The sequence below is a fragment of the Streptomyces sp. NPDC006610 genome (genome assembly GCF_040611575.1).
In the GTDB taxonomy this organism is placed as follows: Bacteria; Actinomycetota; Actinomycetes; order Streptomycetales; family Streptomycetaceae; genus Streptomyces.
Window position 1 is genome coordinate 57,140 of record NZ_JBEXOP010000004.1, and the last position, 111,665, is coordinate 168,804.

The following is a 111,665-nucleotide window of genomic DNA, read 5'->3' on the forward strand; positions in this document are numbered from 1 at the left end:
GGTCCGTGGTGCCGCACGCCGAGCAGCAGCGGCCCGGCGTGCGCCCGCCCGTTCCCCGTCACCTCAGTGCCTGCCACACCGTCCCCCTTGCGGCTTGGGCTTGGGCTCGGGCCAGCCCAGGTCGTCGTCCTCTCCCGTGCGGGCCGCGGCCGGCGCCCCGTGCACGAGGTCCCGCGCGAGGCCCCCCGCCGGGTTCCTCTCGTAGCCGCTCACGCGCTCACCTCCCGGCAGGCCCGGTAGAAGTCCTTCCAGCCGTCGCGCTCGCGGACGACCGCCTCCAGGTACTCCTGCCACACGACCCGGTCGGCCGCCGGATCGCGGACGACGGCGCCGAGGATGCCCGCGGCGACGTCGCTCGGCCGCAGCACGCCGTCGCCGAAGTGGGCGGCCAGGGCAAGCCCGTTGGTCACGACGGAGATGGCCTCCGCCGTCGAGAGCGTGCCGCTGGGCGACTTCACCTTCGTCCGGCCGTCGGCCGTGACGCCGTCGCGCAGCTCGCGGAAGACGGTGACCACCCGGCGGATCTCCTCCACGCCCTCCGGCACGGCCGGCAGGTCGAGGGAACGGCCGATCTGGTCGACGCGCCGCGAGACGATGTCGACCTCCGCCTCGACGCTGTCCGGCAGCGGCAGGACGACGGTGTTGAAGCGGCGGCGCAGGGCGCTGGACAGGTCGTTGACCCCGCGGTCGCGGTCGTTGGCCGTCGCGATCAGGTTGAACCCGCGGACCGCCTGCACCTCCTGGCCCAGTTCCGGTATGGGCAGGGTCTTCTCCGACAGGATCGTGATCAGCGTGTCCTGCACATCGGCCGGGATGCGGGTCAGCTCCTCGACGCGGGCGGTCATCCCCTCCGCCATCGCCCGCATCACCGGGCTGGGCACCAGGGCGTCGCGGCTGGGGCCGTGCGCGAGCAGCTGGGCGTAGTTCCAGCCGTAGCGGATGGCCTCCTCCGGTGTGCCGGCGGTGCCCTGGACGAGCAGTGTCGAGTCGCCGCTGACGGCCGCCGCCAGGTGCTCGGACACCCAGGTCTTGGCGGTGCCGGGCACGCCGAGCAGGAGCAGGGCGCGGTCGGTGGCGAGGGTGGTGACGGCGACCTCCACGATGCGGCGCGGCCCCACGTACTTCGGCGTGATGACCGTGCCGTCGGGCAGGGTGCCGCCGAGGAGATAGGTCGCCACCGCCCACGGTGACAGCTTCCAGCGGGCCGGCCGCGGACGGTCGTCCTGCGCGGCCAGCGCGGCGAGTTCGTCCGCGAAGGCGTCCTCGGCGTGCGGGCGCAGCGCTTCCTGGTTCGCGGGCGCGGAGCCGTTCTGGCTCGGGTCGACGGACGTCGGTTCTACGGACACAGACATGGCTGAGTCCCCCTCCAGCTCTGCCGGTTCGGATCTGGTGTCCACCGTGCACCACGCCACTGACAATCCGTTCCGACCTGGGCAAACGCGCTCGCGGCCCGGTTGGCGGGACCGATTGTCAGTGGCAGGTCCTACCTTCGGGGACATGACTCAGCAGGGGGTGCGCTGGACCGCGGACCAGGTGCTGGCACTGGCGCCTGACACCGCGTCGCGCAAAGCGGGAAGCAAACTCGGCACGGCCGGACCGTGGTCCGAGACGGGCAGTTCCGACGAGGGGACGGTGTGGGGGCTGTGCAAGGGCAGCGGCAGCAAGCCGTATCAGACGGTCGTCGACATCGCGGACGCCGCGGGGCCGGCGTACAAGTGCAGTTGCCCGAGCCGGAAGTTCCCGTGCAAGCACGCGCTGGGGCTGCTGCTGCTCTGGGCGGGCGGCGACGGCGCGGTGCCGGCGGGCTCGGCTCCGGACTGGGCCGAGCAGTGGCTGGCGGGCCGGCGCAAGCGGGCCGCTGAGAAGCGGACGGGGGGAGCGGAGGGGGCCGCGGCCGGTTCCGCCGATCCGGAGGCGTCGCGGCGCCGGGCGGAGCGGCGGGCCGAGCGCATCACCGCGGGCGCGACCGAGCTGGAGCAGCGCCTGGCGGACCTGCTGCGCGGCGGCCTGGCCGCGGCGGAGCAGGCCGGGTACGGCCTGTGGGAGGAGACCGCCGCCCGGATGGTCGACGCCCAGGCGCCCGGGCTGGCCGCCCGCGTGCGGGAGTTCGGGGCCATAGCGGCGTCCGGTCCGGGCTGGCCGGTCCGGCTGCTGGAGGAGTGCGCGCTGCTCCACCTGCTCGACCAGGGCTGGCTGCGTCGTGATCTGCTGCCGGAGGACCTGGCCACCACGGTCCGTTCCCGCGTCGGCCTGCCCACCTCGGCGGACGGCCCGCCGGTGCGGGACCGATGGCTGGTCCTCGCCCAGTACGACACGTCCGACGGCAAGCTGACGACGCGTCGCATCTGGCTCTACGGCGCCGAGTCGGGCCGCACCGCGCTGCTTCTGTCCTACGGAGCGGCGGGCCGCGCCCCCGAGCTGGCGCTGCCGGTGGGCCTGGCCCTGGACGCGGAAGTGTCCGCCCATGCGGGCGCCGGCCGGTCGCGCGCGGCGCTCGGTGAGCAGTTCGCACCGGCCGCTCCGGCGGTGATACGGCCGCCGGGCGTGACGACGACGGTCGCGGCGGCCCGCTACGGCGAGGCGCTGCGTGCCGACCCGTGGCTCGAGGCGGTCCCGGTGACGCTGGAGCGGGTCGTCCCCACCCCGGACGGGGAGTCCTGGCAGCTGGCGGACGCCGACGAGGACGCGGCGCTGCCCCTCACCCCCGCCGCCCGCGCCCGCCCCGGCCTGTGGCGTCTGGTCGCCCTCTCGGGCGGTGCGCCGGTCAAGGTCTTCGGCGAGTGCGGCCACCAGGGCTTCACCCCGCTGACGGCCTGGTCGCCGGCCACGGGAGAGGTGGTGGCGCTGTGCTGACCGCCCGGCCCGCCGCCCTCCGAGACTCCCGCCCGTCCCCGAACGGCCCGAAGGGAACGCCGTGAACACGACCGCGCCGACCTCGTCACCCGTCTCCACCGCCACGACCGCCGGCGCCACCACCGCCGGCACCGGCATCTCCGACACCACCGCCGCCGCTTCCGGCTCCGCCGACACGTCCGGGCCGTCCGCGTGGGAGGACCTCGTCACCACCGCGCTGCTGGGCACCGACCGGCGCCCGCCCCGGGCCGGCGCCCCCGGCCGGGACGCGCCGGTGGCGCTGCTGGACGCCGCGGCCGAGGAGACCGTGCGCCGCCGCGCCGGGCTGCGTCCCGCGCGCCCGGCCCGGCGTCCCGAGCCGGCCCCGCACGATGCGCGGCCGCCCCTGCCCGCCGCCGCGGCCCGCAGGCTCACGATGCTCCTGGCGGACCGTCCGGGCCAGGGCGGCGGTGGCCGCAGAGGCACGGCGCCCGACCTCATGGAGCTGCTGCCCCAGTGGCTCGCGGCGGCCAACTCCCGCGGTTTCGCACCGCCACCGGAGGCGCTGCCCGCCCTCCTGGACGCGGCACGGGGCCGCACGGACCTGCGGCCGGCGGCACTGGCGTTCGCCGGTCCGCGCGCCCTGTGGCTCGCACGGCTCAACCCCGACTGGCGGTTCGCGCTGCGTGCGACGCCGGGCGGGGGCGCGTCGCTGCCGCGCCTGGACGACGCGGATCAGGTGCGCCGACTGTGGGAGGAGGGCCTGTTCGCCGAGCGGGTCGCCCTGCTCGCGGCGATACGCGCCCACGATCCGGCAGCGGCGCGCGAGTTGCTGCAGTCCACCTGGGCGACGGAGCGCGCCGAGGACCGGCTGATGTTCCTGGACTCGCTGCGCACGCGCCTGTCCGCCGAGGACGAACCGTTCCTGGAGCAGTCCCTGGCCGACCGCAGCCGCAACGTACGGGCGACGGCGGCGGAGCTGCTGTCGGCGCTTCCCGGCTCGGCGCTGGCCGCGCGGATGGCCGTCCGGGCCGCGGCCTGCGTCGCCCTCGACCACACGCGGGACAGGCCGACGATCGCCGTGGAGGCGCCGCACGAGTGCGACGCGGGCATGGAGCGCGATGGGGTCGTGGCCAAGGCCCCCGCCGGCCGGGGTGAGCGGTCCTGGTGGTTCGGACAGCTGGTGGAGGCGGCGCCGCTGGGGACGTGGCCGGACCGGCTGGGCGGGCGCACGCCCGAGCAGATACTCGAACTGCCGGTCGCGGACGACTGGCAGGGCGAGCTGCACGCCGCCTGGTGCCGGGCGGCGGTCCGGCAGGGGGACTCCCGCTGGGCGCGGGCGCTGCTGGGCGCGCCCTCCGTACCCGAGGCGGCCGGTCCGGGCGCGGTGTCACTGGCCGAGCGGGCCAAGCTGCTCGGCACGCTGGGGGCCGGCGAACGGGCCGAGTGGGTGGCCGGGTTCATCGCGACGCACGGTCTGTCCGAGGCGTTCCAGCTGCTCGGCGGGTGCGCGACGCCCTGGGCGCCGACCCTGGGCCGGGCCGTGGTCGACGCGCTCAACATCGCGCGGGACGCGGGTAGTTACCCGTGGAGCTTCAGCGGGGTCATGGGCCTGGCCGAACGCTGCCTCGACCCGGCCGAGGCCGACCGACTCGCCGGGCTGATGGCCGTGCCGGAGGAGCCGGAGGACGGCTCACCGGGGGCGGGCGGATACTGGGCCGAGGCCTTCCAGCGCCTGGTGACCACCCTGCGCCTGCGCGCGGCGATGGCCGAGGAACTGGGGGCGGAGCCGGCAGGGGCGCCCGCGACGACCGGCTGACAAGGGGCGCATCCGTCCGGCCGGCCGGGCGGCGACGAGGAGCGGGCGTGGTGCGCGCGTCCGGCGACCGGGCGGCAGCGCGCCCTCTCCGGAGGCGTACGGCCGGAGCCACGACCGGTGGTGCACGACCCGCGCCGGACGCCACCCATCTGCCCCACCGCAGTCAGGGCTCCGCCACAGTCCGGGCTCCACCACGGTCCGAGCCCGGCGCCCGGCCCCGAGTGTCGTTGCCCAGGCTCCGGGCCGTCGCACAGCCCCGGGCGTCGTCGCACCGGCGCACCCCCGGCCCCGCACGGGCAATGCCCGGCCACCGGGCGCAGGCCGCGCGCAGGCTCCGCACCGCAGCGGCGCGGCCCGCCACGCAGGCGGTCCTACGCGCCGGCGGGCTGCCGTACGTTCGTCCGGACCCAGTCCACGATGGACGCGGTCGTGGCGCCGGGGGTGAAGATCTCGGCGACGCCCTTCTCCTTCAGCCCGGGGATGTCCCCGTCGGGGATGATGCCGCCGCCGAAGACCAGGATGTCCTCGGCGTCGCGCTGCTTGAGCAGGTCGATGACCGCCGCGAAAAGCGTGTTGTGGGCGCCGGAGAGGATGGACAGGCCGATCGCGTCGGCGTCCTCCTGGATCGCGGTGTCGACGATCTGCTCGGGCGTCTGGTGGAGGCCCGTGTAGATGACCTCCATGCCGGCGTCCCGCAGTGCACGCGCGATCACCTTGGCCCCACGATCGTGACCGTCGAGCCCCGGCTTGGCGACGACCACGCGGATCGGACCCGCTGCCACACCCATCACTGCCTCCATGAAGCGATTAGTGAACGAACGTTATCGCCAGCATCCCGCAACCGGCGGTTTTACGGTGCGCTCAGAGGGGGAAATCACATGGTGGGACATATTCACTGCGCCGGTTCCCCTCGGACACCGGGAGCCGCGCGCCGGGAGCAGCCACGACACCGGCCGGGACGCCGGTACAGGGACGAAGGGCACGCAGACCTCACCGGAACGGAACCAAGCCTCAGTCGCGCCCGTCGCTCCGTCGACACCCTCCGTGGCCCTCCCCACGGGCGCACACGGAGACAGAGCCGTCTTCCGCGTGCCGACGGGAGGTCGGCCCATGAAGGCCACGCAGCTCACGCAGCTCGCCCAGGTCAGCCAGGTCGTACGGTTCACCGGAGGACTGCTCCCCGAGCCGCTGCGCCGGTGTCTGCTCCCCGCCCTCGGCATCCCCGGCAGCCTGACCGGCCTCTCCATGGCCCTCCTCAAGGCGACCGCCCTCGACGTCGCGATCCTCGCCGGTCACCTCGTCCTCTACCCCTACGGCATCGCCCAGGAGCGCCGGACCCCGCCCCTCCGCCCGAGGGTGCCCGCCCAGGGGTCCGCCGAGGCCGATGCCGAAAACGCCCCGGACCGGGGCGCGGCGCACGCCGCCGCCTTGCCCACGCGCACCCGGCCGCCCGTCGTGCTCCTGCACGGCTTCATCGACAACCGCTCCGTCTTCCTCCTGCTGCGCCGCTCCCTCGCCCAGGACGGCCACCAGCACGTCGAGTCGCTGAACTACTCGCCGCTGACCTGCGACATCCGCACGGCCGCCAGGCTGCTCGGCCGACACGTCGAGGAGATCTGCGAGCGCACGGGCAGCGACCGTGTCGACATCGTCGGCCACAGCCTCGGCGGCCTGATCGCCCGCTACTACGTGCAGCGCCTGGCCGGCGACACGCGCGTGCGCACCGTCGTCACCCTCGGCACCCCGCACTCCGGAACCCGGGTCGTGCCGCTCGCCGACGCGCACCCCATCGTGCGCCAGATGCGCCCCGGCTCCTCCCTCCTCGAGGAACTGACGCTGCCCGCGCCGGGCTGCCGTACACGCTTCGTGAGCTTCTGGAGCGACCTCGACCATCTGATGGACCCGCTGGACAGCGCCCGCATCGACCACCCCGACCTGCCGGCGAGGAACGTGCGCGTCACCGGGGTCGGCCATTTCGCCCTCCCGGTCCACCCGGCCGTGGCAGCCGAGATCCGCCGGACCCTGGACTCCGCGCACGACACGCCCGCCACCCCGGGGCAGGCGGGCGCCTCCGGCAGCCTCACCGTCGCCTGACGAAGCGGCAACGGCAGGAGGATCGCCGTGAGCCCCTGTGCGTGAGTGGTGAGGTGGTTGGCGGTGTGCGTAGTGGGCGCCGACGCACGTCGCCGCCGCCCAGCAACTTCGAACATTCGTCGAACACAAACCAAAGGGCGTGCCTGCACTCCCCCGAAACACGGCCGAATGCCCGTTTCCTTCGCGAGGGAAACCTGCCGAAGATTGTCGCGCCCGCGTACCGCCGGGTACAGTCGCCGCACTGCTCTGCCAGCCCCTGTTGTCGAGGCGAAAGAGAAGTTGGTGAACGACCGTCACCCGTCGGGGACCATGACCACCCCGGCCCCGGCTTCCGAAGCCGCCGCGGCGCATCACGCGTCGTACGGCACGCAGGAGGCCCCGTACGGCGCTTTCACCACCGGTGACTTCACCACATACGGCGGTTACGACGCCAACGGTTTTGCCACCGGCGGCCACGCCGCCACGCACCCGGCCGCCACGAGCTTCGAGGCGGACCCGCTCTTCGGCTCCCTCGAGGGCAGCGCCCACGACACCGGCGCCCACGACGCCACCCAGTGGACCACCGGCACGCACCAGTCCCCCGGCTACGACCCGTACGCGGCGCAGCACACCGCCTACGACACCGGCGCGTACGACTCCACCGCCTGGACCGGCGAGTACCAGCAGCTCTCCGTCATCCCGCAGCAGGCCGGCGCACCGGACGTCAGCGGCCAGTGGGACGCGAGCGCCTGGGCCCAGCCCGAGCAGACCGCCGCCGACCCGACCCAGCAGTGGGAGTGGGGCACGCAGGCCTTCGACACCGGCGCCTACGACGCCACCCAGTGGAACTCCGACGGCAGCGCCGCGAACCCCGCGACCGCCGTGCCCGGCGAGGACTTCAGCCACCACGCGGAAACGCACCACGCGGAGACCCACCACACCGAGGGCGAGCTGCACGCCACCGGCGAGCTGCCCGCCGCGGACGAGGCCGACCGGGCGGATCCCGCTCAGGACCTGCTGCTCCTGGACGACCAGGAGGAGGTCACGCCCGCCCCGGCCACGCGCGCCGGCTCCCGTGCCGCAAGCCGTTCCCGCCGCCGTACGCCGCCCAAGCGCTCCGCGCTGCTGACCGTGGCCGTGCCGTCGGCGTGCGTGATGAGCGTGGCCGGCATCGCCGCCGCGTCCGTCGGCTCGTTCGGCGACGATTCCAAGGACACGTCGACGACCGCCGCCGACGCGCCGCCGGTGAAACCGTCCACCGCCAACAGCCGGCTCGACACCCAGCTGGAGAGCCTCAGCGCCGAGGCGGACGACTTCGCCGACCGGGCCAGCCGGACGCAGGAGCGCATCGACCTCAAGGCGCAGCAGGAGGCCGAGCAGCGGAAGGCGGCGGCGGAGGCCGCCCGCAAGGAGCGGCTGCGCCCCAAGTACGCCCTGCCGGTCGCGCAGCACGGACTCAGCGCCTATTTCGGCCAGGCCGGCATCAACTGGATGTCCGTGCACACCGGCATCGACTTCCCGGTCGCCTACGGCTCGACGGTGATGGCCGCGACCGACGGCACCGTGCGCACCGAGTACAACAGCGCGTACGGCAACATGATGATCGTGACGGCGATGGACGGCACGGAGACGTGGTACTGCCACCTCTCCAGCTACCGGGTCGCCCCCGGCACCACCGTCAAGGCCGGCGACCCGATCGCGTACTCCGGCAACTCCGGCAACTCCACCGGCCCGCACCTGCACTTCGAGGTGCGCCCCGGCGGCGGCTCGGCGGTCGACCCGCTGGCCTGGCTGCGCAGCCACGGCCTGGAGCCGTCGTAACAACGCCCCCCGGCCCGCCCTTCTCGTAGTTCCCGCTGCCGGCGTCCGCCCGGCCGCCGGTTCGGACCGGCGGCCGGGCGGTCACAGCTTCTCGACCGGCGCGTATCTCAGCAGCAGCCGCTTCGGCTTGGCGTCGCCGAAGTCGATGGTCGCCTCGGCGTTCGCGCCCGTGCCCTTGACGCCGACCACCGTGCCGAGGCCGAACTGGTCGTGCGTGACCCGGTCGCCCACCGCCAGTCCGACGGCCGGCTGCTCGGCGGCCCGGCGCGTGGCGAAGCCGGACGCCCCGGCGGCGGACGAGCGCGAGCGGGACGACGACAGCGAGGCCGCCACCCCGGAGACAGGACCGGCCGGGGCCGCGACGGCGCCCGTACGCTTCCAGTCCACGTAGGCGGCGGGGATCTCCTCCAGGAAGCGGGAGGGCGGGTTGTACTGCGGCTGCCCCCAGGCGCTGCGCATCGTCGACCGGGTCAGATAGAGCCGTTCCCGTGCGCGCGTGATGCCGACGTACGCCAGCCGCCGCTCCTCCTCCAGTTCCTTGGTCTGGCCGAGGGCGCGCATGTGCGGGAAGACGCCGTCCTCCATGCCGGTGAGGAAGACGACCGGGAACTCCAGGCCCTTGGCGGTGTGCAGGGTCATCAGTGTGATGACGCCGTCGCCGTCCTCCTCGTCGGGGATCTGGTCGGAGTCGGCGACCAGGGCGACCTGCTCCAGGAAGTCGGACAGCGCGACCGACTCGCCCTCGCCGCGCTCCTGCTCGAACTCCAGGGCGACGGCGGCCAGTTCCTGGAGGTTCTCGATGCGGGTCTCGTCCTGCGGGTCGGTGGAGGCCTGCAACTCGGCGAGGTAGCCGGTGCGTTCGAGTACGGCTTCCAGAACGGTGGCCGGTCCCGCGCCGGACTCCACGATCGTGCGGAGGTCCTCCATCAGCGTGTTGAACCGCTTGACGGCGTTGGTGGAGCGCGCCGCCATGCCGTACGCCTCGTCGACGCGCTTCAGCGCCTGCGGGAAGCTGATCTTCTCGCGCTGGGAGAGGGCGTCGATCATCGCCTCGGCGCGCTCGCCGATGCCGCGCTTGGGGACGTTGAGGATACGGCGCAGCGGCACCGAGTCCTCGGGGTTGGCGAGGACGCGCAGGTAGGCCAGGACGTCCCGGACCTCCTTGCGCTCGTAGAAGCGGACGCCGCCGACGACCTTGTAGGGCAGGCCGACGCGGATGAACACCTCTTCGAAGACACGGGACTGGGCGTTGGTCCGGTAGAAGACGGCGACGTCGCCCGCCCTGGCCTCGCCGGCGTCGGTGAGGCGGTCTATCTCGTCGGCGACGAACTGGGCCTCGTCGTGCTCGGTGTCGGCGACGTAGCCGGTGATGCGCGCGCCCGCGCCCGCATTGGTCCACAGGTTCTTGGGGCGGCGGGACTCGTTGCGCTCGATGACCGCGTTGGCGGCGGAGAGGATCGTCTGGGTGGAGCGGTAGTTCTGCTCCAGCAGGATCGTCGTCGCGTTCGGGTAGTCCTCCTCGAACTGGAGGATGTTGCGGATCGTCGCGCCGCGGAAGGCGTAGATCGACTGGTCGGCGTCGCCGACGACGCACAGTTCGGCGGGGGGCACGTCGTCCGCGCCGGGCGGGACGTCCACCGGGTGCTCGGAGGTGCCGACCAGCTCCCGGACGAGGGCGTACTGGGCGTGGTTGGTGTCCTGGTACTCGTCGACGAGGACGTGCCGGAAGCGGCGGCGGTAGTGCTCGGCGACGTCCGGGAAGGCGCGCAGCAGGTTGACCGTCGTCATGATCAGGTCGTCGAAGTCGAGGGCGTTCGCCTCGCGCAGCCGCGACTGGTAGAGGGCGTAGGCCTGGGCGAGGGTCTTCTCGAACCCGTCGGTGGCCTGGGCGGCGAAGTCCTCCTCGTCGATCAGCTCGTTCTTGAGGTTGCTGATCTTGGCGCTGAAGGACTTGGGCGGGAACTTCTTGGGGTCGAGATCGAGATCACGGCAGACCAGGGCCATCAGGCGCTTGGAGTCGGCGGCGTCGTAGATCGAGAACGACGAGGTGAAGCCGAGCCGCTTGGACTCGCGGCGCAGGATGCGCACGCAGGCGCTGTGGAACGTCATCACCCACATGGCGTTCGCACGCGGGCCGACGAGCTGCTCTACGCGCTCCTTCATCTCGCCGGCGGCCTTGTTGGTGAAGGTGATGGCGAGGATCTGGCCGGGGTGGACGCCCCGCTCGGCGAGCAGGTGGGCGATGCGGTGGGTGAGCACGCGGGTTTTGCCGGAGCCCGCGCCGGCCACGATGAGCAGGGGCGTGCCGGAGTGGACGACGGCGGCGCGCTGGTTGTCGTTCAGCCCTTCCAGGAGCGCGGCGGCGTCCAGGGCGGGGCGCGGGGCGCCGTCGCGGTAGTACGCCTCCCGGTCCGGCGGCACGTCGAACTTCCCGCCGAACAGATCGTCCGGAATCGGCTCCGGAACGTGATCGTCCTCGGGCGGCGGCGGGTGTTCCCCGTGGGCCCGAGGGGCCTGGAGGTCCGCCAGGAAGCTGTCGTCAAAGAGGCTGCTCATCGCTCTCCGAGTCTAGGGGGCGGCACTGACAACCCGTGGCCGTCCCGGGAACATCCCCGGCCCCGGCGGGCCCCCGCCCCGCCGCGGGTGTCCGGAATCACAACCGCGCACCCTCTCGCGGCGCCCGCCGCCTCACCCCGTGCGCTCGCCTCGAGCTGCGCACACGCCCGGCGCACCACCCACCCGGACACTGCCCCGAGCCCTTCCCCGAGCACGCATCGAACACCCCCCGACACGAACCGCGACCCCCCGCCGCAAGGTCACGAAAATGTATCGGGCATATCACCCACGAACCTTCACAGGCGGCACACGAGTTGGCTACGGTGCCGGGCAGGCCGCACGACCCCCTCCGGCGAACGTCGCCGGGCCGCGTGGCCTCCGCCGAGTCCGGTGTGCCCGCGTGGCCGACCGGAGCCGGGGACCCAACCGAACTCTGGGGTGAATCGGCACGACTCCCGCACGGGAGGCGGGCCGTAGGGCAAACCTTCCGAGCGACACCGCCCGAACCCGACAGCTAACCCGGTAGGCGGCCCATGGAAGGAGTCGCCTCCCTTGGCGTCGCACCGCAAGTCGCGCCCGGTCGGCCCGCTGGCCGGCATACGTACCCCCGCCCTGGCCACGGCCGCCCTCACCTCCGTGGCGCTGCTCTCCCAGACCGCCCAGGCAACCCCGGCCGACGACCGGCCGAGCCTCGAAGAGGTCGAGAAGAAGGTCGACGCGCTGTACCGCCAGGCCGAGTCGGCGACCGAGAAGTACAACGCGGCCAAGGAGCGGACGGCCAAGCAGCGCAAGCAGGTCGACACGCTGCTGGACGACGTCGCCCGGCGCACGCAGCAGCTCAACGAGGCGCGCGAGGAGCTGGGCGCGTACGCCGCCGCCCAGTACCGCACCGGTGCCGCCGCGCCGTCCACCGCGACCTTCCTGCTCGCGGACTCGCCGCAGGACTACTTCGACCGGACCCAGCTGATGAACCGGCTGACCAGCCGGCAGAAGGACGCCGTCGACGACTACTTCACCGAGCAGTCCCGGACGATGCGCAAGCGCCAGGAGGCCACCGAGAGCCTCCGGACGCTCACCGAGTCGCAGACCGAGCTGAGGACGGCCAAGGCGACCGTCCAGAAGAAGCTGTCCGACGCGCGGGAGCTGCTCTCCGAGCTGACCGCCGAGGAGAAGGCGCGGCTGGCGGCGATCGAGAAGCGCAAGCAGGAGGAGGCCGAGCGCAAGGCGGCGGAGCTGGCCCGGCAGCAGGCCGCCGCGGAGGCTCGGGCCGAGGAGCAGCGCCGCCAGGAGGCGGAGGCGGCGGCCGCGTCCGAGCAGGAGTCGGCCGACGGCTCCACGGACACCGGGTCGGGCGAGGCGCCCGCGCCGCCGCCGGCCGACTCGACGTACGCCGCCAAGGCGGACAAGGCGCTCGCCTTCGCCCGCGCCCAGATCGGCAAGCCGTACGTCTGGGGCGCCACCGGCCCCGGCTCCTACGACTGCTCGGGCCTGACCCAGGCCGCGTGGAAGGCCGCCGGGGTCACCCTGCCGCGCACCACGTACGACCAGGTCAACGCGGGGACGACGGTGCCGCTGTCCAGCGCGCGGCCGGGCGACCTGGTCTTCTTCTACGACGACGTCACGCACGTCGGCCTCTACATCGGCGACGGCATGATGATCCACGCCCCGAAGCCCGGCGCCTACGTCCGGGAGGAGTCGGTGTACTACGACGGCGAGTCGTCGATCCACAGCGTGGTGCGGCCCGCCTGACGCCGGTGCTCTCCTGCCTCTCCGGGGCCGGCTTTCAGGTCCAGAGGACGGCGATGAAGATGTTCGCCACGGTGAGCAGGCCCACCAGTCCGAACAGGCCCTTGTCGACCTTCTCCTCGTCGCGCTTCACGTAGACGAGGCCGAGGATGACGATCAGCACGGCGAGCTTCACGCCGATCTTGACGTTGTTGACGGTGTTGTCGTCGGCCTGGTTGAGGCCGACCAGGATGACGCCGGTGACCAGCATGGTCAGGGCGCCGTGCAGCATCGCGGGGACGAATCGCGCGGTGCCCTCGCCCACCGCCTTCATCTGGGTGAGGAAGCCGCCGAGGAGGGAGGCGATGCCGATGATGTGCAGGCCGACGAAAACGTTGATGAGTACGTCCATGGGGCCGGAGCCTAGTGAGCCGCGGGCGCGTGGCCCGCACCGGCCCGGCGACCGCACGGGCCTCTCCCGGTCGCGCTGCGTGCCGAAACAGACGGTTCCGTAACCGGATCCCGATCGCATACCGACAGCGACGGCCCCCCTCCTGCCACTTCCGTACAACGTGACCCCGCCGTGACCTGCTCCGCCCTAGCGTCCTCCCGCAGGTGATCATCCGTAGGAAGGGACGTGCAGTTCACGTGGCAGCGCACCGCAAGCCCCGGCAACGACCGGCCGCCGGGACCAGGACCCGTACCGCGGCCACCATCGCCCTCGCGGGCGCGGCGGGCGCGACGGGGTTGAGCGGGACCGGGCACGCGCAGCCGGAGCCGTCGCCGGGACAGGTCAGGGCGGAGGTGCACCGGCTGTACCGGGAGGCGGAGGCCGCCACGGAGAAGTACAACGGCGCGCGCGAGGAGGTCCGGGCGGCGCAGGCGCGGCTGCGGTCGATGCGGGACGAGGCGGCCCGCAGGGAGGCGCGGCTGGCCACGGAGCGGGAGGCGCTCGGTTCGTACGCCGCCGCCCAGTACCGCGTCGGCGGGCTCGATCCGGTGGTCCGGCTGGCCCTGTCCGAGGATCCCGCCGGTTACCTCACCGGCGCCGCCCTCGCCGAACGCGCGGGCGACCGCCGGGCGGGTGCGGTGAGCCGCGTCCGTCGGCAGATCCGCGAACTCGAGCAGCTGCGCGGGGCCGCCCGCGTCGAGCTGGACTCCTTGACGTCCCGTCAGTCGGAGCTGCGCCGCCACAAGGAGACGATCACCGGGAAGCTGGCGGCGGCGAAGCGTCTGCTGTCCAGGCTGACCGAGGAGGAACGGGCCCGCTTGGCGGCGCCGCAAGGCTCCCGGGCGTCGAGCACCGCGCCGGGCACCGCGCCGGCGCCTCCGCCCGCCGTGTCCGTCGCCCCCGGCTCCCGCGCCGGGGCCGCCATCGCCTACGCCCTGCAGAAGCTGGGCAGCCCTTATGTCTGGGGCGCGACGGGCCCCAACGCCTTCGACTGCTCGGGCCTGGTCCAGGCGGCGTACGCCGCCGCCGGCGTCTCCCTGCCCCGCACGACCTACGCCCAGATCGGCACGGGCCGCCGTGTCTCCCGTGCGGAACTGGCCCCCGGCGACCTCGTGTTCTTCTACTCCGGCATCACCCATGTGGGCCTCTACATCGGCAACGGCCGGATGATCCACGCCCCGAACCCGTCTTCCACGGTCCGGGTGGCCCCGCTCGACTCGATGCCGTTCGCGGGAGCCACCCGGGTGGTGTGAGGGCCGGTGCAGGGCTCCGGTCGGCACGGGGCGGGCCGGCCGGTCCGTCGCGGAGCCGGTCGCTCACACCAGGCGCCGCGCCGTGGCCCACCGGGTCAGCTCGTGGCGGTTGGACAGCTGGAGCTTGCGCAGGACCGCCGAGACATGGGACTCGACCGTCTTCACGGAGATGAACAGCTGCTTGGCGATCTCCTTGTAGGCGTAGCCGCGGGCGATCAGGCGCAGCACCTCGCGCTCGCGCTGGGTGAGGCGGTCGAGGTCCTCGTCCACCGGGGGCGCGTCCGTCGAGGCGAAGGCGTCGAGGACGAAGCCGGCGAGGCGGGGGGAGAAGACGGCGTCGCCCTCCTGGACGCGGAAGATCGAGTCGACCAGGTCGGTCCCGGTGATCGTCTTGGTCACGTATCCGCGGGCCCCTCCGCGGATCACGCCGATCACGTCCTCCGCGGCGTCCGAGACGGACAGGGCGAGGAAACGGACGGGCTGCCGGGCGTCGGCCATGAGCGGCGCGCAGCGGCGCAGCACCTCGACTCCGCCGCCGCCGGGGAGGTGGACGTCGAGGAGGACCACCTCGGGGCGGGTGGCGGTGATGACCGTGACCGCCTGGTCGACGTCCGCGGCCTCGCCGACGACCTCGACGCCGGTCTGCGCGGTCTGGCCGATCTCGGCCTGCACCCCCGTGCGGAACATGCGGTGGTCGTCGACGAGGACCACGCGCACATGCCGTCCGGCCGTCTCCCCCGGTGCCGCCGTGCCGTTGCCGCTCGCCTCGGTCGCGTCGCTCATGACGTCTTCTCCGCCCTCTCCATCTCCAGCTCGACCTCCGTGCCGCCGTCCGGCACCGCCCGCAGCCGGGCCGTGCCGCCGTTGCGCTCCATGCGGCCGATGATCGATTCCCTGACGCCCATGCGGTCCGCGGGTATGGAGTCCAGGTCGAAGCCGGGACCGCGGTCCCGGACGGACACGAACACTCGCTTCCCCTCCACCTCGGCGTAGACCTGCACGGCGCCGCCCTCGCCACCGTACTTGGCGGCGTTCACCATCGCCTCGCGCGCGGCCTGCATCTGTGCGCCGATCTTCTCGTCGAGCGGGCAGTCCCCGACCACGACGACCTCGATCGGGACGCCGTGCTTGTCCTCCACCTCGGCGGCGTTGCGCCGCACCGCGTCGGCGAGGGTCGTGGGCTCGTCGGCCTCGTCCTTGCCGGTGCCCTCGGGTTTGTAGAGCCAGGTCCGCAGGTCGCGCTCCTGGGCGCGGGCGAGGCGGCGGACCTCGCCCGCGTTCTCGGCGTTGCGCTGGATGAGGGTGAGGGTGTGCAGCACGGAGTCGTGGACGTGGGCGGCGACCTCGGCGCGCTCCTGGGCGCGGATGCGCATCAGGCGTTCCTCGGAGAGGTCCTGGGTCATGCGGACGAGGTAGGGGCCGGCGAGGAGCGTTATGCCGACGAGGACCGCGAGGGCGGCCTGGAGGACGGAACCGAGGTGGGCGGCGGAACCCTGGAGCACGAAGACGCCGGAGACGCCGGCCGTGACCAGCAGGACGCCCGCCACGGCCCGCACCAGGGTGAGCGTGCGCCGACGGCGGCCTGCCTCGACCCAGCGGGCGCGGCGGGCGTTGTCCGCCTGACGCCACACGAGGGCGACGCCGGCGCCGACGAGCACCGCGGGCACCAGGTAGGCCTTGGCGCCGTTGCTCAGGTCGACGCTGCCGACGAAGACGATCGCCACGACGACCATGAGGAGAAGGGCGACGATCTGGCCCCGGTCCGGTTTCCGGGTGACGAGTCTGCGCCGGCCGTCCCCTGCGGGCTCGGTGGTGATCAGGGACGGTGGTCTCTGCGTCTCGACGCCGCCGACGCCGAGCGGCACGAAGAACCAGAACGCGGCATACAGCAGCGCGCCCAGACCGTCCGCCATGAACAGGCCGACGAAGACCAGGCGCACCCAGATGACGGGCAGCCCCAGGTGCCCGGCCAGGCCCCGCGCCACACCACCGAGCCAGCGTCCGTCGCTGCTGCGGTAGAGCTTGCGCGGCGGCCGCGGTTCGGTGAGTGGCGCTGCTGCGGTTGCGGCTTCCGGCATGCCAAAGATGGTCACACGCCCCGCGGTCCGGAGCATCAGGGTCCGCCCCCGAGACTCCCCTGATGTTCCCGGGGCCATCGCCTCGAACGCTCCCCCCGCGTCCACTCAGGGCAGATATCAGGGTCCGGCCAGGGTCGTCCCGACTCCCGTCGCGGCGGCCCGGCCGTCACCATGGACGCATGACTGATCACCAGCACGCCGCCGCCGTATCCGACGCGGACCCCGCGTCCGGCGCGGCGTCCGCGTCCGGCGCGGGTGATGCGCCCGAGTTCCGGCGGGACCGGCGGCACAAGATGTTCGCCGGTGTGTGCGCCGGGCTCGGGCGGCAGTGCGACATGGATCCGGTGATCTTCCGGATCACGCTCGCGGTGCTCGCCGCGACCGGCGGCATCGGTCTCATCTTCTATGGCTTCGCGTGGCTGTTCGTCCCCGCCGACGACGAGGAGGAGAACGAGCTGCGCAAGCTGCTGACCGGTCGTGTCGACGGTCAGGCGCTCACGGCGGTGCTGTTCGCGCTCGTCGGCTGCGGGGTCTTCCTCACGATGCTGAAGAACGGCGGAGTGCTGGTCTTCGCCGCGATACTGTCCCTGCTCCTCGCCGGCGCCGGGTACTGGTCGCAGCGGCGCGGCGTGCCCGCCGCCGATCCGCTGGCGCAGCAGGCCGCCGCCGACGCGCCGCCCGAGGCGAAGGCCCCGCCCGCGCCGACCGCCTTTCCGTCGTGGTGGCGGGACCCGATAGTCAAGGACGGTACGCACGTCGGCGGCACCGGATATCTCTGGGGACCACGGGACGCCCGAGACCGGGACGTCGCGGCGGCCATCGCCATCGGCCGCCGCCCCCGCCCCGACAGCACCCCGGGCCCGCTCGATCAGCGCCCCCGCCCGCCCAAGCCGCGCGGCCCTCGTCACATAGGCGGCTTGATCAGCACGCTCGCCATGGTGGCCGCCTTCCTCGGCACGCGCCTGACGTGGGACGAGCACCCGCTGGGCACCAGCCTGCAGACCGGCCTGGCCTGCGCGCTCGCCGTCCTCGGCCTGGGCATCGCGGTCAGCGCGTTCCTCGGGCGGACGGGCCCGGGCTCGGTCTTCCTGGCGGTGATGACGGCCGGCCTGCTCGCCGCGTCCGCGGCCCTGCCCAAGGACATCGGCACCCAGTGGATACGGACGACCTGGCGGCCCGCGACCGTGGCCGAGCTGCGCGAGTCCTACGACGTCGGCACCGGCGTCGGCACCCTGGACCTGAGCCGGCTGGAACCGGCACAGGGGCAGACGGTGACGACGTACGCGGAGGTGGGGATGGGCCGCCTGCATGTGATCGTGCCGCCGGACGTGACCGTGAAGGCGACCATCGGAGTGGGAGTGGGGGACATTCAGTTGCCGGGTGACAAGAAGGAGGACGTCGACGTGGCGCCGGGCAAGCACCGGGAGGTGACGCTGATTCCGGGGCCGGGTACCAAGCCCGTGGGCACGGTCGAGCTGGACCTGGAAGCGGGCGTCGGACAGGTGGAGGTCAGCCGTGCTGCGTCATGAGTTCCAGCCGGGCCGACTGGTCGCGGGCCTCTTCCTCGGGCTGGCGGGCGCGGTCTACGCGGGTGACGCGGGAGGCGCCTGGGAGACGCCGTGGTTCGTGGTGTTCCCACTGGTGACGGCCGGTCTCTTCCTTGCGGGGGCCGCGGCGATGGTGTCCCGGAGCATACGCAGGCGCCGCGGGACGAGGCCGGACCCCGGCGGCGCAGGACCGTTGACGGAGACCTGGCAGGACACTCCGCGCTGAGGCAAGGGGCGCCGACCCACGAGCCGACGGTCCCTGCGAACGCCGGACCGGGCAGGCGCGGCCCAGCGGACAGACGTCCGCTTCTCGCCGACAGCCGTCTCTGGCCGACGCCCATCGGGGCGCCGGCCGGCAGTCCCCGGCCGTCAGCGGCGACTCCCCTCGCCTCACCGGCGGACGCTCCCCCCCACCCCGCAAACCCTGTCCCGCATCGGCAGACGCTCGCCCCCACCGGCAGACCCTGTCCCGCACCGCCGGTCGCTCATCCGCACCGACAACGCCCGATCGCCGTGGGCAGGTGCCCGTCGCTGCGGAGACATCCGGACGGACCGAGGCGTCGGGACGGACCGCGACGTCCGGACGGGCCCGTGGCGTCGGGACGGCCCGTGGCGTCGGGCGGCCCGTGGCATCCGGGCGGGCCGAGGAGTCCGGTCCGCACGGGTGGCGGTCCGTGCGGGTGGCGGTGCGCGCAGGTGGCGGGCGGTCCGCGCGACAGGTGGCGGTCCGCGCGGGTGGGCGGCGTCAGCTCCTACCGGTAGTCGTCCGCCGTGTGCCCGTAGCCGTCCCGGTCGTGCCCTTGGCCGTCCGGCCCCGGCCGAACGCCCTCCGTCCCTCGCCGGTGGCCGCCCGGCCTCCCGTTCCGCCGGGTGCGGAGGGCCGCGTCCAGGGACAGGAGCGGGGCGCCGGCCAGGACCAGGGGGAGCCAGGCCATCAGGTAGGCGAGGTCGTTGCCGTAGTAGTACGGGTCGGAGGCCCAGCTGACGGTCAGCCAGAGGCTGAGGGAGATGAGGGCGCCGCCGAGGGCGGCCAGGCGGGCGAGGAGGCCGAGCAGGGTGCCGATGCCGACGGCGATCTCGCCGAGGGCTATGGCGTATCCGAAGGCGACGGGGTTTTCCAGGGCCATGTCGACCAGGGCGGGGACGGCGGAAGAGTCGCGGACGCTGCGCATCGTGTCGCCGATGGAGCCGGAGCCGCCGTCCTGGAGGAAGGAGCTGTCGGTGAGTTTGTCCAGACCGGCGTAGACGAAGGTGAAGCCGAGGAAGATCCGGAGAGGAAGCAGGGCGTAGCGGGTGGCGGTGTCCCGCCAGTGGCCGCCGGGACGGGAGGTGCGAGTGTCCGTACGCATACCGTGAGTCATCACTGTCAGCCGCCTCTCACACCGCCATGCCGTGGCCTCATACGACGATACGGAGGAAAGGGGGGAGCCGCTCAACCCGTGTGCGGACGGTTTTCCGCTCCGTCACACCGCCGCTCCATCAGGTCTCTGCTCCAACACCTGCTCTCCTCCGCCACCAGCCTCTCCGTCACGGGCATACTCCGTCACCCGCCACTCCGTCGGGGCTGACTCCGTCGGGGCTGACTCCGTCACCGTCCTACTCCGTCACGTCGATCGTGTACGCGTTCGTCTCCACACCCGCCGCCGTCACGACGCGGACCTCCACCCGGCCGGGTTCGACGTCCACGGGTACGGGGACGGTGAGCAGGCTGTCGGTGGGGTTGCTGAAGCCGCCGGCGACCGGCACCAGCGGGACGTGCACATGCACCGTGCCGATGCGCACCACCATGCGGGAGAGACGGTCGGCGGCGGTGGCGCCCGGCGGGACGAAGCCGGCGCCGCGGATCTCGATGTCCTCGCCGGTGCGGATCGGCGCGTCCAGGTCGCCGGCCTCGCGGGCGCGGACGACGGAGAGCACGACGGGCCGGCCGCCCTCGGCGTACTTCCCGGCGAGGTAGGTGCCGGCGGACACCAGCACCACCACCGCCAGCCCCCACGGCAGGTCGGGCAGCTGGTCGGGGCGGCGGGCCAGCCGTACGGCGGCGAAGAGCAGGGCGACGGAGGCGACGACGACGTACTGGATGTCGGCGAAGGCGCCCCGCCCGGAGTCGTCGGTGAGCAGGTCGGCGGCGCTCGGCCGGTGTGCGCGGACCTTCTGCAGCCGCTGGCCGAGCACGCGCAGGCCGACCACGCGGCGCACCAGGACGGCGATGGCGCACACCACCGCCAGCACGGTCACCACGCCGGCGCCGCGGGCAAGTTCCAGGCCGTCGATGAGGGCGTCGCGCTCGCGCGGGTCGGAGGCCACCGCGAGACGGCCGGCGAGGAGGAGGACCGCGTAGGCGACGAACAGCACCCAGGCCGCGGCGACGGCGCGGGAGGTCGACAGCCGGTTGTCCTCGCCGATGACCGGGGCGAGGACGCCGCCGCGCGCCCGGTGGAACCAGGAGGCGGCCGTGAGCGCCCCGGCCACGACCAGCGCGGCGAGCAGCGCGGCCGTGCGGGCGGCCGTCCAGCCGGCGCCGACGGCCGTCAGGGACTGGGCCAGCAGCAACAGCAGGACCAGGGCCCAGACCGTGCAGGCCGTGCGGATCCAGAGGCGGGCCAGCCAGGCCTCGCCCTCGGCCCGGCCGCGTTCGGCGACGAGCGCGGCGGACTGGGTCAGCTCGTCGGAGACCCACTGGCGGGAGGCGGAGGCGGAGTGGGCCACGGCGGCCGGCAGGCCCTGACCGGCGGCGAACGCGTCGCGCAGGCGCAGGAACTCCGCGACCGCCCGACGGTGGCCCTCGCGCGCCCCGTGCGGGCAGTCCCCGCAGGTGCAGCCGCCCCCGTGGGCGCCCCCGGAGCCCGGGGAGCCTCCGTAGGCGTCCTTGTACGCGCCCGTGCGCGCTCCCGCTTCCGCGCCCTGCCGCGCCTCTTGCACCGCCACGCCCGACGCCGCCTTTCCGTGCATCCCCGTGCATCGCCGTGATGCATCCCCGTGCCCGTGCCCGGACCCGGACACGGGCACGGACATGATCGTCATCGCCGCCGCGACGGCCCGGCGACCATCGTCAGAGCACCGTCAGGACCACCGTGCGACGACAGCGAATTGTGCCCTACGCCACGCCCGGTTCGTCCCCCAGGTTCCCTCGGCTTCGGTCGGCGAGAGTGAATTCGAGGGCGCCATGTGGACCCAGCTGCGGGAATCCCGCCCTCGGACGTCAAAAGAGGACAGAAGATGTCGTCTTTGGTCGGGAAACTCGCCGCATGACAGCGAAAACGACAGGTGGCTCGTCGGCGAACTGGGGTGCCCTCGTCAGGGCCGAGCCGGAACTCGCGCGGACCGTGGAGGAGCGGTTCGGGGCGTTCACGCACCATGTCCTCGCGACCCTGCGCAGGGACGGCTCGCCGCGGACCAGTGGGCTGGAGGTGCGGTTCCTCGGCGGTGAGCTGTGGCTCGGGATGATGCCGGGCTCGCTGAAGGCGCTCGACCTGCGCCGCGACCCGCGCTTCGCGCTCCAGGCGAACCCCGGGGAGGGCACGTCGATGGGCGGGGGCGACGTGCGGGTCAGCGGGCGGGCGTTCGAGGTGGAGGACGGGGAGGCGAAGGGCCGGTACGTGAAAGAGGTGGAGCCGCCGGAGCCGTTCCACCTCTTCCGCACCGAGCTGACGGAGGTCACCCGGACCTACGTCGAGGACGACAGATATCTGGTCGTCCAGGTCTGGAAGCCCGGAGAGCCGGTGCGCACTCTCAGACGGACCTGAGCCCAAGGGGCCTGCCGAGATGCCGGCAGGCCCTGCCGACCGACGCACCGGCAGACCCTGCCGACGTACCGCAGGCCCTGGCGACGTACCCGCAGGTCCTGCCGACCGACGTACCCGCAGCTGCCGACGTACCCGCAGGCCCTGCCGGCGAGCCGGCTCACTCCCACTCGATGGTCCCCGGCGGCTTCGAGGTGACGTCGAGGACGACGCGGTTGACGTCCCGCACCTCGTTGGTGATGCGGGTGGAGATCTTCGCGAGGACGTCGTAGGGCAGGCGCGACCAGTCGGCGGTCATGGCGTCCTCGCTGGACACCGGGCGCAGCACGATCGGGTGGCCGTAGGTCCGGCCGTCGCCCTGGACGCCGACGGAGCGCACGTCCGCGAGCAGGACCACCGGGCACTGCCAGATGTCCCGGTCGAGGCCGGCCGCCGTCAGCTCCTCGCGGGCGATGGCGTCTGCCTCGCGGAGCAGGTCGAGCCGCTCCTTGGTGACCTCGCCGACGATCCGGATCCCCAGGCCCGGCCCCGGGAAGGGCTGGCGCTGGACGATCTCCTCCGGCAGGCCCAGCTCCTGGCCGACCATCCGGACCTCGTCCTTGAACAGCTTGCGCAGCGGCTCGATCAGCTTGAACTCGAGGTCCTCGGGCAGGCCGCCGACGTTGTGGTGCGACTTGATGTTGGCGGTGCCGGTGCCGCCGCCGGACTCCACGACGTCGGGGTAGAGGGTGCCCTGCACCAGGAACTCCACCGCCGGACCCTCGTCCGCGATGATCTCCGCCTGGGCCTGCTCGAAGACCCGGATGAACTCCCGGCCGATGATCTTCCGCTTCTCCTCGGGGTCCGAGACCCCGGCGAGCGCCTTGAGGAACCGCTCCTCGGCGTCCACGACCTTCAGCTGCACGCCGGTCGCGGCGACGAAGTCCTTCTCGACCTGCTCGGTCTCGCCCTTGCGCATCAGGCCGTGGTCGACGTAGACGCAGGTCAGCTGGGAGCCGATGGCCCGCTGGACCAGGGCGGCGGCGACGGCGGAGTCCACGCCGCCGGACAGGCCGCAGATGGCGCGCTTGTCGCCGACCTGCTCGCGGATCGCGGCGACCTGCTCCTCGATGACGTTGCCGGTGGTCCAGGACGGGGTCAGGCCGGCGCCGCGGTAGAGGAAGTGCTCCAGGACCTGCTGGCCGTGCGTGGAGTGCATGACCTCGGGGTGGTACTGGACGCCGTAGAGCTTCTTCTCGTCGTTCTCGAAGGCGGCGACCGGGACGACGTCCGTGGACGCGGTGACGGCGAAGCCCTCGGGGGCGGCGGAGCAGGCGTCGCCGTGGGACATCCACACGGCCTGCTCGGCCGGGGTGCCCTCGAAGAGGGTGGAGGACGACTTGGCGACGTGCAGGTCGGTGCGGCCGTACTCGCGGGCGCCGGTGTTGTCGACGGTGCCGCCGAGGGTCTGCGCCATCAGCTGGAAGCCGTAGCACATGCCGAAGACGGGGACGCCGGCCTCGAAGAGCGTCCTTTCGAGGCGGGGGGCGCCCTCCTCGTACACGGAGGAGGGGCCGCCGGAGAGGATGATCGCCGCCGGGTTCCTGGCGAGCATCTCCTCGACCGGCATGGTGCTCGGCACGATCTCGCTGTAGACCCGGGCCTCGCGGACTCGACGGGCGATGAGCTGGGCGTACTGCGCGCCGAAGTCGACGACCAGGACGGTGTCGGGGGCGGCGGCAGCGGGAGTCGCTGATGACACGGGGGCCTTCCGGCGGTGGGGCGGGGTCTCTGTGCTGACCAATTCTACCGAGACGGCCACCGCACTGGTCCCGAGCGCCGTCGCGCCTGGCATACTGGGCCCATGCTCACGCACCAGACCTTCGTCTTTACCTATGGCAACCGGCCCGCCGGCTGCCATGGTCGTGCTGCTTGAGCAACTGACAAGCGACATCCCAGGCGCCCCGGGCCGACAAGGCCCGGGGCGTCTGTCGTTTCCCGGGTCGCGTCGTTCCGGGACGCCGCTCCCAGGAATCAGGAGTCCCGACATGACCCTCACCACCGCGGCGGAGAAGACCGGCGCACGCACCCCCGAGGCCGCCGACGTGATCAGTGGCGCGCGGGAGCGCATCGACGCGCTGGACGACCGGATCATCGGACTGATCCAGGAACGGATGGCCGTCTCGGCCGTCATCCAGCAGGCCCGGATCACCTCCGGGGGCCGCCGCGTGAACCTCTCCCGCGAAATGGAGGTCCTCGGCCACTACAGCGAGGCCCTGGGCAGGCCGGGCACGGCCCTCGCCATGACGCTCCTCGAACTGTGCCGCGGCAGGATCTGACGGCGCACGCCCCTCCCCGGAACACGCGCCACGCCCGGGAACTCGCGCCCCGCCCCCAGGAATGCGCCTCGCCTCAAACGTACGCACCCCGACTCACTCCTGCGGCGCGTGACTGCCCAGCGAGACGCTTCGTTGGTCCCGGTGCCGCAGAACCACGCGTGGCTCGCTGGAGCGATGAGACGTGCGGATCGCCCCGTGCGTCGTGGGACCTCGCTCCAGGAGATGACCGGACGGCAGGGGACAGCTGCCCGGTCATCGGGAGAGACCGGCCGGCTCCGGGGACGCCCGGGGCCGGCCGGCGAAAGCGGCGCACGGCGAGGAACAGCGAGAACGGCCAGGGCTCCGCGCTCCCCCGCGGAGCCCTTCGTCGTGCACCGGCACCCTCCGGAACAAGTGACCCACGTCACACAGGAATTCCAGAGGGATCAGGACAACCATTCACACCCGCGGTGGATCAAACCTGCTGTACCCAGGCCGCACAGCCGTAAAGGCCGCACAGCCGTGAAGAGGGACCTGCGCTCGGAGGGGGGCGCAGGTCCCTCTTCCGCATTCCGTCGTCATCCCCTCATCGGATCCCGTCGTTCCGTCGTCGGATCCCGTCGTTTCGGTCGTTCCCGTCGTTCCGTCGTCGGATCCAGTCGTCCGGACCTCATCGCTCCCGCTTCGGCGGCACCGCCGGAGTCCCCAGAAACGGCAGCCGCAACGCGCCGAAGGCGTCCGCCGGGACCGCCGGCGCCTTGGGCTCGACCGGACGGAGACGCTCGTACGCCTCGCCCTGGCGCGGACGCGGATCGGGCTCCCCCTTGTTCGGCCAGAACGACATCGCGCGCTCGGCCTGCGCGGTGATCGTCAGGGACGGGTTGACGCCCAGGTTGGCGGAGACCGCGGAGCCGTCCACGACGCAGATGCCGGGGTGGCCGTAGAGCCGGTGGTAGGGGTCGATGACGCCGGTCTCGCGGGAGGCGCCGATCGGGCAGCCGCCGAGGAAGTGGGCGGTGAGCGGGGTGCCCATCAGCTCCCCGACGTTGCTGCCGGCGAAGCCGTTGATCTCCGCGGCGATCGCGGACGCCGCCTCCGTGGCGGCCCTGATCTGCTTGGGGTTCGGCGCGCCGTGGCCCTGGCGGGCGGTGAGCAGGCCCTTGCCCACGCCGCCGGGCTTCAGATACGTCGTCAGGGAGTTGTCCAGCGACTGCATCACCAGGCCGATGATGGTCCGCTCCGACCAGCGGCGGTTGGACAGGGAGCGCAGCACCAGCAGCGGGTGCCGGGCGGCGTGGCGCAGGAAGCCGAGGACGCGGGAGGAGCTCTCGGCGTACGGCACCTGGAGGATGGTCAGGCTGCCCATGGAGTTGGAGCCCCTGCCGTAGCGGACGGGCTCGATGTGGGTGTCGGCGTCGGGGTGGATCGACGACGTGATGGCGACGCCGCGGGTGAAGTCGGGCCCGGACCCGCCGCTGACCTTGCGGTAGCGCCGGTCGGTGGTCTGGGCGCCGACGAGCGCCTCGGAGTTGGTGCGGGTCAGCATGCCGAGGCGGTCGGAGACGTACGGCAGCCGGCCGGTCGCCTTCATCCGGTGCAGCAGGGTCTGGGTGCCGTAGGTGCCGGCGGCGAGGACCACCTGGCGGGCCCGCAGGACCTGTCCGCGGCGGCGTCCGGCGCCCTTGGCGCGCTGGTCGGTGGGGACGGTGGTGACGGCGTAGCCGCCGCGCGAGTCGTCGGTGAGCGCCACGACCGTGGTCATGGGGTGCACGACCGCGCCCGCCTTCTCGGCGAGGTGGAGATAGTTCTCGTTGAGGGTGTTCTTGCCCCCGCGCCGGCAGCCCGTCATGCACTCGCCGCACTCGGCGCAGGCGGTGCGCTCCGGGCCGGCTCCGCCGAAGTACGGGTCCGGGACCTTCTCGCCGGGCTTGGCGCGCACCGACCCGTCGGCGTCCTTGCCGTCGCCGAAGAACACGCCGACCGGCGCCATGTGGAAGGTGTCGCCGACGCCCATCCGCTCGGCGGCGGCCTTCAGGTGGACGTCGGACGGCGTCATGGTGGGGTTGAGCCGCACGCCGAGCATGCGCCGGGCCTGGTCGTAGTACGGCGACAGCTCGTCCTGCCAGTCGGTGATGTCCCGCCACTGCGGGTCCTCGAAGAACGGCTTCGGCGGTACGTAGAGGGTGTTGGCGTAGTTGAGGGAGCCGCCGCCGACCCCGGCGCCGGCCAGGACCATGACGTTGCCCAGCAGATGGATGCGCTGGATGCCGTACATGCCCAGGCGCGGGGCCCACAGGTAGTTCTTCAGGTCCCAGGAGTTCCTGGGGAGGGTCTCGCGGGTGAAGCGGCGGCCGGCCTCCAGGACGCCGACCCGGTAGCCCTTCTCCGTGAGGCGCAGGGCGGTCACCGAGCCGCCGAAGCCGGAACCCACGACGATCACGTCGTAGTCGTAGTCCGCGTCGTTGTCCGGTCTGCGGACGGAGTTCTCCTGGGACACGTGCTCTCCTCGTCGAAAGCGGGGCGGTGACGGCGGCTCGGGATCAGCGCGGGCGGGTGGCGGTCAGCGGAGGCGGAACGCCTTCATCAGGCGCAGGCTGCGGCTCATGAACGCCGCGTACTGCTCGTCGTCCATGCCCAGTGACGGCGCCATCGGCAGCAGCCGCTGCTGGGCGACGGTCTGGGACTCGGTGTACTTGAGGATGCCCTCGGAGCCGTGGCGGCGGCCGAGGCCGGAGTCCTTCATGCCGCCCATCGGGGCCTGGACGCTGCCGTACGCGGACGCGTAGCCCTCGTTGACGTTCACGGTGCCGGTGCGCAGCCGGGCGGCGACCGCGCGTCCGCGCCGGCCGTCCTTCGTCCAGACGGAGGAGTTGAGGCCGTACGGCGTGGAGTTGGCGAGTTCGACGGCCTCGTCCTCGGTCCTGAACCGGTGGACGCAGACGACTGGGCCGAAGGTCTCCTCCGTGCAGACCGCCATCGCGTCCGTGACCCCGTCGAGGACGGTCGGCTCGTAGAAGTACGGGCCGATGTCCGGGCGGGCGACGCCGCCGGCCAGGATCCGCGCGCCCTTGGCGACGGCCTCGTCCACGTGTCGCCGTACGGTGTCCAGCTGCTGCCCGCTCACCAGGGAACCCATGTCCGCTCCGTAGGCGAGGGCGCTGCCCAGCCGCATGGCGCGGGTGCGGGCCACGAAGCGCTCCAGGAACGCGTCGGCGACGGACTCGTGCACGTACAGCCGCTCGACGGAGATGCACAGCTGCCCGGCGGAGGAGAAACAGGCCCGCACGGCCCCGGCCGCCGCCTTCTCGATGTCGGCGTCCGCGAGGACCAGCATGGCGTTCTTGCCGCCGAGTTCGAGCGATACGCCCACCAGCCGGTCGGCGGCGACCTGGGCGACCTCGCGGCCGGTGCGGGTGGAGCCGGTGAAGGAGACGTAGTCGCCGCGTTTGACGACCTCGGGACCGACGACGGGACCGAGGCCGATCACGGCCTGGAGGACGTCGGCGGGCAGACCGGCCTCGATCAGCAGGTCACGGGCCCACAGCGCGGTCAGGCAGGACTCGGTGTCGGGTTTCATCACCACCGCGTTGCCCGCGACCAGGGCGGGCAGCGCGTCGCCGACGGACAGCTCCAGCGGGTAGTTCCAGGGGACGATCTGCCCCACGACCCCGCGCGGGTGGCGCAGCTCGGTGACCTTCGTGAGCATCGGCACGGCCCCGGTGCGCCGCCTGGGGCGCAGATAGGCGGGCGCCTTGCGGCCGTAGTGGCGGGCGGCGACGGCGACGGCCTGCACCTCCTCGTGGGCGTGCAGCCGGGCCTTGCCGGTCTCCAGCTGGATCAGGTCGAGCACCTCGGCCTGACGCTCCAGCACCAGGTCGTGGAAGCGCAGCAGGACGGCGGCCCGCTGCCGGACGGGCGTGCGTTCCCACACCGCCTGGGCGGCCCGGGCCCGGTCGAAGGCCGCCGCCACGTCCTCGGGCGTGGACTCGGGCAGGTCGGCCAGCTTCTCGCCGGTGAACGGCGTGTGGTTGGCGGTCCGGCCCGACCCGGTCACGCCCTTGGTGAGCCGGGCGACCAGCTCGGGGGTGACCACGTCCGCGGCGGTGCGGACCCCCGCCGGGGCGGGGGCGAGGGGGTTGGTGCCGGTGGTGGTGGCCGTGCGGGTCTCTTCCGTGGCCTGCTCCAGGGCCTGCGCGTCCGTCATGAGGCGCAGGGTATGCCCGGGCGGAACGTTTGTGTACCCGTCGGTAACAGCCATTCACCGGGTACTCACAATCCGCCAGTGATCACTGGCGGCAAACCCGCTGATCAGGGTGTTGCTCAGCGGTCGCCAGCCGTACGTCGGTTCGCACCGCGGTTTCCGCGGACGTCCCCGCCGATTTCCAGCCGGTCGCGGACGCCCCTGAACAGCGCGGTGCCGCGCTCCTCGTCCGGGGTGCCCTCGGGCATGTCGACGCGCAGTTCGTACAGGCGGCTGTCCCCGGTGAGGATCATCAACTGCATGACCCGGGTCCGGACGCCGTCGGCGCTGTACGTGGTGTCGGCGAGCACGGCCTCGTACCCCCGGAGGCTGGTGGGGCTGTACCGCGTGCGCGCGTCGCCCTCGGCCAGGTCCCAGTCGGCGTGCGCCTCCTTCGCCTGGCCCATCGGGGAGCGGGGCGCCCTGTCCCACTGGGTGAGGCGTACGGCGACGCCGTCCTCCTCGTAGATCACGATCCGCGGCTGGTACCGCGCGCTGCCCTGCCGGGCGAACTCCTCGTAGGAGGCGGGGACCGAGAGGGCGGCGTCCATCTCCGGCTGGTGGTGCTTCGTCCAGGTACCCGCCGTGGCGGGCGGGGTGCGGGACGCAGACACGGAGGGGGATGGGGACGAGGACGGGGAGAGGGCCGTGGACGGAGCGGCGGCCCGTGCGTCGCCCTCGCCTCCCTCCGTCCCCGTGAAGGAGGAGGCGGCGAACCACGCCCCGCCGACCAGGAGCACCCCGAGCAGCACGAGCGGGATGCGGCGGCGCGGCGGCCGGGACGGCTCGGGGGCGAGGGCGGGGCTCGGGGCCGGATCGGGGCTCGGAGCCGGATCGGGGTCCTCCGCAACGCCCGGAACCGTGACCGGCGCGCTTGCGCCGCCTTCTCGCCGCCCTCCGCCGAGCGCCACCGTCCCCGCGTCGTCCGCGAAGCCGCCCAACCCCTCCGCGTCCTGCGCCACCGTCACCTCGCGCCCGGGCGCCTCCGGCCGGCCCCGCGCGACCGCCGACAGCACCTCGGCGGTCTCCTCCGGGCCGGGCCTCGCCTCCGGGTCCTTCGCCAGCAGCCGCACGAGCAGCGGGCCCAGCGGGCCGGCCTGCTTCGGCTCGGGCGGATCGGCGGCGAGGATCGCGGCGAGCGTCGCCTCCGGTGTCGTACGGCGGAACGGGGACCCGCCCTCCACCGCGGCGTACAGCAGCACGCCGAGGGACCACAGGTCGCAGGCCGGTCCGGCGATGCCCCGGCCGGACATCCGCTCGGGTGCGACGAATTCCAGCGAGCCGACGAACTCCCCGCTGACGGTGAGGGACTCCTCGCCCTGGACGTGGGCGATGCCGAAGTCGGTGAGGACCACGCGGCCGTGCGGGCCGAGGAGGACGTTGGCGGGCTTGACGTCGCGGTGCACGATGCCGACGGCGTGTGCGGCGCGCAGCGCGCCGAGGACGGCGAGGCCGATGCGGGCGGCCTCGGGGGCGGGCAGCGGCCCGCGCGCGAGGACCTCGTGCAGGGACTCGCCGCGGACCAGTTCCATCACGATCCAGGGCAGTCCCCCGTCCACCGCCTCCCGGCCCTCGCCCTCGACGACGACGTCGTGGATGGAGACGGCGCAGGGGTGGTCGACGCGGGCGGCGGCGCGGGCCTCGCGGTAGAGCCGGTGGGCGGCCCTGCGGTGGCCGTCGCCCTCCGGGTCTCCCGCCAACCGGGGCTGCTTGACGGCGACTTCGCGGTCGACCAGTTCGTCGTGGGCCCGCCACACGGTGCCCATTCCGCCGGAGCCGATGCGCTCGATCAGCCGGTAGCGTCCGCCGACCAGCCGCCCGCCGGTCACCGGTGCGTCGCGCTGGTGTTCGCCGCCGTCACTCATGCCCCATGCCTACCCCGCCGGCCGCCACCTTGTCGACGCGGACGGACCGGCGATCGGACACCGACGGACGGATCCGCACGCCGACTTCGGGACGGCCCGCGTCAGGGCTTGTGCACCTCGAAGTTGGCGATCGCCGCCTTCGCCACCTCGCGCCCGCGCTCGTCGAAGTCGCCCTTGCCCGGGTAGCTGATGGTCAGCTTGTACATGTCCCCGGTCGCGGCGGACTTGTAGTAGAAGATCTGGACCTCGCGAGGGCGTGGGTTCTGGCTGTCGGTGGTCCGGTAGACGACGGTGTTCTTCGCGGCCTTGCGGCCGTCGTAGGTGGCCTTGTCGTCCGGGTTGGTCTTCGCGTCCTCGCCCATCCCGAGGTCGTAGTCCCCGTTCTCCCGGAAGTCCTCGTCGTCCTCGTACATCTCGGCCGCCGCCGTGGCCGCGATGTCGCCGATGGCGTCCTCGGCCTTCTTGTCCAGGTTCAGCCCGATCCAGACGGTGCCGCTGACGTCCGCGTACGTCACCCAGTGCTCGTCGCCTGCCGCGTCGTCCGGCCGCTGCTCCACATAGCCCTCGGGCACGGCGAGCGTCGCGCCGAGGTCCTTGACGTCGTGCGTCCTCCAGTCGGCGGGCAGCACGGGCGGCGGGCCCGCGAACGGGTTCGCGGCCACGAGGTACGCCACCAGCGCGGCGGCCACGGCTCCCGCGCCGAAGCCGAGCCACAGCTGCCGGCCGGCCCGTCCGGCGCGCCGCCCGCTCTCCGGCGCGGCGGCCGTCACGAAGTGCGTGGGGACGGGCGCCGGCGGGTTGGCGGCGGCTTCGAGCAGCGCGCGCACCTGGGCGGCGTTCGGGCGGGTCGCCGGGTCCTTGCGGAGCAGGCCGTTGATGGCTTCGGCGAGCGGCCCCTGCGCGGCGGCGGGCGGGGCGGGGGTGGCGTTCAGGACGGACTGGAGGGTGGCCGGGGTGTTGCTGCGGCGGAACGGCGAGACGCCCTCGGTCGCCGCGTACAGGACGACGCCGAGCGACCACAGGTCGGACGCCGGGCCGGGACGCTGGCCCAGCACCCGCTCCGGCGCGATGTACTCGGGCGAGCCGACGAAGCCACCGGTGTCGGTGAGGTTGGTCTCGCCCTCGATCTGCGCGATGCCGAAGTCGGTCAGAACGACCCGGTCGTGCCGGCCGAGCAGCACGTTGTCCGGCTTGACGTCGCGGTGCAGGATGCCCGCCGCGTGCGCGGCCTCCAGCGCGCCGAGCACCTCCAGGCCGATGCGGGCGGCCTCGCGCGCGCCGAGCGTGCCCTCCTGGAGGGCGTCGCCGAGGGAGCGGCCCTGCACGAGTTCCATCACGATCCACGGCCGGCCGTCCTCGATGGCCACGTCGTGCACGTTCACGACCGCCGGGTGGTCGAGCCGGGCCGCGGCACGCGCTTCGCGGCGCATGCGCTCGAAGGCGTTGGCGCGTTCGCGTTCGGGAAGATGGTCGGGGACTCGCGGCTCCTTGACCGCGACCTCGCGGTCCACCGTCTCGTCCTTGGCCCGCCACACCGTGCCCATGCCGCCGTGCCCGAGCTTGGCCAGCAGCCGGTAACGGCCGCCGATGAGCCGTCCGGCGCCGGGGTCCCGGAGAGGCTGCGGAGCCGGCCGGGGCGCGACGACCTGGGTGGGCGCGGCGTACGGGTTGCCCGGGTGCGGAACGCCGACCGCGTGCGGGTTCGGCGGTTGCAGTGCGAAACTCGTCGGCTCGTCGGCCCCGTGGCGGGCTCCCCCGTTGTTGCTCATGCTCCCTGTCATATCGCGCCGGAAGCCCCCGCTTCCAGGGCGGGCGGCGGGCAGTCACAGAGCCGTGACTCAGTACGCGGCATATCTCCCGTTCACACGCATTGCGGCCGGTCGTGCTCCGTACGGCCGCACCGGCTGCCCGGTGCCCGTCGTACGGCCCTCAGCGCGGCGCGGGCGCCGACGTCCCTCCCGGCGCGTGCACGGACGGCGTCCCCGGGGTGGTCAGGGACGTGCGGGGCGCCGGGGTCGTGGGCGTGCGGCCTCCGTCGTCGCCCTCGCCGCTCATCAGCAGCAGCGCCGCCGACATCCCGGCCCCGGCCAGCGCGGCGACCAGCAGGGCGAGCGCCAGCCGTTCCCGCGCCGCGCGCCGGGCCCTGCGGGACGACTCGGTCGGCGGCGTCGGCGTGGTGCGGCCGGTCTCGCGGAAGTCGCGCAGCAGCCGCTCCGCCCGCACCGCGTCCAGTCGCCGCTCCGGGTCGCGCTCCAGCAGTCCCCGTACGACCGGCAGCAGCGGCTCGGCCTGCGCCGGGAACCGGATGTCCGCGGAGACCACCGCGAGCAGCACCCCGCTGAGCGTGTCCCGCTGGAACGGGGACCGGCCGCTCACCGCCGTGCACAGCAGCACGCCGAGCGACCACAGGTCGGACGCCGGGCCGGTGCCGCCCCCGGCCATCCGCTCGGGCGCGGTGTACTCGGCCGACCCGACGAAGGAACCGGCCTCGGTGAGCGTGCTGGCGCCCTCGACATGGGCCACGCCGAAGTCGGTGAGGACGACCCGGCCGGTGCCGGACTCGATGAGGACGTTGGCGGGTTTGAGATCCCGGTGCAGCACCCCGGCCTCGTGGGCGGAGCGCAGCGCGCCGAGCAGGGCGATGCCGATGCGGGCGGCCTCGTGGGGGTCGACGGGGCCGTGGTCGGCGATCCGCTCGGCCAGCGACGGGCCGTCGATCAGCTCCATGACCATGTACGGGTGTTCGTCGTCCTCCACGACGTCGTGGACGACGATGATGTGCGGGTGCCGCAGCTGGGCGACCGCGCGGGCCTCGCGCAGGGTGCGGTCGCGCCGGGCCCGCGCCTCGTCGGCAGGGAGCGAGAGGGAGTCGTCCTGCGGGATCTCCTTGACGGCGACCCGCCGGCCGAGCAGTTGGTCGGTCGCCGACCACACGACGCCCATCCCTCCGCTCCCGAGCAGTTCCTCGAGCCGGTAACGCCCCGCGATGAGCCTCCCACCTGCTCTCTCGGTCGCCATGCGCCCATCATGCACCAGCCGGAGCCGACCCTTCCGAGACGCGTACGCAGGCTGGCCGACAACAGCCCCTGAACGGCCCGGTCCTTCGCTCAGACGTACGCCCGCTCAGCCCGTCTGGGTCCGCCAGCTGCGCAGCACCGCGTCGAACCGCTGCCGGGTGGTGTCCCAGTCCCCTGCGGGGCCGGACATGTAGATGGCGTACTCGGTGCCGTCGCGCGCGATGTACATCTCCTCGATCGCCCGGCGCGGTCCCGGGTGGATGGCGGTGTCGTCGGACGCCCGCGCGGTCCAGGTGTACTCCCAACGGGCGCTCGGCCTGTCCCGGTAGACGGTCTCCCTCAGCTCCACGCGCCGATAGTCCTCCAGTCCCTGGAGCTGCTGTTCGAGGTCGAGCTGATGGTCCTTCGGGTGGGCGAAGTCGGGGGACTTGTCGATGCCGATGCGCAGGAGGTGGACGCCGTCGTCGGGCGTGTAGTCGATCTGGGTGAGGTCGCCCTCGACGCCGTACACCGACCGCTGCCAGCTCGCGTCCGGCAGGGAGAGACCGAAACCCGCCGGGTCGTCGACGCCGATCCAGCCCTCGGGCCCGGACCCGCCGGTTCCGGACTCCTGCGTCCCGGACGTCTCCGGGCTGGGGCTCGGTTCGGGGGTCGGCTCCGTCGTGCGCGGGTCCGTCGTCCGCGTCGGCCCGGGGTCCGGGGAGGAGGAGGCGCCGGAGCGGGCGTCGCGGTCGCCGTCCCACTGGTGCAGGCCCACCGCGACGCCGCCGCCGATGAGCGCCGCGAGCACGACGACGAGGGCGGCGTTGCGCATGCGCCGACGACCGGGCGACGGCGCCGGGGGGTGCTGGGGCTGGGGGTGCTGGGGCTGGAGGTAGTGCGGCTGGGGGTACGACGGCGGGACGTGCGGGGCGGGGTGGGCGAGGGTGCCGTGCTCGGGCGGCGGCGGGGCGGCGTGCGGCGCGGTCGGCGCGAATCCCTGCGCCGCCCCGTGCGTCGACGCCTGCGTCGGCCCTTGCGCCGCCCGCGGGGTCCGGCCCTCGGCCGTCTCGGCCAGCAGCCGTTCGGTCTCGGCCGCGTCGGGCCGGGCCGCGGGCTCCTTGCGCAGCAGCGCGCCGATGACGGGCGTGAGCGGGCCGGCGTACCGCGGCTCGGCCGGGGAGTCCTCCACGACGGCCTGCATGGTGGCGAGCACGGAGGTGCGGCGGAACGGTGAGCTGCCCTCCACCGCCGCGTACAGCGTCGCGCCGAGCGACCACAGGTCGGACGCCGGGCCGGGGTCGTGGCCTCGGACGCGTTCGGGCGCGAGGTAGTCGACGGAGCCGACGACCTCTCCGGTGCGGGTGATGGTGCTGTCGCCCTCGATCTGCGCGATGCCGAAGTCGGTGAGCAGGACCCGGCCGTCGTGGGCGAGCAGGACGTTGCCGGGCTTGACGTCGCGGTGCAGCACTCCGGCGGCGTGCGCGGCGCACAGGGCGCGCAGCACCCACAGGCCGATCCGGGCGGCCTCGGCGGGCGCGATCCGCCCGTCGGCCTTGATCGCGTCGGCGAGCGAGCGGCCCTCGACCAGTTCCATCACGATCCAGGGCCGGCCGTCGTGCTCCAGCACGTCGTGCACGGTGACGACGGCGGAGTGGTTGATCCGCGCCGCCGCCCGCGCCTCGGCCCGGGTTCGCGCCATGAGGACGGACCGCTCGTTGTCCGGGACGTAGAGCGCGGCCGTGAGTTCCTTGATGGCCACCGCCCGGTGCACCACCTCGTCGTGGGCGCGCCACACCCGGCCCATGCCGCCGCTGCCGATGGCGTCGGTGAGCCGGTAGCGGCCCCCCAGGAGCGGCCCCTGCATCTGATTCACGTTCCCCCGCAGTGTTCTTGACAGGCTCAGCGTAGGGACGGACCCGCACACGGGGAACCGCGCGGGCGGCACGGAGACACCACTGTGACGGTTGCCGTCTTCCGTGACGGACGGGAGCCGGGCGCCGCCGGCCCGCACCCCGGTCGGCCGGCCCCCGGAACCCGCGCGCCGCGAACCCCGGTCAGCCGGCCCGGTAGGTGGCCGCCGCCTGGTCGTAGAGCCGTGTCACCTCGTCCCGTTCGGCTTCGGGTCCGCGGATCTGCAGGACGTGGTAGCGCCCGTCGATCAGCATCGCGAGGTTGCGCACGAACAGGTCCCGGCCGGCCTCGTCGCTCCAGGTGAACTGTCCCTCGGCCATGGTGCGCCCGCCCACCTGAATGGTCTTCAGGCCGGAGGAGGTGGCCCAGCTGGACTCGCGGTACGGCCGCAGCTCCGGCTCGCTCTCCCGCTGGTACGCCATCGGGTCGCTGCCGTACTCGTCGGCGGCGTCCCGTCCGGGTACGACGAGCAGCTCGAAGTCGCCCTTGCGGTAGACGACCTGGCCGCTGCCGTTCTTCGGGGCGCGCTCGAAGCCCTGGGCGACGGCGACGCGGAAGCCCTCCGGGTCGGTGCGCAGGGTGAAGCCGTCGCCGAGCTCGGGACCGCCGGTCTGCGTCTCGGCGTCGCCGGTGGACGTGCCGGGGTCGCCGGGGGTGGTCTGGTCGGGGCGGGGCTCGCTGCTCGCCTCCGGGGAGGGGGCGGGGGCCTCGCTGACCTGTCCGGCGACGCCGGTGCGGTCGGAGCCCTCGACGACGGCGCGGTCGTCGTCCTTGGGCATGAACATCATGGCGTACGCGATGGCGCCGGCCAGCCCGAGCATGACCAGCACCAGCAGGGTGCGGCCGAGGCTGCGCGGTGAACGCGTCCTCTCCCGGCCCCGCTTGTGCCGTCCGTGGGTCGCGGGCAGACCGGCGCGCCGCCTGCGCACCAGCTCGCCCCGGCGGCGCACGATCGGCAGCCGGCGCGCGTCGACCGGCGGCGCGGGCACGACGTGCACCCCCGCCTCCGGCTCGGGCGCGGAGCGGACCAGGGAGCGCAGCCAGCCGCGCAGTTCCTCGAAGTCGAGCCGTTCGGTGGGGTCCTGGCGCAGCAGCGACTCCACGACCGGCCGCAGCGGACCGCATTCCTCGGCGTACGCGGGCGGCTCGGCGCACACCATCTGCACCAGCTCGGCCGTGGACTCCTCCGGGTAGGGCGCGTGTCCCTGGACGGCGCGGAAGAGCAGCGCGCCGAGCGCCCACAGGTCGGTGGCGGGGCCGATGGGCGGGGCCAGCTGCCAGTTCTCGTGCACCGGACCGGCCTGCTCGGGCGCCCAGCGCTCGGTGACCGGCCCGACCACGGCCATCCGCGCCTGCCGGGCCCGCTCCGCGGCGAGGGCGGTGCCCGGCCCGCGCCGGGCGACGGGCGCGCCGACGGAGGGCTCGTCCCAGCCCGAGGGGGCGCCGCGGCCCTGCTGTGCGGGCACGCCGCCGTGGGCGGGGGTCAGCGCCTCGGGGCCCGTGCTGCCCGCAGGGGTGCGCGGGACGCCGCCCGGCCGGGGCCTGCCGTCGACGCCGTAGGGGTCGGCTATCTGTCCGGGGGGCGTGTTCTCGTCGCGCGGTTCGGGGGCGGGGCGGGCGCCGGGCAGGGTGGCCCGGCCGTTCTGCTGGGCCTCGTGGACGCGGGCCGCCGCGCGTGCCCCGGCGCGGTAGGCCGCGATGGCGCCGGCCCGCGCTGCCCTGATGTCCCCGCCGGTCTCCTGTCCGCCGCGCGGGGCGGGTGGTCCGCCCGCGCCGGGCGGCAGGGCCGTGCCGGGCGCCGACGGCAGCGCACCGGCCGCCCGCGCCTCGATGGCGGCCCGCCGGGCGGCCTCCGGGTCACCGGCGTCCGGCGGCCCCAGGACGGCGCCCGTGTCCTCGCCCGGCACCGGCAGGCGCATGCCCTCGGGCACCGGGTCGTAGCCGCACAGCGCCTCCTCCGCCGCCCCGACCGCGAGGCCGGTCAGCACGACCCGGCCGTCGTCGCAGACGAGGACGGTGCGGGCGGTGATGTTGCGGTGGACCCAGCCGTGCGCGTGCAGCACCCGCAGGGCGGTGAGGACGTCGGAGGCCACCTCGGCCGCCCGGTACGGCGTCAGCGGCTGCTCGGCGAGGAGGGCGGCCAGCGGGCGAGCGGCCACCAGCTCGCTGACGACCCACAGGGAGCCGCCCTCGGCGAACACGTCGAAGACCTGGTCGAGCCTGGGGTGGTCGGGGACGCGCGCCGCGGCCTGGGCCGCCTCCACCGCGCGCCGCACCGCCGGATCGGCCGGCCCGCGCCCGCCCGGCGCACGGCCCGCCGCGCCCCGGTCGCGCGCCGTGAAACCGGCGGGCAGCCCTTCCGCGTCGAGTACCTCCGCTTCCAGGACCTCCGGCAACGGCACCTGCCTGACCAGGACTTCCTGGCCGCTGTAGGTGTCGAAGGCCCGGGTCTCGGTGAGTTCGTACTCGTCGGACGGGGGCAGCGGCAGGCGGTAGCGGTCGGCGAGTACCCGGCCCGCGTAGTCGTCCACGTTGCCTCCCCCGGCCGCCCGGTGGTCAAGTCCGTTCGTCTGGCATCGCGTTCCCGCTGCTGACGGTTCGCAAGCACTCACGATACGTGCCGGAGGCAACTCGCACGGACGGGATGCGACATCTCACGTCCCGATCCGGTGCGGAATCCGCCCGCCGACGTCGGTCAGGCCTTCGGCCGGAACGTCTTCGTCAGCGTGCGCCAGGTGCTCCTGCGCAGCTCGCCGCCCCACTCGGCGGCCTTCGCCGTGTACATCAGCGCGTAGCCCTGACGGTCGTTCACCACGAAGCCGCGGTCGATCGTCCGGTATTCGGTCCCGCCGTCGACGTAGGTGAACTCCCAGTCGGCGGTGTTCCAGCCCTTGTAGTCGACGGCTTCTATCCGGATCCGGTCGTACTGGGAGCGCGTCATGAAGCGTTCCTGGTTCTTCCAGTCCGCGACGGGGTCGTCCTTGGGCGTGGAGGTCCAGGCGATGAGCAGCTTCTGTCCGCCGGGGCCGGTGAAGCGGTCGCCGGCCGCGTCGGAGGTGCCGTACTTCCAGCCCTTGGGCAGGCCGATGGAGTAGCCCTGGGCGCCCCGGTGGGTGGTGACGGCGGTGGTGCCGCCCTGCTTGCCGGAGCCGGCCGAGTCGTCGGAGCCGTCGTCTGAACCCCGCGCGTCGTCGTCCTCGTCGCCGGCCGGGCCGCCGCCCGCGCCGGTGCCGGACGGGGCGGGCCGCGTCGTGCTGGAATGGGTGGCGTCGCCGTCCGCGCGGGCGCCGCCGTCGTCGGAGCGGGTGCCGGCGCTCGCACTGGCGGCGGGCCTGCCGCTGGGGCCGGCGGAGCCGCCGGAGCCTTCGTCGTCGCCGAGCGTGGCGGTCAGCACCACGCTGAGGACGGCGAGCAGCACCACGACCGCGATGACGACGAGCGTGCGCCGGGAGACGACGTCGGTGATCGGCGCGCGGGGCGCGGGCCGCGGGGGCAGGTCGGGCGGCGTCATCACGGGCCAGCCGGAACTCCGGCCGCCCGAGGCGCCGTTCGCTCCGGCGCCCGGGTCGGACGCCAGGGCGGTGGCCGACGTGACGGCCGGGTCCCCCGTGGCCGGGGACGCGGAGGCGGCGGGCGTGTCGCTCGCGGACTTGGCTCCGGCGGCGCCCCCCGCGGCGACGGCGGCCTTGCGCACGGAGCGCAGCGCCCCGCGCAGCCGTTCGGCCGCCTCGTCGCCGCGCTTGCCGCCCGCCGCGCCCCCGCCGCGCGCGGGTCCGTCCGGCAGCGGAGGCAGCGGGACGACGCGGGTGGCGTCGGCGGGCTGGGCGGTCTTCGGGTCGGGCGCCTGGATCACGGCCTTGAGCAGCGCCCGCGCGCCCGCGTCGTCGAGCCGCTTGTCGGGGTCCTTGTTGAGCAGGCCGTAGATGACGTCCCGCAGCGGGCCGGCGTTCCTCGGCTCCTCCAGCGGCTCGGTCATCACCGCGGTCAGCGTGGCGATGGCGGAGCCCTTGTCGTACGGCGGGGAGCCCTCGACGGCCGCGTAGAGCAGTCCGCCGAGCGACCACAGGTCGGCCGCGGGGCCGGGCTTGTGGCCGCGGGCGCGCTCCGGGGAGATGTACGAGGGGGCGCCGACGAGCATGCCGGTGGAGGTGATGGAGGGGTCGCCCTCGACCTGGGCGATGCCGAAGTCGGTGAGCACGACCCGGCCGTCGTCGGCGATGAGCACGTTCGACGGCTTCACGTCGCGGTGCAGGATGCCCTCGCGGTGCGCCGAGCGCAGCACGTCGAGGACGGCGAGGCCGACCTCGGCGGCGCGCCTGGGCTCCAGCAGGCCGTCCTCGCGGATGACCTCGGCGAGCGACTTGCCCTCGACCAGCTCCATGACGATCCACGGCCGGTCGTCCTCGTCGACCACGTCGAAGACGGTGACGGCGCTGGTGTTCCGGATCCGGGCGATGGCCTTGGCCTCGCGCAGGGTCCGGGTGATGAGCCGTCGCTTCTCCTCCTCGTCGATGTTGGCCGGAAAGCGCAGTTCCTTGACGGCGACGGTCCGGCCGAGGGTTTCGTCCTCGGCGCGCCACACCGTGCCCATGCCACCGCGGCCCAGCACCGCTCCCAGCCGGTACCGCCCGGCGAGGAGACGCTCGTTGTTGTCCTGACGAGTGTCCTGACGGGATGTCCCCGCCCGCTCCGCCTCCGACATGCGTCCCCTCATGCAACCCGCCCTGACAGAGGCTCCATTGTCCCTCACCCGACAAGTGCCCGACGCCCAGGGTGCCCTCGTCCGGCGCCGACGTCGACCGACATGGCGGACAAAGGCCGTCAAAGACTCCCCCGTGGTCCGACCCGTGCCCTCGGCGTTCCCCGCCCGTTACAACGGCACGATGTCCGGCGCCCCCAGGCGGGCCGCGTCCGCCGTGAGGTCGTCCGGCTGGCGCTGCGACTCCCGTTCGGCCTCGACGCGCTTGTCGTAGTGGCGGATCTCGCGCTCGATCTGGTCCTCGTCCCAGCCGAGGACGGGCGCCATCAGCTCCGCGGCCTCGCGGGCGCAGCGGGTGCCGCGGTCGAAGGTCTCGATGGAGATGCGGGTGCGCCGGGTCAGCACGTCGTCGAGGTGGCGCGCGCCCTCGTGCGAGGCGGCGTAGACGACTTCGGCGCGCAGATAGTCCTCGGCGCCCGTCAGCGGTTCGCCGAGCGAGGAGTCGGCGGCGACGAGTTCGAGGACCTCCTCGGCCATCGAGCCGTAGCGGTTGAGCAGATGCTCGACCCGCACCACGTGCAGCCCGGTGCGGGCGGCGATGCGCGCGCGGGCGTTCCACAGCGCCCGGTAGCCCTCGGCGCCGAGCAGCGGCACGTCCTCGGTGACGCACTCGGCGACGCGCAGGTCGAGCCCGTGCACCGCCTCGTCCACCGCGTCCTTGGCCATCACCCGGTACGTCGTGTACTTGCCGCCCGCCACCACGACCAGCCCCGGCACCGGGTGGGCGACGGTGTGCTCGCGCGAGAGCTTGCTGGTGGCGTCGGACTCGCCGGCCAGCAGCGGGCGCAGCCCCGCGTAGACGCCCTCCACGTCGTCGCGGGTGAGCGGCACCGCGAGCACGGAGTTGACGTGCTCCAGCAGGTAGTCGATGTCGGCGCTGGACGCGGCCGGGTGCGCCTTGTCGAGGTCCCAGTCGGTGTCGGTGGTGCCGATGATCCAGTGCCGGCCCCAGGGGATGACGAAGAGCACGGACTTCTCGGTGCGCAGGATCAGTCCGGTGCCGGAGTGGATGCGGTCCTTGGGGACGACGAGGTGGATGCCCTTGGACGCCCGGACGTGGAACTGCCCCCGCTCGCCCACCATCGCCTGGGTGTCGTCGGTCCACACGCCGGTGGCGTTGACGATCTGCTTGGCGTGGATCTCGTACTCCCCGCCGCCCTCGACGTCCTGCACCCGCGCTCCGACGACGCGTTCGCCCTCGCGCAGGAACCCGGTCACCCGCGCGCGGTTGGCAGCGTGGGCGCCGTAGGAGGCGGCCGTGCGGACCAGGGTGGCCACGAAGCGGGCGTCGTCCATCTGGGCGTCGTAGTACTGGAGTGCGCCGACCAGGGCGTCCTTCTTCAAGCAGGGGGCGACGCGCAGGGCGTGACGGCGGCTCAGGTGCCGGTGCACGGGCAGGCCCCGGCCGTGGCCGCGGGCCATCGACATGGCGTCGTAGAGGGCGACGCCCGACCCGGCGTACAGGCGCTCCCAGCCCTTGTGCTGCAACGGGTACAGGAACGGCACCGGCTTCACCAGGTGCGGGGCGAGGCGCTCCAGCAGCAGCCCGCGCTCCTTCAACGCCTCGCGCACCAGCGCGAAGTCGAGCATCTCCAGATACCGCAGACCGCCGTGGACGAGCTTGCTGGACCTGCTCGACGTGCCCGACGCCCAGTCGCGCGCCTCGACCAGGCCGGTGGACAGCCCGCGGGTCACGGCGTCGAGGGCGGTGCCGGCGCCGACCACGCCGCCGCCCACGACCAGGACGTCCAGCTCCCGCTCGGCCATCGCCGCCAGCGACTCGGCGCGCTGCTCCGGTCCCAGTGTCCCTGTCCTCACAGCTGCCTCCCGCTCATCGCCCGGCCCGTATCCCCATGCCCAGATTCTCACCGGGTTGCCCGACTTCGGCCACCACGCACCCCCAGCCTGTGGACAACTCCACGGAAACGCGCGCCATCAATCCCGCATATCGGTCATATTTACTCCTAGTCTGACATTGCGCTCGCCCGAACTGTCCACAGGGCTTGCGCACCTGTCCCGCTTCGGTTACTGGGAAGGACGGCCCACGCCATGCCCGCAGATCTCGCCGTCATCGGACTCGGCCCGCTCGGCCTGCCGCTGGCCCAGGCCGCCGTCGCCGCCGGCATCCCCACCGTCGGCTTCAAGACCGGCCCCGAGCCCGGGTCGCTCAGCCCCGCCGAACTGCGCCGGATGGTCTCGGGCGGCTTCCGGCACGCCGCCGGCCCCGCCGACCTCGGCCGGGTGCGCACCGCCGTGATCTGCGCACCGACGCCCCGCACCCCCACCGGCGGGCTGGACCTCGGCCAGGTGGAGACCGCCGCCCGCACCCTGGCCGCCCGGCTGCGCCCGCACACCACGGTCATCCTGGAGTCGCCGGTGTACCCGGGCACCACCGAGGAGTTCCTGCGCCCCCTGCTGGAGAAGGGCTCCGGCCTCCGCGCGGGCCGCGACTTCCACCTCGCCTACTCCCCCAGCCGGGTGGACCCGGGCAACCGCGACTTCACCCCGGCCAACACGCCCAAGGTCATCGGCGGCCTCACCCCCGCCTGCACCGAGTCGGCCGCCGCCTTCTACGGCCGGCTCACCGACAAGGTGGTACGCGCGCGTGGACCGCGGGAGGCGGAGACCGTGCAGCTGCTGGAGACCAACTACCGGCACGTCAACATCGCCCTCGTCAACGAGATGGCCGTCCTCTGCGCCGACCTGGGGGTCGACCTGTGGGACGTCATCCGCTGCGCGGAGACCAAGCCGTTCGGCTTCCAGGCCTTCCGCCCCGGCCCCGGCGTCGGCGGCCACTCCCTCCCGCAGGACCTCACCGGCCGCGCGGGCCGCGGACTGCGCATGGTGGAACTGGCCCGGCAGGTCAACGAGCAGATGCCCCGCTACGTCGTCCAGCGCGCGGCGGCGCTGCTCAACGAGCACGGCAAGTCGGCCCGCGGCGCGCGCGTGCTGCTCCTCGGCGTCACCTACAAGCCCGACCTGGCCGACCAGCAGGGCACTCCCGCCCAGGAGATCGCCGTCCGCCTGATGGAACTGGGCGCGGCCGTCAGCTACCACGACCCCTACATCCCGTCCTGGAGCGTCCTGGACCGCCCGGTCCCGCGCGCCGACTCCCTCTACGAGGCCGCGGCCGACGCCGATCTGACGATCCTTCTGCAGCAGCACCGCACCTACGACCTCCAGGGCCTGTCCGTGAAGGCGCAGCTGCTCCTGGACACCCGGGGCGCGACCCCGACGGGCGCCGCCCACCGCCTGTGACCCGCCGCGCGCGGTGCCCCGGAATTGGACTGGCACGCCTGTCGGAGGCGCCTGCTACTGTTCGGCGTCTTCGCGCACACACCGTGCGCGCACCACCGCTCGTTCACCATTTCTCGGGGGAACCCTGTCATGACCCAGCCAATACCGCCGCAGCCCACCGACGGCAACCCGTTCGCCCAGCAGCAGGCCCAGCCCGCCGACGGCAACCCGTTCGGCCAGCTGCCGCCGGCCCCGCCCGCCCGCGGCAACGTCGCCCTCGGCGTGGTCACCGCCGTCGTGGTCGCCCTGGTCACGGCCGGGATCTACGGCGCCATCGTCGGCGCCACCGAGTACGAGATCGGCTACGCGGCGGTCGGCGTCGGCTTCCTCGTCGGCTTCGGAGCCGGCAAGGTCGGCGGGGCCAACCCGGTGCTGCCCGTGGTGAGCGCCCTGCTGTCGCTCGGCGCCGTCTACCTGGGCCAGCTCATCGGCATCTCGATGATCGCCGGCGACCTGGCGGGCGTCTCCGCGACGACCATGTTCACCGAGCACTTCGACATCCTGACCGAGGCCTGGAAGGAGTCCGCGGACGCGATGTCCTTCCTGTTCTTCGCCATCGGCGCGGTCGCCGCGTTCTCCGGCGCCAAGAAGGCCGCCGCGTAACCAGCGCGCGCCGGCATGCGCAAGGCCCTCGTTCCCCGGGCCGGGAACGAGGGCCTTGCGCATGTCCTGGGTGCTTCCCGGGTGCTCCGGGGTCAGCGCCGGTGCACCGAGTCCGCCACCGTCACCTCGACGCGCTGGAACTCCTTCAGCTCGCTGTAGCCCGTGGTGGCCATGGCGCGGCGCAGGGCGCCGAAGAAGTTCATCGAGCCGTCCGGGGTGTGCGACGGGCCGGTGAGGATCTCCTCGATCGTGCCGACCGTGCCGAGGTCGACCTTCTTGCCGCGCGGCAGCTCCTCGTTGACGGCCTCCATGCCCCAGTGGTGGCCCCGGCCCGGCGCGTCGGTGCCGCGGGCCAGCGGGGAGCCCATCATCACCGCGTCGGCGCCGCAGGCGATCGCCTTGGGCAGGTCGCCGGACCAGCCGACCCCGCCGTCCGCGATGACGTGCACGTACCGGCCGCCCGACTCGTCCATGTAGTCCCGGCGGGCCGCAGCCACGTCCGCCACCGCCGTCGCCATCGGGACCTGGATGCCGAGCACATTGCGCGTGGTGTGCGCCGCGCCGCCGCCGAAGCCGACCAGGACGCCGGCCGCGCCGGTGCGCATCAGGTGCAGGGCGGCGGTGTAGGTGGCGCAGCCGCCGACGATCACCGGGACGTCCAGCTCGTAGATGAACTGCTTCAGGTTCAGCGGCTCGTGCGAGGACGAGACGTGCTCCGCCGAGACGGTGGTGCCGCGGATGACGAAGATGTCCACGCCCGCGTCCACCACGGCCTTGGAGAACTGCGCGGTGCGCTGCGGGGAGAGCGCGGCGGCGGTGACCACGCCCGCGTCGCGCACCTCCTTGAGCCGCTGCCCGATCAGCTCTTCCTTGATCGGGGCCGCGTAGACCTCCTGGAGACGGCGGGTGGCGGCCTCGGCGGGCAGCTCGGCGATCTCGTCCAGGAGCGGCTGCGGGTCCTCGTAGCGCGTCCACAGGCCCTCGAGGTTCAGGACGCCGAGGCCGCCCAGCTCGCCGATGCGGATCGCGGTGGCCGGGGAGACGACCGAGTCCATGGGAGCGGCCAGGAAGGGCAGCTCGAATCGGTAGGCGTCGATCTGCCAGGCGATCGAGACCTCCTTCGGGTCCCGCGTACGGCGGCTGGGGACGACGGCGATGTCGTCGAAGGCGTACGCCCGGCGGCCGCGCTTGCCGCGCCCGATCTCGATCTCAGTCACGTCTGTGGCCTTTCCTGTTGCGTTTCAGCGCCTTCCAGTATCCCCGACGGGCACGGCGAGGGCGGCCCCGGAGCCTCCGGGACCGCCCTGACGACGCGCGCGGGTTACTTGTGACGGCTGTAGTTCGGCGCCTCTACGGTCATCTGGATGTCGTGCGGGTGGCTCTCCTTCAGGCCCGCGGAGGTGATCCGCACGAACCGCCCGTTCGCCTGCAGCTCCGGCACGGTCCGGCCGCCGACGTAGAACATCGACTGGCGCAGACCGCCGACCAGCTGATGGACGACCGAGGAGAGCGGGCCGCGGTAGGGCACCTGGCCCTCGATGCCCTCGGGGACGAGCTGCTCGTCGGAGGCGACGCCCTCCTGGAAGTAGCGGTCCTTGGAGAACGACTTGCGGTCGCCGCGGGACTGCATGGCCCCGAGCGAGCCCATGCCGCGGTACGACTTGAACTGCTTGCCGTTGATGAACATCAGCTCGCCCGGCGACTCCTCGCAGCCCGCGAGCAGGGAGCCGAGCATCACCGTGTCGGCGCCCGCGACGAGGGCCTTGGCGATGTCGCCGGAGTACTGCAGACCACCGTCGCCGATCACCGGGACGCCGGCCGCGCGGGCGGCGAGGGCGGCCTCGTAGATGGCGGTGACCTGGGGGACGCCGACGCCGGCGACCACGCGGGTCGTGCAGATCGAGCCGGGGCCCACGCCCACCTTGATGCCGTCCGCGCCCGCGTCGACCAGGGCCTGGGCGCCGTCGCGGGTGGCGACGTTGCCGCCGATGACGTCGACGCCGGCGGAGTTGGACTTGATCTTGGCGACCATGTCGCCGACCAGCCGGGAGTGGCCGTGCGCGGTGTCCACGACGATGAAGTCGACGCCGGCCTCGATCAGTGCCTGGGCGCGCTCGTAGGCGTCGCCGGCCACGCCGACCGCCGCGCCGACGATGAGGCGGCCCTCGGCGTCCTTGGCGGCGTTCGGGTACTTCTCGGCCTTGACGAAGTCCTTGACCGTGATCAGGCCCTTGAGGACGCCGTCGTCGTCGACCAGCGGCAGCTTCTCGATCTTGTGCTTGCGCAGCAGTTCCACGGCGTCCGTGCCGGAGATCCCGACCTTGCCGGTGACCAGCGGCATCGGCGTCATGACCTCGCGCACCCGGCGGGTGCGGTCGGTCTCGAAGGCCATGTCGCGGTTGGTGACGATGCCGAGCAGCTTCTTGTCGCCGTCGGTGACCGGGACGCCGCTGATGCGGAACTTGGCGCACAGCGCGTCCGCCTCGGCGAGCGTGGCGTCGGGGTGGATGGTGATCGGGTCGGTGACCATGCCTGACTCGGACCGCTTCACCAGGTCGACCTGGTTGGCCTGGTCCTCGATGGACAGGTTGCGGTGCAGGACGCCGACGCCGCCCTGGCGGGCCATCGCGATCGCCATGCGCGACTCGGTGACCTTGTCCATGGCGGCGGACAGCAGCGGGATGTTCACCCGCACGTTCTTGGAGACGTACGAGGCGGTGTCGATCTCGTCGGGTGCCATGTCCGACGGGCCCGGCAGCAGCAGCACGTCGTCGTAGGTCAGCCCGAGGGTCGCGAATTTGTCGGGCACTCCGTCGACGTTGGCAGTCATGACACCTTCCCCAAATGGCCTTGCTCGGTGCGGACGCCCATGCTAACGGGAAGCGGAGGTGTCCCATTCCACGGTCGCGGGCGGCGTCCGCCTTCGTGTGTTCGTACGACGGCTCGGTCCGTTCGTCCGGCGGACCGGGCGAACCCGGCGCATCGCCGCCGTCTTCCTACTGTTCGGCCAGCGCGCGCAGCCGGCTCAGCGCCCTGTGCTGTGCAACCCGCACGGCCCCGGGTGACATTCCCAACATCTGGCCCGTCTCCTCGGCCGTGAGGCCCACCGCGATGCGCAGCAGCAGCAGCTCGCGCTGGTTCTCGGGGAGGTTGGCCAGCAGTTTCTTGGCCCATTCGGCGTCGCTGCTGAGCAGCGCCCGCTCCTCGGGGCCCAGCGAGTCGTCGGGCCGCTCCGGCATCTCGTCCGAGGGCACCGCCGTGGAGCCCGGGTGCCGCATCGCCGCCCGCTGGAGGTCGGCCACCTTGTGCGCGGCGATCGCGAAGACGAACGCCTCGAAGGGGCGCCCGGTGTCCCGGTAGCGCGGCAGGGCGAGGAGGACGGCGACGCAGACCTCCTGGGCGAGGTCCTCGACGAAGTGGCGCGCGTCGCCGGGGAGCCGGGACAGGCGTGTACGGCAGTAGCGCAGCGCCAGGGGATGGACATGGGCGAGCAGGTCGTGCGTCGCCTGCTCGTCTCCGTCGACCGCGCGGTGGACGAGCGCGCCGAAAGGGCCTGGGGCCGTGGCCGCCGCCTCGTCGTCACGCATCGGCCCATGGTGCCCTGCGGCCGACTGCTCCGCGGCACCGCCTCCGTTGTTGTGCACCGAAGCGTTATGAGCAGGTGCGCCGGAACTCATCCCCTGCGCCCTCCCCTTCCGCTCGACCGACTCGTCCCCGAGGAACTCCACACCTCAAGGATGCGGCATCCGCCGCGAAACGAGCAGCGGGTACCCGACGGACCCTGGCACGGGCCACCCAAGACCGCGCCCCACCTGGGGCGCGGCCCGCGTCCTACGGCCGGCCGGCGCCGTGCCGTTCGTCCGGAGCGGGCCGTGGGGCTCCGATTCCGTCCGGAACGGGCGCGGGAGCCTCGGCTCCCTTCCGGAGCGGGCCGCGGGAGCCGGGCTCCCTACCGGCCCCGGCGAGCGGGACCCGGTGTGCAGCCGCAAGGCGGAGGGGAATGTCGGACCGGACCCCGTGTCCGCGGCATGATCCGGGCGACGGCCCTCAGCGCACCAGGCCCCACCGGAAGCCGAGCGCCACCGCGTGCGCACGGTCCGAGGCGCCGAGCTTCTTGAAGAGGCGGCGGGCGTGGGTCTTGACGGTGTCCTCGGAGAGGAACAGCTCACGGCCGATCTCGGCGTTGGAGCGGCCGTGGCTCATGCCCTCCAGCACCTGGATCTCCCGCGCGGTGAGCGTCGGGGCGGCGCCCATCTCGGCGGAGCGCAGCCGGCGCGGGGCGAGCCGCCAGGTCGGGTCGGCGAGCGCCTGCGTCACCGTGGCGCGCAGCTCGGCGCGCGAGGCGTCCTTGTGCAGGTAGCCGCGGGCGCCGGCGGCCACCGCAAGGGCCACGCCGTCCAGGTCCTCGGCGACGGTGAGCATGATGATGCGGGCGCCGGGGTCGGCGGACAGCAGGCGCCGCACGGTCTCGACGCCGCCCAGTCCGGGCATGCGCACGTCCATCAGGATGAGGTCGGACCGGTCGGCGCCCCAGCGGCGGAGGACTTCCTCGCCGTTGGCCGCCGTCGTCACACGCTCGACGCCGGGCACGGTCGCGACCGCGCGACGGAGCGCCTCTCGGGCAAGCGGGGAGTCGTCGCAGACGAGGACGGAAGTCATGGCCGCCCTCCGCAGCTGATGCGCGTCACCTTGAGCCTCCAGGCTGGTACGGAATCGTCACCTGTGCGGTCGACCGGCTCGGACGGCTGCCCGAGCGTTTGAGTTCTCAACCGCCTCCGCACTCTCAACGACGGTCACTCGAAAGAGTTACGGGGCTGTACACCGTCTTCGGCACTCTACGTGAGGGGCCGCACACGGTGCAGACACGCGCATCGGACCCTCAACCTTTCATCACAACCCATGCCCCATTCAGACCCATTTCTTCCCATCCACTGGTGTCTGAGGCTAGATTCGCAATGAGTCATATTTTCATCTCCTTAGATCGTAGTTGTACGGTCGTGGGCACCGTATCCGCTCAGCACGGCTGCAAGGGGTCACGCAATGGCAGATTTCTCCCGCCTTCCCGGACCGAACGCGGACCTGTGGGACTGGCAGCTCCTGGCTGCGTGCCGCGGGGTGGACAGCTCGCTCTTCTTCCATCCGGAGGGCGAGCGCGGGGCGGCTCGGAGCGCTCGCGAGAACTCGGCCAAAGAGGTCTGCATGAGGTGCCCGGTCCGCGCGCAGTGCGCCGCGCACGCGCTGGCGGTGCGCGAGCCGTACGGCGTCTGGGGCGGGCTGACCGAGGACGAGCGCGAGGAGCTCATGGGGCGGGCCAGGCACCGTCTGGTGTCGGCGTCGCCCACCGGGGGAACAGCCGCCTCGAACGACTGAAGGAACGTTTCTGCATCAACTTCCCGCATCACCTTCCCGAATCGACTTTGCGCATCGACTTTGCGCATCGACGCCGGACGCCGGCACGGCGGAACACGTCGACCGCGCGCAGCACAGGACGGGCCACCTCGCCGTCGGACAGCCGACGACGGACGGTGGACCACGCACGCGAACGCACGCGAACCACGCACTGAACCGGGCACGGTGAAACCACGCACGGTGAACCACACACGATCAGGACGGCCCCGATGACACAGCCGACGCCGGTCAGCGCGCGGCGGCCCGCGCCAGCTCGTCCAGGGTGGCCGCGACCGCCGGCACCCGGGCCAGGTCGGGCAGGGTGAGGGCGACGATCTCCCGCCGTACGGCCGGTTCCAGCGTGAGCGCACGCGCCCCGCGCGGCCGTACCGACTCGACGGCGAGCTGGGGCAGCACGGCCACCCCGAGTCCCGCGCCCACCAGTCCGACGACCGCCGGGTAGTCGTCGGTCGCGAAGTCGATGCGGGGCGTGAACCCCGCGCGTGCGCACACCTCCACCAACTGGCCGCGGCAGCGCGGGCAGCCGGCGATCCACGGCTCGCCTGCGAGTTCCCCGATGGCCACGGTCCCGGCCTCGGCGAGCGGGTGCCGTTCGGGCACCATCCCCACCAGCCGGTCGACGAGCAGCGGCCGTACGACGAGGTCCTCCCACTCGTCCGCAGCGGTCTCCCCCGCGCCCGGCGCGCCCGGCGCGCCGCCCGCGCCCTCGTAGCGGAACGCGAGCGCGATGTCGCAGTCCCCGTCCCGCAGCATCGTCACCGACGCGGGCGGTTCGGCCTCCTCCAGCGAGACCCGGGTTCCGGGGTGCGCGGCGCGCAGGGCGGCGAGCGCGGCCGGCACCAGCGTGGAGCTGCCGCTGGGGAAGGACACCAGCCGCACCCGGCCGGCGCGCAGCCCGGCGATGGCGGCGACCTCCTCCTCGGCGGCGGTGAGCCCGGCGAGGATGCCGGAGGCGTGCCGCACGAGGGCCTCGCCCGCCTGGGTGAGGCGCATCTCGCGGCCGGTACGGACGAGCAGCGGGGTGCCGACGGACGCCTCCAGGGCCTTCATCTGCTGGCTGACGGCGGGCTGGGTGCAGCCCAGCTCGCGTCCGGCCGCCGAGAAGGAACCGGTCGCGGCGACGGCGCGCAGCACACGGAGATGACGGGCTTCGATCACCCCTCGAGCCTACGAGACCCCGGTCACTACCCTTGGCCCATGACAACGGCTCTGATTACGGGATCGACCGCGGGGATCGGCGCCGCCTTCGCACGGCGGCTCGCGGCTGACGGGCACGACCTGGTGCTGGTGGCCAGGGACACCAAGCGGCTGCGCGAGCAGGCCACCGAGCTGCACGACCGGCACGGCGTCGAGGCGGAGGTGCTGACCGCGGACCTGGCCACGGACGAGGGCATCGAGGCGGTGGCGGCCCGGCTGGGCGACCGCCGCAGCCCGGTCGACCTGCTGATCAACAACGCGGGCTTCGGCAACAAGGGCCGTTTCCTCGACGTGACCATGGCCGACGAGCTGCGGATGCTGAAGGTGCACTGCGAGGCGGTGCTGCGGCTGACCTCGGCGGCGGCGGAGGCGATGCGCGAGCGGGGGCGCGGCGGGGTGGTGAACGTCGCCTCGGTCGCGGCGTTCGTGCCGCGCGGCACGTACGGGGCGTCGAAGGCGTGGGTCGTGCAGTTCACCCAGGGCGTGGCGCGGGACCTGGCGGGCAGCGGAGTGCGGCTGATGGCGCTGTGCCCGGGCTTCGTGCGCACGGAGTTCCACCGGCGGGCCGGGATGGGCACGGACAACATCCCGGGCTGGATGTGGCTGGACGCCGACAAGCTCGTCGCCGCGGCGCTGGCGGATCTGGCGCGCGGGAAGACGGTGTCGATTCCCGACCCGCGGTACAAGGCGCTGATGGGCGTGGTGAAGGTCGTGCCGCGGGGCCTGCTGGGCGGCATCTCGTCGCGGACGGGGCGCAAGTACGGGCCGCAGTAGCGGTCGCGGGCCGGGCCCGGAGTAGGACAATGGGGCTGTTCGACCGGACCCAGGGGGGCCGGAGGCGGCACCATGACATTCGTACAGGTCATCGACTGCAAGACCAGCCGGTTCGACGAGATGAACCGGCTGATGGACACCTGGGTGGAACAGACCAGGGGCAAGCGCACCGCGACGCACAGCGTGATCGGAAAGGACCGGTCCGACGCGTCGCACTTCATCGAGATCGTGGAGTTCCCCTCGTACGAGGAGGCGATGCGCAACTCCAACCTGCCGGAGACCGACCGGATCTTCCGGGAGATGGTCGCGCTCTGCGAGGAGATGCCCACGTTCACCGATCTGGACGTGGTGCGCGACGAACAGCTCTACGCGCTCACGGTGCGGCGGTTCTTCGAGGTGATCGCCACGGCGGGCGAGCTGCCGCCGATGGACGACCTGGTCGCCGACCACTACCACGACCACGACCCGGCCAACGAGCAGGACACCGTCGGCCGCGAGGCGATGCGGCGCGAGATGGAGGGCTGGCGGTCGGCCTTCGACTTCACGTTCTCCGTCGAGGACCTGATCGCCCAGGGCGACCGCGTGTGCGCCCGCTGGTTCTGGAAGGGCACCCACAAGGGCGACTTCCTCGGCATCCCGCCCACGGGCCGCGACGCCACCATGACCGGCACGACCATCTTCCGCTGCGCCGGCGACGGCCTGATCACCGAGGCGTGGTGGGAGTACGACCGGCTGGGGCTGATGGGCCAACTGGGGGCTTTGGAAGGGCTGGAGCGATAGGAGAGGGGCGGAAACCGGGGCAGGCCACCGGCCCCGGCCCGCCGGCAGTGGGTCGCCGTCGCGCATCGGGAAGTGGTGTCCACGGCACCTCGCGGGGCAGCAGGAGTGGAGGGCTTGTCCCGGGCCGATGGGTGCCGTGGGCGCTGTGCCGGTGAGGGTGGGGAGGGTCGGGCTGTGTTCGAGGGCTTCGAGACCGATCGGGTTGCCGTCGATGGGGCGTCGATCTTCGTTCGCCACGGTGGGGAAGGACCGCCGGTGGTGCTGCTGCACGGTCATCCCCGGACGTCCGCGACCTGGCATCGCGTCGCTCCGCTGCTCGTCCGGCGCGGTTTCACCGTCGTCTGTCCCGATCTTCGGGGGTACGGCCGGTCCACGGGTCCGGCGCCCACCGCGGACCATGCGGGGTACTCCAAGCGGGCCGTCGCCGGCGACGTGGTCGAGGTGATGCGCTCCCTGGGCCATGCCCGGTTCGCGCTCGCCGGGCACGACCGCGGAGGCAGTGTCGCGCTGCGTCTCGCGCTCGACCGCCCCGACGCCGTCTCGCGGGTGGCGCTGATCGACTGTCTGCCTCTCACGGAACACCTGTCCCGCATCACGGCCGAGTTCGCCACGCAGTGGTGGCACTGGTTCTTCTTCGCCCAGCCGGACATCCCCGAGCGGGTCATCAACGCCGATCCGGACAGCTGGTACCACGGCGATCCCCGGAGCATGGGGCAGGAGAATTACGACGAGTGGCGCACGGCGACGAGAAATCCCGCCGTGGTGCGGGCGATGCTGGAGGACTACCGGGCCGGCCTCACCATTGACCGGCGGCACGAGGAGGAGGACCGCGCCGCCGGGACACGGATCCGGTGCCCGGCACTGATCCTCTGGTCGCTCCGCGACGACCTCGAGGACCTGTACGGCGACCCGGTGAAGATCTGGCGCCAGTGGGCCCCGGACGTACGCGGCCACGGCATCGATGCCGGCCACCATGTGGCCGAAGAAGCCCCCGAAGCACTCGCGTCCTCCCTTGCGGGCTTCTTCGCCGGGTGACGTCGGCAAGGGTCCCCTGTGTCCTCGGTGGACGTCGAGGGGCGGGCGGCTGGTCGCCGTCCGCCCCTCCATCGTCGTGTCAGCCGCGCGCGGCCATCCTGACGAACGCGGTCCATCCGTCGACGCCGACGGAAAGAAGCGCCCTCTCCGGCTGCTTGGAGTCCCTGACCAGGACGGCCGTACCGGCGTCCGCGACCTCGACGCAGTCGCCGCCGTCACCCGCGCTGTAACTGCTCTTGAACCAACTCAGCTCGTCAGCGGCAGACTCGGGGCTGCTTGCCTTCATAGCTCTCCCAACAGCTTCTCGACGAAGGCCAAGGACTCCCGGGGAGTCAACGCCTGCGCCCTGAGAACGCCGTACGTCGCTTCCAGCGAGCTGACCTTCTTCGGTTCCGTGTGCAAGGAACTCAGCCCCTGCACCTCCGCGTAGGCCATCCTGCGCTGCTTCTCCGAGTGGATCAATGTGAAGGGCCCGCCGAGTCCCGCATGTTCCTCGCGGTCCGTCGGCATGATCTGCAGCTCGACGTTGCGCTGGTGCCCGTACACGAGGAGTTGTTCCAGCTGACCGCGGAGGACCTCGCGTCCGCCGAGGAGCCGGCGCAGGACGTGCTCCTCGATGACGAAGCTGAGCAGCGGTGCGGGGCGCCGCTCGAAGAGCCGCTTGCGCTCCATGCGCGCGGCGACACGCTGTTCCACGACCTCCTCGTCCAGCAGCGGGCGCCACATGGAGAAGACCGCCCGCGCGTACTCCTCGGTCTGCAACAGGCCCTTGATCACATGGCTGTCGTAGGCGTGCAGCTCGACCGCCTCGGCCTCCAGCTGTACGTAGCGGCGGAAGAACGTCGGGTACCGGGCCCGGTCCACCTCCTCCTTCATCACCACCAGCACGCCCCGTGCCCCGACCTCCCGGTCCACCGCGTCGATGAGTTCGGGCTTCGGGATCCGCCTCCCCTGTTCCACGGCCGCGATCTGCGCCTCGCTGTACCCGACCCGCTCGCCCAACTGCGCCCGCGTGAGCCCGGCCGCTTCGCGCAGCAGCTTCATCTGGCGGCCGAAGCAGCGCAGAAAAAGCGCGCTCGCGTCCGGCTCCGCCTCGCCCACACCCGAGTCCGCACCCACGTCCATGCCGTGCCGTCCCTTGCCGTCGGACCATCACTCTCCGTGGCGGCAGACTAGGCCGCCGCCGCGTCAACGGCCCGCGGAATCCGGCAGGTTGATTCGTACGGGTGAACGCAGCCCGGGACGGTCGTCCGTGCCTGCCGCCGGATATTCGTCAACTCCGTTGTGCCTCCATCCACTACGGCAGGTTCCTGCAGTCCACGACCCGGATGCGCCTGGCGCAGCCGCCGCCGGGCGGCCCGAACACGGCCGAGGTGATCAAGACGGAAGAGAAGGGGACCGACGTCCACATCGCCGCGCACATGCTCCGGGACGCCTTCCGCAAGGACTGCGACCTGGTCGTGCTGGTCAGCAATGACAGCGATCTGTGCGAGCCGCTGCGCATGGTCAAGGAGGAGTTCGGCGTGGACATCGGCATCCTCAACCCGTTCGACCGGCCGAGCCGGTGGTTGCGACAGGTCGAGCCGTCGTTCATGAAGCCGATCCGGGCGGGCGCCGCTCGGGACTCGCAGTTGCCCGACCCCGTGCCGCTGGGCAACGGCAGGGAGGTGCGCCGGCCCAAGGAGTGGGTCTGAGACACCCGGCAAGAGCAGAGGCCCGCCATGTCTCCGTGGCGGGCCTCGCGCCTGCTCGCCGCGACGAGCAGGGGGTTCTCGACCAAGCTGACAGATCAGTAGAGCCCTACCAAGCGGTACGGTGCGCAGCCCCCGCTCCGGGCGGTCACGCGGGGCGACCCGCCCGACAGGGAACCGCGCCGCCGCTCGTGCGGAGAGCGCGGTGCGCGGCGGGACATGACGAAGCCCGGCGCCCCCGGAGTCCTGGGGCGCCGGGCCGACGTCCACCACTACCGGTGAACGGTGAGCGTCAGTGCGAGTGGCCGTGGCTGTGGCCGTGGCCCGCGTCGGCCGGCTCCTCTTCCTTCTTCTCGACGACCAGGGTCTCGGTCGTCAGGAGGAGGGAGGCGATGGAGGCGGCGTTCTCCAGGGCGGAGCGGGTGACCTTGACCGGGTCGATGACGCCGGCCTTGATCAGGTCGCCGTACTCGCCGGTCGCGGCGTTGAAGCCCTGGCCCTTGTCCAGCTCGGCGACCTTGGAGGTGATGACGTAGCCCTCCAGGCCGGCGTTCTCGGCGATCCAGCGCAGCGGCTCGACGGCCGCCTTGCGGACCACGGAGACGCCGGTGGCCTCGTCGCCGGTCTTGCCGAGGTTGCCCTCGAGGATCTTGACGGCGTGGACCAGCGCGGAACCGCCACCGGAGACGATGCCCTCCTCGACCGCGGCGCGGGTCGCGGAGATGGCGTCCTCCAGACGGTGCTTCTTCTCCTTCAGCTCCACCTCGGTGGCGGCGCCGACCTTGATCACGCACACGCCGCCGGCCAGCTTCGCGAGGCGCTCCTGGAGCTTCTCGCGGTCCCAGTCGGAGTCGGTGTTCTCGATCTCGGCCTTGATCTGCGCGACGCGGCCCTGCACGTCCTCGGACTTGCCGGCGCCGTCGACGATCGTGGTGTCGTCCTTGGTGACGGTGACGCGGCGGGCGGTGCCGAGCACGTCCAGACCGACCTGGTCGAGCTTGAGGCCGACCTCCTCGGAGATGACCGTGGCGCCGGTGAGGACCGCCATGTCCTGCAGCATCGCCTTGCGGCGGTCGCCGAAGCCGGGGGCCTTGACGGCGGTGGCGTTGAAGGTGCCGCGGATCTTGTTCACCACGAGGGTGGAGAGGGCCTCGCCCTCGACGTCCTCGGCGATGATCAGCAGCGGCTTGGAGGCGTTCGTCTGGATGATCTTCTCCAGCAGCGGCAGGAGGTCCGCGATGGCGGAGATCTTGCCCTGGTGGATGAGGATGTACGGCTCGTCGAGGACGGCCTCCATGCGCTCCTGGTCCGTCACGAAGTACGGCGACAGGTAGCCCTTGTCGAAGGCCATGCCCTCGGTGAAGTCCAGCTCCAGACCGAAGGTGTTGGACTCCTCGACGGTGATGACGCCGTCCTTGCCGACCTTGTCCATCGCCTCGGCGATCAGCTCGCCGACCTGCTGGTCCTGGGCGGACAGCGCGGCCACGGCGGCGATGTCGGACTTCTCGTCGATCGGGCGGGCCGAGGCGAGCAGGTCGTCCGAGACCGCCTTGACGGCGGCGTCGATGCCCTTCTTCAGGGCGGCCGGGGAGGCGCCCGCGGCGACGTTCTTCAGGCCCTCGCGGACCAGCGCCTGGGCCAGGACCGTGGCGGTGGTGGTGCCGTCGCCCGCGATGTCGTTGGTCTTGGTCGCCACCTCCTTGACGAGCTGGGCGCCGAGGTTCTCGTACGGGTCCTCGATCTCGACCTCGCGGGCGATCGTGACACCGTCGTTGGTGATGGTGGGAGCGCCGAACTTCTTGTCGATGACGACGTTGCGGCCCTTGGGGCCGATCGTCACCTTCACCGTGTCGGCGAGCTTGTTGACGCCGCGCTCGAGGGCGCGACGGGCGTCCTCGTCGAACTTCAGGATCTTCGCCATGGCAGCGGGAGCCCTCTCGGAAAGTCAGGGGTAAAGAAACTGCGCCCCGGGCGCCCGGCTTCTTATGGGTCGCGGGGGGCCAGGGGCGCAGCTGGAAGCAAAGGTGCCTCGGGTGGTGCCGGGTGAACTACTTCTCGATGATCGCGAGCACGTCGCGGGCCGAGAGGACGAGGTACTCCTCGCCGTTGTACTTCACCTCGGTGCCGCCGTACTTGCTGTAGAGCACGACGTCGCCGACGGAGACGTCGAGCGGAAGGCGGTTGCCGTCCTCGAAGCGGCCCGGGCCCACGGCCAGGACGACGCCCTCCTGGGGCTTCTCCTTGGCGGTGTCCGGAATGACCAGGCCAGAGGCCGTGGTCTGCTCGGCGTCCAGCGGCTGGACCACAATGCGGTCCTCGAGCGGCTTGATGGCAACCTTGGAGCTGGCGGTCGTCACGATCCGACCTCCCCCTTCGGAGATCTCACGGGGTTAACTGTCTGAGGTGGCGACCAGGTCGATCCGTCGTCGCGGGTGCCGGACCTGCCCGTCGCGTTGTTGGCACTCTCCTGGGGGGAGTGCCAGACCTGAGACTATGACTGCGGTTAGCACTCGGTCAAGCGGAGTGCCAATGCCGTGCGGCGCGTCGCGGGGTTCCCGGGCGACCGACGGCTTCCCGGGCGCCCTGCGTTCGCGCTCGCGTCGACCCGGAGGCCGCCTTCGGTGTCACCTCACGTAGTCCTCCAGGCGGGCCACCCTCAGCCCCGCCCTCCGGATCTCGCGCAGAAGCGATCTGGTGCGTTCGTGCAGGGGCGGGGACGCGGCGTCCGCCGACGGGAGGGTGACGACGTCGCCGGGGCGGAGGCGGGCCGGGGCGGAGCGGAAGGCCAGGGTGTCGGACGGCATCGTGGCGCGCCACAGGACGACCGCCGTGATGCCGCAGTCGGCCGCCGCGCGCAGGGTGGTGCGGTCGTAGGCGCCGTGCGGCGGGCGGAAGAGGTGCGGTCGGACGCCGAAGCGGGCGCGGAGTTTGCGTTGCTGGCCGCAGATCTCGGCGCGCTGGCCGGCGTAGGGCAGGCCGCGCAGGGCGGTGTGGTCGAGGGTGTGGTTCTGGAGGGTCGCGCCGACCGCGCGCAGGCGGGCGAAGTGGGCGTAGCCCGGGCCCACGACGCTGTCCGTGAGGAACATGCTGACGGGCAGCCGCAGTTCGCGGACCATGGCGACGAAGCGGGGGTCCTTCTCCGCGCCGTCGTCGTAGGTCAGGAAGACGACCGGATCGCGGGTGGGGACGTGGTCGACCACCGGGGGCAGGCGCCGGTGGCCCGCCGGGTGGTCGCCGCGCGCGGGGCGGCCGTCGGGGGCGACGGGCTGGGTGCAGCCGCACAGGAGGGCCAGGAGCAGCACGGCCGCCCGCCGGCGGTGGCTCACAGGTAGTCCTCCAGGCGGCCCACCGCGTAGCCCTCGGCCGTGACCTTGTCGAGGAAGCGGCGGATCATGTCGGGCATGGTGCCCTTCCAGTCGTCGCGGCCCCGGAAGTGGCTGAGGACGATGTCGCCCGGGCGCAGCCGGCGGTCCCATTCGCGGTAGTCCCAGCGGTCGGCGAAGACCTCCTCGTTCCAGAGGGGGACGTGGGTGATGCCGCAGGACTTGGCGGCGCGCAGGGTGTCCCGGTTGTAGTTGCCGAAGGGCGGGCGGAAGAGGGCGGGGCGCTTGCCGTAGCGCTTCTCGATGACGTCCTGCATGCCGCAGATCTCGCGCTTCTGCTCGGCGTACGACAGTCCGGGCAGGTAGGGGTGGCGCAGGGTGTGGTTGTGCAGGGCGACGCCGCCGGACTGCATCCGCTTGAAGTAGCCGTAGTCCTCCTTGACCAGGTAGTCGCTGAGGAAGGCGCTGTAGGGGACGCGCAGTTCGCGCATCATGCGCAGGAACTCGGGGTCCTTCTCCGCGCCGTCGTCGATGGTGAGGAAGACGACCTTGCGGTCGGTGGGGACGGTGGTGAAGACCGGCGGCAGGTTCAGCTCGCGGTGGTCGTCGACCTCGAAGCCCTCGCGGGTCCTGATCAGCGGCTTCCTGGCCGGGGGCGCGGGGGCGCGCAGGGGGACGCGTTTCAGGTTCCAGCGCCTGGCGGCGGCCGCGCGGACCGTGTGCTCGGCCTGGAGGCGGCCCGCGTAGGCGTCGAGCGCGCGGGCGGGCGGGGCCTTCAGGGGCGCCTGCCGGCCCGGGGCGGGGGCCGGGCCCACCTCGGCGTCCCCGGCGCCTCCGGGCGCGCAGCCGGCGGCGATGGCCGCGCCGGCGAAGGCGGCGATCGCGGCCCTCACCGCCGTACGCCGTGCCCTCTTTTTGTCATTTTGTACGACTACTCCCATGCCGTCGGATCCTCGCAGCCGCCGCCCCCGGCACCCGCCCGACACCGCCGCCGGAGGCGCACCATCCACCGACTGGCCGACAATGACCCGGTGACCGACCTTCTCGCCCCGCTGCTGACCCCCGAAGGCCGTGCCCTCCTCGACGAGGTGCGCGGCACGGACCCCGCACAGGAACTCGCCGTCGCCACCCGGCTGCGGCGCGAGCACCCCGCCGAGCTGGTGTCGGCGGCGCTCGGGCAGGCGCGGCTGCGGCAGCGGGCGGCGGCGAAGTTCGGGGCGGAGGACGCCGGGCGGATGTTCTTCACGCCCAACGGGGTGGAGCAGTCGACGCGGGCGAGCGTGGCCGCGTACCGGGCGGGCCGGATGAGGGAGCTGGGCGTGACCTCCGTCGCCGACCTGTGCTGCGGGATCGGGGGCGACGCGATCGCCCTCGCGCGGGCGGGCATCCGGGTGCTCGCCGTCGACCGGGACCCGCTGACGGCCGCGGCGGCGCGGGCCAACGCCGAGGCGCTGGGGCTCGCCGACCTGATCGAGGTGCGCGAGGCCGACGTCACCGAGGTCGACACGGCCCCGTACGACGCCGTGTTCGTGGACCCGGCGCGGCGCGGCGGGCGTGGGCGGATCTTCGACCCGGAGGCCTACTCGCCCCCGCTGTCCTGGGCCGTCCGGGCCGCCGCCGCTGCCCCGCACGCCGCGCTGAAGGTCGCCCCCGGCATCCCGCACGAGGCCGTCCCCGACGCCGCCGAGGCGGAGTGGATCTCGGACGGCGGGGACGTGAAGGAGGCGGTGCTGTGGTTCGGCACCGAGCCGGGGCTGATCCGCGCCACCCTCCTGCCCGGCCCGCGCTCCCTGCGCTCCCGCGCCCTGCCCGACCCGCCCGTGCGCCCCGTCGGCCGCTACCTCTACGAGCCCGACGGCGCCGTCGTCCGCGCCCACCTGGTCGCCGAGGCGGCCGAGGACCTCGACGGCGGCCTCATCGACGAGACCATCGCCTACGTCACCGCCGACGAACTGCGCCCCACCCCCTACGCGACCGCCTACGCGATCACCGACCGGCTGCCCTTCAACGTGAAGCGGCTCAAGGCGCTGCTGCGGGAGCGGGAGGTCGGCGTGCTCACCGTGAAGAAGCGGGGTTCGGCCGTGGAGCCGGAGGAACTGCGCAGGAAGGTGCTGCCGAAGGGCCACGGCCCGCACTCCGCGACCGTGTTCCTCACCCGCGTCGCGGGCGCCCCGGCGATGCTCCTGGGGCACCCCGCGCAGGCCCAGCGGCCCCTGTAGGCGCCTCCGGGTCGGCCGCCAGCGCACGCGCGCGTGCCCGCAGCCACTCGCGCTCCCGCTCGTTCCCGGCCAGCGCCGCGGCCCGCTCGAACTCCGCGCGCGCCTGGGCCGTACGGCCGAGGCGGGCCAGCAGGTCGCCGCGGATGCTCGGCAGCAGGTGGTAGCCGCGCAGGGCGGGCTCGGCGGTCAGGGCGTCGACGATCTCCAGGCCGCGCGCCGGGCCCTCGGCCATCGAGACGGCGACCGCGCGGTTCAGTTCCACGACCGGGGAGGGCGCGCGGGCGGCGAGCATCCCGTAGAGGGTGGCGATCCGCGCCCAGTCGGTGTCCTCGTAGGCGGGCGCGTGGGCGTGGCAGGCGGCGATGGCGGCCTGGAGGACGTACGGGCCGGGCGGGCCGGAGGCGGTGGCTCCCGCGCGTTCCAGGGCGGCGACGCCGCGCGCGATGAACAGGCGGTTCCAGCGGGCGCGGTTCTGGTCCTTCAGCAGGACCGGCGCGCCGTCGGGGCCGGTGCGGGCGGCGGTGCGGGAGGCCTGGAACTCCAGCAGCGCGGCCAGCCCGTGCACCTCGGGCTCCTTCGGCATCAGGCCGGACAGCACGCGGGCCAGGCGCAGGGCGTCCTCGCACAGGCCGGGGCGCAGCAGGTCGTCGCCGGCGGTGGCGGAGTAGCCCTCGTTGAAGATCAGGTAGATCACGTCGAGGACGGAGCCGACACGGGCCTCGCGATCGGGGCCGTACGGCACCTCGAAGGCGGCGTTCTTCGCGGCCAGGGTGCGTTTGGCGCGCACGATGCGCTGGGCGACGGTCGGCTCCGGCACGAGGAAGGCCCGGGCGATCTCGGCGGTGGTGAGGCCGCCGAGCAGCCGGAGGGTGAGCGCGGTGCGGGCCTGCGGGGACAGCACCGGGTGACAGGCGGTGAAGACCAGCCGCAGCAGGTCGTCGTCGATGTCCTCGGGGTCGGCGGGCTCCTCCGGCGGCGGCGCGGGCTCCAGGCCGCGGCCCATCTCGGTGAGCTTGCGGGCGTAGGTCTCCCGGCGGCGGACCAGGTCGACGGCGCGGTTGCGGGCGGTGGCCGTGAGCCAGGCGCCGGGGTTGTCCGGGACGCCGTCGCGCGGCCACCGCTCCAGGGCGGCGACGAGGGCGTCCTGGGCCAGTTCCTCGGCGATGCCGACGTCCCGGACCACACGGGCGACGGCGGCGATGACGCGGGGCGACTCGATCCGGAAGACGGCCTCGACACTGCGGCGGACGTGGGCCGCAGCGGCGGCGGCCGTGCCGGGCGGGTCGTCGTCGGGGGGCCGTGGTGACGGCTGCGGTGACCTCACAGCCCCCCATTCGACACCCGTACGACGGCCCCGGCAAAGGAGCAACGGGGCCGGGGCGGCACGGCGGCCGGGCACGGGCGGGGTCGGCGGGCGCCGGAGGCTCAGCCCTCCTCGACCTCCCGCACCTCCAGCTGGAACGTCAGCTCCTCGCCGTGCGCGGCCAGGAACCGCCTGGACCACTCGACGGCCTCCGCCTTGTCCTTGCACTGCAGGAACGCGTAGCCGCCGACGACCTCCTTGGTCTCCGTGAACGGCCCGTCGACGACGGTGATCCGGCCGCCCTCCGTGCGGACCCGGGTGCCCTGCGCGGACGGCTGCAGCCCGGCGGTGTCGAGCAGCACGCCGGCCCTGGTCATCTCCTCCAGCAGTTCTCCCATCCGCCGGTGGACCTCGGGGCTGGGGACCCCGGGGGCGATGCTGTTCTCGTCCAGCTCGATGAGCATGAGGAAACGGGGCATGGTGACTCCTTCAGGGTGGGGGCGGGGTCCGTTCCCCGCCTCTCACCCCTGCGTCGAACGGGGCACGCCCGGATCGACACCCGCCCCGGAATTCCCCGAGGATTTTCTCGCCGTGCCGCCGCGGCCCCCTCCAACCCCTACCGCAGCGCCTCCCACAGCTCCCCCGCCTCCGGCTCGTCCGCCACCACCCGGTTGGCGTCCCAGGGCGCCGGGACCACCGGCATCGTCACCGTCTCCACGGCCTGCGCCGGCAGATCCCGCAGACTCTCCCCGAGGCCCACCAGCTCGCCCAGCGAGTCCAGGCCGGTGTCGGTGGTGAGGCTGCCGGTGACCGCGTCGGCGACCTGGTAGAGCCGGGCCGGGTCGGTGAACAGGCTGGTCGCGGCGATCTGCTCCAGCAGGGCCCGCACCAGCCGGTGCTGGAGGCCTATGCGGCCCAGGTCGCTGCCGTCGCCGATGCCGTGCCGGGTGCGGGCGAGGCCGAGCGCCTGCTCGCCGTCCAGGCGGTGCGTGCCCGCGTCGAGGTGCAGGTGGCTCAGGTCGTCGTCGATCGCCCGGTCGAGGGTGACGGTGACGCCGCCGAGGGAGTCGACCAGCCGGGCGAACCCCGCGAAGTCGATCTCGATGTAGTGGTCCATGCGGACGCCGGTCATCGTCTCGACGGTCTTCACCGCGCACACCGGGCCGCCCACCGCGTAGGCGCTGTTGAACATCGCGTGCTGGGCCGGCCGCGTCGCCCCGCCGGACTCCAGCGGGCAGGACGGGCGGGTGACCAGGGTGTCGCGGGGGATGCTGACGACGGTCGCCCCGGTGCGTCCGGGGTCGAGGTGCACGACCATCGCCGTGTCGGAGCGCGCGCCGGTGCTGTCGCCGCCGCCGAGGGCCCGGTTCTCGGCGCCGCTGCGGGAGTCGGAACCCAGCACCAGGATGTTCAGGGCCTCGCCGGGGACCGGCGAGGGGGTGGCCGAGGAGGTCGCGGCCGGCGTGATCACGGGCCTCGGCGGACGGTCGTCGCCGAGGGCGCTGTTGATGTCGACGCTGGTGATGTTGTCGTTGAGCCGCCAGTAGATCCAGCCGCCGGCCGCGGCGCCCAGCACCAGCACGCCGGCCAGGGAGAGGCCGGCGGCCTTCAGGAGTCCCGGCCGCCGGCCCACCGTCCCGCCCTCGCCCCCGTGTTCGTCACGTCCCTTCACATGAGGAACGTAAGTCCGAATTATTACGGGCGGGGATGCCGGGCCGTCTTTTCTTCGGAAAATCTCATATTCAACTTCATTCGACGGCCGGTGCGAGGGCGGTGCGAAGGCGGTTCTCGTCCCGTCCCGGGGCCGCCCTCAGCCCAGGGTCACCGTGGGCGGCGGGCGGGCGCCTCCGAAACATTCGATGGTGCAACCGAAAGGACCTCGGAGAGTCTCGGCCCCGCCGCACCGCCCGTCAATGGGTCACTTTTCGGCCATGGCCGTCACCGCGGCGGCGGGGCGGTGCTGCTGCGCACCACCAGGCTGGTCGCCAGTTCGACCCGGGTCGCCCCCGCGGAGGCGTTCGGCTCGGCCCGCCCCAGCTCCAGCAGCAGCCGGGCCGCCGCCTCGGCCATCTCCGTCAGCGGCTGGCGCACGGTCGTCAGCGGCGGGCCCACCCAGTGCGCCACCGGCAGATCGTCGAACCCGACCACGCTCAGGTCCTCCGGGATGCGCAGCCCCAGCTCGCGGGCGGCCTCGTACAGGCCGAGCGCCTGGAGGTCGTTGCCGGCGAAGACGGCGGTGGGCCGGTCGGGGCGGCGCAGCAGGTCCAGGCCGAGCCGGTAGCCGGACTCGTGGTGGAAGTCGCCGGACCTGATCAGGCCGGTGTCCACGGGCAGCCCCGCGGTCTCCAGGGCGGCCCGGTAGCCGTCCACGCGGGCGCGGCTGCACAGCATCCGGGAGGGTCCGCTGATCGCGCCGATCCTGCGGTGGCCCAGCTCCACCAGGTGCCGGGTCGCGGCGAGGCCGCCCTGCCAGTTGGTGGCGCCGATCGAGGGCACGTCGGTGCCCGGGTCGCCGGCCGGATCCATCACGACGAACGGTATCGAGCGGCTGGTGAGCAGGGCGCGCTGGGCGTCGTCCAGCTCCGACAGCACGAGGATCACGCCGTGCGGGCGCCGGGCGGCGACCTGGTCGGCCCAGGTGCGGCCGGGAGTGAGCCGGCCCGCGCTCTCCGACAGCACGACGCTCAGTCCGGCGTCCCGGGCGACGTTCTCCACGCCGCGGATGACCTCCATCGCCCAGGCGCTCTCCAGTTCGTGGAAGACGAGGTCGATGAGCGGCGACCGGGAGGCCTCGGCCCGGCGCCGCCGGTACCCGTGCGAGCGCAGCAGCTCCTCGACCCGGCTGCGGGTGGCCGGGGCGACGTCGGCCCGCCCGTTGAGCACCTTCGAAACAGTCGGCGCGGACACGCCGGCCTCACGGGCGATTTCGGCAAGCGTGGCGGTCTGAGCGGTCCGCCCTGCCGTCGGGGCTTCTGCGGGTTCGGCGGGAGTCATGGCGGCGATCGTATCTCCGTGCGCGTTCGGGGGGACCCCCCGAATACGCCGACTTGTCGCAATATTCGGCAGTTCTATCGACAGATTCGACGGCGGTCGGCGTCCCTGTGGCCAACACGTGAACGCCCGGCCACCGACAGCGGTGAGTCCGTCACCCCTTCGGCCGTGCCGCCGCAGCGCGCGCAACCGTTCGGCGGCCTGGTGCCGGACACGCTTGGTCCGCCCGTCCCGGCTCAGTTGCTCCAGGACCCCGGTCGAGGTCGACTGCTCGGCGGCGCGCCGCTGAAGCCAGTCGGACCAGTGCCTGATCTCGTCGTCGGCGAGAGCGTATGCCGCCCCGACCTCGCCGCTCACGTGTTCGAGGACCCGCAGGTCCCGTACGCGCTGAACGGCGAAGGCACGCTTCTGCGCCGGTTTGGCGATCCGCTCGGCCCAGCCGAGCCGCTCCGCTGCCGAAACCCGCTCGACCATCCGCAGCACCACGGACACGGCGACCGACGGTTCGGGCTCCAGCCCGACCGTCTCCCGCAGCGGCCCCCATTCGGCCGGTGATTCCATGGCCCGCAGACAGACCTCCCAGCGCACGTGCTCATCGGAGAGATCTCCGGGCTCCACGCCGGTGCGACGGGCGATCCCCAGGACGGCGGACTCCAGGTCCGAGCGGTCAGCAGCCATTGGCACGGGCGATTCTGTGAGCGGCCATGCTCTTTCTGATGGCCTTGCGGATCTCCCTCGGATTGTCGTCGACGACGCGCTGCTGTTCCCGGGTCAGCTGGACGTCGGCGTCGCGCGGCTTGCCGTTCTGCCCGATCGCGATGCCGTGCCCCTTGATGCCCGGTCCCGGCGAGTGCCCATGTGCCGGTGCGTGATCGTTGGAGGCGTTGACGATCGGCAGGCCGCGCCCGGTCTCGGGGTCTTCGGGCGGACCTGTACCTCGGGGTGTCCTGGCCTGTCCCCGGTCACTGCGATACGCAGGTGACGCATGCGCGCACGACGAAAGGCGAACTCAAGGGAGCCGGAGTGCCTTCGGCGCGAAACGGCCGTGAAGACCCGGCCTCGGTCCCGCCCTCAGTCCTGCCCTCGGTCCCGCCCGACCGACTCGAACCGCCACCGGTGCACTGCCCGCGTCACCAGCTCCCCGTCCGGCTCCGGCAGTTCGGGCAGGTCGGCGTCGTACGGCGCGTCCCACCAGGTGATGACCAGGACGCGGTCCCCCGGCGCCCGGAAGGTCTCCCGGCGCAGCGGCCCGGCGCCGGGTAGGTGCTGGGCCCGGGCCCAGGCCAGGAGTTCGGCGCCCCGGCCCTCCACCGCGCGGGCCTCCCACATCAGCGCGACGGTCACGGGTACAGGTTCTCCTTGCTCACCTCGTGCACATGGTCGTGGCCGGGCACGTGCGGGTCCGTCACCGGCAGGGAGGAGTCCGCGGACAGGTCCCAGCTCGACGCCGCCCGGTTCCGCGCGACCATCTCCGCGCCGAGCGCCGCGACCATCGCGCCGTTGTCCGTGCACAGCTTGGGGCGCGGCACCCGCAGCCGGATGCCGGCCGCCTCGCACCGCTCCTGGGCCAGTGCCCGCAGCCGGGAGTTGGCCGCCACGCCGCCGCCGATCATCAGATGGTCGACGCCCTCGTCCTTGCACGCCCGCACCGCCTTGCGGGTGAGTACGTCCACCACCGCCTCCTGGAAGGACGCCGCCACGTCCCGCACCGGCACCTCCTCCCCCGCCGCCCGCTTGGCCTCGATCCAGCGGGCCACGGCCGTCTTCAGGCCGGAGAAGGAGAAGTCGTACGCCGGGTCGCGCGGGCCGGTCAGACCGCGCGGGAACGCGATCGCCGCCGGGTCGCCCTCGCGCGCGTACCGGTCGATGACCGGGCCGCCGGGGAAGCCCAGGTTCAGCACCCGGGCGATCTTGTCGAAGGCCTCGCCGGCCGCGTCGTCGATGGTGGAGCCCATCGGGCGGACGTCGGAGGTGATGTCCGCGGACAGCAGCAGCGAGGAGTGGCCGCCGGACACCAGCAGCGCCATCGTCGGCTCGGGCAGCGGCCCGTGCTCCAGCTGGTCGACGCAGATGTGCGAGGCGAGGTGGTTCACCCCGTAGAGCGGCTTGCCCAGCGCGTACGCGTACGCCTTCGCCGCCGACACCCCCACCAGCAGCGCGCCCGCGAGGCCGGGGCCCGCCGTGACCGCGATGCCGTCCAGGTCCCGCGCCGAGACCCCCGCCTCCTTCAGCGCGCGGTCGATGGTCGGCACCATCGCCTCCAGATGCGCCCGTGACGCCACCTCGGGGACGACGCCGCCGAAGCGGGCGTGCTCGTCCACGCTGGAGGCGATGGCGTCGGCCAGCAGGGTCGTGCCGCGGACGATGCCCACGCCGGTCTCGTCGCAGGAGGTCTCGATCCCCAGGACCAGGGGTTCGTCAGCCATTGATCTCGGTTCCTTGCGTTCCGTGGAGGGAGAGGGAGGGGTCGGTCAGCCGCATCACCAGGGCGTCCACGTTCCCCGGCTGGTAGTAGCCGCGCCGGAAGCCGATCGGCTCGAAACCGAACCGCTCGTACAGCTTCTGCGCCCGGACGTTGTCGACCCGGCACTCGAGCAGCACCTCGGTGCACTCGAAGGCGGTCGCGGCCCGCAGCAGTTCGGTCAGCAGCCGCGCGCCGAGCCCGCTGCCCCACAGCTCGCGGGCCACGGCGATGGTCTGGACGTCGCCGATGTCGCCGGCGGTGGCCAGCCCGGCGTACCCGACGACGCGGCCGTCCCGCTCGGCGACGACGTACCGCCGGGTCGCCTCGGGGCCCCGGGCGTGCGCCAGTTCCGACCAGAACATCCCCCGCGACCAGGCGTCCTCGGGGAACAGGGCCCTCTCCAGCTCCAGCACGGGGTCGATGTCCCACCAGCGCATCTCACGCAGCACGGGGGTCTCGGGTGCGGGTCCGGTCACTTGGGGGTGACCACCTTGTAGTTCTTCGGCACCTGGGCGTCCGGCCGGCGCAGGTACAGCGGCCGGGGCGCGGGCAGTTCCCCGCCCGCGGCCAGCCGCTCGGCGGCCAGCTCCGCGAGGGCCGCCGCCGAGACGTGCTCGGGCTCGCGGGCGACCGGGAAGTCGTCCGGGTAGAGCAGCGCTCCCGCGCCGACCGCGGGCAGGCCCCGGACCTCGGCGGCGATGTCGGCGGGCCGGTCGACGGCGGGGTCGGTGAGCCGGGTGCGCGAGTCGGCGTACCGCGCCCAGTAGACCTCCTTGCGCCGGGCGTCGGTCGCCACGACGAAGGGCTCCCGGAGCCCGGCCGCGTGGGCGAGCCCGTCCAGCGTGCACACGCCGTGCACCGGAACGCCGAGCGCGAGCCCGAAGGTGTCGGCGGTCGTCAGCCCGACGCGCAGCCCGGTGTACGGGCCGGGACCGATGCCCACGACGATCCCGGTGACGGCCTCCAGCTTCAGCCCGGCCTCGCCGAGCACACGGTCGACGGCGGGCAGCAGCAGCTCGCCGTGCCGGCGCGCGTCCACCTGGCTCGACGAGGCGATGACGTCCCGGCCGTCGTGGAGGGCGACGGTGACGGCGGGGGTGGCGGTATCAAGAGCGAGCAAGAGCACGCAAACAGCCTACGGCTCCCGCGCCCCCCGCACGCCCGCCCGGTCCGAGGTCCCCCCGGCTGCTACGGTCACCTACCGTCACCGAATATTCCGACATATCGAGCATTCGGGATATCCCGAGTGCATGACGCGATATTTCAGACGTACGACGCGGAGGTGGGCGTTCGTGGCCGGCAGCAGCGCAGGATTCGTCACCGGGCTCACCGCGGCGGCCCTCACCACGGTGGCCCTCCTCGCCCACCAGGCGTCGGGGACCGCCCCGGCGCGGACGGGGGACCGTCCGGCGGCGGTCGTCGCGAAGGCGCCGCGCAGCGAACAGCGCCCCGAAGCCCTCCCGGCAGGCACCGGCCGGGGCACCCGGGTCGTGTACTCGCTGGACGACGACCGGGTGTGGCTGGTCGGCGGCGACAACCGGGTCCGCCGTACGTTCCGGGTGGCCCCCGGCACGGTCGATCCGGCGCCGGGCGCCTATACGGTCACGTCCCGCTCGGGCGCGGTGACGGGCTCGGACGGCGTCCCGGTGGAGCACGTCGTCCGCTTCGCGACCGTGCAGGGCGTCGCCGTCGGCTTCAGCGCGGCGGTCGACGGCTCGATGCCCGCGCCCGCCCCGTCGGCGAAGACGGGCGGCATCCGCGAGACGCGCGCGGACGGCGACGCGATGTGGAGGTTCGCGACGATCGGGCGGCGGGTGGTCGTGATCCGGTGAGGCGGGGCTCTGGACGGTTCCCGGAGGGTGGTCGCGGACGGGCAGGTTGGGCGGGGGCAGGTTGGATCCGGCCGGTTGCGCACGGCCGGTTGACGCGGACGGTTGCGCACGAAGGTTGACGCGGACGGCTGCGCACGCGGGGCACGCGGACGGACGGCGTGCGCGGGCGCGCTGCGTCGCGCTACGCGGCCTCGCGGTGCGGGGCCGGATCCGGCTTCGCGGTCACCGGGGTCATGGGCTCCGGCGCCCGCGGAGGCGTCGAGACCGTGGTCGCGGCGGCGCAGGAGGCGAGCAGATCGCTCATGGAGAACCCGGGGAGGATGCGGGGCTCGTCGCGTTCCGTGGGGGTCGGCATGGACGCCTCCTGAAGGGTCCGGGGGCGGGCGCGGCCAGATGCACGCTACTTAGGTACACCTAACTACGGGCTGGGTACCATGTGACCACGCCCGGCCCGCCCGGCGCAATATCTTGCCGACGCATTGTCGGAATGTGGGACGGGTGCTGCCGGGGTCGGGCTCCCCCTCGGACCCACCTACCGACCTACCGGGCTGCCGACCTGCCGACCTGCCGACCCGCCGGCCTCAGACCGCAAGCCCTCCCAGCTCCGCCCCGCCCCACCGCTCGCCGACCCCCGTCAGCGTCACGTGCCGCACCTCGTCCGTGGTGTCCCCCACGGCGCGGTGGATCCTGACGTGGAGCCGGTCGTCGGTCAGCTCCTCGACCTTGCCCTCGCCCCACTCCACGACGATCACCGACTCCGGCAGCGAGACGTCGAGGTCCAGGTCCTCCATCTCGTCCAGACCGCCCCCCAGCCGGTAGGCGTCGACGTGGACCAGGGGCGGACCGTCGCCGAGGGAGGGGTGGACGCGGGCGATCACGAAGGTCGGCGAGGTGACCGCCCCGCGCACGCCGAGGCCCTCGCCCAGGCCGCGGGTCAGGGTCGTCTTGCCCGCGCCCAGCTCGCCGGTGAGCATCACCAGGTCGCCGGCGCGCAGCAGACGCGCGAGCCGGCGGCCCAGTTCGCGCATCTGCTCGGGAGAGTGGACGATCAGCTCGGTCTCAGCCGGGTTGTGCGGTGCCGCTGGTGCTTCCATAGCCACCCACGGTAGCCCCTGCCGGCACGGCCCCCACGCGGGTGAGCAGGTCGGCGAGGCGGTCGGTGACGACCTCCGGGTGCTCCAGCATCACCAGATGCCCGGCGTCCGGGACCAGCACCAGTTCGGCGTCCGGCAGCAGCCCGGCGATGGCCTCGCTGTGCTCGCTGGGCGTGACGAGGTCGTCCACCCCGGCCAGCACCAGCACCGGCAGGTCCGCGAAGTGGGCGAGCGCCTCGGTCTTGTCGTGTTCGGTGAACGCCGGGTAGAACTCGGCGACCACGTCGATCGGCGTGCTCTCGATCATCCGCTCCGCGAACCGCGCGACGGCGGGGTCCACGTCCCGCGAGGCGAACGAGTACCGCTTGATGATCCCGGCGAACAGGTCGGCGGTGGCCCGACGCCCCCGTTCCACCAGTTCCGCCTGCTGTCCGAGCGCCCGCAGCACGCCGGGCAGTACGCGCCGTATCGCGTTGACGCCGGCGACGGGCAGTCCGAAGTTGACCTCGCCGAGCCGTCCGGACGACGTGCCGACGAGCGCGACCGCGACGACCCGCTCGCGCACCAGCTCCGGGTACTCAGCGGCCAGCGCCATCACCGTCATGCCGCCCATCGAGTGCCCGACGAGCACGATCGGCCCCTCGGGCGCGGCGGCGTCGATGACGGCCTTCAGGTCGCCGCCGAGCTGGTCGATGGTGACCGGCGCCCGGTCCCGGACCTGCGCGACCCCGCGTCCGGAGCGGCCGTGGCTGCGCTGGTCCCAGTGGACGGTGCGCACCACTCCCCGCAGCGCCGCGCGCTGGAAGTGCCAGGAGTCCTGGGCGAGGCAGTAGCCGTGGCTGAAGACGACGGTGACGGGGGCCGGGGCCTTGCGGCCGAACAGCCGGCGGCGGCGTGGCGCCTGCTGGGCCTCGGCCTCGGGTTCGACGTCGTCGACCTCGTAGTACAGCTCGGTGCCGTCCTCGGCGGTGGCGCGGCCCGGGGTACCGCGCAGGGTGCCGTAGGGGCCGGCCGAGTCGAGTGCGAGGCGGGCCTTCTGCCGCATGCCGCGTCCGACGGTCATCCGCTCGATGGCGACCCCGGCGGCGGCCCCCGCGGCGAGCACGCCGATCGCGGCCCCCGCTATGCCCGTCGCCCGGCGCCAGCCCCCGGCCGCCCCCGTGGCGGCGGCGACGACCGCGGCGGCGTCCGCGACGCCGTCCGCACTGCTCTCGCTCACGTACCGCTCCTCATGTCACCGGTCTTCACCATGTCACCCGAACCCGCCCCGCCACGGGGACCCGCCACGCCACCGGAAACCGCGACGCCGCGAGAACCCGCAACGCCCCGGGCACTCGCCGTGCCTCCACGTGAACCCGCCCGCCACCGAAACCCGCCGCCCCCACCAAACCCCGCCGCTCCCACCGGACCCGCAACGTCACCAGAACCCGCGACGTCACCACGATTCGCCTCGCCACCGGAACACGCCCGGAGTCTCACCGAACCGACACCGACACGGCACCGGAGCCGGCACGGAAACCGGCACCGAAACCGGCACCGAAACCGACGCCGGCACCGGCACCGGCACCGGCACCCGCCAAGCTCGACGCCGATCACCGCAGCGGCCCCGGTGACGCCGCCGCCCCTCTCCGGGTTACCCGTCCCGTTGCCCGTTCACATACACGCGGGGGACGCGTGTTCCGATGCGGGTGACGATCTCGTACGCGATCGTCCCGGCCGCCTGCGCCCAGTCCTCCGCGGTGGGCTCCCCCCGGTCGCCGGGTCCGAAGAGTACGGCCTCGGCGCCCTCGCCGGGTTCGTCGCCGCCGAGGTCGACCACGAACTGGTCCATGGCGATGCGTCCGGCGGCGGTCCGCCACTTGCCGCCGATCAGGACCGGACCGCTGCCCGAGGCGTGCCGGGGGACGCCGTCGCCGTAGCCGAGGGGGACGAGGCCGAGGGTGGTGTCGCCGGGGGTGACGTAGTGGTGGCCGTAGCTGACGCCGTGTCCGGCGGGGACTCGCTTCACCAGCGCCAGCGACGCCGACAGGGTCATGACGGGGCGCAGCCCGAAGTCGGCGGGGGCGCCGAGGGCGGGGCTGGGCGAGAGGCCGTACATGGCGATGCCGGGGCGGACGAGGTCGAGGTGGGTGTCGGGGAGGGTGAGGGTGGCGGGCGAGTTGGCGATGTGCCGGACCTCGGGACGCAGGCCCTGCTGTTCGGCGTACGCCGTCATCTCCCGGAAGAGGGCGAGCTGGCGGGCGATGGAGGGGTGCCCGGGCTCGTCGGCGCAGGCGAAGTGGGACCACAGGCCGGTGACGCTGACGAGTCCCGCGCGCTCGGCGTCCCGCGCGCCCGCGACCAGTTCGGCCCAGTCGGCGCCGGGCGGACAGCCGCCCCGCCCGAGCCCGGTGTCGGCCTTGAGCTGCACGCGGGCGGTCCGGCCGGCCTGTCGCGCGGCCTCGGTGACCTCGCGCAGCGCCCAGGTCCCGCCGAGCGACACGTCCAGGCCGGCGTCGACGGCTTCCCGCCAGGGGCCGCCGGGGGTCCACAGCCAGCACATGATCCGCACGTCCGGCGGCAGCCCGGGGTCCGCCCGCAGCGCGAGCGCCTCCTCGGGCGTGGCCGTGCCGAGCCAGGTCGCGCCCGCCTCGACGGCCGCCCGGGCGCAGGGCAGCGCGCCGTGGCCGTACGCCTCGGACTTCACCACGGCCATGAACGCCGCGCCGGGCGCGAGGGCGCGCAGGGTTCGCACGTTGTCCCGCAACGCGCCCAGATCGATCTCGGCACGGGCCCGGAGGGTGCCGCTCGCCGGTGGTGCTGTCGTACTCATCGCGCCCAGTGTCTCAGAGCCGCCGGACGGCCCGTCCGAGCGCTCGGACCCGGACGTTGCGCACGCGCTACCGACCGGCGGAACGGCCGGCCCCGTCCCTCACCCCGCCCGCACGTCCCGCCAGGCCTCCGGGATCGCCCCCGCCACGTCGTGCGCCCCCACGGGCGCCCCGTCCGCCGCGTACCGCCCCGCGAGCCCGTGCAGGTAGGCCGCCGCGCTGCCCGCGTCCCGCGCCGAAAGCCCCGCGGCCAGCAGTGACCCGGCGAGCCCGGACAGCACGTCGCCGCTGCCGGCCGTGGCCAGCCAGGGCGTGCCCGTGGCGTTGACCCGTACGGCGCCCGCGGTGGGGCCGGCGACCAGCGTGGTCGAGCCTTTGAGCAGGACGGTCGCCCCGTAGCGTGCCGCCAGTTCGCGTACGGCCGCCAGCCGGGCGCCCTCGACCTCCTCGCGGCTCACCCCGAGCAGCGCCGCCGCCTCCCCGGCGTGCGGGGTCATCAGGGTCGGTGCGCTGCGGCGCCGTACGACGCCGGCGTCGGCCAGCCGCAGTCCGTCGGCGTCGACCAGCACCGGGACGTCCTCGGCGAGGACCTCGGCGACGGTGCCGGCGTCGTCCCCGGCGCCCGGTCCGACGACCCAGGCCTGCACGCGCCCGGCCCGCCTCGGCCCCTGGTCGGACACCAGCGTCTCGGGGAACCGCGCGATCACCGCGTCCGCGGCGGGACCCACGTACCGCACGGCCCCGGCCCCGCCCCGCAACGCCCCGAAGACGGCCAGGACGGCGGCGCCCGGATACCGGGCCGACCCGGCGGCGATGCCGACGACGCCCCGCCGGTACTTGTCGCTCTCGGCCCCCGGCGCCGGCAGCAGCCGCGCGACGTCCGCGTGCTGGAGCGCCTCCAGCACGGCGGCGTCCCCCGGCAGCGCCAGCCCGATGTCGACCAGCCGCACCGACCCGGCGTACTCCCGCGCGGGATCGACCAGCAGCCCCGGCTTGTGCGCCCCGAACGTCACCGTCACGTCGGCCCGTACCGCGGCCCCCCGCACCTCGCCGGTGTCCGCGTCGACCCCGCTCGGCAGGTCCACGGCGACCACCACGGCCCGCGACCGCGCGGCGGCCTCGGCGAGCGGCGCGGCCTCGGCCCGCAGCCCGCCCCTGCCCCCGATCCCGACGATCCCGTCGAGGACGAGGTCCGCCCGGCCGATCGCCGCCTCGCCGTCGGCGGTGACGACGCCCCCGGCGCGGCGCAGGGCCGCGAGCCCCGGCGCGTGCGCCCGCTCGGGCGTCAGGAGGACGGCCGCCACGCCCGCCCCGCGCCGGGCCAGGCGCGCGCCGGCGTACAGCGCGTCACCGCCGTTGTCGCCGCTGCCGACCAGCAGCACGATCCGCCGGCCGTACACCCGCCCGAGCAGGTCGGCGCAGGCGGCGGCGAGCCCTGCCGCGGCGCGCTGCATCAGCGTTCCCTCGGGGAGCCGCGCCATCAGCTCCCGCTCGGCCGCCCTGACCGTCTCCACGCCGTAAGCAGTCCGCATATGACCGGGTCTCCCGTGCTTCCTTCTGCTTCCGGGACGGCTCCCGGAAGCACGTTTCTCGTTCTGCTTCCGGATTCACGTTTCTCGGAAAAATTTCGTACGCCGCCGTGTGCGCCGCACCCGTTGACGCGTTACCCACCCGTTGCCAAACTCACCCTCCCCCACCCATGAATCGATTCACTCCGAACCGGTTCGACAAGAGAACGGACTCTCATGGGACGCAGAGCCGCACTTCTCGCCGCCACCGGCAGTCTCGCCCTGCTGGCCACGGCGGGCACCCTCACCGCGCCCGCGCCCGCCGCGGCGGCCGGCTGCGGCGAGGGCACGTACCACGCGGAGGCCGTGCTGAGCGGGAGCACCTGGACCGCACGGCGCGGCAGCACGACCGTCTACACCGGCACGGACATGCGCACGGCGGTGCAGACGGCGATCAACAACCTCACCTCGGGCCGCACGGCGAAGCAGCGGGTGGTGGTCCGGGGTTCGGGTTCCGTCCCCGCCTCCAACCGCATCTCCCTGCCGAGCTACACCGTCCTCGACGTCTGCGGCACGATCAACGTCACGGGTTCGGGCACGGGCGACCAGGCGCCGGTGTACTCGCGCGGCACTCGTGACGTCGAGGTGCAGCACCTCAACGTCACGGGCACCCCCCTGTACGGCATTTTCCTGCGGAACGTCACCAACGCGACGCTCGGTCAGATTGACATGCGCCTGTCATCCGGGCTAGGCGTGCGGATCGACAACCGGGGCGACACCACCCAGTGGACGCGCAACGTCCGCATCGACAACGTGTACGTCTCCGGCGCCTCCAGCCACGCGGTGGAGACGTACGGCGTCGACGGCCTGACCGTCGGCACGGTCACCGCGCGCAACGTGGGCGAGTCGGGCCTGCTGCTCAACCAGACGATCAACGCCAGCGTCACCAGGGTGGACGCGGAGAACGCCGGCACCGGCACGGGATACGCCGCCTTCCGCATGGCCAACCGCAACGGGCGGGTGGGCAGCGGCTACCCGACCAACATCCGCGTCGGCGAGGTCGTGGCGCGCGGCGGCGGCCGGGGCGTGTTCTGCGTGTCGGAGAGCGGCGGCGCGGTGATCGACCGGGTGACGCTGTCGAGCACGGGCAGCAACGCGATCCTGGTCGAGAACTGCTACAACGTGAACATCGCGGCGCAGAGCGGCAGCGTGACGGGCGGCGGCGAGATCCGCCTGGCGGCCCGCTCGGAGTTCCCGAACAACTCCGACATCACGATCCAGAACCTGACGGTGACGAACTCGGCGATCCGGGAGAGCCCGTGCGGGACGAACACGACGTTCAGGAACAACACGCTGGTGAACAGCAGTCAGTCGATCTGCTGAGCCGCTGAGCCGGTCATCGACTCTGCAGCGGAGGCGCAACCGGAGAACGGGACGAGCCCCGCCCGAGAACAGGGCGGGGCTCGTTGCGGAGCGCCGGGCAGGCCTTGCACCTGCATCTCCCCACAGGAAGTGGGGCGTCTTTCCTTGGACCACCAACGCGTAGCCGGTCTCACCCACTCGGGGCGGCCAACTGATGATCAGCATATCGCATGACCGGCGAGGCCGTCACCGCGTGACTCTCGCGAGCCGCGCCACCGGTGCCACCGGCGTTCACCGGCGGCACCCGCGATCACTCGGTGGTGAGCATCCCCTCACGCAGCTTCTTGAGCGTGCGGGACAGCAGCCGGGAGACGTGCATCTGGGAGCAGCCGAGCCGTTCGCCGATCTGGGCCTGCGTCAGCTCCTCCACGAACCGCCAGTGGATGATGCGCCGTTCCCGCTCGTCCAGCTCGGCGATCATGGGGGCGAGGGCGTGGAAGTCCTCGACCAGCTCCAGGGCGGCGTCCTCGGCGCCGATGAAGTCGGCCAGCACGCTCTCCCCGTCCGGTTCGGCGCCTATGGCGGCGTCGAGGGAGGCGGAGTTGTAGCCGTTGGCGGCGACGCGCGCCTCGTTGACCTCTTCCTCGGTGAGGCACATCAGCTGCGCGAGTTCCTTGACGGTGGGGTTGCGGCCCAGCCGGGAGCGCAGTTCCTCGGTGGCGCGCGCGAGCTGGACGCGGGCCTCCTGGAGACGGCGCGGAACATGGACGGACCAGGAGGTGTCGCGGAAGAACCGCTTGATCTCGCCCACGATGTAGGGGATGGCGAACGACGTGAACTCCACCTCGCGGGAGAGCTCGAACCGGTCGATCGCCTTGATCAGCCCGATGATGCCGACCTGGACGATGTCCTCCATCTCGGCGGGCCCGCGGCTGCGGAACCGGCCGGCCGCGAAGCGGACCAGGGAGGTGTTCATCTCGATCAGGGTGTTGCGCGCGTACTGGTACTCGGGGGTGCCCTCCTCCAGCACCGCGAGCTGCTCGAAGAACAGCTTCGACAGCTGACGGGCGTCCTTCGGCGCGATCCCCGACGGGTCGCCGACCTGCGGCAGCTCGGCCTGGGTCTGCTCACGGTCCGTACGCACCTGCATCGCCGTCACGTCTGGCCCTCCCTGTTCCTCAGCCGCTCCGACCGATCCGGCCCGGCAGAGCGCGTGTACCCGGGCTTTCACGGAATATGACCGAACGGATCCGTTTTTCTTCTCAGCCCTCCGCGATCACGACTGCCGAGGCGACTCCGGCGTCATGGCTGAGGGAGACGTGCCAGGACCGCACCCCCAGTTCGGCGGCCCGGGCGGCGACCGTCCCGGTGACCCGCAGCCGGGGCCGCCCGCTGTCCTCGACGTAGACCTCGGCGTCGGTCCAGTGCAGTCCGGCGGGCGCGCCGAGCGCCTTGGCGAGGGCCTCCTTGGCGGCGAACCGCGCGGCGAGCGAGGCGACGCCGCGCCGCTCGCCGCCGGGCAGCAGCAGCTCGCTCTCGAGGAACAGCCGCTGGGCGAGTCCGGGCGTCCGCTCCAGCGACGCCCGGAACCGCTCGATCTCGGCAACGTCGATGCCGACCCCGATGATGCTCATGGAGAGCACCCTACGGTCGCCGCACCGCGGCGAACCGGGTCACTCCACCGTCACCGACTTGGCCAGGTTGCGCGGCTGGTCCACCTCGTTCCCGCGCGCCGTGGCCAGCTCGCAGGCGAACACCTGCAACGGCACCGTCGCCACCAGCGGCTGGAGCAGCGTCGGGGTCGCCGGGACGCGGATGAGATGGTCGGCGTACGGGACCACCGCCTCGTCGCCCTCCTCCGCGACGACGATGGTGCGCGCCCCGCGGGCCCGGATCTCCTGGATGTTGGACACGATCTTGTCGTGGAGGACGGACCGCCCGCGCGGCGAGGGCACGACGACCACGACCGGCAGGTCGTCCTCGATCAGCGCGATCGGCCCGTGCTTCAGCTCGCCCGCCGCGAACCCCTCGGCGTGCATGTAGGCCAGCTCCTTGAGCTTGAGCGCCCCCTCCAGCGCCACCGGATAGCCGACGTGCCGCCCCAGGAACAGCACCGTGTCCTTCCCGGCCAGCGACCGCGCCAGCTCCCGCACCGGCTCCATGGTCTCCAGGACCCGTTCGACCTCGCCGGAGATCCGCGCGAGGTCCCGCACGACGGCCCGGATCTCGTCGCCCCACTTGGCGCCCCGCACCTGCGCCAGGTAGAGGGCGACCAGGTAGCAGGCGACGAGCTGGGTCAGGAACGCCTTGGTGGAGGCGACGGCCACCTCGGGCCCGGCGTGCGTGTACAGCACCGCGTCGGACTCGCGGGGGATCGTCGAGCCGTTGGTGTTGCAGATGGCCAGCACCCTCGCCCCCTGCTCGCGCGCGTGCCGGAGCGCCATCAGCGTGTCCATGGTCTCCCCGGACTGGGAGACGGCGATGACCAGGGTCCGCGGGTCGAGGATCGGGTCGCGGTACCGGAACTCGCTGGCCAGCTCCACCTCGCAGGGGATCCGCGTCCAGTGCTCGATCGCGTACTTGGCGATGAGCCCGGCGTGGAAGGCCGTGCCGCACGCCACGATCACGACCTTGTCGGCCTCGCGCAGCACGCCCGCGGGGATGCGCACCTCGTCCAGGGTCAGGGAGCCGGCCGCGTCGACGCGGCCGAGGAGGGTGTCGGCGACCGCCTTGGGCTGCTCGGCGATCTCCTTGAGCATGAAGTAGTCGTAGCCGCCCTTCTCGGCGGCGGAGGCGTCCCAGTCGACGTGGTACGACCGCACGTCGGCGGGCCGGCCGTCGAAGCCGGTCACCGTCGCCCCGTCCCGCCGCAGCTCGACGACCTGGTCCTGTCCCAGCTCGATCGCGGACCGGGTGTGCGCGATGAACGCGGCGACGTCGGAGGCGAGGAACGCCTCGCCCTCCCCCAGGCCCACCACGAGCGGCGAGTTGCGCCGCGCGCCGACGACCACGTCCGGCTCGTCGGCGTGCACGGCGACCAGGGTGAACGCCCCCTCCAGCCGCCGGCACACCAGGCGCACGGCCTCGGCCAGGTCGGCGCAGGAGGAGAACTCCTCGGCGAGCAGGTGGGCGACGACCTCGGTGTCGGTCTCGGAGGCCAGGGCGTGGCCCCGCTCCTCCAGTTCGGCCCGCAGGGCGGCGAAGTTCTCGATGATTCCGTTGTGCACGACGGCCACGCGTCCGGCGTTGTCGAGGTGCGGGTGCGCGTTGGCGTCGGTGGGGCCGCCGTGCGTGGCCCACCGGGTGTGGCCGAGCCCCGTGCCGCCGGTCGGCAGGGGCCGTTCCACCAGCTCCTTCTCCAGGTTGAGCAGCTTGCCTGCCTTCTTCGCCGCGGCCAGCCCTCCGTCGGCGAGCACGGCGACTCCCGCCGAGTCGTACCCCCGGTACTCCAGCCGCTTCAGTCCGGCCATGACGACGTCGAGCGCCGACCGCGCTCCCACATATCCCACGATTCCGCACATGGAACGGCACCCTACGTCCGATCCCGTGCCCCAACCCGGCTTCTCCTGCCCGATTTCGGAAATTCCCACGGGGGTACGAAGCCGCACCCGGCGACCCTGGGCCGCACCCGGCACCCCTCCCCGCCCGTTCCGCCCCTGGCGCGCCCCACCCGCCTCCACCGTGACGCACCCCACCCGCCGCCCCGTTCAAACTCCGTTAACAATGGACTGTGATCTCTCCGGTCTCCCCGATGCCCCGGAGCGCCCACCGGCCCAGGCCGGAGGCGACTCCCTACGTCGACCTCACCCGCTCGGAGTGGAGCGCGCTGCGCGACAAGACGCCGCTGCCGCTCACCGCGGAGGAGGTCGAGAAGCTGCGCGGGCTCGGCGACGTCATCGACCTGGACGAGGTCCGCGACATCTACCTGCCGCTCTCCCGGCTCCTGAACCTCTACGTCGGCGCCACCGACGGACTGCGCGGCGCGCTGAACACCTTCCTCGGCGAGCAGGGGTCGCAGTCCGGCACCCCGTTCGTCATAGGGGTCGCCGGCTCGGTCGCGGTCGGCAAGTCCACCGTCGCCCGTCTGCTCCAGGCGCTGCTGTCCCGCTGGCCCGAGCACCCGCGCGTGGAGCTGGTCACCACGGACGGCTTCCTGCTGCCGACCCGGGAGCTGGAGGCCCGCGGCCTGATGTCGCGGAAAGGTTTCCCCGAGTCGTACGACCGCCGGGCCCTGACCCGGTTCGTCGCCGACATCAAGGCGGGCAAGGCGGAGGTCACCGCGCCCGTCTACTCCCACCTCATCTACGACATCGTGCCCGGCGAGCGGCTCGTGGTGCGCCGCCCGGACATCCTGATCGTCGAGGGCCTGAACGTCCTGCAGCCGGCCCTGCCCGGCAAGGACGGCCGCACCCGCGTCGGCCTCGCCGACTACTTCGACTTCAGCGTCTACGTCGACGCCCGCACCGAGGACATCGAGCGCTGGTACCTCGACCGCTTCAAGAAGCTGCGGGAGACGGCGTTCCAGAACCCGTCCTCGTACTTCCGGAAGTACACCCAGGTCTCCGAGGAGGAGGCCCTTGCCTACGCCCGCACCACCTGGCTCACCATCAACCGGCCCAACCTCACCGAGAACGTCGCCCCGACCCGCGGTCGCGCCACCCTCATCCTGCGCAAGGGCCCCGACCACAAGGTGCAGCGCCTGAGCCTGCGCAAGCTGTGACCACGACGGGCCGAAAGGGGGCCGGGCGGCGGCCGCTACGCTGCCGCCATGCTGCATCTGCGCCTGATCACCCCGCCGGGCACCACGGACGACGCCGTCCGTCTGATCGAGGACACGGTCGGGACCACGCATCTCGTCGTGCTGCCGGGGGCCGCCCGCAACCCCGCCGGGGACGTCGTCCTGTGCGACGTGGCGCGGGAGGCCGGCGACGAGCTGCTCAGCAGGCTGCAGAAGCTGGGCCTCGACCGGAGCGGGTCGATCGCCGTCGAGAACATCGACCTCTCGCTGTCCGACCGCGCAGAGCGGGCCGAGCAGGACGCGCCGGGCGAGGCCGCCGACGCGGTGCTGTGGGAGCACCTGACCGAGGCGACGCACGAGGAGTCGACGCTCTCGGTGACCTATCTGGCGTTCATCACGCTGGCCACGATGATCGCCGCGTGCGGTGTGGTGCTGGACAACGCCATCCTGATCGTGGGCGCGATGGCGGTCGGACCGGAGTTCGGCCCGCTGGCCGGCATCTCCACCTCCGTGGTGCAGCGCCGGCCCAGGCTGGCGCTGCGCTCGCTGATCGCGCTGCTGGTGGGCTTCGCGGCGGCGATGGCGGTGACGGTCGCCTTCAGCCTCTTCATGGACGCCGTCGGCCTGTTCACCCAGGAGCGGCTGGACGCGGACCGGCCGCAGACCGGCTTCGTCTACGCCCCCGACTGGTTCTCCTTCGTCGTGGCGGTCCTGGCCGGCGCCGCCGGCACCCTCTCCCTGACGTCCGCGAAGTCCGGCGCCCTGGTCGGCGTCGCCATCTCGGTGACGACCGTCCCGGCCGCCGCCAACGCCGCGGTCGCCCTGAGCTACGGCGACACCGCCCAGACGTGGGGCTCCACGGAGCAGCTCCTGCTCAACCTGTTCGGCATCCTGGTCGCGGGCACCCTGACCCTGCTCACCCAGAAGTGGCTGTGGTCGAAGCAGCGCGACCGCCTCCGGGGCCGGTCCCACCACGCCCTCCGGAAATGAGAGGGCGGGAAAACCCGCGGAACCCGCCCCCTTCCCGCCTCACCCCAGGGCGGACTTCACCACGTCGGCCAGCCGCCCCGCCACCGACCGGGCCTGGTCGATGTCGGCGGCCTCGACCATCACCCGCACCAGCGGCTCGGTCCCGGACGGCCGCAGCAGCACCCGCCCGGTCGCGCCCAGCTCCCGCTCCGCGTCGGCGACGGCGGCGACGAGCTCGGCCGAGGTCTTCACCCGGGACTTGTCCACGTCGGGCACGTTGATCAGCACCTGCGGCAGCCGCTCCATCACACCGGCCAGCTCCCGCAGCCGGCGGCCGCTCTGCGCGACCCGCGCCGCGAGCAGCAGCCCGGTGAGCGTGCCGTCGCCGGTGGTGGCGTGGTCGAGGACGATGACGTGCCCGGACTGCTCGCCGCCGAGGGCGAAGCCGTGCTCCTTCATCTCCTCCAGGACGTAACGGTCGCCGACCGCCGTCTGCACCAGCCGGATGCCCTCGCGCTCCATGGCGAGCTTGAATCCGAGGTTCGACATCACGGTGGCGACGACGGTGTCCGACCGCAGCGCCGAGCGTTCCCGCATGGCCAGCGCGAGCACGGCGAGGATCTGGTCGCCGTCGACCTCCTCGCCGGTGTGGTCCACGGCGAGGCACCGGTCGGCGTCGCCGTCGTGCGCGATGCCGAGGTCGGCGCCGTGCTCCAGGACGGCGGCCGTGAGGCGTCCCAGATGGGTGGAGCCGTATCCGTCGTTGATGTTGAGGCCGTCCGGCTCGGCGCCGATCGTGACCACGTCGGCGCCGGCCCGGGCGAACGCCTCGGGGGAGACCCGGGCGGCGGCGCCGTGCGCCTCGTCCAGGACGATCCGCAGGCCGTCCAGCCGGTTCGGCAGTACGTCGAGGAGGTGGGCGACGTACTCGTCGGCGCCGGCGGCGTACTCGCGGACCCGGCCGACGCCCGCGCCGGTGGGGCGGTCCCAGGGGGCGCCGGTGCGGTGCTCCTCGTAGAGGGCCTCGATGCGGCCCTCGATGTCGTCGGGGAGTTTGTGGCCGCCGCGGGCGAAGAACTTGATGCCGTTGTCGGGCATGGCGTTGTGGCTGGCGGAGAGCATCACGCCAAGGTCGGCGCCGAGCGCGCCGGTGAGGTACGCGACGGCGGGGGTGGGCAGGACGCCGACCCGGAGCACGTCCACGCCGGCGCTGGCGAGGCCCGCGACCACGGCGGCCTCCAGGAACTCCCCGGACGCCCGCGGGTCACGCCCGACCACGGCCTGGGGCCGGTGGCCTGCGAAGGTGCCCGCCTCGGCCAGCACGTGCGCCGCCGCGACGGACAGGCCGAGCGCCATTTCGGCCGTCAGGTCCGCGTTGGCGACACCGCGCACGCCGTCGGTGCCGAAGAGTCGTCCCACTTGTCCTCCTGAGAAAAGCTGCGGTTCCGGAAACCGTTCGGCCGGTCCGGTACGGCCCGCCCGGCCATCCGATCACACAAGCCTTCAGGCATCTTGTGCCGTTATACGCCTGTGCCGGTGAGAAAACGAACGCCCCGGCGGCACTGAGGCGTGCCGCCGGGGCGTTCGGAGTAGCGCTTGGCCTTGGCCCGTAGGCGACCGGGATTAGCGCTTGCTGTACTGCGGAGCCTTGCGGGCCTTCTTCAGACCGGCCTTCTTGCGCTCGACCGCACGGTCGTCGCGACGGAGGAAGCCGGCCTTCTTGAGCGGGCCGCGGTTGTTGTCGACGTCGGCCTCGTTCAGCGCACGGGCGACACCGAGACGCAGGGCGCCGGCCTGACCGGAGACGCCGCCGCCCGCGATGCGGGCGATGACGTCGTAGCGGCCCTCGAGCTCGAGCACCTTGAAGGGCTCGTTGACTTCCTGCTGGTGCACCTTGTTCGGGAAGTAGTCCTCGAGGGTGCGACCGTTGATCTTCCACTTGCCGGTGCCCGGGACGATCCGGACGCGGGCGATGGCGTTCTTGCGACGGCCCAGGCCGGCGGCCGGCTGCGGGTCGCCGAAGCGGGAGGCCAGGGACTCCGAGGTGTACTCGCCCTCGACGGGAACCTCGGACTCGGTGGTGTAGCTGTCGATGTCAAGCTCTTCGAGCGGCTGCTCGGCAGTGGTCTCGGCCACGATTCTCCTCAGATTCTCTACGGTCTTAGGGGGTGGCCGGACTTACTGCGCGACCTGGGTGATCTCGAACGGCACCGGCTGCTGGGCAGCGTGCGGGTGCTGGTCGCCCGAGTAGACCTTCAGCTTCGAGAGCATCTGACGGCCCAGGGTGTTCTTGGGGAGCATGCCCTTGACGGCCTTCTCGACGGCCTTCTCGGGGTTCTTGGCCAGCAGCTCGTCGTAGCGGACGGAGCGCAGACCACCCGGGTAGCCGGAGTGGCGGTAGGCCATCTTCTGGGTCCGCTTGTTGCCGGACAGGTGCACCTTGTCCGCGTTGATGATGATGACGAAGTCACCAGCGTCTACGTGCGGCGCGTAGATCGGCTTGTGCTTGCCCCGCAGAAGGGTGGCGGCGGTGGTGGCGAGACGGCCCAGGACGACGTCCTGAGCGTCAATGACGTGCCACTGGCGCGTCACATCGCCGGGCTTGGGGCTGTACGTACGCACGGTTCGTAGCCTTCGCTTCGAGTGAATGGTCCTAGACAAGGTCACCGAAACGATCACGACAGCCTAGACCGCACTGCGGTGACGCAAACCGCGTGCTGGTCGCTGGTCATCGGCCCGGTGGACCGGTGTAAGGGCCCGTCCCGTGAGAATGAGCAAGCCAATACACAACGAACATGCAGAGTACCTGCACGGCCCTCCAGGGGTCAAAACGGGACGCCCCAGCAGGCCACCCCGATTTTACGCCCTCAAAACCGCCCTCGGACCCACACCGCCGCCACACCCCCGCCCGGAAGATCAACCGCCGAACGGGGGAACATCGCGGACGCGTCCGGCGAAGCGGGACCGCCCCGGGGACCCGGGGCCCGGGTGCGAGGGGCCGCGGCCCACGGCGGGTCCCCACTCTCCCGGAGCGGGGTCCGGGGGCCGCCCGGCCTCGATCCCACCCGCCGGACGAGCACGGGGCGCACCCGTCCACACCCCCGCAGCACCGTGCCGCCACCCCTCCCCGGCCGTCCGGACCCCCCTCCCCCAACCCCCGTCTAAGATGCGCCCCATGAGCTTCGGGCAGCAGGGGGGACCCCCGTCTCAGTGGGATCCCTGGAAACCGCATTCGCAGCAGCCGTGGAACGACGGCGGCGCCGGGCAGACCCCGGACTGGGCCGCGCTCGCCGAGGCGTCCGAGGCACGCAACAAGCGGCGCAGGCTGCTGTTCATCGGGGGCGGCGCCCTCGCCACCGTGGCGATAGGCGCCGCCGTCGCGGTGGCCGTCGTCTCGGCGAACGGCGACAGCGAGGCCTCCGGCGACCCGTCGGGCCGGCTCCCCGCGACCGCGGACATCCCGTCCGAGTCCACCACCGCGATCCCGTCGTTCGAGCCCACCAGCGCCCCGCCCCCGCTGGACCCGAAGGACTTCGTCTCCAGCGAGAAGAAGGACACCGCCCCGCTCGGCGCGGACACCCTCTTCCCCGGCACCCAGCTCACCATGGGCGAGACGGTGTACAAGAAGGGCCCGACCGCCGACACCAAGAGCTGCGCGACCGCCGTCCAGGGCACGCTCCCGAAGGTCCTGAACGACAACGGCTGCACCCGCCTGCTGCGCGTCACCTATACAGAGGACGGCATCGCGGTGACCGTCGGCGTGGCGGTGTTCGACACCGAGGCACAGGCCGCGAAGGCCAAGGACGACGCGGACGACAAGAGCATCGTCAAGTCGCTCACCGGCGGCGGCGTGGGCGCCTTCTGCAACGGCGCCGTCTGCCGCTCCACGACCAACGCCTACGGCCGGTACGCCTACTTCACCATCGCGGGCTTCACCGACGGCAAGGACGTCACCCAGCAGGACACGGCCGTCTTCGCCGCCGGCGACAACCTGGCCGAGTTCACGTTCCGCCAGATTCGCCGCCGCGGCGAGGCCCAGGCGTCGGCCGCGGCGAGCGAGTGACGGCGGACATACGCGGACGCCGCGCCCTGCTCGCAGCCGCCGCCGGGGCGGCGGTCCTGGCCCCCCTGGGCCTGTGGGCCTGGCCGGAAGAGGACGACAGAAACCGGCCCGCCGACGGGACCGTCCCCACCGACCTGCGCAGCCGCGACCCCCGGGCCACCCCCGCCGCCCGCCGGGTCTACGCCCTCCTCGCCGGCCTGGAGAACGACGCCCGCCGGGGCCGCCCCAGCCGCACCCTCATCGGCCAGCACGTCGAACTCCACAACGAGCGCTACAACCCGAAGTACGGCGACCACCGCGGCACCAAGCAGCCCGGCTACTACTACCGCAAGGCCCGGGACATCACCGGCCGCCTGCCCGCCTTCGTCGAGCTGGACCTGGGTCCCGGCTACGGCCATCCCGGCTGGGCGGTCGGCGAGTCCCGCCCGTACTCGCGCGCGTGGACCGGATGCGCCCGCCAGTGGGGCTACGTCGACGACGCCGTGGACCTGGCGGTCGGCGTGTGGGCGGGACTGCCCCGGCCGGCCGGCGACGGCTCCCACCGCCCCTCGGGCGCCCACACCGAGTGCGCGTCCGGCGCCGAGGTGTCCCTGCCGCACAACGGCGGCGGCCCGGCCGGCGTGGTCGGCCTCTCCTTCCACCAGCCCTACCCCGGCAGCCCCGTCAAGGGCTTCGCGCAGACCATGCACCGCGACTCCCCCGCCGCCCGGGACCCCGGCTGGTTCACCCGGGTCGTCACCGAGGGCACGGCGGAGCACGGGGCACTGCTGTACGACCTCGGATTCCTCGCCGACCACCTGGGTTACCTCGCCGATCAGGGCGTACCGGTGCTGCTGCGGCCGTACCACGAGATGAACACCGCACCGGGCAAGGGCTTCTGGTGGGCGGGCCAGGACCCGGCCGCGTTCCACCGGCTGTGGCGGCTGTCGTACGACTACCTGGTGAACCGCCGCGGCCTGCACAACCTGCTCTTCGTCTGGGCGCCCAACTCCTGGGACGGCCGCTACGGCAGGACGCCCCACCCCTACTACCCCGGCGGCCGGTACGTCGACGTCGTCGGCGTCGACGACTACAGCGACCGCCCGCAGCGGCCGTTCGGCGGCGGCGCGTGGACCGAGGTCTGGTACCGGGGCCTCGAACGGTACGACCGACCGCGCGCGGTGACCGAGTCCTTCCACGTTCCGCTCAACGCGGCCCAGCCGGACACCCTGTCGAGGACGCCGTGGGTGCTGTGGACGGTGTGGGGTCAGTCGCTGACGTACGACAACCTCTCCGAGCCGACGGGACGGAACACCGGCGACGACGTCAAACGCACATACGGTTCACCACGGGTCATCACGGGCGGAAACGAACGGAACGCCGGATTCGACTTCAGGTCACTACACAAGAGCCAACTTGGTTAACGTTTGAACACATCATCCACACAGGCATTCACGCATTCGATGTGTCATGCAAGAATCGTGCCTCTGTTCGGCATGGTGTTTGGGCGCCTGGGGGGGCATCTGAGCGGCGCGTGCCGATACGCCAAGGGTGGCGTTCGGGGGGGCAGAAACCCGGAGCAAGTCTGTCGCGGCGCGCTGCGCCGTGCCATGACCGAGATCTGTTGCCTCAACGCACTATCGATCTCACGGGAGTTCCGCAGTCGTCATGGCATCGACAATGCTCGATGGGGGGCTGCCGCATTCGCGGCACAACCAGAAGCTCGCCAAGCGCACGGCTTCGTGGAAGCCGGGCATCATGCCCTTCCTGATTCCGCTGGTGTTCCTCACCTTCTTCAGCCTCTGGTCGTACACGCCGAGCGACTCGCCGCTCGCCTGGCTGATCACCATCTGCTGGGCGCTGCCGGTGCCCGGCGTGCTGGTGTCGCTCCAGGGTTTCCTGCTGATCCGCCGACGGGCCCGCAAGGCCCACCTGATGGCCCCGCCCGCGCTGGTCGAGCAGGACTTCCTGATCGTCCTCGTGCCCACGATCGGCCGCCACGACACCTACCCGGCCCTGGAGAGGTCCGTCCTCTCCTACGTCGAGCACCTCCCTGAGTGGTTCCCGTACATGCGGGTCGACGTGCTCACCGAGGAGGGCTGCGAGGCCGCCGAGCGGATCGACGCGCTGGCCGCGACGAACCCGCTGATCCGCGTGGTGACCGTGCCCAAGGCGTACGAGACGAGGAACGGGACCCGGTTCAAGGCGCGCGCCAACAACTACGCCCACGAACTGCGCATCGAGGAGGGCGAGGCCCTCGACCACGTGTGGGTGCTGCACATGGACGACGACACCGGCGTCGGCCCCGACACCGCCTCGTCCCTGGCCCAGTTCATCAACCGCCAGCGCCGTGCGACCCCCGACGAGGTCAAGCACATGGCGCAGGGCATCCTGACCTATCCGCGCGAGAACGCGGTGAACATGTTCACCTGGTTCGCCGACGCCATCCGGCCCGCGGACGACATCGCGCGGTTCCGCGCGTTCACCGGGCTGGGCACCCCCGCGGCCGGCGTGCACGGCGAACTGCTGGTGCTGCGCGCCTCCATCGAGGCGGAGATCGGCTGGGACTTCGGCCCGAAGGAGATCGTCGAGGACGCCCGGCTCGCACTGACCTTCTGCCGCCTGTACCCGGGCCGCAGCGACTGGTTCAACGGCCGCTGCTACGGCGCCTCGCCCGCCAACATGAAGGACTTCGTCAAGCAGCGCGAGCGCTGGGCCTGGGGCCTGGTCGCGCTGTGCTTCAACCGCAAGGTGCCGCTGCGCTACCGCTGGTTCATGACCATGTGCGTCACCAGCTGGATCCTGGGCCCGCTGCAGCACGTCGGCACCATCCTCCTGGCGGGCTGGCTCATCAACGACATGAACACCTCCCCGGTGACCCAGTCGGTGGTGGTGCTGTGGTCGATCAGCTTCGCCTATGTGATCTGGGCGTACTGGGAGGGCCTGCGGCTCAACGCGATCGCGTCGGTCAACGGCAGGCGCAAGTGGTGGGAGCCGTTCGCGGTGCTCCTGCTGCTGCCCCTGTTCTCCCTTCTCGAAGGGCTCGGCGGCTTCAAGGGGCTGATGAAGTTCATCCGCCGCGAGGAGAACAAGTTCGTCGTCATCGCCAAGCCCGCCTGACCCGGAAGACACCGACATCTCATGAAGCGCGCCCGCTTGCCGCTGCTCTCCGTGCTGCCCATCACCGTCATCTCCTTCGTGGTCGCGGTGCCGTTCGTCCTCGGCGACCATCCGCTGCGGTGGCAGTCCGGATCGCTGGTGCCCAACCTCGTGCTCGAGGACGAGGCGCCCTCGTCGTCCGACGGCTCCCCGAGGGGCGACGACTCCGGTGTTCCCGCCTCCCCGGACACGGCCGGCACCGCCAAGGTGGCGAAGGAGTGGAAGGAGGGCATGCCGCAGTGGGGCGTCCAGCTCTACTGGGAGGACAATCCGGACCATCCCCTGGAGTACGTCGAGAAGCAGGCCAAACTGCACTCCGACTACCTGGTCGGCCTGCACGCGAACTCCGTCAGCGTGAGTTTCCCCTTCTTCACCGGCCACCTCGAGTCCACGAAGATCAGCCGGGGGGACAAGACCCCCACGCCCGAGCGGCTCGCCCGCGTGCTGCAGATCTTCCACAAGGCCGGACTGCGCACGACCGTACGACCGCTGATGGACGAGGCGACCCTCGACACGGACAACGGCGGCTGGCGCGGAAACATCGAGCCCGGTGACCGCGACGCCTGGTTCGCTTCGTACACCGAGTTCGTGACGCCTTATCTGAAGGCGGCTGCCGAGGAGAAGTCCGCGACCTTCGTCATCGGCACCGAGCTGAACTCGCTGGAGGGCGACCCCCGCTGGGACGCGCTCGTGGACGACGCCGAGACGCTCTTCGCCGGCGAGGTCGCCTACGACGCCAACTGGGACGCATACGTCCGTGGCCCGGTCACCATGCCCGTGAACCACCTCGGCGTCGACGCCTACTTCCCCGTCAAGGTCCCCGACGACGCGTCGGTGGACACGCTCGTCGACGGCTGGAACGAGTGGCTGAACAAGAAGGCCACCGGCCCTCTGCCGAAGATCACCATCACCGAGGCCGGCATCGGCGCCATGAACGGCGCCTACCACGCCCCCGGCGACTTCACCACCAAGCGCGCTGTCAACCCCCAGGTGCAGGCCAACTGGTACAAGGCCGTCTGCCGGGTCGTCCAGGAACGCCGGATGAGCGGCGTGTACTGGTGGTCGATCTACTTCGACGACGACCCGAACGACGCCCCCGACGACAAGGTTGCCTCCCGGCTGGACTTCGCCGGACGCCCTCTCACCGAGAAGGCCGTCAAGTCGTGCTTCACGTCCGACTACGCGGGCCCCGGTACCGACACCGCAAGCTGACCGAGCGAGGCAATCATGCAAGAAGCCATCATTCTGGTGGGCGGCAAGGGAACCCGCTTGCGCCCCCTCACGAACCACACCCCCAAGCCCCTCCTCAGTGTCGCGGGCGCGTCCTTCATCCGGCACCAGATCGCCAAGCTGATGGACGCGGGCGTCGAGCACGTGGTGTTCGCCACCTCGTACCTCGCCAGCCTCTTCGAGGAGGAGTTCAAGGGCTTCGGCCAGGGTCTGCAGATCTCCTACGCCGTCGAGGACGTGCCGCTCGGTACGGGCGGCGCCATCCGCAACGCCGGCCGTCTGCTGCACGGCCCGGCCGACGCCCCGGTGCTCGTCCTGAACGGTGACATCCTGTCGGGCGTCGACCTGCGAGCCATCCTCCGCCGGCACCGGGAGCGTGACGCGGACGTGACGCTGCACCTGACCCGCGTCGCCGACCCCCGCGCCTTCGGCCTCGTGCCCACCGACGGGGACGGACGGGTGCTGTCCTTCCTGGAGAAGCCCAAGACCGCCGAAGAGTGCGTCACCGACCAGATCAACGCCGGCTGCTACGTCTTCCGCCGTTCCGTTCTGGACGCCATCCCGGCCGACCGTGAGGTCTCCGTCGAGCAGGAAACGTTTCCGCAACTCGTGGCCCGAGGCCGGCGTGTGTTCGGCCACACCACGGACGACTACTGGCGCGACCTCGGCACCCCCCTGGCGTTCGTGCACGGCTCCGCCGACCTGGTCACCGGCCGGGCGACCTCTCCCCTCGTGGGACGGCCGGCCGAGGCCCTGATCCACCCGACGGCCAGCGTCCATCCGACCGCCCGCGTCATGGGCGGCTCCACGATCGGCCCGCACGCCGTCATCGGCGCGCACGTCACCGTCGACCGCTCGATCATCGGCGGCAACGTCACCGTGGCCGAGGGCGCCCGCATCCACGAGTCCGTGGTGGACCACGACTCCTCGATCGGCAGCGCCACCCACCTCCGTGAAGCCGTGGTCGGCTGTCACACGCACGTCGGCGCGGAGAACGAGCTGCCCGCCCAGCTGCGGCTGTCGTGCGGCATCCGCATTCCCGCCCAGGGGGTGCGCGTCAGCGGGACCGCTGTCGCCTGCCCGACGGTCCACTGAAGTACTGGAGAACCGTGACCCGCCATCGCGCATCGGCCGAGGAGACAGCGCGTCTCCGCAAATACCGGCCGGACATTCAGGGCCTGCGTGCCGTCGCCATCATGATGGTGGTCGCCATGCACTGCGGCATTCTCGACATCCACGGCGGCGTGGACATCAGCTTCGTGCTGAGCGGCTTCCTCATCGGCGGCCAGCTCTTCGCCGAGATCGACAAGACCGGCCGGGTGTCCCTGACCAAGTTCTGGGCCCGCCGCTTCCGGCGTATCGCCCCGCCCATGGCCATCACCATCATCGTGACGGCCATCCTGTCCTGGATCTACGTCAGCCCGTTCCGCTTCCGCGAGTACATGTCGGACGGCCTCAGCGCGTCCGTGAGCCTCATCAACTGGCGCCTCGTCGAGACCGGCACCGACTACTTCGCCAACGACGGCAGCCAGTCCCCGTACCAGCACTTCTGGTCGCTGGGCATCGAGGAGCAGTTCTACGTCGTGGCCCCGCTGGTGCTCGTGGCCCTGGTCTGGCTCAGCCGGCTCGTCTTCCGCAACCGGTTCCTGGTGGGTCTCTTCCTCATGGTCGTGGTGGCCGGGTCCTTCTACCTGGGCCACACCTACACGTCCACGAACCAGCCGCTCGCCTACTTCAGCACCCACACCCGCATCTGGGAGATCACGTTCGGCGTCCTGCTCGCTCTGTTCGCGCCGTACCTCTCCCGCATGAGTACCGGGCTCGCGACGGTCATCACCTGGCTGGGACTCGGCTTCGCGCTGGTCACGGCGATGCTCATCACCGATGAGACGCCGCTGCCGGGCTATGCGGTGGCCGGCCCGCTGCTGGGCGCCGCGCTGGTCATCGCGGGTGGCTGCGCCGCTCCCCGCTTCGGCGCGGAGAAGATCCTCGACAACCCCGTCTTCAACTTCATCGGAAATGTCAGCTACGGCTGGTACCTCTGGCACTGGCCGATCCTCATTCTCTGGCCGAGCATCGTCGAGCGGGAATTCGCCTACTCCGACCGTCTGCGCGTGGCAGTGCTCTCCCTCCTCGCTGCGATCGCCATGCACTACATGGTCGAACGGCGTTTCCGGGAGAACGTGCGCCTCATCCTCAGCCCCTGGCGGGGTGTGGTCACCGGTGGCGCGCTGACGGCCTCCACCGTCGCCGCCATGGTGGTAGCCCTCCACGTCGTCCCGCTCAACCTGTCGCTCGCCACCACCGGCACAAGCGCCGCGGCACTCGGCTTCGAGGGCACCGAGTCGGTGAAGACGGCCGTGAGCAAGCGGATCAACCCCGAGATCAGCGAGAAGTCACTGCTCGCCGCGCCCAAGGACCGGGGCGACTTCGGCTGCATCGACGACCTGCTCATCACCAGCTTCGAGCTGCGCGACGAGTGCGTCATCGGCGACACCCGAGCCGACAGGACCCTGGTCCTGCTGGGTGACTCGCACGCCTACCAGTGGGGCAACGCGTTCCACGAGCTGGGGCGGGAACTGAACGTCAAGGTCGTCACGGTCATCAAGAGCGGCTGCTCGCCCGAGGCCTATGAGATCACCCGTGAGGACCTGGGCCGCGAGTACACCGAGTGCGACGCCTGGCGGAAAACCGCCCTCGACCACATCGCCAAGACGAAGCCCGACGTCGTCGTGGTCACGAACCGCGTCCAGAACACCACCACCCGGGAGGGCGCCACGAAGACGTTCAAGGCACTCGAGGGCACGGGCGCCGACCTGGTCTATCTGACGGACACGCCCTTCCCGGGCTTCAGCGTCCCGGACTGCCTGGCGAAGGGCGCGGACCACTTGCCCTCGTGCAGCCCGAAGGCCGAGAACGTCATCGACCGCGCGGAGTTCCGCACCATGGAACGGGAGGTGGCGGAGGAGCACGGGGCCCGCGTCGTCGACACGGTCCCCGCGTTCTGCGCCGACGGCTACTGCCCCGCGGTGATCGGCGGACACGTCGTCTACTGGGATTACAGCCACATGTCGGGCAGCTACTCGAAGTCCCTGGCGCCCTACCTCCAGCCGACCTTCGAAGAGGTCCTGGCCGGCTGACCGGCAAAGAGCACAGGGGGACCCGCGGTGGCCACCGCGGGTCCCCTCCGCGTTCCCCCGTCAGCAGCATCCCCCGCGCGGCCCCAGCGTCCGCCGGTTCCGCGCCTCCCGGTTCCGCGCCGCCAGCAGCTCGTCCGCCGGATAGCCGACCTCCTCCAGCGTCAGCCCGTGCGGCCGCACGACATGCACCGCCGAGTCCCGGACGCCGGCGGCGAGCACCTTCCCCGGCCACTCGGGCCCCCGGTGACCGTCCCCCACGAACAGCAGCGCGCCGATCAGCGAGCGCACCATGTTGTGGCAGAAGGCGTCCGCCCGGACCGTCGCGGTGATGATGCCGTCGTCGCCGCGCACCAGGCTCAGCTCCTGGAGCGTGCGGATCGTCGTCGCGCCCTCCCGCCGCTTGCAGTACGCGGCGAAGTCGTGCTCCCCCAGCAGCGCCCGGGCCGCCTCGTTCATGGCGTCGACGTCGAGCGGCCAGTCGTGCCACAGGACGTGGTGGCGCAGCAGCGGATCGACGCCGCCGGGGTTGTCCGTCACGCGGTAGGCGTAGCGTCGCCAGACCGCCGAGAACCGCGCGTTGAAGCCGTCCGGCGCCTCCCGGAGCGCCCACACCCGCACATCCCTCGGCAACCGTCCCGCGAGCCGCTTCAGCAGCTTGCCGCGGTGCTCGGCCCACACCTCGCGCGGCAGGTCGACGTGCGCCACCTGCCCTCGCGCGTGCACCCCGGCGTCGGTCCGCCCGGCCACGGTCAGCTCGTACGTCTCCTTCGACCGGGTCACCGTACGCAGCGCGTCCTCGATCTCGCCCTGCACGGTCCGCCGGCCGCCGGCCTGCTTGGCCCAGCCGTGGAACCCGGTGCCGTCATAGGAAAGGTCGAGCCGGACGCGGACGTAACCGGGTGCTGCTTCATCACTCACGTACAGATCCTCTCAGGAACACGAAAGCGGGCCCGCTCCCGGGAGGGAACGGACCCGCAACGCCCCTCACAGGGGGCGCGGAGAGCTGCGCGACAGGCCACGACGGAGCCGCAGCCGCTACCGGGCAGTCCCCGGCAGACGCTTACGCGTCCTTCGACTCCTCGTCCTTGGACTCCTCGGCGGCGTCCTCGGCCTTGGTGGTGTCGACCTTGGTCTCGGCGGCCTCGTCGGACGTGGCCTCGGCGGCCTCGTCCTTCTTGAGGGCGTCTTCCTTGACCGCGCGCTTGGTGGCGGCCTCGGCCTCGCCGGTCGCCTGCTGGGCCACCGTCAGCGCCTCGACCAGCTCGATGACGGCCATGGGCGCGTTGTCGCCACGGCGGTTGCCGATCTTGGTGATACGGGTGTAGCCACCCGGACGGTTCTCGTAGCGCGGGCCGATCTCGGTGAAGAGCGTGTGCACGATGCTCTTGTCCGTGATGACCTGGAGCACCTGGCGGCGGTTGTGAAGGTCGCCCTTCTTCGCCTTGGTGATCAGACGCTCGGCGTAGGGCCGCAGGCGGCGGGCCTTCGCCTCGGTGGTCGTGATCTTGCCGTGCTCGAAGAGCGACTTCGCGAGGTTCGCGAGGAGCAGCTTCTCGTGCGCGGCGCTGCCGCCCAGACGGGCACCCTTGGTGGGCTTCGGCATGATGTTTCTCCTAGGTGTCTGCCCCGGCCGTATCAGGTACCGGAGTCAGTATCCGAGCAGGCGGTCGCCTGTCGGAGATCCGGGGCGCCTTTCGGGCGCCCCGGAGGGCCCGCGCCCCGTGAGTGGCGCGGGGCGGTGCCGGTGCGCGACTCCGTCGCGTCGCGCGACGGGCCACGACCGGCCCGCGGTCACAGTACGGCCTCCTCGCGGAGCGCTCAGTACTGCTCGGTCTCCACGAACCCGGCGTCCGCGTCGTCGTCCGCGCCGAAGGCGTCGGCGGCGGCGGTCGGGTCGAACCCGGGAGGCGAGTCCTTCAGCGCGAGGCCCATACCCGCGAGCTTCGCCTTGACCTCGTCGATCGACTTGGCGCCGAAGTTGCGGATGTCGAGCAGGTCCGCCTCGGAGCGCGCGACGAGCTCGCCCACGGAGTGGATGCCCTCACGCTTGAGGCAGTTGTACGACCGAACGGTGAGCTCCAGCTCCTCGATCGGCAGCGCCAGATCGGCGGCGAGGGCGGCGTCCGTCGGGGACGGGCCCATGTCGATGCCCTCGGCGTCGATGTTCAGCTCGCGGGCGAGACCGAACAGCTCGACCAGGGTCTTGCCGGCCGACGCCATGGCGTCGCGCGGGCGCATCGCCTGCTTGGTCTCGACGTCGACGATCAGCTTGTCGAAGTCGGTGCGCTGCTCGACACGCGTGGCCTCGACCTTGTACGTGACCTTGAGGACCGGCGAGTAGATCGAGTCGACCGGGATACGGCCGATCTCCTGGCCGACCTGCTTGTTCTGCACGGCGGAGACGTAGCCGCGGCCGCGCTCGACCGTCAGCTCCATCTCCAGCTTGCCCTTGCCGTTGAGCGTGGCGAGGACGAGGTCGGGGTTGTGCACCTCGACACCGGCCGGGGGCGCGATGTCGGCGGCGGTGACCAGACCCGGGCCCTGCTTGCGCAGGTACATCACGACCGGCTCGTCGTGCTCGCTGCTCACGACGAGCTGCTTGATGTTGAGGATCAGGTCGGTGACGTCCTCCTTGACGCCCGGCACGGTGGTGAACTCGTGCAGGACGCCGTCGATCCGGATCGACGTGACGGCCGCGCCGGGGATCGAGGACAGGAGCGTACGGCGGAGGGAGTTGCCGAGGGTGTAGCCGAAGCCCGGCTCCAGCGGCTCGATCACGAACCGGGAGCGGAATTCGTCGACGACCTCTTCGGTCAACGAGGGACGCTGAGCGATCAGCATGTGTGGATCAGATCCTTCAGTCGGGGGCGCCCGCTATATGACGCCCGACCATGTACTGCAAGGGTACGGGCGGCACGACCCGAAGGAGCCGTACCGCCCGGAAGTCCCGGATTCAAGCGGGGTCAGACGCGACGGCGCTTGGGGGGACGGCAGCCGTTGTGCGGGGTCGGGGTGACGTCCTGGATGGAGCCGACCTCGAGACCGGTCGCCTGGAGCGAGCGGATGGCGGTCTCACGACCGGAACCCGGGCCCTTGACGAACACGTCGACCTTGCGCATGCCGTGCTCCTGCGCGCGACGGGCGGCCGACTCGGCGGCCATCTGCGCGGCGAACGGCGTGGACTTGCGGGAGCCCTTGAAACCGACGTGGCCGGCGGAGGCCCAGGAGATCACGTTGCCGGACGGGTCCGTGATCGAAACGATGGTGTTGTTGAACGTGCTCTTGATGTGCGCGTGGCCGTGAGCGACGTTCTTCTTTTCCTTGCGGCGCACCTTCTTGGCAGCGCCCTGACGTCCCTTGGGGGGCATGTCGTTCTCCTACGGGAGGTGGTCGGTCCTACAGCGAAGACCGCTGGACGGCGAGTCCGCTGCGGACTACTTCTTGCCCGGCTTCTTCTTGCCGGCGATGGCGCGACGCGGGCCCTTGCGGGTGCGAGCGTTGGTGCTGGTGCGCTGACCGCGGACGGGCAGACCGCGGCGGTGCCGCAGACCCTGGTAGGTGCCGATCTCCACCTTGCGGCGGATGTCGGCCTGGATCTCGCGACGGAGGTCACCCTCGGTCTTGATGTTGTTGTCGACGTATTCGCGGATCGCGACCAGCTGCTCCTCGGTGAGGTCCCGAACACGGGTGTTCGGGTCCACGCCGGTGGCGGCCAGCGTCTGCTGGGAGAGGGTCCGGCCGATGCCGAACACGTAGGTGAGGGCGATCTCCACGCGCTTTTCGCGCGGGATGTCAACACCGGAAACGCGTGCCATTCAATGGCTCCAGTTGATCTTCGGAGGTCTTCCACAGGACCGGATCCCAGCCGCCGTACCAGGTACGAACTGGGTCCCCGGCCTCCGAACCGGGGGTGTCGGACGCGCGCGCGTCCGGGCCCTGCGTATGAACATATTCAGCTCGCGTCGCGCGAATCTCTGCGGAGGGCAGAGGGAATGATCCTGCGGTCAGCCCTGGCGCTGCTTGTGGCGCGGGTTCTCGCAGATGACCATGACCCGACCGTGACGGCGGATCACCCTGCACTTGTCGCAGATCTTCTTGACGCTCGGCTTGACCTTCATGGGGTGAGGTTCTCCGGGTCAGTTGCCGGCGACCCCGGTCGCCCGGGGTGTGGGCAAGATCTACTTGTACCGGTAGACGATCCGGCCACGCGTCAGGTCGTACGGAGACAGCTCCACCACGACCCGGTCGTCAGGGAGGATGCGGATGTAGTGCATGCGCATCTTGCCGCTGATGTGTGCCAGGACCTGGTGGCCGTTCTGGAGCTCGACCTTGAACATGGCGTTCGGAAGAGACTCGACGACAGTGCCCTCGATCTCGATGGCACCTTGCTTCTTGGCCACGCTTCGCCCTTCGAATCGACTACCTTGATCGACCTTCGTACGACCGCATGCGGACATGCGGGTGCACGAGAGCCGACGAGTCAGTCTACGTCAGCGCTCCCGGAAACACGAATCGCGACAGTCTGCCCCACTCGGAAGATCCCTAAGCCCGAACGCCACGCACCCGAACGCCGTGCCCGGGGCGGCGCGCCGTGACGGCGGCTCTCAGCCCAGCGGGTCCGGCGCCGCGGAGATCCCGTACTCCGCCAGCTTCGCCCGGCCGCCGTCCGGCGCGGTCAGCACCAGCGGGCCCGCCTCGGTCAGCGCGACCGAGTGCTCCCAGTGCGACGACCAGGTGCCGTCCGTGGTGATGACCGTCCAGTCGTCCTCGAGCACGCGCGTGCGCGGGGTGCCCAGCGACACCATCGGCTCGATGGCGAGGCAGAAGCCGGGCACCAGCTTGGGTCCCTTGCCGCGCCGCCGGTCGACGTAGTTCAGCAGATGCGGGTCCATGTGCATCTCGGTGCCGATGCCGTGGCCGCCGTAGTCCTCGATGATCCCGTACCGCCCGCCGCCGGGCCTGGGCTGGCGCCGGATGTACGTCTCGATGGCCCTGGACACGTCCACCAGCCGGTTGCCCTGCTTCATGGCCGCGATGCCCGCCCACATCGACTCCTCGGTCACCCGGGACAGCTCGATCAGCTCCGGGGCGTGACCGGAGCCCACGAACGCCGTGTAGGCGGCGTCGCCGTGCCAGCCGTCGACGACCGCGCCGCAGTCGATGGAGATGATGTCCCCGTCCTTGAGGACGACGTCCTCGGACGGGATGCCGTGCACCACGACCTCGTTCACGGACGTGCAGATCGTCGCCGGGAACCCTCCGTAGCCGAGGAAGTTGGACTTGGCTCCGTGCTCGGCGAGCACCTTGCGCGCGACCTCGTCCAGGTCCTTGGTGCTGGCGCCGGGCACGGCGGCCTCACGGGTCGCGGCGTGGATCGCGGCGACCACCAGCCCCGCCGCACGCATCCTGGCGATCTGCTCGGGGCTCTTGATCTGCACCATGGGGACTACGGCCTTTCTCGGACCTCGACGGGACCGGGGACGGAAGGGGGAGGAACGGCGCCGGACGGCTCCGGCGGCGGACGGCTGCGACGACCCAGGCTGCCGGGGGCGGCCCGGGCGGACTCTTTCCACCATAAGGGCGTACGGCGGCCGTCCACACAGCAGCCGCGGCCCCCCACCAGGGGAGCCGCGGCTGTTCGCTGTGCACGAACGGCTACCGGCCGTCCTCGTCGCGCTTGAGGGCCTCCAGGGCGCGGCCCGTGACCTCGTCCACCGGACCCAGCGCCGAGATGGTCACGACCAGTCCCTGCGCCTTGTAGTAGTCGATGATCGGCTCGGTCTGCGTGTGGTAGACCTCGAGCCGCTTGCGGACGGTGTCCTCGGAGTCGTCGTCCCGCTGGTACAGCTCGCCGCCGCAGACGTCGCAGACGCCCTCCTGCTTCGGCGCGCTGTACGAGACGTGGAAGACGTGCGCGGAGTCGTTGCGGCAGATGCGCCGGCCGGCGATCCGCTTGACGACCTCGTCCTCGGGGGCTTCCAGGTCCAGCACGGCGTCCAGCCGGATGTCCTCGGTCCGCAGCAGCTCGTCCAGCGCCTCGGCCTGCGAGACGTTGCGCGGGAAGCCGTCGAGCAGGAAGCCCTTCTCGGCGTCCGGCTGCTCCATGCGGTCCTTGGCCATCGCGATCGTGACCTCGTCCGGCACCAGGTTGCCGGCGTCCATGTAGGACTTCGCGAGCTTGCCGAGTTCCGTCTGCCGACTGATGTTGGCCCGGAACAGGTCGCCCGTGGAGATGTGCGGGATCGACAGCTTCTCGGCAAGGCGGGTGGCTTGCGTACCCTTGCCCGCGCCCGGCGGCCCGACGAGGACGATTCGCATCAGCGGAGGAACCCTTCGTAATTGCGCTGCTGGAGCTGGCTCTCGATCTGCTTCACCGTCTCGAGACCGACACCCACGATGATCAGGATGCTGGTACCGCCGAACGGGAAGTTCTGGTTTGCCCCGAAACCAACCAACGCCATCGTCGGCACGAGAGCGATCAGACCCAGGTACAGCGAACCCGGCCAGGTGATCCGGTTGAGTACGTAGCTGAGGTACTCAGCGGTCGGACGGCCAGCCCGGATGCCCGGGATGAAGCCACCATACTTCTTCATGTTGTCCGCGACTTCCTCGGGGTTGAAGGAGATCGCCACGTAGAAGAACGCGAAGAAAACAATGAGCAAGAAGTACAGAGCGATATAGATCGGGTCATCTCCCTGCACGAGATTCGCCTCGATCCAGGTCTTCCAGCTCGACGTGCCGCTGGAGAACTGCGCGATCAGCGCGGGGATGTAGAGCAGTGACGAGGCGAAGATGACGGGAATCACACCCGCCTGGTTCACCTTGAGAGGGATGTAGGTGGACGTACCACCGTAGGAACGGCGGCCGATCATACGCTTGGCGTACTGGACCGGGATCCGGCGCTGAGCCTGCTCGACGAAGACCACCAGACCGACCATGAACAGACCGACCAGGATGACGGTCCCGAACTCGATCCAGCCGTCGGCCAGGGTGCCCTGCTCCTTGATGGCCCACAGCGCGGCCGGGAAGGTCGCGGCGATCGAGATGAACATCAGGATCGACATGCCGTTGCCGATGCCGCGGTCGGTGATCAGCTCGCCGAGCCACATCACGACGGCGGTGCCGGCGGTCATCACGATGACCATGGTGACGGTCACGAAGATCGACTGGTCGGGAACGATGTCGCTCGCGACGGGGCAGCCCTGGAAGAGGGCGCCGCTGCGGGCGGTGGCGACGAGGCCGGTGCCCTGCAGGATGGCCAGCGCCACGGTCAGGTAGCGGGTGTACTGCGTGATCTTCGCCGTGCCGGACTGGCCCTCCTTCTTCAGGGCCTCCAGGCGCGGGATCACCACCGTCAGAAGCTGCAGGATGATGCTCGCGGTGATGTACGGCATGATGCCGAGCGCGAAGATCGTGATCTGCAGCAGTGCACCGCCGCTGAACATGTTCACCAGACCGAACAGGCCCTGGTTGCCCTTGGCCACGTCGATACAGGTCTGGACGTTCTGGTAGTCGACGCCCGGAATCGGCACGTGTGTACCGACCCGGTACACCACGATGATGCCGAGCGTGAAGAGCAGCTTCTTGCGCAGGTCGGGCGTCTTGAACGCCCGGGCGAACGCGGTGAGCACGGTGCCTCCTGCGACCCCCGCGCATCTGCGTCAAGGGTGACGGTATTGAGGTTCCAACAGAACAACGACTTTTTAACGGACAACTGCCGCCCAGAGTGCCCCAGCAGGCGCACCAGTGGAAGTCGGCAGTGCAGGCCACCTTACCCGCGGGACCGCCACCCTAGGAACGACCAACCGGGGATACCCCTTTTGTGGGGTATCCCCGGTCGGGATCGCTCAAGTCAACAAGACGTCCGAGGTGTTCAGACGAGCTCGGTGACGGTGCCGCCGGCGGCGGTGATCTTCTCCTTGGCGGAGCCGGAGACGGCGTCGACCGTCACCTGCAGCGCCACGGAGATCTCGCCCTGGCCGAGGACCTTGACGAGGCTGTTCTTGCGCACCGCGCCCTTGGCCACGAGGCCCTCGACGGTGACCTCGCCACCCTCGGGGTACAGCGCGGCCAGCTTGTCGAGGTTCACGACCTGGTACTCGGTCTTGAACGGGTTCTTGAAGCCCTTCAGCTTCGGGAGGCGCATGTGGAGCGGCATCTGGCCACCCTCGAAGCGCTCCGGAACCTGGTAACGGGCCTTGGTGCCCTTGGTACCACGACCGGCCGTCTTACCCTTCGACGCCTCACCACGACCCACACGGGTCTTGGCGGTCTTGGCGCCCGGGGCCGGACGGAGGTTGTGGATCTTGAGCGGGTTGTTCTCCGCCATGATCAGTCGACCTCCTCGACCGTCACGAGGTGGCGGACGGTGTGCACCATGCCGCGGAACTCGGGGCGGTCCTCCTTGACGACCTGCGTGTTGATGCCCTTGAGACCAAGGGACCGCAGGGTGTCACGGTGGTTCTGCTTGCTGCCGATGTAGGACTTGACCTGCGTGATCCTGAGCTGCGCCATGATTACGCACCCGCCCCGGCACGCGCACGAAGGAGAGCCGCGGGAGCGACGTCCTCGAGGGGCAGACCACGGCGGGCCGCGATCTCCTCGGGACGCTGCAGGCCCTTGAGGGCCGCCACGGTCGCGTGCACGATGTTGATGGCGTTGTCGGAGCCGAGCGACTTCGACAGCACGTCGTGAATACCGGCGCACTCGAGCACGGCACGCACCGGGCCACCGGCGATAACGCCGGTACCGGGCGACGCGGGCTTGAGCAGCACGACGCCGGCAGCCTTCTCACCCTGGATCGGGTGCGGGATGGTGCCCTGGATGCGGGGGACCTTGAAGAAGTGCTTCTTGGCCTCCTCAACGCCCTTGGCGATGGCGGCCGGCACCTCCTTGGCCTTGCCGTATCCGACACCCACGGTGCCGTCACCGTCGCCCACCACGACCAGCGCGGTGAAGCTGAAGCGACGACCACCCTTCACAACCTTGGCGACGCGGTTGATCGCGACGACGCGCTCAACGTAAGCGGTCTTCTCGGCGGCAGCTGCGCCGCCGTCACGGCCCTTCCGGTCCCGCCGCTCGCCGCCACCGGCACCGCTTCCGCGGCGCTGGGGTCCAGCCATTGGAATTACCTCTCTCTGTTTCCGCTAGCTACGCGGTAACGACTGAGTCGTTCCGCGACGGGCGGCTCTAGAACTTCAGGCCGGCTTCGCGGGCGGCGTCCGCCAGGGCGGCGATGCGCCCGGCGTACTGGTTGCCACCACGGTCGAACACGACGGCCTCGACACCGGCGGCCTTGGCACGCTCGGCGACCAGGGCGCCCACCTGCTTGGCCTGCGCGGACTTGTCGCCCTCGCCACCGCGGATCGAGGCGTCCAGCGTGGACGCCGACGCCAGGGTGTGGCCCTTCAGGTCGTCGATCACCTGCGCCACGATGTGGCGGTTGGAGCGGGTCACGACCAGACGGGGACGCTCCGCAGTACCCGAGACCTTCTTGCGGATCCGGATGTGACGGCGCTTGATCGCGGCGCGCTTGTAGGCGTCGCCCTTGAGGATCTTCTGCCCGTATGCCATGGCTTACTTACCCGCCTTTCCGACCTTGCGGCGGATGACTTCGCCCTCGTACTTGACGCCCTTGGCCTTGTACGGGTCGGGCTTGCGCAGCTTGCGGATGTTGGCCGCAACCTCGCCGACCTTCTGCTTGTCGATGCCCTCGACCGAGAAACGGGTCGGGTTCTCCACCTTGAAGGTGATCCCCTCGGGGGCCTCGACCGTGATCGGGTGGCTGTAGCCCAGGGAGAACTCCAGGTTGGAGCCCTTGGCCTGGACGCGGTAACCGACACCGCTGATCTCGAGCTTCTTCACGTAACCCTGGGTCACGCCGGTGATCATGTTCGCCACCAGCGTGCGGGACAGGCCGTGCAGGGCCTTGTTCTGACGCTCGTCGTTCGGGCGGGTGACGTTCAGAACGCCGTCCTCACCCTTGACGATCTCGATCGGCGCGGCGACGGTGTGGGTCAGTTCGCCCTTGGGGCCCTTGACCTTGACCGTGCGGCCATCGATGGTGACGTCCACGCCGGCGGGAACCGCGATGGGGAGCTTGCCGATGCGCGACATAGCTGTTGCCTCCGTTCCCTTCCGCTACCAGACGTAGGCGAGGACTTCCCCACCCACGCCCTTCTTGCCGGCCTGCTTGTCGGTGAGGAGCCCGTGCGACGTGGAGATGATCGCCACGCCCAGGCCGCCCAGCACCTTCGGCAGGTTGGTGGACTTCGCGTACACCCGGAGACCGGGCTTGGAGATCCGCTTGATGCCCGCGATGGAGCGCTCACGGTTCGGGCCGAACTTCAGCTCGAGGACGAGGTTCTTGCCGACCTCGGCGTCCTCGACCTTCCAGCCCGTGATGAAGCCCTCCTGCTGGAGGATCTCCGCGATGTGCGACTTGATCTTCGAGTGCGGCATCGACACGGTGTCGTGGTATGCCGAGTTCGCGTTCCGCAGACGCGTAAGCATGTCTGCGATCGGATCAGTCATGGTCATGAATTGGCCTTCGGCCTCTCTCGCCGGGGTTTCCTGGTGCGCCATCCCTCTCCCCGATCCGAGACGGGACGGGTGCGGCGCGGTGGACCTACGGCGTAGTAAGTCGTACGGGCGGCGGCAGACGCCCAACCCCACCAGCCTACGGCATGGGAGGTGGGCGCCTGGCCGCCCCAGATACTTACCGAGAGTCCTGCTAATCCCTGAAAGAGGGGATTACCAGGAGCTCTTGGTCACGCCCGGCAGCTCGCCACGGTGAGCCATCTCACGAAGGCACACGCGGCACAGGCCGAACTTGCGGTAGACGGAGTGCGGACGACCGCAGCGCTGGCAGCGGGTGTACGCGCGCACGCCGAACTTGGGCTTGCGAGCAGCCTTCGCGATGAGAGCCTTCTTCGCCATCTCGCTCACGCCTCCTTGAACGGGAAGCCGAGGTGACGGAGAAGGGCACGGCCCTCTTCGTCGTTGGTCGCCGTGGTGACCACGGTGATGTCCATACCCCGGACACGGTCGATCTTGTCCTGGTCGATCTCGTGGAACATGACCTGCTCCGTGAGACCGAAGGTGTAGTTGCCACGGCCGTCGAACTGCTTGGGGGACAGGCCGCGGAAGTCGCGGATGCGCGGCAGCGCGAGCGACAGGGTGCGGTCCAGGAACTCCCACATGCGGTCGCCACGGAGCGTGACGTGGGCGCCGATCGGCTGGCCCTCGCGCAGCTTGAACTGCGCGATGGACTTGCGGGCCTTGGTGACGGCCGGCTTCTGACCGGTGATGGTGGTCAGGTCGCGGATCGCGCCCTCGATCAGCTTCGAGTCACGGGCGGCGTCGCCGACACCCATGTTGACCACGATCTTGACGAGGCCGGGGACCTGCATGACGTTCTCGTACTGGAACTGCTCACGCAGCTTGCCCGCGATCTCCTCGCGGTACTTCGTCTTCAGACGCGGAGTGGTGGTGGTAGCCATCAGATGTCCTCACCCGTCCGCTTGGCAACGCGGATCTTGTTGCCCTCTTCGTCGAAGCGGTAACCGACGCGGGTCACGACCTTCTTGCCGTCCTTCTCCACGACGAGCTGAACGTTGCTCACGTGGATGGGGGCCTCGGTGGTCACGATCCCGCCGGCCTGCGAACCGCGAGCGGTGGGGCCGGCCTTGGTGTGCTTCTTGACCCGGTTGACACCCTCGACCAGGACGCGGTCCTCGCGGGGGAAGGCCGCGATGACCTTGCCCTGCTTGCCCTTGTCCTTACCGGTGATGACCTGGACCAGGTCGCCCTTCTTGATCTTCATGCTTACAGCACCTCCGGCGCGAGCGAGATGATCTTCATGAACTTCTTCTCGCGCAGCTCACGGCCCACCGGGCCGAAGATACGGGTGCCGCGAGGGTCGCCGTCGTTCTTCAGAATGACGGCGGCGTTCTCGTCGAAGCGGATGTACGAGCCGTCCGGACGGCGGCGCTCCTTGACGGTGCGAACGATGACCGCCTTGACGACGTCACCCTTCTTCACGTTGCCACCGGGGATCGCGTCCTTGACGGTGGCGACGATGACGTCACCGATGCCCGCGTAGCGGCGACCGGAGCCACCGAGCACACGGATGCAAAGGATCTCCTTCGCACCAGTGTTGTCGGCGACACGCAGTCGCGACTCCTGCTGGATCACGTCTATCTCCTGATCGTCTGCCGGTTCCCCGGGGGCCTCTCATCGAGCGGCCCCCGGAGCCTGGCGGAACTGTCCTGCGGGTTTTCCCCCGCAGGGATTACTTGGCCTTCTCGAGGATCTCGACGACGCGCCAGCGCTTCGTCGCGGACAGCGGCCGGGTCTCCATCAGGAGGACGCGGTCGCCGACACCCGCGGCGTTCTGCTCGTCGTGCGCCTTGAGCTTGTTCGTACGGCGGATGACCTTGCCGTACAGCGCGTGCTTGACGCGGTCCTCGACGGCGACGACGACGGTCTTGTCCATCTTGTCGCTGACGACCAGACCCTCGCGGGTCTTGCGGAATCCGCGTGCCTCAGTGTTCTCGGTCACGTTGCTCTCGCTCATGCGTTCTCCACCGTTTCGATGCCCAGCTCGCGCTCGCGCATCAGGGTGTAGATCCGCGCGATGTCCTTACGGACGGCCTTGAGCCGGCCGTGGTTCTCGAGCTGACCGGTCGCCGCCTGGAAGCGGAGGTTGAACAGCTCTTCCTTGGCCTCGCGGAGCTTCGCCAGAAGCTCCTCGTTGCCCAGCTCGCGCAGCTCGGACGCCTTGGTACCGGCCGACATCACGCTTCACCTGCCTCGCGCTTGACGATCCGGCACTTCATCGGCAGCTTGTGGGCCGCACGGGTCAGCGCCTCACGGGCGATCTTCTCGTTGGGGTACGACAGCTCGAACATGACCCGGCCCGGGTGCACGTTCGCGACCCACCACTCCGGAGAACCCTTACCGGAACCCATGCGGGTCTCGGCCGGCTTCTTCGTGAGCGGACGGTCCGGGTAGATGTTGATCCAGACCTTGCCACCACGCTTGATGTGGCGGGTCATGGCGATACGGGCCGCCTCGATCTGGCGGTTGGTCACGTACGCCGGCGTGAGGGCCTGGATGCCGTACTCGCCGAACGCGACCGTGGTACCGCCCTTGGCCTGACCACGGCGCTTCGGGTGGTGCTGCTTGCGGTGCTTGACCCTACGGGGGATCAGCATGTCGGTCAGGCCTCCGTTCCGGTGCTCTCAGCCGGAGCGGCAGCCGCGGGGGCCTCGGCCTTGGGGGCCTCGGCGCCGGCAGCCTGCTGCGGCTTGCGACCGCGCCGCTCGCCACCGCGGCCACCACGGGCCGGGCGGTCGGAGCCGCCACCGCGGGCCGGGCGGTTGCCCGCACGGGCGGCGGCGTTCTCGGCGCGGACCTCGGCGATGTTCTTCACGTCGCCCTTGTAGATCCAGACCTTCACGCCGATGCGGCCGAAGGTCGTCTTGGCCTCGAAGAAGCCGTAGTCCACGTTCGCGCGGAGCGTGTGCAGGGGCACACGGCCCTCGCGGTAGAACTCCGAGCGGGACATCTCGGCGCCGCCGAGACGGCCACCGCACTGGATCTTGATGCCCTTGGCGCCCGCCTTCATCGCCGACTGCATGCTCTTGCGCATGGCACGGCGGAAGGAGACGCGGGAGGACAGCTGCTCGGCGACGGCCTGGGCCACCAGCTGAGCGTCCGTCTCCGGGTTCTTGACCTCGAGGATGTTCAGCTGGACCTGCTTGCCGGTCAGCTTCTCCAGGTCACCGCGGATACGGTCGGCCTCGGCGCCGCGGCGGCCGATGACGATGCCGGGACGCGCGGTGTGGATGTCGACGCGGACGCGGTCACGGGTGCGCTCGATCTCCACCTTGGAGATGCCGGCGCGCTCCATGCCGGACGTCATCATCCGACGGATGGCGACGTCTTCCTTGACGTAGTCCTTGTACAGCTTGTCGGCGTACCAACGCGACTTGAAGTCGGTGGTGATGCCGAGCCGGAACCCGTGCGGGTTTACCTTCTGGCCCATTACCGGGTTCCTTCCTTGCTGCTGACGACCACCGTGATGTGGCTGGTCCGCTTACGGATCCGGTAGGCACGGCCCTGGGCGCGCGGCCGGAACCGCTTGAGGGTCGGGCCCTCGTCGACGTAGGCCTCGGAAATGAAGAGGCTGTCGACGTCGGTGTGGTCGTAGTTGTGCGCGGCGTTGGCGATGGCGCTGTCGAGCACCTTGCCGACCGGCACGGAGGCGGCCTGCGGAGCGAATCGCAGGACCGCCTGGGCCTCCGTGGCGTCCATGCCACGGATGAGGTCCACCACGCGGCGGGCCTTCATGGGCGTGACGCGGATGTACCGCGCCTGGGCCCTGGCTTCCATGGTTGTCCCTTCAGTTACTTACGTGTCTGAATGCGATCCGCTGCTAGCGGCGCTTCGACTTCCGGTCTTCCTTGACGTGACCCCGGAAGGTGCGCGTCGGCGAGAACTCGCCGAGCTTGTGGCCGACCATCGACTCGGTGACGAACACCGGGATGTGGGTCTTGCCGTTGTGCACCGCGATCGTGTGGCCGAGCATCGCCGGGACGATCATCGAGCGACGGGACCAGGTCTTGATGACGTTCTTGGTGCCGGCTTCGTTCTGCGAGTCCACCTTCTTCATCAGGTGGTCGTCGACGAAGGGCCCCTTCTTCAAGCTACGAGGCATCTCAACCCGTCCTTAGCGCTTCTTGTTCGTCTTGCGGCGGCGGACGATGTACTTGTTCGACGCCTTCTTGGGCGAACGAGTACGGCCTTCCTTCTTGCCCCACGGGGAGACCGGGTGGCGGCCACCGGAGGTACGGCCCTCACCACCACCGTGCGGGTGGTCCACCGGGTTCATGACCACACCACGCACGGTCGGGCGAACGCCCAGCCAGCGCTTGCGGCCGGCCTTGCCCCAGTTGATGTTCGACTGCTCGGCGTTGCCGACCTCGCCGACGGTGGCGCGGCAGCGCACGTCGACCAGGCGGATCTCTCCGGACGGCATGCGGAGGTGGGCCATCGAGCCCTCCTTCGCGAGCAGCTGCACGGAGGCGCCGGCGGAGCGGGCGAACTTGGCGCCGCCACCGGGGCGGAGCTCGATCGCGTGGATCGTGGTACCGACCGGGATGTTGCGGAGCGCCAGGTTGTTGCCCGGCTTGATGTCGGCCCCGGGACCGTTCTCGACGCGGTCGCCCTGCTGCAGGTTGCGCGGGGCGAGGATGTAGCGCTTCTCGCCGTCGGCGTAGTGCAGCAGCGCGATGCGCGCGGTGCGGTTGGGGTCGTACTCGATGTGCGCGACCTTCGCCGGCACGCCGTCCTTGTCGTGACGACGGAAGTCGATCACGCGGTAGGCGCGCTTGTGTCCGCCACCCTGGTGGCGAACGGTCACACGACCGGCGTTGTTACGGCCGCCCTTGCTGTGCAGCGGGCGGACCAGCGACTTCTCCGGCGTGGACCGCGTGACCTCGACGAAGTCGGCGACGCTGGCGCCACGACGGCCAGGAGTCGTCGGCTTGTACTTGCGGATACCCATTTCTCAGTCCTCGTCCGATATCGGACGATCCGGACCTCCGTCAGGAGGTCGGACCGCCGAAGATGTCGATACGGTCGCCCTCGGCGAGGGTCACGATCGCGCGCTTGGTCGCGGCACGCTGGCCGAAACCGGTGCGGGTCCGCTTGCGCTTGCCCTGGCGGTTGATCGTGTTGACCCCGGTGACCTTGACCGAGAAGACCGCCTGCACGGCCTCCTTGATCTGGGTCTTGTTGGCACGCGGGTCGACGACGAACGTGTACTTGTTCTCGTCGAGGAGCGCGTAGCTCTTCTCGGAGACGACCGGCTTGAGCAGCACGTCACGGGGGTCCGTGTACGACTTGCTCAGCGGCGTCTCGACGGTGTTCTTGCCCTCTGCGGCGTGGCGACGCGCCTTGGCGACGCGCGCGGCCTTGGCGGCCTTGGCGGCCTTCGAGGCGATGGAGGGGTGACGGATAGCCATCAGGCCTCGCTCCCTTCGGTGTCGGTGGCCTTCGGGCCGGACACGAAGGACTCGAAAGCGGCCTTGGTGAAGACCACGTCGTCGGAGACGAGAACGTCGTACGTGTTCAGCTGGCCCGGCTCCAGGATGTGGACCTGGGGCAGGTTGCGGGCGGACAGCCACGCGGCCTCGTCGGCGCGGTCGACGACCAGGAGCAGGTTCTTGCGCTCGCTGATCTTGCCGAACAGGCTCTTCGCGGCCTTCGTGGAGGGGGTCTCGCCCTCGACCACGCCGGTGACGACGTGGATGCGGTTGTGACGCGCCCGGTCGGTGAGGGCGTGCCGCAGGGCGGCGGCCTTCATCTTCTTCGGGGTGCGCTGCGAGTAGTCGCGCGGCTGCGGGCCGTGGACGACGCCACCGCCGGCGAACTGCGGGGCGCGGGTCGAGCCCTGACGGGCGCGGCCGGTGCCCTTCTGGCGGTACGGCTTCTTGCCGCCGCCGCGGACCTCGCCACGGGTCTTGGTCTTGTGCGTGCCCTGACGGGCAGCGGCCAGCTGTGCGACGACGACCTGGTGGATCAGCGGGATGCTGACCTTCTCAACGCCGAAGATCTCCGCGGGGAGCTCGACGGAACCGGCCTTGTCGCCCGCCGGCGAAAGGATGTCAACAGTGCTCATCGGTTACCTCAGGCCCCCTTGGCCGCGGTGCGGACCAGGACGAGGCCGCCGTTCGGACCGGGAACCGCGCCCTTGATGAGCAGCAGACCCTTCTCCGCGTCAACGGCGTGGACGGTCAGGTTCTGGGTGGTGACCCGCTCGTTGCCCATGCGACCCGCCATGCGGAGGCCCTTGAACACACGGCCCGGGGTGGCGCAGCCACCGATGGAACCGGGGGAGCGGTGCTTGCGCTGGGTGCCGTGTCCGGCGCCGAGGCCCTTGAAGTTGTGACGCTTCATGACACCGGCGAAGCCCTTGCCCTTGCTCTTGCCGGTCACGTCGACCTTCACGCCGGCCTCGAACACCTCAGCGGTGATCTCCTGGCCGAGCGTGTACTCGGAGGCGTCCGCGGTGCGGATCTCGACGAGGTGGCGACGGGGAGTGACGTCGGCCTTGGCGAAGTGGCCCTTGAGGGGCTTGTTCACCTTGCGCGGGTCGATCTCGCCGAAGGCGATCTGGACCGACTCGTAGCCGTCGGTGTCGTTCGTACGGACCTGGGTCACGACGTTGGGGCCGGCCTTGACGACGGTGACCGGAACAACACGGTTGTTCTCGTCCCACACCTGCGTCATGCCGAGCTTTTCGCCCAGGATGCCCTTGATCTGCTTAGCCATCGTTCAGATCACCGGCCTCAGAGCTTGATCTCGATGTCGACGCCGGCCGGGAGGTCGAGTCGCATCAGAGAGTCAACGGTCTTGGGGGTCGGGTCGAGGATGTCGATCAGGCGCTTGTGCGTGCGCATCTCGAAGTGCTCGCGCGAGTCCTTGTACTTGTGCGGCGACTTGATGACGCAGTACACGTTCTTCTCAGTGGGCAGCGGCACCGGGCCCGCGACCGACGCACCAGTGCGGGTCACCGTCTCGACGATCTTCTTCGCCGAGCTGTCGATGACCTCGTGGTCGTAGGCCTTGAGCCGGATGCGGATCTTCTGTCCCGCCATGGCTACTCAGTAGTCCTGTCTCTCTACAGCTCTGGAACCCGGTGTTCCTGTCTCTCTTCTCCGACCCACGCGGTCGGGCGTGTCGCGCTCCCACTGACACAGATGCCCCTTGTTCGAACATCCCTGCGGGGGGATTGCACACGGCCCTACCGGAACCGCGAACCGGGGACGAGAAGCCCACCGGGCGCCTGGCCGGCGCCGCGCTCACGCTTCCCGGAAGATTCCCGTACGTCCGCCCCTGATCAGGGACGACGAGTACTGTGGGACTCGCTTCCGGTCCTCCCGGCGGGAGGCGCGCAGCATCAACACTCGACCGAGCAACTCGGCTAGTCTGCCATAGGCGACGGGGCGCTGGCCAATCGGGCCGAGGAGAATACCCCGGGAGTGACGCAGGTCAAACGAAGGCGCCAAGCAGCCGGACGGATGGGCCGACACGCGGGGTCGGAGTACTCGCCAACCTGGGCGCGGAGTGGGCCGGGAAGGTCCAGCCCTCGGCGCAGCTTCCCCGCCTCGACGGCGGAACCGCGTGGCGGTGTGCGGGGCGACTGCCGGTCCCCTTCGTCAACGCGGCTGACTCGATCGGCGGATTCTTCGGATGAGCTTCTCCAGGGCTTCGTCGGGTGTGGCGGCCAGGAGGCGGACGGAGTCCATGCCGGCGTAGACGGCGCCGCTCTCCGCCATCGCCAGGTACTCGTTGCATCGATCCCTCATGCCCACCGGGTAGAGACCGGTCCCCGCCCGCTCGCCGAGGTCGTCCAGGATCTCGGCGTCCCAGAGTGCCATGAGGGGATCCAGCCGGAATTCATGCGAGGGCATCAACGAAAAAGGTTCGCGGTACGGAATACCCACGTATCCGAATTCGGCGAGGAATGCTCGCGCGGCCTCGTGAATTCCGAACTCGCCGTGCAGGTGAAGGACGCTTTCCCAGGTGTCCACCGGGACGGCACGACCCGGGTACCAGCCCGCCGCCCGCAGGACGCGCTCCGTCTCCGCGGACCAGCGGCCGGACGCGTTCGCCGCCGTGGTCGTCTCGAGGCGGCCCCAGAACGCATGCGGAACC

At 71.8% G+C, this 111,665-nt stretch carries 108 protein-coding genes, 1 pseudogene and 1 riboswitch (2 of these 110 running past the window's edge); of the genes and pseudogenes, 28 read left to right on the forward strand and 81 right to left on the reverse strand.

The window, feature by feature from the left end; translation table 11 throughout:
- On the reverse strand, window positions 1-77 hold the beginning of the coding sequence (locus ABZY13_RS04670; protein ID WP_356627418.1) for a DUF5682 family protein. Its footprint begins 2,458 nt before the window's first position; only the first 77 of its 2,535 coding nucleotides appear in the window; its start codon is at window positions 75-77; its stop codon lies beyond the left edge, outside the window.
- Between the two features lie 132 nt (window positions 78-209).
- Complete coding sequence (locus tag ABZY13_RS04675; protein ID WP_356627419.1) at window positions 210-1,352, reverse strand: AAA family ATPase; 1,143 nt, start codon at window positions 1,350-1,352, stop codon at window positions 210-212.
- A gap of 145 nt (window positions 1,353-1,497) precedes the next feature.
- Here ABZY13_RS04675 and ABZY13_RS04680 point away from each other — a divergent pair, with 145 nt between their 5' ends.
- Both ABZY13_RS04680 and ABZY13_RS04685 read left to right on the forward strand, forming a co-directional pair.
- Window positions 1,498-2,853: an SWIM zinc finger family protein gene (locus ABZY13_RS04680; RefSeq protein ID WP_356627420.1), complete on the forward strand. Its 1,356-nt coding sequence runs from the start codon at window positions 1,498-1,500 to the stop codon at window positions 2,851-2,853.
- A gap of 136 nt (window positions 2,854-2,989) precedes the next feature.
- Complete coding sequence (locus ABZY13_RS04685) at window positions 2,990-4,651, forward strand: DUF5691 domain-containing protein (protein ID WP_356627565.1); 1,662 nt, start codon at window positions 2,990-2,992, stop codon at window positions 4,649-4,651.
- 371 nt (window positions 4,652-5,022) lie between these two features.
- Here ABZY13_RS04685 and ABZY13_RS04690 read toward each other — a convergent pair whose 3' ends face one another.
- Window positions 5,023-5,439, reverse strand: coding sequence for a cobalamin B12-binding domain-containing protein (locus tag ABZY13_RS04690; protein ID WP_356627421.1), 417 nt, complete (start codon window positions 5,437-5,439; stop codon window positions 5,023-5,025).
- 322 nt (window positions 5,440-5,761) lie between these two features.
- Here ABZY13_RS04690 and ABZY13_RS04695 point away from each other — a divergent pair, with 322 nt between their 5' ends.
- A complete protein-coding gene (locus tag ABZY13_RS04695; protein WP_356627422.1) occupies window positions 5,762-6,745 on the forward strand; it encodes an alpha/beta fold hydrolase in 984 nt (327 codons plus the stop codon).
- Between the two features lie 282 nt (window positions 6,746-7,027).
- On the forward strand, window positions 7,028-8,545 hold the full coding sequence (locus ABZY13_RS04700; RefSeq protein ID WP_356627423.1) for a M23 family metallopeptidase: 1,518 nt from the start codon (window positions 7,028-7,030) through the stop codon (window positions 8,543-8,545).
- An 81-nt stretch (window positions 8,546-8,626) separates the two neighbouring features.
- Here the strand turns inward: ABZY13_RS04700 and pcrA are convergent, their stop codons facing one another.
- A complete protein-coding gene (pcrA, locus tag ABZY13_RS04705) occupies window positions 8,627-11,101 on the reverse strand; it encodes a DNA helicase PcrA (RefSeq protein ID WP_356627424.1) in 2,475 nt (824 codons plus the stop codon).
- Between the two features lie 369 nt (window positions 11,102-11,470).
- A riboswitch (cyclic di-AMP (ydaO/yuaA leader) is annotated at window positions 11,471-11,646 on the forward strand.
- Between the two features lie 7 nt (window positions 11,647-11,653).
- Between pcrA and ABZY13_RS04710 the strand changes: the two genes are divergently transcribed.
- Window positions 11,654-12,850: an NlpC/P60 family protein gene (locus tag ABZY13_RS04710; RefSeq protein ID WP_356627425.1), complete on the forward strand. Its 1,197-nt coding sequence runs from the start codon at window positions 11,654-11,656 to the stop codon at window positions 12,848-12,850.
- Between the two features lie 34 nt (window positions 12,851-12,884).
- On the opposite strand, the gene ABZY13_RS04715 is transcribed toward ABZY13_RS04710, so the two are convergent.
- On the reverse strand, window positions 12,885-13,238 hold the full coding sequence (locus ABZY13_RS04715; protein ID WP_356627426.1) for a hypothetical protein: 354 nt from the start codon (window positions 13,236-13,238) through the stop codon (window positions 12,885-12,887).
- Between the two features lie 236 nt (window positions 13,239-13,474).
- On the opposite strand from ABZY13_RS04715, the gene ABZY13_RS04720 reads away from it, so the two are divergent.
- Complete coding sequence (locus ABZY13_RS04720; RefSeq protein WP_356627427.1) at window positions 13,475-14,530, forward strand: NlpC/P60 family protein; 1,056 nt, start codon at window positions 13,475-13,477, stop codon at window positions 14,528-14,530.
- 63 nt (window positions 14,531-14,593) lie between these two features.
- Here ABZY13_RS04720 and ABZY13_RS04725 read toward each other — a convergent pair whose 3' ends face one another.
- Both ABZY13_RS04725 and ABZY13_RS04730 read right to left on the reverse strand, forming a co-directional pair.
- Complete coding sequence (locus ABZY13_RS04725) at window positions 14,594-15,313, reverse strand: response regulator transcription factor (protein ID WP_356627428.1); 720 nt, start codon at window positions 15,311-15,313, stop codon at window positions 14,594-14,596.
- Entirely contained in the window at window positions 15,310-16,608 is a 1,299-nt protein-coding gene (locus tag ABZY13_RS04730; RefSeq protein ID WP_356627429.1) for a PspC domain-containing protein, read from the reverse strand. Before ABZY13_RS04730 ends, ABZY13_RS04725 begins: the two co-directional genes overlap by 4 nt.
- Before the next feature lie 179 nt (window positions 16,609-16,787).
- On the opposite strand from ABZY13_RS04730, the gene ABZY13_RS04735 reads away from it, so the two are divergent.
- Window positions 16,788-18,137: a PspC domain-containing protein gene (locus ABZY13_RS04735; RefSeq protein ID WP_356627430.1), complete on the forward strand. Its 1,350-nt coding sequence runs from the start codon at window positions 16,788-16,790 to the stop codon at window positions 18,135-18,137.
- Window positions 18,124-18,381, forward strand: a complete 258-nt coding sequence (locus ABZY13_RS04740; protein WP_356627431.1) for a hypothetical protein — start codon at window positions 18,124-18,126, stop codon at window positions 18,379-18,381. The genes ABZY13_RS04735 and ABZY13_RS04740 overlap by 14 nt, the downstream gene beginning before the upstream one ends.
- A gap of 613 nt (window positions 18,382-18,994) precedes the next feature.
- Here ABZY13_RS04740 and ABZY13_RS04745 read toward each other — a convergent pair.
- A pseudogene (locus ABZY13_RS04745) lies at window positions 18,995-19,516 on the reverse strand (DoxX family protein); the annotation flags it as partial.
- 235 nt (window positions 19,517-19,751) lie between these two features.
- Complete coding sequence (locus ABZY13_RS04750; RefSeq protein WP_356627432.1) at window positions 19,752-21,083, reverse strand: hypothetical protein; 1,332 nt, start codon at window positions 21,081-21,083, stop codon at window positions 19,752-19,754.
- 320 nt (window positions 21,084-21,403) lie between these two features.
- On the opposite strand from ABZY13_RS04750, the gene ABZY13_RS04755 reads away from it, so the two are divergent.
- The gene (locus ABZY13_RS04755) at window positions 21,404-21,901 is read left to right on the forward strand and encodes a pyridoxamine 5'-phosphate oxidase family protein (RefSeq protein WP_356627433.1); all 498 of its coding nucleotides are present in this window, start codon (window positions 21,404-21,406) and stop codon (window positions 21,899-21,901) included.
- Between the two features lie 157 nt (window positions 21,902-22,058).
- Here the strand turns inward: ABZY13_RS04755 and guaA are convergent, their stop codons facing one another.
- Window positions 22,059-23,639, reverse strand: coding sequence for a glutamine-hydrolyzing GMP synthase (gene guaA, locus ABZY13_RS04760; RefSeq protein ID WP_356627434.1), 1,581 nt, complete (start codon window positions 23,637-23,639; stop codon window positions 22,059-22,061).
- A gap of 286 nt (window positions 23,640-23,925) precedes the next feature.
- On the opposite strand from guaA, the gene ABZY13_RS04765 reads away from it, so the two are divergent.
- On the forward strand, window positions 23,926-24,216 hold the full coding sequence (locus ABZY13_RS04765; protein WP_356627435.1) for a chorismate mutase: 291 nt from the start codon (window positions 23,926-23,928) through the stop codon (window positions 24,214-24,216).
- A 649-nt stretch (window positions 24,217-24,865) separates the two neighbouring features.
- On the opposite strand, the gene ABZY13_RS04770 is transcribed toward ABZY13_RS04765, so the two are convergent.
- From ABZY13_RS04770 to ABZY13_RS04810, 9 genes are all read right to left on the reverse strand, one after another.
- Window positions 24,866-26,692: a GMC family oxidoreductase gene (locus ABZY13_RS04770; RefSeq protein ID WP_356627436.1), complete on the reverse strand. Its 1,827-nt coding sequence runs from the start codon at window positions 26,690-26,692 to the stop codon at window positions 24,866-24,868.
- 63 nt (window positions 26,693-26,755) lie between these two features.
- A complete protein-coding gene (locus tag ABZY13_RS04775) occupies window positions 26,756-28,399 on the reverse strand; it encodes a succinic semialdehyde dehydrogenase (protein ID WP_356627437.1) in 1,644 nt (547 codons plus the stop codon).
- Between the two features lie 116 nt (window positions 28,400-28,515).
- Entirely contained in the window at window positions 28,516-30,300 is a 1,785-nt protein-coding gene (locus ABZY13_RS04780; RefSeq protein ID WP_356627438.1) for a serine/threonine-protein kinase, read from the reverse strand.
- Window positions 30,301-30,401: 101 nt separating this feature from the next.
- Window positions 30,402-32,069: a serine/threonine-protein kinase gene (locus ABZY13_RS04785; protein ID WP_356627439.1), complete on the reverse strand. Its 1,668-nt coding sequence runs from the start codon at window positions 32,067-32,069 to the stop codon at window positions 30,402-30,404.
- A 160-nt stretch (window positions 32,070-32,229) separates the two neighbouring features.
- Window positions 32,230-33,318, reverse strand: coding sequence for a serine/threonine-protein kinase (locus ABZY13_RS04790; protein WP_356627440.1), 1,089 nt, complete (start codon window positions 33,316-33,318; stop codon window positions 32,230-32,232).
- 105 nt (window positions 33,319-33,423) lie between these two features.
- Window positions 33,424-35,163 carry a serine/threonine-protein kinase gene (locus ABZY13_RS04795; protein ID WP_356627566.1) on the reverse strand — a complete coding sequence of 580 codons (1,740 nt, stop codon included), beginning with the start codon at window positions 35,161-35,163 and terminating at the stop codon, window positions 33,424-33,426.
- Window positions 35,164-35,353: 190 nt separating this feature from the next.
- On the reverse strand, window positions 35,354-37,741 hold the full coding sequence (locus ABZY13_RS04800) for a protein kinase (RefSeq protein WP_356627441.1): 2,388 nt from the start codon (window positions 37,739-37,741) through the stop codon (window positions 35,354-35,356).
- 164 nt (window positions 37,742-37,905) lie between these two features.
- Entirely contained in the window at window positions 37,906-39,912 is a 2,007-nt protein-coding gene (locus ABZY13_RS04805) for a serine/threonine-protein kinase (protein WP_356627567.1), read from the reverse strand.
- Window positions 39,913-40,080: 168 nt separating this feature from the next.
- Window positions 40,081-41,787, reverse strand: a complete 1,707-nt coding sequence (locus ABZY13_RS04810) for a glycerol-3-phosphate dehydrogenase/oxidase (protein WP_356627442.1) — start codon at window positions 41,785-41,787, stop codon at window positions 40,081-40,083.
- Window positions 41,788-42,018: 231 nt separating this feature from the next.
- On the opposite strand from ABZY13_RS04810, the gene ABZY13_RS04815 reads away from it, so the two are divergent.
- Window positions 42,019-43,227 carry a nucleotide sugar dehydrogenase gene (locus ABZY13_RS04815; protein WP_356627443.1) on the forward strand — a complete coding sequence of 403 codons (1,209 nt, stop codon included), beginning with the start codon at window positions 42,019-42,021 and terminating at the stop codon, window positions 43,225-43,227.
- Between the two features lie 129 nt (window positions 43,228-43,356).
- Window positions 43,357-43,869 (forward strand): hypothetical protein, encoded by a 513-nt coding sequence (locus tag ABZY13_RS04820; protein WP_356627444.1) that lies wholly within the window; start codon window positions 43,357-43,359, stop codon window positions 43,867-43,869.
- 92 nt (window positions 43,870-43,961) lie between these two features.
- Here ABZY13_RS04820 and ABZY13_RS04825 read toward each other — a convergent pair whose 3' ends face one another.
- The 4 genes from ABZY13_RS04825 to ABZY13_RS04840 all read right to left on the reverse strand — a co-directional run bounded on the left by ABZY13_RS04825 (window position 43,962) and on the right by ABZY13_RS04840 (window position 48,528).
- Complete coding sequence (locus ABZY13_RS04825; RefSeq protein WP_356627445.1) at window positions 43,962-45,086, reverse strand: GuaB3 family IMP dehydrogenase-related protein; 1,125 nt, start codon at window positions 45,084-45,086, stop codon at window positions 43,962-43,964.
- 104 nt (window positions 45,087-45,190) lie between these two features.
- Window positions 45,191-46,699 carry an IMP dehydrogenase gene (guaB, locus tag ABZY13_RS04830; protein ID WP_356627446.1) on the reverse strand — a complete coding sequence of 503 codons (1,509 nt, stop codon included), beginning with the start codon at window positions 46,697-46,699 and terminating at the stop codon, window positions 45,191-45,193.
- A 166-nt stretch (window positions 46,700-46,865) separates the two neighbouring features.
- Entirely contained in the window at window positions 46,866-47,456 is a 591-nt protein-coding gene (locus ABZY13_RS04835) for a sigma-70 family RNA polymerase sigma factor (RefSeq protein ID WP_356627447.1), read from the reverse strand.
- A 460-nt stretch (window positions 47,457-47,916) separates the two neighbouring features.
- Entirely contained in the window at window positions 47,917-48,528 is a 612-nt protein-coding gene (locus ABZY13_RS04840; RefSeq protein ID WP_003948568.1) for a response regulator transcription factor, read from the reverse strand.
- Window positions 48,529-48,909: 381 nt separating this feature from the next.
- On the opposite strand from ABZY13_RS04840, the gene ABZY13_RS04845 reads away from it, so the two are divergent.
- Complete coding sequence (locus ABZY13_RS04845) at window positions 48,910-49,239, forward strand: WhiB family transcriptional regulator (RefSeq protein ID WP_356627448.1); 330 nt, start codon at window positions 48,910-48,912, stop codon at window positions 49,237-49,239.
- 267 nt (window positions 49,240-49,506) lie between these two features.
- Here the strand turns inward: ABZY13_RS04845 and ABZY13_RS04850 are convergent, their stop codons facing one another.
- Window positions 49,507-50,436 (reverse strand): LysR family transcriptional regulator, encoded by a 930-nt coding sequence (locus ABZY13_RS04850; protein WP_356627449.1) that lies wholly within the window; start codon window positions 50,434-50,436, stop codon window positions 49,507-49,509.
- A gap of 39 nt (window positions 50,437-50,475) precedes the next feature.
- On the opposite strand from ABZY13_RS04850, the gene ABZY13_RS04855 reads away from it, so the two are divergent.
- The 3 genes from ABZY13_RS04855 to ABZY13_RS04865 all read left to right on the forward strand — a co-directional run bounded on the left by ABZY13_RS04855 (window position 50,476) and on the right by ABZY13_RS04865 (window position 53,064).
- Window positions 50,476-51,249 carry an SDR family oxidoreductase gene (locus ABZY13_RS04855; RefSeq protein WP_356627450.1) on the forward strand — a complete coding sequence of 258 codons (774 nt, stop codon included), beginning with the start codon at window positions 50,476-50,478 and terminating at the stop codon, window positions 51,247-51,249.
- 72 nt (window positions 51,250-51,321) lie between these two features.
- Window positions 51,322-52,029, forward strand: coding sequence for an ester cyclase (locus ABZY13_RS04860; protein ID WP_356627451.1), 708 nt, complete (start codon window positions 51,322-51,324; stop codon window positions 52,027-52,029).
- A gap of 174 nt (window positions 52,030-52,203) precedes the next feature.
- Entirely contained in the window at window positions 52,204-53,064 is an 861-nt protein-coding gene (locus tag ABZY13_RS04865) for an alpha/beta hydrolase (protein WP_356627452.1), read from the forward strand.
- A gap of 79 nt (window positions 53,065-53,143) precedes the next feature.
- Here the strand turns inward: ABZY13_RS04865 and ABZY13_RS04870 are convergent, their stop codons facing one another.
- Together ABZY13_RS04870 and ABZY13_RS04875 are read right to left on the reverse strand one after the other, a co-directional pair.
- Window positions 53,144-53,350: a DUF397 domain-containing protein gene (locus ABZY13_RS04870; protein ID WP_356627453.1), complete on the reverse strand. Its 207-nt coding sequence runs from the start codon at window positions 53,348-53,350 to the stop codon at window positions 53,144-53,146.
- Window positions 53,347-54,189, reverse strand: coding sequence for a helix-turn-helix transcriptional regulator (locus ABZY13_RS04875; RefSeq protein ID WP_356627454.1), 843 nt, complete (start codon window positions 54,187-54,189; stop codon window positions 53,347-53,349). The genes ABZY13_RS04870 and ABZY13_RS04875 overlap by 4 nt, the downstream gene beginning before the upstream one ends.
- A 203-nt stretch (window positions 54,190-54,392) precedes the next feature.
- Between ABZY13_RS04875 and ABZY13_RS04880 the strand changes: the two genes are divergently transcribed.
- On the forward strand, window positions 54,393-54,758 hold the full coding sequence (locus ABZY13_RS04880; RefSeq protein ID WP_356627455.1) for an NYN domain-containing protein: 366 nt from the start codon (window positions 54,393-54,395) through the stop codon (window positions 54,756-54,758).
- Between the two features lie 289 nt (window positions 54,759-55,047).
- On the opposite strand, the gene groL is transcribed toward ABZY13_RS04880, so the two are convergent.
- The 4 genes from groL to ABZY13_RS04900 form a co-directional block, all read right to left on the reverse strand.
- Window positions 55,048-56,676, reverse strand: coding sequence for a chaperonin GroEL (groL, locus tag ABZY13_RS04885; RefSeq protein WP_356627456.1), 1,629 nt, complete (start codon window positions 56,674-56,676; stop codon window positions 55,048-55,050).
- 127 nt (window positions 56,677-56,803) lie between these two features.
- Window positions 56,804-57,112 (reverse strand): co-chaperone GroES, encoded by a 309-nt coding sequence (gene groES, locus ABZY13_RS04890; RefSeq protein WP_014178834.1) that lies wholly within the window; start codon window positions 57,110-57,112, stop codon window positions 56,804-56,806.
- A gap of 267 nt (window positions 57,113-57,379) precedes the next feature.
- Window positions 57,380-58,081 (reverse strand): polysaccharide deacetylase family protein, encoded by a 702-nt coding sequence (locus ABZY13_RS04895; protein ID WP_356627457.1) that lies wholly within the window; start codon window positions 58,079-58,081, stop codon window positions 57,380-57,382.
- Window positions 58,078-59,019 carry a polysaccharide deacetylase family protein gene (locus ABZY13_RS04900; protein WP_356627458.1) on the reverse strand — a complete coding sequence of 314 codons (942 nt, stop codon included), beginning with the start codon at window positions 59,017-59,019 and terminating at the stop codon, window positions 58,078-58,080. Before ABZY13_RS04900 ends, ABZY13_RS04895 begins: the two co-directional genes overlap by 4 nt.
- A 90-nt stretch (window positions 59,020-59,109) precedes the next feature.
- Between ABZY13_RS04900 and ABZY13_RS04905 the strand changes: the two genes are divergently transcribed.
- A complete protein-coding gene (locus tag ABZY13_RS04905; protein ID WP_356627459.1) occupies window positions 59,110-60,297 on the forward strand; it encodes a class I SAM-dependent methyltransferase in 1,188 nt (395 codons plus the stop codon).
- Here the strand turns inward: ABZY13_RS04905 and ABZY13_RS04910 are convergent.
- From ABZY13_RS04910 to tsaB, 8 genes are all read right to left on the reverse strand, one after another.
- Window positions 60,230-61,621 (reverse strand): sigma-70 family RNA polymerase sigma factor, encoded by a 1,392-nt coding sequence (locus tag ABZY13_RS04910; protein WP_356627460.1) that lies wholly within the window; start codon window positions 61,619-61,621, stop codon window positions 60,230-60,232. The genes ABZY13_RS04905 and ABZY13_RS04910 overlap by 68 nt on opposite strands.
- A gap of 101 nt (window positions 61,622-61,722) precedes the next feature.
- Window positions 61,723-62,079, reverse strand: a complete 357-nt coding sequence (locus tag ABZY13_RS04915) for a YciI family protein (RefSeq protein ID WP_356627461.1) — start codon at window positions 62,077-62,079, stop codon at window positions 61,723-61,725.
- Window positions 62,080-62,216: 137 nt separating this feature from the next.
- Window positions 62,217-63,272, reverse strand: coding sequence for an LCP family protein (locus ABZY13_RS04920; RefSeq protein ID WP_356627462.1), 1,056 nt, complete (start codon window positions 63,270-63,272; stop codon window positions 62,217-62,219).
- Between the two features lie 266 nt (window positions 63,273-63,538).
- Window positions 63,539-64,594 (reverse strand): LacI family DNA-binding transcriptional regulator, encoded by a 1,056-nt coding sequence (locus ABZY13_RS04925; RefSeq protein ID WP_356627568.1) that lies wholly within the window; start codon window positions 64,592-64,594, stop codon window positions 63,539-63,541.
- A 1,068-nt stretch (window positions 64,595-65,662) separates the two neighbouring features.
- Window positions 65,663-65,935 (reverse strand): hypothetical protein, encoded by a 273-nt coding sequence (locus tag ABZY13_RS04930; RefSeq protein WP_356627463.1) that lies wholly within the window; start codon window positions 65,933-65,935, stop codon window positions 65,663-65,665.
- Window positions 65,932-67,017: a tRNA (adenosine(37)-N6)-threonylcarbamoyltransferase complex transferase subunit TsaD gene (gene tsaD / locus ABZY13_RS04935; RefSeq protein WP_356627464.1), complete on the reverse strand. Its 1,086-nt coding sequence runs from the start codon at window positions 67,015-67,017 to the stop codon at window positions 65,932-65,934. The genes ABZY13_RS04930 and tsaD overlap by 4 nt, the downstream gene beginning before the upstream one ends.
- Window positions 67,010-67,492, reverse strand: coding sequence for a ribosomal protein S18-alanine N-acetyltransferase (gene rimI, locus ABZY13_RS04940; protein WP_356627569.1), 483 nt, complete (start codon window positions 67,490-67,492; stop codon window positions 67,010-67,012). The genes tsaD and rimI overlap by 8 nt, the downstream gene beginning before the upstream one ends.
- Before the next feature lie 35 nt (window positions 67,493-67,527).
- The gene (tsaB, locus tag ABZY13_RS04945; RefSeq protein ID WP_356627465.1) at window positions 67,528-68,181 is read right to left on the reverse strand and encodes a tRNA (adenosine(37)-N6)-threonylcarbamoyltransferase complex dimerization subunit type 1 TsaB; all 654 of its coding nucleotides are present in this window, start codon (window positions 68,179-68,181) and stop codon (window positions 67,528-67,530) included.
- 166 nt (window positions 68,182-68,347) lie between these two features.
- On the opposite strand from tsaB, the gene ABZY13_RS04950 reads away from it, so the two are divergent.
- Entirely contained in the window at window positions 68,348-68,887 is a 540-nt protein-coding gene (locus ABZY13_RS04950; protein ID WP_356627466.1) for a hypothetical protein, read from the forward strand.
- A 181-nt stretch (window positions 68,888-69,068) separates the two neighbouring features.
- Here the strand turns inward: ABZY13_RS04950 and ABZY13_RS04955 are convergent, their stop codons facing one another.
- From ABZY13_RS04955 to ABZY13_RS04975, 5 genes are all read right to left on the reverse strand, one after another.
- Window positions 69,069-69,242 carry a hypothetical protein gene (locus ABZY13_RS04955; protein ID WP_356627467.1) on the reverse strand — a complete coding sequence of 58 codons (174 nt, stop codon included), beginning with the start codon at window positions 69,240-69,242 and terminating at the stop codon, window positions 69,069-69,071.
- A gap of 226 nt (window positions 69,243-69,468) precedes the next feature.
- Window positions 69,469-69,981, reverse strand: coding sequence for a tRNA (adenosine(37)-N6)-threonylcarbamoyltransferase complex ATPase subunit type 1 TsaE (gene tsaE, locus ABZY13_RS04960; protein WP_356627468.1), 513 nt, complete (start codon window positions 69,979-69,981; stop codon window positions 69,469-69,471).
- Window positions 69,947-71,200, reverse strand: a complete 1,254-nt coding sequence (locus ABZY13_RS04965) for an alpha/beta hydrolase (protein ID WP_356627469.1) — start codon at window positions 71,198-71,200, stop codon at window positions 69,947-69,949. The genes tsaE and ABZY13_RS04965 overlap by 35 nt, the downstream gene beginning before the upstream one ends.
- Before the next feature lie 414 nt (window positions 71,201-71,614).
- Entirely contained in the window at window positions 71,615-72,793 is a 1,179-nt protein-coding gene (gene alr, locus ABZY13_RS04970; protein WP_356627470.1) for an alanine racemase, read from the reverse strand.
- Window positions 72,794-72,892: 99 nt separating this feature from the next.
- A complete protein-coding gene (locus ABZY13_RS04975; protein WP_356627471.1) occupies window positions 72,893-74,323 on the reverse strand; it encodes an NAD(P)H-hydrate dehydratase in 1,431 nt (476 codons plus the stop codon).
- Window positions 74,324-74,536: 213 nt separating this feature from the next.
- Between ABZY13_RS04975 and ABZY13_RS04980 the strand changes: the two genes are divergently transcribed.
- A complete protein-coding gene (locus ABZY13_RS04980) occupies window positions 74,537-75,682 on the forward strand; it encodes a hypothetical protein (RefSeq protein WP_356627472.1) in 1,146 nt (381 codons plus the stop codon).
- A gap of 289 nt (window positions 75,683-75,971) precedes the next feature.
- Here the strand turns inward: ABZY13_RS04980 and ABZY13_RS04985 are convergent, their stop codons facing one another.
- From ABZY13_RS04985 to glmS, 3 genes are all read right to left on the reverse strand, one after another.
- Window positions 75,972-76,811 carry an RNA polymerase sigma factor SigF gene (locus ABZY13_RS04985; protein WP_356627570.1) on the reverse strand — a complete coding sequence of 280 codons (840 nt, stop codon included), beginning with the start codon at window positions 76,809-76,811 and terminating at the stop codon, window positions 75,972-75,974.
- Between the two features lie 112 nt (window positions 76,812-76,923).
- Window positions 76,924-77,295: a holo-ACP synthase gene (locus tag ABZY13_RS04990; protein ID WP_356627473.1), complete on the reverse strand. Its 372-nt coding sequence runs from the start codon at window positions 77,293-77,295 to the stop codon at window positions 76,924-76,926.
- A gap of 39 nt (window positions 77,296-77,334) precedes the next feature.
- The gene (gene glmS, locus ABZY13_RS04995; protein ID WP_356627474.1) at window positions 77,335-79,182 is read right to left on the reverse strand and encodes a glutamine--fructose-6-phosphate transaminase (isomerizing); all 1,848 of its coding nucleotides are present in this window, start codon (window positions 79,180-79,182) and stop codon (window positions 77,335-77,337) included.
- 230 nt (window positions 79,183-79,412) lie between these two features.
- Between glmS and coaA the strand changes: the two genes are divergently transcribed.
- On the forward strand, window positions 79,413-80,381 hold the full coding sequence (coaA, locus tag ABZY13_RS05000) for a type I pantothenate kinase (protein ID WP_356627475.1): 969 nt from the start codon (window positions 79,413-79,415) through the stop codon (window positions 80,379-80,381).
- 48 nt (window positions 80,382-80,429) lie between these two features.
- A complete protein-coding gene (locus ABZY13_RS05005) occupies window positions 80,430-81,389 on the forward strand; it encodes a DUF389 domain-containing protein (protein WP_356627476.1) in 960 nt (319 codons plus the stop codon).
- A 39-nt stretch (window positions 81,390-81,428) separates the two neighbouring features.
- On the opposite strand, the gene glmM is transcribed toward ABZY13_RS05005, so the two are convergent.
- From glmM to rplM, 3 genes are all read right to left on the reverse strand, one after another.
- The gene (glmM, locus tag ABZY13_RS05010) at window positions 81,429-82,787 is read right to left on the reverse strand and encodes a phosphoglucosamine mutase (RefSeq protein ID WP_356627477.1); all 1,359 of its coding nucleotides are present in this window, start codon (window positions 82,785-82,787) and stop codon (window positions 81,429-81,431) included.
- 204 nt (window positions 82,788-82,991) lie between these two features.
- A complete protein-coding gene (gene rpsI, locus ABZY13_RS05015) occupies window positions 82,992-83,504 on the reverse strand; it encodes a 30S ribosomal protein S9 (protein ID WP_356627478.1) in 513 nt (170 codons plus the stop codon).
- A gap of 42 nt (window positions 83,505-83,546) precedes the next feature.
- Window positions 83,547-83,990 carry a 50S ribosomal protein L13 gene (rplM, locus tag ABZY13_RS05020; protein WP_276110719.1) on the reverse strand — a complete coding sequence of 148 codons (444 nt, stop codon included), beginning with the start codon at window positions 83,988-83,990 and terminating at the stop codon, window positions 83,547-83,549.
- Window positions 83,991-84,543: 553 nt separating this feature from the next.
- Between rplM and ABZY13_RS05025 the strand changes: the two genes are divergently transcribed.
- From ABZY13_RS05025 to ABZY13_RS05050, 6 genes are all read left to right on the forward strand, one after another.
- A complete protein-coding gene (locus ABZY13_RS05025; protein ID WP_356627479.1) occupies window positions 84,544-85,431 on the forward strand; it encodes a hypothetical protein in 888 nt (295 codons plus the stop codon).
- Window positions 85,428-86,834 (forward strand): glycosyl hydrolase, encoded by a 1,407-nt coding sequence (locus tag ABZY13_RS05030; protein WP_356627480.1) that lies wholly within the window; start codon window positions 85,428-85,430, stop codon window positions 86,832-86,834. The genes ABZY13_RS05025 and ABZY13_RS05030 overlap by 4 nt, the downstream gene beginning before the upstream one ends.
- 244 nt (window positions 86,835-87,078) lie before the next feature.
- Entirely contained in the window at window positions 87,079-88,530 is a 1,452-nt protein-coding gene (locus tag ABZY13_RS05035; RefSeq protein ID WP_356627481.1) for a glycosyltransferase family 2 protein, read from the forward strand.
- 21 nt (window positions 88,531-88,551) lie between these two features.
- Window positions 88,552-89,781, forward strand: a complete 1,230-nt coding sequence (locus ABZY13_RS05040) for a hypothetical protein (RefSeq protein WP_356627482.1) — start codon at window positions 88,552-88,554, stop codon at window positions 89,779-89,781.
- 15 nt (window positions 89,782-89,796) lie between these two features.
- Complete coding sequence (locus tag ABZY13_RS05045) at window positions 89,797-90,894, forward strand: NDP-sugar synthase (RefSeq protein ID WP_356627483.1); 1,098 nt, start codon at window positions 89,797-89,799, stop codon at window positions 90,892-90,894.
- Between the two features lie 14 nt (window positions 90,895-90,908).
- Window positions 90,909-92,939 carry an acyltransferase family protein gene (locus ABZY13_RS05050; protein WP_356627484.1) on the forward strand — a complete coding sequence of 677 codons (2,031 nt, stop codon included), beginning with the start codon at window positions 90,909-90,911 and terminating at the stop codon, window positions 92,937-92,939.
- 60 nt (window positions 92,940-92,999) lie between these two features.
- Here ABZY13_RS05050 and truA read toward each other — a convergent pair whose 3' ends face one another.
- From truA to ABZY13_RS05210, 32 genes are all read right to left on the reverse strand, one after another.
- Entirely contained in the window at window positions 93,000-93,857 is an 858-nt protein-coding gene (truA, locus tag ABZY13_RS05055; protein ID WP_356627485.1) for a tRNA pseudouridine(38-40) synthase TruA, read from the reverse strand.
- A 142-nt stretch (window positions 93,858-93,999) separates the two neighbouring features.
- Window positions 94,000-94,542, reverse strand: coding sequence for a 50S ribosomal protein L17 (gene rplQ / locus ABZY13_RS05060; RefSeq protein ID WP_356627486.1), 543 nt, complete (start codon window positions 94,540-94,542; stop codon window positions 94,000-94,002).
- A gap of 215 nt (window positions 94,543-94,757) precedes the next feature.
- Window positions 94,758-95,780, reverse strand: coding sequence for a DNA-directed RNA polymerase subunit alpha (locus ABZY13_RS05065; protein WP_003966937.1), 1,023 nt, complete (start codon window positions 95,778-95,780; stop codon window positions 94,758-94,760).
- 122 nt (window positions 95,781-95,902) lie between these two features.
- On the reverse strand, window positions 95,903-96,307 hold the full coding sequence (rpsK, locus tag ABZY13_RS05070; RefSeq protein WP_003956432.1) for a 30S ribosomal protein S11: 405 nt from the start codon (window positions 96,305-96,307) through the stop codon (window positions 95,903-95,905).
- Window positions 96,308-96,373: 66 nt separating this feature from the next.
- A complete protein-coding gene (gene rpsM / locus ABZY13_RS05075) occupies window positions 96,374-96,754 on the reverse strand; it encodes a 30S ribosomal protein S13 (protein WP_006130767.1) in 381 nt (126 codons plus the stop codon).
- A 189-nt stretch (window positions 96,755-96,943) separates the two neighbouring features.
- The gene (gene rpmJ / locus ABZY13_RS05080) at window positions 96,944-97,057 is read right to left on the reverse strand and encodes a 50S ribosomal protein L36 (protein ID WP_003998809.1); all 114 of its coding nucleotides are present in this window, start codon (window positions 97,055-97,057) and stop codon (window positions 96,944-96,946) included.
- Window positions 97,058-97,117: 60 nt separating this feature from the next.
- Window positions 97,118-97,339 carry a translation initiation factor IF-1 gene (gene infA / locus ABZY13_RS05085; protein ID WP_003948620.1) on the reverse strand — a complete coding sequence of 74 codons (222 nt, stop codon included), beginning with the start codon at window positions 97,337-97,339 and terminating at the stop codon, window positions 97,118-97,120.
- Window positions 97,340-97,543: 204 nt separating this feature from the next.
- Window positions 97,544-98,380, reverse strand: a complete 837-nt coding sequence (gene map / locus ABZY13_RS05090) for a type I methionyl aminopeptidase (protein ID WP_356627487.1) — start codon at window positions 98,378-98,380, stop codon at window positions 97,544-97,546.
- A gap of 214 nt (window positions 98,381-98,594) precedes the next feature.
- Window positions 98,595-99,257, reverse strand: coding sequence for an adenylate kinase (locus ABZY13_RS05095; protein ID WP_356627488.1), 663 nt, complete (start codon window positions 99,255-99,257; stop codon window positions 98,595-98,597).
- Window positions 99,257-100,570: a preprotein translocase subunit SecY gene (gene secY, locus ABZY13_RS05100; RefSeq protein ID WP_356627489.1), complete on the reverse strand. Its 1,314-nt coding sequence runs from the start codon at window positions 100,568-100,570 to the stop codon at window positions 99,257-99,259. Before secY ends, ABZY13_RS05095 begins: the two co-directional genes overlap by 1 nt.
- 242 nt (window positions 100,571-100,812) lie before the next feature.
- Window positions 100,813-101,268 carry a 50S ribosomal protein L15 gene (gene rplO, locus ABZY13_RS05105; RefSeq protein WP_067018996.1) on the reverse strand — a complete coding sequence of 152 codons (456 nt, stop codon included), beginning with the start codon at window positions 101,266-101,268 and terminating at the stop codon, window positions 100,813-100,815.
- 2 nt (window positions 101,269-101,270) lie between these two features.
- Window positions 101,271-101,453, reverse strand: a complete 183-nt coding sequence (gene rpmD / locus ABZY13_RS05110; RefSeq protein ID WP_004927226.1) for a 50S ribosomal protein L30 — start codon at window positions 101,451-101,453, stop codon at window positions 101,271-101,273.
- A 2-nt stretch (window positions 101,454-101,455) separates the two neighbouring features.
- Window positions 101,456-102,061: a 30S ribosomal protein S5 gene (rpsE, locus tag ABZY13_RS05115; protein WP_324936594.1), complete on the reverse strand. Its 606-nt coding sequence runs from the start codon at window positions 102,059-102,061 to the stop codon at window positions 101,456-101,458.
- A gap of 67 nt (window positions 102,062-102,128) precedes the next feature.
- Window positions 102,129-102,512 carry a 50S ribosomal protein L18 gene (gene rplR, locus ABZY13_RS05120; RefSeq protein WP_029380981.1) on the reverse strand — a complete coding sequence of 128 codons (384 nt, stop codon included), beginning with the start codon at window positions 102,510-102,512 and terminating at the stop codon, window positions 102,129-102,131.
- A gap of 3 nt (window positions 102,513-102,515) precedes the next feature.
- Complete coding sequence (gene rplF / locus ABZY13_RS05125; protein ID WP_356627491.1) at window positions 102,516-103,055, reverse strand: 50S ribosomal protein L6; 540 nt, start codon at window positions 103,053-103,055, stop codon at window positions 102,516-102,518.
- 24 nt (window positions 103,056-103,079) lie between these two features.
- Entirely contained in the window at window positions 103,080-103,478 is a 399-nt protein-coding gene (gene rpsH, locus ABZY13_RS05130) for a 30S ribosomal protein S8 (protein WP_006130772.1), read from the reverse strand.
- Between the two features lie 213 nt (window positions 103,479-103,691).
- Window positions 103,692-103,877, reverse strand: coding sequence for a type Z 30S ribosomal protein S14 (locus ABZY13_RS05135; RefSeq protein WP_003956452.1), 186 nt, complete (start codon window positions 103,875-103,877; stop codon window positions 103,692-103,694).
- 5 nt (window positions 103,878-103,882) lie between these two features.
- Window positions 103,883-104,440 carry a 50S ribosomal protein L5 gene (rplE, locus tag ABZY13_RS05140; protein ID WP_356627492.1) on the reverse strand — a complete coding sequence of 186 codons (558 nt, stop codon included), beginning with the start codon at window positions 104,438-104,440 and terminating at the stop codon, window positions 103,883-103,885.
- Window positions 104,440-104,763, reverse strand: a complete 324-nt coding sequence (gene rplX / locus ABZY13_RS05145; protein ID WP_009327082.1) for a 50S ribosomal protein L24 — start codon at window positions 104,761-104,763, stop codon at window positions 104,440-104,442. Before rplX ends, rplE begins: the two co-directional genes overlap by 1 nt.
- 2 nt (window positions 104,764-104,765) lie before the next feature.
- Window positions 104,766-105,134, reverse strand: a complete 369-nt coding sequence (rplN, locus tag ABZY13_RS05150) for a 50S ribosomal protein L14 (protein ID WP_003998823.1) — start codon at window positions 105,132-105,134, stop codon at window positions 104,766-104,768.
- A 97-nt stretch (window positions 105,135-105,231) separates the two neighbouring features.
- A complete protein-coding gene (rpsQ, locus tag ABZY13_RS05155; RefSeq protein WP_014674375.1) occupies window positions 105,232-105,516 on the reverse strand; it encodes a 30S ribosomal protein S17 in 285 nt (94 codons plus the stop codon).
- On the reverse strand, window positions 105,513-105,737 hold the full coding sequence (gene rpmC / locus ABZY13_RS05160) for a 50S ribosomal protein L29 (RefSeq protein ID WP_007494763.1): 225 nt from the start codon (window positions 105,735-105,737) through the stop codon (window positions 105,513-105,515). Before rpmC ends, rpsQ begins: the two co-directional genes overlap by 4 nt.
- Window positions 105,737-106,156 carry a 50S ribosomal protein L16 gene (gene rplP / locus ABZY13_RS05165; protein WP_190037507.1) on the reverse strand — a complete coding sequence of 140 codons (420 nt, stop codon included), beginning with the start codon at window positions 106,154-106,156 and terminating at the stop codon, window positions 105,737-105,739. The genes rpmC and rplP overlap by 1 nt, the downstream gene beginning before the upstream one ends.
- Window positions 106,157-106,161: 5 nt before the next feature.
- Complete coding sequence (gene rpsC, locus ABZY13_RS05170; RefSeq protein ID WP_356627493.1) at window positions 106,162-106,989, reverse strand: 30S ribosomal protein S3; 828 nt, start codon at window positions 106,987-106,989, stop codon at window positions 106,162-106,164.
- Entirely contained in the window at window positions 106,989-107,336 is a 348-nt protein-coding gene (gene rplV, locus ABZY13_RS05175) for a 50S ribosomal protein L22 (protein ID WP_006130776.1), read from the reverse strand. The genes rpsC and rplV overlap by 1 nt, the downstream gene beginning before the upstream one ends.
- A 43-nt stretch (window positions 107,337-107,379) precedes the next feature.
- Window positions 107,380-107,661 (reverse strand): 30S ribosomal protein S19, encoded by a 282-nt coding sequence (gene rpsS, locus ABZY13_RS05180; RefSeq protein WP_039656232.1) that lies wholly within the window; start codon window positions 107,659-107,661, stop codon window positions 107,380-107,382.
- A 12-nt stretch (window positions 107,662-107,673) separates the two neighbouring features.
- Entirely contained in the window at window positions 107,674-108,510 is an 837-nt protein-coding gene (gene rplB, locus ABZY13_RS05185; RefSeq protein WP_030811669.1) for a 50S ribosomal protein L2, read from the reverse strand.
- A gap of 40 nt (window positions 108,511-108,550) precedes the next feature.
- Window positions 108,551-108,970, reverse strand: a complete 420-nt coding sequence (gene rplW / locus ABZY13_RS05190) for a 50S ribosomal protein L23 (protein ID WP_356627494.1) — start codon at window positions 108,968-108,970, stop codon at window positions 108,551-108,553.
- Window positions 108,970-109,626, reverse strand: coding sequence for a 50S ribosomal protein L4 (gene rplD, locus ABZY13_RS05195; protein WP_356627495.1), 657 nt, complete (start codon window positions 109,624-109,626; stop codon window positions 108,970-108,972). The genes rplW and rplD overlap by 1 nt, the downstream gene beginning before the upstream one ends.
- 8 nt (window positions 109,627-109,634) lie before the next feature.
- On the reverse strand, window positions 109,635-110,279 hold the full coding sequence (gene rplC, locus ABZY13_RS05200; RefSeq protein ID WP_356627496.1) for a 50S ribosomal protein L3: 645 nt from the start codon (window positions 110,277-110,279) through the stop codon (window positions 109,635-109,637).
- A 17-nt stretch (window positions 110,280-110,296) separates the two neighbouring features.
- Window positions 110,297-110,605 carry a 30S ribosomal protein S10 gene (rpsJ, locus tag ABZY13_RS05205; protein WP_003948644.1) on the reverse strand — a complete coding sequence of 103 codons (309 nt, stop codon included), beginning with the start codon at window positions 110,603-110,605 and terminating at the stop codon, window positions 110,297-110,299.
- A 561-nt stretch (window positions 110,606-111,166) separates the two neighbouring features.
- A protein-coding gene (locus ABZY13_RS05210; protein WP_356627497.1) for an SUKH-3 domain-containing protein crosses the window boundary here: on the reverse strand, window positions 111,167-111,665 show its 3' portion. The gene runs 473 nt beyond the window's last position; 499 of the gene's 972 nt are visible here — the last part of the coding sequence; its start codon lies beyond the right edge, outside the window; it ends in the stop codon at window positions 111,167-111,169.

Excerpts from the sequence above, each read along its gene's own strand:
- ABZY13_RS04675 (WP_356627419.1), bottom strand. The coding sequence starts at position 1,352 with ATGTCTGTGTCCGTAGAACCGACGTCCGTCGACCCGAGCCAGAACGGC.
- ABZY13_RS04680 (WP_356627420.1), top strand. The coding sequence starts at position 1,498 with ATGACTCAGCAGGGGGTGCGCTGGACCGCGGACCAGGTGCTGGCACTG.
- ABZY13_RS04690 (WP_356627421.1), bottom strand. The coding sequence starts at position 5,439 with ATGGGTGTGGCAGCGGGTCCGATCCGCGTGGTCGTCGCCAAGCCGGGG.
- ABZY13_RS04695 (WP_356627422.1), top strand. The coding sequence starts at position 5,762 with ATGAAGGCCACGCAGCTCACGCAGCTCGCCCAGGTCAGCCAGGTCGTA.
- pcrA (WP_356627424.1), bottom strand. The coding sequence starts at position 11,101 with ATGAGCAGCCTCTTTGACGACAGCTTCCTGGCGGACCTCCAGGCCCCT.
- ABZY13_RS04715 (WP_356627426.1), bottom strand. The coding sequence starts at position 13,238 with ATGGACGTACTCATCAACGTTTTCGTCGGCCTGCACATCATCGGCATC.
- ABZY13_RS04725 (WP_356627428.1), bottom strand. The coding sequence starts at position 15,313 with ATGAGCGACGCGACCGAGGCGAGCGGCAACGGCACGGCGGCACCGGGG.
- ABZY13_RS04730 (WP_356627429.1), bottom strand. The coding sequence starts at position 16,608 with ATGCCGGAAGCCGCAACCGCAGCAGCGCCACTCACCGAACCGCGGCCG.
- ABZY13_RS04735 (WP_356627430.1), top strand. The coding sequence starts at position 16,788 with ATGACTGATCACCAGCACGCCGCCGCCGTATCCGACGCGGACCCCGCG.
- ABZY13_RS04755 (WP_356627433.1), top strand. The coding sequence starts at position 21,404 with ATGACAGCGAAAACGACAGGTGGCTCGTCGGCGAACTGGGGTGCCCTC.
- ABZY13_RS04765 (WP_356627435.1), top strand. The coding sequence starts at position 23,926 with ATGACCCTCACCACCGCGGCGGAGAAGACCGGCGCACGCACCCCCGAG.
- ABZY13_RS04775 (WP_356627437.1), bottom strand. The coding sequence starts at position 28,399 with ATGACGGACGCGCAGGCCCTGGAGCAGGCCACGGAAGAGACCCGCACG.
- ABZY13_RS04780 (WP_356627438.1), bottom strand. The coding sequence starts at position 30,300 with ATGAGTGACGGCGGCGAACACCAGCGCGACGCACCGGTGACCGGCGGG.
- ABZY13_RS04785 (WP_356627439.1), bottom strand. The coding sequence starts at position 32,069 with ATGAGCAACAACGGGGGAGCCCGCCACGGGGCCGACGAGCCGACGAGT.
- ABZY13_RS04790 (WP_356627440.1), bottom strand. The coding sequence starts at position 33,318 with ATGGCGACCGAGAGAGCAGGTGGGAGGCTCATCGCGGGGCGTTACCGG.
- ABZY13_RS04795 (WP_356627566.1), bottom strand. The coding sequence starts at position 35,163 with ATGCAGGGGCCGCTCCTGGGGGGCCGCTACCGGCTCACCGACGCCATC.
- ABZY13_RS04805 (WP_356627567.1), bottom strand. The coding sequence starts at position 39,912 with ATGTCGGAGGCGGAGCGGGCGGGGACATCCCGTCAGGACACTCGTCAG.
- ABZY13_RS04815 (WP_356627443.1), top strand. The coding sequence starts at position 42,019 with ATGCCCGCAGATCTCGCCGTCATCGGACTCGGCCCGCTCGGCCTGCCG.
- ABZY13_RS04820 (WP_356627444.1), top strand. The coding sequence starts at position 43,357 with ATGACCCAGCCAATACCGCCGCAGCCCACCGACGGCAACCCGTTCGCC.
- guaB (WP_356627446.1), bottom strand. The coding sequence starts at position 46,699 with ATGACTGCCAACGTCGACGGAGTGCCCGACAAATTCGCGACCCTCGGG.
- ABZY13_RS04835 (WP_356627447.1), bottom strand. The coding sequence starts at position 47,456 with ATGCGTGACGACGAGGCGGCGGCCACGGCCCCAGGCCCTTTCGGCGCG.
- ABZY13_RS04840 (WP_003948568.1), bottom strand. The coding sequence starts at position 48,528 with ATGACTTCCGTCCTCGTCTGCGACGACTCCCCGCTTGCCCGAGAGGCG.
- ABZY13_RS04845 (WP_356627448.1), top strand. The coding sequence starts at position 48,910 with ATGGCAGATTTCTCCCGCCTTCCCGGACCGAACGCGGACCTGTGGGAC.
- ABZY13_RS04855 (WP_356627450.1), top strand. The coding sequence starts at position 50,476 with ATGACAACGGCTCTGATTACGGGATCGACCGCGGGGATCGGCGCCGCC.
- ABZY13_RS04860 (WP_356627451.1), top strand. The coding sequence starts at position 51,322 with ATGACATTCGTACAGGTCATCGACTGCAAGACCAGCCGGTTCGACGAG.
- ABZY13_RS04870 (WP_356627453.1), bottom strand. The coding sequence starts at position 53,350 with ATGAAGGCAAGCAGCCCCGAGTCTGCCGCTGACGAGCTGAGTTGGTTC.
- ABZY13_RS04875 (WP_356627454.1), bottom strand. The coding sequence starts at position 54,189 with ATGGACGTGGGTGCGGACTCGGGTGTGGGCGAGGCGGAGCCGGACGCG.
- ABZY13_RS04880 (WP_356627455.1), top strand. The coding sequence starts at position 54,393 with ATGCGCCTGGCGCAGCCGCCGCCGGGCGGCCCGAACACGGCCGAGGTG.
- groL (WP_356627456.1), bottom strand. The coding sequence starts at position 56,676 with ATGGCGAAGATCCTGAAGTTCGACGAGGACGCCCGTCGCGCCCTCGAG.
- ABZY13_RS04900 (WP_356627458.1), bottom strand. The coding sequence starts at position 59,019 with ATGGGAGTAGTCGTACAAAATGACAAAAAGAGGGCACGGCGTACGGCG.
- ABZY13_RS04915 (WP_356627461.1), bottom strand. The coding sequence starts at position 62,079 with ATGCCCCGTTTCCTCATGCTCATCGAGCTGGACGAGAACAGCATCGCC.
- ABZY13_RS04925 (WP_356627568.1), bottom strand. The coding sequence starts at position 64,594 with ATGACTCCCGCCGAACCCGCAGAAGCCCCGACGGCAGGGCGGACCGCT.
- tsaD (WP_356627464.1), bottom strand. The coding sequence starts at position 67,017 with ATGGCTGACGAACCCCTGGTCCTGGGGATCGAGACCTCCTGCGACGAG.
- rimI (WP_356627569.1), bottom strand. The coding sequence starts at position 67,492 with ATGCGCTGGTGGGACATCGACCCCGTGCTGGAGCTGGAGAGGGCCCTG.
- ABZY13_RS04955 (WP_356627467.1), bottom strand. The coding sequence starts at position 69,242 with ATGCCGACCCCCACGGAACGCGACGAGCCCCGCATCCTCCCCGGGTTC.
- tsaE (WP_356627468.1), bottom strand. The coding sequence starts at position 69,981 with ATGGAAGCACCAGCGGCACCGCACAACCCGGCTGAGACCGAGCTGATC.
- alr (WP_356627470.1), bottom strand. The coding sequence starts at position 72,793 with ATGAGTACGACAGCACCACCGGCGAGCGGCACCCTCCGGGCCCGTGCC.
- ABZY13_RS04975 (WP_356627471.1), bottom strand. The coding sequence starts at position 74,323 with ATGCGGACTGCTTACGGCGTGGAGACGGTCAGGGCGGCCGAGCGGGAG.
- ABZY13_RS04980 (WP_356627472.1), top strand. The coding sequence starts at position 74,537 with ATGGGACGCAGAGCCGCACTTCTCGCCGCCACCGGCAGTCTCGCCCTG.
- ABZY13_RS04985 (WP_356627570.1), bottom strand. The coding sequence starts at position 76,811 with ATGCAGGTGCGTACGGACCGTGAGCAGACCCAGGCCGAGCTGCCGCAG.
- ABZY13_RS04990 (WP_356627473.1), bottom strand. The coding sequence starts at position 77,295 with ATGAGCATCATCGGGGTCGGCATCGACGTTGCCGAGATCGAGCGGTTC.
- glmS (WP_356627474.1), bottom strand. The coding sequence starts at position 79,182 with ATGTGCGGAATCGTGGGATATGTGGGAGCGCGGTCGGCGCTCGACGTC.
- coaA (WP_356627475.1), top strand. The coding sequence starts at position 79,413 with ATGCCCCGGAGCGCCCACCGGCCCAGGCCGGAGGCGACTCCCTACGTC.
- ABZY13_RS05005 (WP_356627476.1), top strand. The coding sequence starts at position 80,430 with ATGCTGCATCTGCGCCTGATCACCCCGCCGGGCACCACGGACGACGCC.
- ABZY13_RS05025 (WP_356627479.1), top strand. The coding sequence starts at position 84,544 with ATGAGCTTCGGGCAGCAGGGGGGACCCCCGTCTCAGTGGGATCCCTGG.
- ABZY13_RS05035 (WP_356627481.1), top strand. The coding sequence starts at position 87,079 with ATGGCATCGACAATGCTCGATGGGGGGCTGCCGCATTCGCGGCACAAC.
- ABZY13_RS05040 (WP_356627482.1), top strand. The coding sequence starts at position 88,552 with ATGAAGCGCGCCCGCTTGCCGCTGCTCTCCGTGCTGCCCATCACCGTC.
- ABZY13_RS05045 (WP_356627483.1), top strand. The coding sequence starts at position 89,797 with ATGCAAGAAGCCATCATTCTGGTGGGCGGCAAGGGAACCCGCTTGCGC.
- rplQ (WP_356627486.1), bottom strand. The coding sequence starts at position 94,542 with ATGCCGAAGCCCACCAAGGGTGCCCGTCTGGGCGGCAGCGCCGCGCAC.
- ABZY13_RS05065 (WP_003966937.1), bottom strand. The coding sequence starts at position 95,780 with ATGCTGATCGCTCAGCGTCCCTCGTTGACCGAAGAGGTCGTCGACGAA.
- rpsK (WP_003956432.1), bottom strand. The coding sequence starts at position 96,307 with ATGCCCCCCAAGGGACGTCAGGGCGCTGCCAAGAAGGTGCGCCGCAAG.
- rpsM (WP_006130767.1), bottom strand. The coding sequence starts at position 96,754 with ATGGCACGCGTTTCCGGTGTTGACATCCCGCGCGAAAAGCGCGTGGAG.
- rpmJ (WP_003998809.1), bottom strand. The coding sequence starts at position 97,057 with ATGAAGGTCAAGCCGAGCGTCAAGAAGATCTGCGACAAGTGCAGGGTG.
- map (WP_356627487.1), bottom strand. The coding sequence starts at position 98,380 with ATGGTGCAGATCAAGAGCCCCGAGCAGATCGCCAGGATGCGTGCGGCG.
- ABZY13_RS05095 (WP_356627488.1), bottom strand. The coding sequence starts at position 99,257 with ATGCGAATCGTCCTCGTCGGGCCGCCGGGCGCGGGCAAGGGTACGCAA.
- rplO (WP_067018996.1), bottom strand. The coding sequence starts at position 101,268 with ATGGCGGAGAACAACCCGCTCAAGATCCACAACCTCCGTCCGGCCCCG.
- rpmD (WP_004927226.1), bottom strand. The coding sequence starts at position 101,453 with ATGGCGCAGCTCAGGATCACGCAGGTCAAGTCCTACATCGGCAGCAAG.
- rpsE (WP_324936594.1), bottom strand. The coding sequence starts at position 102,061 with ATGGCTGGACCCCAGCGCCGCGGAAGCGGTGCCGGTGGCGGCGAGCGG.
- rplR (WP_029380981.1), bottom strand. The coding sequence starts at position 102,512 with ATGGCATACGGGCAGAAGATCCTCAAGGGCGACGCCTACAAGCGCGCC.
- rplF (WP_356627491.1), bottom strand. The coding sequence starts at position 103,055 with ATGTCGCGCATCGGCAAGCTCCCCATCGCGGTTCCCGCCGGCGTGGAC.
- rpsH (WP_006130772.1), bottom strand. The coding sequence starts at position 103,478 with ATGACCATGACTGATCCGATCGCAGACATGCTTACGCGTCTGCGGAAC.
- ABZY13_RS05135 (WP_003956452.1), bottom strand. The coding sequence starts at position 103,877 with ATGGCGAAGAAGGCTCTCATCGCGAAGGCTGCTCGCAAGCCCAAGTTC.
- rplE (WP_356627492.1), bottom strand. The coding sequence starts at position 104,440 with ATGGCTACCACCACCACTCCGCGTCTGAAGACGAAGTACCGCGAGGAG.
- rplX (WP_009327082.1), bottom strand. The coding sequence starts at position 104,763 with ATGAAGATCAAGAAGGGCGACCTGGTCCAGGTCATCACCGGTAAGGAC.
- rpsQ (WP_014674375.1), bottom strand. The coding sequence starts at position 105,516 with ATGAGCGAGAGCAACGTGACCGAGAACACTGAGGCACGCGGATTCCGC.
- rpmC (WP_007494763.1), bottom strand. The coding sequence starts at position 105,737 with ATGTCGGCCGGTACCAAGGCGTCCGAGCTGCGCGAGCTGGGCAACGAG.
- rplP (WP_190037507.1), bottom strand. The coding sequence starts at position 106,156 with ATGCTGATCCCCCGTAGGGTCAAGCACCGCAAGCAGCACCACCCGAAG.
- rpsC (WP_356627493.1), bottom strand. The coding sequence starts at position 106,989 with ATGGGCCAGAAGGTAAACCCGCACGGGTTCCGGCTCGGCATCACCACC.
- rplV (WP_006130776.1), bottom strand. The coding sequence starts at position 107,336 with ATGGAAGCCAGGGCCCAGGCGCGGTACATCCGCGTCACGCCCATGAAG.
- rpsS (WP_039656232.1), bottom strand. The coding sequence starts at position 107,661 with ATGCCTCGTAGCTTGAAGAAGGGGCCCTTCGTCGACGACCACCTGATG.
- rplB (WP_030811669.1), bottom strand. The coding sequence starts at position 108,510 with ATGGGTATCCGCAAGTACAAGCCGACGACTCCTGGCCGTCGTGGCGCC.
- rplW (WP_356627494.1), bottom strand. The coding sequence starts at position 108,970 with ATGGCTATCCGTCACCCCTCCATCGCCTCGAAGGCCGCCAAGGCCGCC.
- rplD (WP_356627495.1), bottom strand. The coding sequence starts at position 109,626 with ATGAGCACTGTTGACATCCTTTCGCCGGCGGGCGACAAGGCCGGTTCC.
- rplC (WP_356627496.1), bottom strand. The coding sequence starts at position 110,279 with ATGGCTAAGCAGATCAAGGGCATCCTGGGCGAAAAGCTCGGCATGACG.
- rpsJ (WP_003948644.1), bottom strand. The coding sequence starts at position 110,605 with ATGGCGGGACAGAAGATCCGCATCCGGCTCAAGGCCTACGACCACGAG.